The organism is Roseovarius sp. MBR-79, from assembly GCF_053628555.1.
Genome location: NZ_JBRJGP010000002.1, coordinates 109,509 through 220,655, shown reverse-complemented (window position 1 = coordinate 220,655; position 111,147 = coordinate 109,509). Strand labels below are relative to the sequence as shown.

Below are 111,147 nucleotides of genomic sequence, written 5' to 3'. Positions count from 1 at the left end.
ACGTCTATCCCAACAGCCGCAACATCATCCCCGAAAAAGTTGTTTTCACGGTCGATTTCCGCTCTCACGTGCTCGAGACGCTGGAGGCCATGGTGGAGGAACTCACCGAGACAGCACCGGGGCTCTGCGCCGATATCGGGGTGAAATTCACCTCGGAACTGGTGGGCTTTTTCGATCCACCCGCCTTCGATCCCGCGCTGGTGGATCGCGTGCGCCGCGCGGCCGAGCGTCTGGGGTATTCTCACACCGACCTGATTTCCGGTGCCGGGCACGACGCGTGCTGGATCAACAAGGTCTATCCCACCACAATGGTCATGTGCCCCTGCAAGGATGGTCTGAGCCACAACGAGGCCGAGGAGATCACCCCCCGCTGGGCCACGGCCGGGGCCGAGGTGCTGTTTCACGCCGTGGTCGAGACAGCGCAGATCGTGGCATAACGACCGCGGGCGCGCATCAGGAAGAGAAGGGCGATACGCGCCCGCAGGGAGATCGGCATGAGCATCATCATCAAGAACGGCACCATCGTCACCCATGATCGCAGCTACAAGGCCGATCTGCGGATCGAGGGGGGGCAGATCGCCGAGATCGGCGAGGGCCTGACTGGCGGCACCGAGCTTGACGCCACCGGCTGCTATGTCATGCCCGGCGGCATCGACCCGCACACGCATCTGGAAATGCCGTTCATGGGCACCTATTCCAGCGACGATTTCGACAGCGGCACGCGCGCCGCGCTGGCGGGCGGCACGACGATGGTGGTGGATTTCGCGCTGCCCTCGCCCGGTCAGGGGTTGCTGGATGCCCTTCAGATGTGGGACAACAAGTCCACCCGCGCGCATTGCGACTACAGCTTTCACATGGCGGTGACATGGTGGGGAGAGCAGGTCTTTGACGAGATGAAGACCGTGATCGAGACGCGCGGCATAACAACCTTCAAGCATTTCATGGCCTACAAGGGCGCGCTCATGGTCAATGATGACGAGCTTTACGCAAGCTTTCGTCGGTTGGCGGAGCTGGGCGGCATCGCCATGGTCCATGCCGAGAACGGCGATGTGGTGGCGGAGTTGTCGGCGCGGCTTCTGGCCGAGGGCAATACCGGACCCGAGGCCCATGCCTATTCGCGCCCGCCGCAGGTGGAAGGCGAGGCGGTCAATCGCGCCATCATGGTTGCGGACATGGCGGGCGTGCCGCTCTATGTCGTGCATGTCTCCTGCGAGGAGGCGCATGAGGCGATCCGGCGCGCGCGCCAGCAGGGCAAGCGGGTCTGGGGCGAGCCGCTCATCCAGCATCTGACGCTTGACGAGAGCGAATATTTTCACCCCGACTGGGACCATGCCGCGCGCCGCGTGATGTCGCCGCCCTTCCGCAACAAGGCGCATCAGTCCAGCCTCTGGGCCGGGTTGCAGGCGGGCTCGCTTTCGGTGGTGGCCACCGATCATTGCGCCTTCACCACCGCGCAGAAGCGCTTTGGCATAGGGGATTTCACCAGGATCCCCAACGGCACCGGCGGGCTCGAGGACCGGATGCCGATGCTCTGGACGCATGGGGTCGGGACCGGGCGGCTGACGCCCGAGGAATTTGTCGCCGTGACCTCGACCAATGTGGCCAAGATCCTCAACTGCTATCCGAAAAAGGGCGCGCTCATCCCCGGCGCGGATGCCGATATCGTGGTCTGGGATCCCGATCGGGAAAAGACCATCACCGCCGCCGCGCAGGTCTCTGCCATAGATTACAACGTCTTCGAAGGGCACAAGGTCAAGGGTCTGCCGCGCTATACGATCACACGCGGGCATGTGGCGGTGACCGAAGGCGCGATGCAGAGCCGCGAGGGACACGGGCAATTCGTTGCGCGCCGGGGCAACGGCACGGTGAACCGGGCGCTGTCGCAATGGAAGGACCTGACCGCGCCGCGCCCCGTGAAGCGCAGCGGCATTCCGGCGAGCGGGGTCTGAGCATGGGGGCTGCCACGGGGCAGGCGATGACGGGGCAGGGCGCGGCGCGCGATGCGGTCGCGGCCGTGATCGCGGCGCGCAATCTTGACCTGACCTTCGAGACCGGTGACGGTCCGGTGCATGCGCTCAAGGGCGTGAGCCTTGATATCCGCAAGGGCGATTTCGTGAGCTTCATCGGCCCCTCGGGCTGCGGCAAGACCACCTTTCTTCGGTGCATCGCGGGGCTGGAGCAGCCCACCGGCGGCAGTCTCAGCGTCAACGGCATGACGCCCGATGCGGCGCGGCGCGCGCGTGCCTACGGCTATGTCTTCCAGGCGGCGGGGCTCTATCCCTGGCGGAGCATCGGGCGCAATGTCTCCCTGCCGCTCGAGATCATGGGGTTTTCGCGCGCCGAGATCAAGGAGCGGGTGGCGCGCGTGCTGGCGCTCGTCGATCTGGCAGGGTTCGAGAAGAAATTCCCCTGGCAGCTTTCGGGTGGAATGCAGCAGCGCGCCTCGATCGCCCGCGCGCTGGCCTTCGATGCCGATATCCTTCTCATGGACGAACCCTTCGGCGCGCTTGACGAGATCGTGCGCGACCATCTCAACGAACAGCTCCTGCACCTCTGGGCGCGCACCGACAAGACCATCGGCTTTGTCACCCACTCCATCCCCGAGGCGGTCTATCTGTCCACCCGCATCGTCGTGATGTCGCCACGACCGGGGCGGATCACCGATGTGATCGACAGCCCCCTGCCGCGCGAGCGCCCGCTTGATATCCGCGACACGCCCGAATTCCTCGAGGTGGCGCACCGGGTGCGCGAGGGGCTGCGCGCGGGTCATGCCTATGAAACTTGACCCCGTCCCCGTCCCCGCAACGGCCCGACCGGGAGCGGGCGCCCGCCCCCTGCCGGAACCGTCCCGCGATTTGGGCAAGGGTGCGGCCCCCTTTTTCACCGTTCGCGGTCATCGGCTCTCCAGCCTGTACCGCGAGGGCATGAAACCACGAAATCCTTTCATCGTTCTTAAAATACTCAAAAATCCGCGCTCGCCCCGCGCGGGCGGATTTGAGTATTTCTGGAACAGTGAAGCCGGGGCGGGGCGGTCATGAGACGCACGGTCCTGCCTGTCCTCGCCGTGCTCGCCGCGCTCCTGGTGATCTGGTATGCCGGGGCGGTCTGGCTCAACGCGGCCTGGGCGCAGGACCGGGCGACGCGCGCCGGGGTGGAGCTGAGCCTTGTCGAGCTTGTCGCGGACACCTGGGCTCAGGACAAGCCCAAGCTGCCCGCGCCGCATCAGGTGGCGGTGGAGTTGTGGCAGACCACCGTCGAGCAGAAGATCACCTCGCGGCGCAGCCTCATCCATCATTCCTGGGTGACGCTCTCGGCCACGCTGCTGGGCTTCGGCCTCGGCACCGCCCTTGGCATCGCGCTGGCCGTGGGCATTGTCTACAACCGGGTGATGGACATGAGCGTGATGCCCTGGGTGATCGCGAGCCAGACCATTCCGATCCTTGCCATCGCGCCCATGATCATCGTGGTGCTGAATGCGGTGGGGATATCCGGGCTTTTGCCGAAGGCGATGATTTCGATGTATCTGTCGTTCTTTCCGGTCGTCGTCGGAATGGTCAAGGGATTGCGCAGCCCTGCCGTCATGCAGATCGACCAGATGATGACCTGGAATGCCAGCGCCGCGCAGATGTTCTGGAAACTGCGGCTGCCCTCGTCGATGCCCTATCTCTTCACCTCGATGAAGGTGGCGGTGGCGGCCTCGCTGGTGGGCGCGATCGTGGGCGAATTGCCGACCGGTGCCGTGGCGGGGCTGGGGGCGAGGCTTCTGGCGGGAAGCTATTACGGCCAGACCATCCAGATATGGAGCGCGCTTTTCATGGCGGCGGCGCTGGCGGCGGGGCTTGTGGCGCTCATCGGCGCGGTGCAGCGGGTGGTGCTGCGACGGATGGGGATGGCGTGATGGTGTGGGTCGCGGCGGGTTTCACGGCATGGGCCATCGGTTTCTGGATCAATGTGCGTCTGGCGCGTCTGCCGCCGGGCCGCGCGACCGGCCTCGCGGCCCCGGTGATCTTTGGGGTGACCCTGCTGGCGATCTGGGAATGTTTCGTGCGGGGCCTCGGCGTGCCCTCCGTGATCCTGCCGCCGCCCAGTGCCATCGCCGCGCGGTTTGCGGTCTCGACCCATATCCTGTGGGCGGATTTCGTGCAGACCGCGATCAAGGGGGCGCTCACGGGCTATGTTCTGGGCTGCGGTGCGGCGTTTCTCACGGCGCTGGCGGTGGACCGCTTCGACTTTCTGCGCCGCGGCCTTCTGCCGGTGGGCAATTTCGTGGCCGCGCTGCCGATCATCGGCATGGCGCCCATACTGGTCATGTGGTTCGGCTTCGACTGGCAGTCGAAGGCGGCGGTGGTGGTGATCATGGTGTTTTTTCCCATGCTCGTGAACACCGTTCAGGGGCTTCAGGCCAGCGACCGGATGCAGCGCGACCTGATGCACACCTATGCCGCGAGCGACTGGCAAACACTTGTCAAGCTGCGCCTTCCCGCTGCGATGCCCTTTGTCTTCAACGGGCTCAAGATCACCACCACGCTGGCGCTGATCGGGGCCATTGTTGCCGAATTCTTCGGCTCGCCGATCAAGGGCATGGGGTTTCGCATCTCGACAAGTGTCGGACAGCTTGCGCTCGATCTGGTCTGGGCCGAGATTGTTGTGGCGGCGATGGCCGGTTCGGCGTTCTATGGCGGGGTCGCCCTGCTGGAGCGGTCAGTGACCTTCTGGCACCCGTCGCAGCGCGGGCGTGCAAATTAATCAAGAAACGACACAACCAACAAGGAGAGGACGATCATGAAACCGATGGGAATGACACTGGGCGCGGCGGCACTTGGCCTTTGGGCCGGGATGGCGGCGGCGGCGGATCAGGTGGTGTTGCAGCTGAAATGGGTCACGCAGGCGCAATTCGCGGGCTATTACGTGGCGCTTGATCAGGGGTTCTACGAAGAGGAGGGGCTTGACGTGACCATCAAGCCCGGCGGCCCCGATATCGCGCCCACGCAGGTGATCGCGGGCGGCGGGGCGGATGTGACCGTCGAATGGATGCCCGCGGCGCTGGCGGCGCGTGAAAAGGGCCTGCCGCTCGTCAATATCGCGCAGCCGTTCAAGTCCTCGGGCATGATGCTCACCTGCCGCAAGGACAGCGGCGTTGCCACGACGGATGATTTCGTCGGGCGGACGCTCGGGGTCTGGTTCTTCGGCAACGAGTTTCCGTTCCTGAGCTGGATGAGCCAGCTTGGCCTCTCCACCGAGGGCGGCGCGGATGGCGTGACCGTGCTCAAGCAGGGCTTCAACGTCGATCCGTTGATCCAGAATCAGGCCGCCTGCATCTCGACCATGACCTATAACGAATACTGGCAGGTGATCGACGCGGGCTTTGCCCCCGAGGACCTCGTGGTGTTCAAATACGAGGATCAGGGTGTGGCCACGCTCGAGGACGGGCTTTACGTGCTGGAACAGAACCTGGCCGACCCGGCCTTTGCCGACCGGATGGTGCGGTTCGTGCGCGCCTCGATGAAAGGATGGAAATGGGCCGAGCAGAACCCCGATGCCGCCGCCGATATCGTGCTGGAGAATGACGCGACCGGCGCGCAGACCGAGGCGCATCAGCGGCGCATGATGAGCGAGGTGGCCAAGCTCACCTCGGGCAGCAACGGCGCGCTCGATCCGGCCGCTTATGAGCGCACGGTGCAATCGCTGCTGTCGGGCGGTTCCGATCCCGTGATCACGCGCGCACCCGAAGGGGCCTGGACCCATGCGATCACCGATCTTGCGCTGAACTGAGTCGCAGCCAATCGGTCGGGGCCCGGTGCGCGCCGGGCCCTGGTTTTGACCGGGACATCTTGAATGCTGTCGATTGCGCCTTACCCTATCTGGATAAGGAGATGCTCATGACCCGCCTTATCGCCCTCTGCCTTGCCCTGCTCATATCGATGCCCGCACAGGCCCTCGACTCGAGCGCGGGAAAGATCACGGTCACACGGATGGTGGCGGGGCTGAACGAGCCTTGGGCGCTCGGGTTCCTGCCCGCAGGCGGGCTGCTCATTACCGAGCGCGGCGGGCGGCTCCTGCATGTGGACGGCAGCCGGTCGCGCGCGGTGGCGGGCGTTCCCGAGGTGGCGGCGCGCGGGCAGGGGGGCCTGCTCGATGTGCTGGTGCCACGCGATTTCGCCGCGACGCGCGAGATTTTCCTGACCTTTTCGAAGCCGCAACCGGGCGGCGCGGGCACGGCGGTGGCGCGCGCGCGCCTGACGCAGGACGGGGCGAGGCTCGAGGATGTCCGGGTGATCTTCGAACTGGCCCCCGGTTCCTCGGGCGGGCGGCATTTCGGCTCGCGGATGGTCGAGGCAGGCGACGGCACGCTTTTTGTCACGATCGGCGATCGGGGCGACGGGCCCACGGCGCAGGACCTTTCCAACCAGAACGGCACGGTGATCCGGATTGCGCGGGACGGCTCCGTGCCTGCGGACAATCCTTTCGTGAACACGTCCGGCACCCGGCCTGAAATCTGGTCTTATGGCCATCGCAACCCGCAGGGGGCGGCGCTCGACCGGGAGGGGCGGCTCTGGGTGGTCGAACACGGCGCGCGCGGCGGCGACGAGGTCAACCATGTGACGCGCGGCGCGAATTACGGCTGGCCGGTGATCTCTTACGGGCGGCATTACTCCGGCGCGCGGATCGGCGAAGGCACGCGCAAGGACGGGATGGAGCAGCCCGCGCATTACTGGGATCCGTCCATCGCGCCCTCGGGGATGATCGTCTATTCCGGCGCGCTCTGGCCCGGGTGGCGGGGCGATGTCTTTGTGGGCTCGCTCAAGTTCGGCCTGATCTCGCGGCTGGAGGGATCGCCCCTGACCGAGGCCGAGCGGCTCAGGTCGCCCGAGACCGCGCGCGTGCGCGACATCCGCGAGGCCCCCGATGGCAGCATCTGGTTTCTGAGTGTGGGCCAAGGCGCGGCCTACCGCATCACGCCCGGCTGATCTTTCTTCTGGCCTGAAATATCCCGGGGGTGCGGGGGCTGGCCCCCGCTTTGCGCCGCTTTCAGACCGAGAGCCGCGCCCCGTGCGTGCCGCGCTCGCGGTAGGGTGTGGTCTGGTAATGCGCGCGGTAGCATTTGGAGAAATGCGACGGCGAGGCAAAGCCGCAGGCGAGCGCCACGTTGATCACCGTCATGTCGGTCTGCATCAGGAGGTTGCGCGCCTTTTGCAGGCGCAATTCCATATAATAGCGTTTCGGGCTGCGGTTGAGGTAGCGCCGGAAGAGGCGCTCAAGCTGGCGCGTGGACATGCCCACCTCCCGCGCGAGGGTCGAGGGGCTGATCGGCTCTTCGATATTGGCCTCCATGGCCTGGATGACCTGGCTCAGCTTGGGGTGGCGCACGCCGATGCGGGTGGGCACCGAAAGGCGCTGCGTGTCCTGATCGGTGCGGATCGAGGAATAGATCTGCTGGTCGGCCACCGCATTGGCGAGCTTTTCGCCATGCACATCGGCGATGAGGCTGAGCATCAGGTCGATGGAGGAGGTGCCGCCCGCCGTGCTCATGCGGTTGCCGTCGATGACGAAGACCGATTTGGTGAGGTTCACCTCGTCGAATTCCTCCAGAAAGGCATCGTGGTTTTCCCAGTGGATCGTGGCGCGCTTGCCATCGAGCAGACCCGCCTTGGCAAGCACGTAGGAGGCGGTGCAAAGCCCGCCGATGCGCAAGCCCCGGCGCGCCTCGCGCCGCAGCCAGTTGAGCATCCGCTTGTTTGCCGCGCGCTGCACCTCCATGCCGCCGCAGACCAGCACGATATCGTCGCGGTTCAACTCTTCGAGCGGGGCATCCACCGTAAAGCGGACCCCGGCCGAGGACACCACCTCGCCGTCGCTGTCGCCGGTCACCAGCCAGGTATAAAGCGTCTGCCCCGAGAGCCGGTTGGCGATGCGCAGGCATTCCACGGCGGCGGCGAAACTCAGCAGCGTGAACTGATCGAGCAGCACGAAAACAAAGCGTGTCGGTGCCTTGGGGGCGTCCACCTCTATGGTTTCTGTCTCGGGTATCATGGCCTCTTTCCCCGTCGCGGCGCGTGATACCTTGCCACTGTCACGAAACGGTTGCGATTCACAAGCGAAACCGGCGCATTCGTGTCGCATTTTGACCGGGGCGGGATATGGTCTATGCTGGCGCGGTCGGCTATAGGAGAGGCCCGACCGATAGACAAAGCGGAGACTGACGATGACGGAATGGCATAAAACCGGCTGGCGCGCGAAAGAGCGGGTTCAGATGCCGGATTATCCCGATGCGGGTGCGCTGGCCCGGGTCGAGGAGCGTTTGCGCCAGTATCCGCCGCTCGTCTTTGCAGGTGAGGCGCGCCGCCTCAAGCGCGCGCTCGGGGCCGCGTCGCGGGGCGAGGCGTTCCTGCTCCAGGGCGGCGATTGCGCCGAGGCGTTCGATCAGTTCAGCGCCGACGCGATCCGCGACACGTTCAAGGTCATGCTGCAAATGGCGATGGTGCTGACCTATGGTGCCAAGGTGCCGGTGGTGAAGGTGGGCCGCATGGCGGGGCAATTCGCCAAGCCGCGCTCGGCGCCCACCGAGGTGGTGGATGGCGTGGAACTGCCCAGCTACCGGGGCGACATCATCAACGAATTGCCCTTCACCCCTGAGGCGCGCATGCCCAACCCCGAAAAGATGTTGCAGGCCTATACGCAGGCGGCGGCGACGCTGAACCTGTTGCGCGCCTTCTCGACGGGGGGTTACGCGGATGTGCATCAGGTGCATCAATGGACCCTTGGCTTCACCGAGAGCGAGAAGGCCGCGAAATACCGCGAGATGGCCAACCATATCGCCGATGCGCTCGATTTCATGAAGGCGGCGGGTGTGGACAGCGACAGTGCGCACACGCTGCGCACGGTCGATTTCTACACCTCGCATGAGGGGCTTTTGCTGGAATACGAAGAGGCGCTGTGCCGCAACGATTCGACCTCCGGCAAATGGCTGGCGGGGTCGGGCCACATGCTCTGGATCGGCGACCGCACGCGTCAGCCGGACGGCGCCCATGTGGAATTCCTGCGCGGCGTGCTCAACCCCATCGGCCTCAAGTGCGGCCCGACCACGACCGCCGAGGATCTCAAGCGTCTTTTGGCCACGCTCAACCCCGAGAACGAGGCCGGGCGGCTCACGCTCATCGCGCGTTTCGGCGCGGGCAAGGTGGGCGAGCATCTGCCGCGCCTCATCCGCACCGTGCGCGAAGAGGGGGCAAAGGTGCTTTGGGTCTGTGATCCGATGCATGGCAACACGATCAAATCGGCCTCGGGCTACAAGACCCGGCCGTTTGATGCGGTGCTGCGCGAGGTGCAGGAGTTCTTTGCCATCCACCGCGCCGAGGGCACCATTCCCGGCGGCGTGCATTTCGAGATGACCGGGCAGGACGTGACCGAATGCACCGGCGGGATGCGCGCACTGTCGGACGAGAACCTTTCGGCGCGGTATCACACGGCGTGCGATCCGCGTCTCAACGCCTCGCAATCGCTCGAACTGGCCTTTCTGGTGGCCGAGGAACTCAAGGCGGTCCGCGCGGGCGCGCGTCAGGCCGAAGCGGGCTGAGCGCGGCCCCGTTGCCCGATCAGCGCGGCCATGTCGAGAAGCCGCGCCGAGAACCCCCATTCGTTGTCATACCAGCCAAACACCCTGAGCAGACCGCCAACCGAGACCGAGGTTTGCGGCCCGCTCAGGATCACGCTTTCGGGCCTCCCCCGCAGGTCCGACGAGACCAGCGGTGCCTCTGTCCAGCCAAGCCAGTGACGGTGCCCTGCCGCGTCGCGCAGCATGGCGTTCACGGCGGCCGCGCTGACCGTGTCGCGCGTCTGCACCGTCAGGTCGATGCACGAAACCGAGGCCACCGGCACGCGGATGGCGCGTGCCTCGATCCGACCCGCAAGCGCGGGCAGGACCAGCCCGGTAAGACGCTGCGCGCTCGTGGTCGTGGGCACCATGGACAGGGCGGCGGCACGGCTGCGCTCGGGCGCGCCCCGCGGCTTGTCCACCGTGGGCTGGCTGCCGGTATAGCAATGCACCGTGGTCATCTGGCCGCTGACGATGCCATAGGTTTCATCGAGCAACTTTGCCAGCGGTGCCAGCGCGTTGGTGGTGCAGGACGCGTTCGAGATGATCCGGTGATCGCCGAGCGCGTCCTCGTTCGCGCCCAGCACCACGGTGATATCGGCCTCCTCGGATGGTCCCGACACGAGCACCGCCGCCGCGCCTGCCGCCAGCCCGCGCTCGGCCACCGCCCGCGCGCCGGCCATGCCGGTGCATTCCAGCACCAGATCGACGCCCGCGAGGTCCAGCGTGCTGAGGTCGCGCGCGGCATGGAAGGGAATCTCGCGCCCGTCGAGCACCAGCGCGCCGGGCCGCGTCCCTACGGTGCCCGGCCAGGGGCCGAAAACGCTGTCGTAGTGAAAGAGATAGGCGCAGGTCTCCAGCGGCTCGATCTCGTTGATGCAAACCAGATCGAATTCGGGCCGGTCTTGCATGAGGATCCGCAGCACCGTGCGCCCGATGCGCCCGAAGCCGTTGATGGCGATGCGAATGGGCGGGGTGGTCATGGCGCGCGCCTCCGGGCAAGATCAAACGTGGCAAGGTCAACAAGCCTGACATTGTCGCAGCGCCTCCGGCTTGACCAGAGGTGAAACAAGATTTGATCAAATTCGGGCGCTCAGAACCTGTAACCAAAGCGGGCGATATCCTCGGCGGCCATGGCGGCAAGCGTTGCTGCGTCGCGGTCGGTATAATAGGCCCGGTAATCGCCCCGCGCCGAGGCGTTGAGGCGCGGCAGGTCGATCCTGAAGCCGAGATGCTCCCAGAGGGGGGCCGCATCCTCGGCAAACCGTTCCAGCCGTATATAGAGGCGGCATCGCTCCTCTCCGTCCGCCGTGGTCATGTAATGGCGCGCGGGCGTGGCGGCCCAGGCGGCGCGCGTCATGGGGTCGTCCAGAAAGGCCGCAAAATCGACCGAGCGCGCCAGCCGCACCGCCGGATGATCGAAGCGTTGTGCGCGCGCCCATGTGTAATAGCTCACCATCCGGTCCCAGGGGTTGCGCACGAGGGTGACGGTGAACATCCCCGCGATCTCCTGCGGGCTCACGATCCCGTCGATATCGGCCAGCGTCGCATGCTTCCAGAGCCGCCCGCACGCCTGCGCCCTGAGCGGAGCCAGCCGCCCTCGCCTGCGCCGCGCCTTGGGTGTATCGCCGATCAGGATATCGCCCGCCATGGCGCGCCCCTCCAGCGCCTGCGCCAGAGAGGTGCCCCCGGTCTTGGGGATATGAACAAAGATGTAACCGCGGTCGCGCGACAGGATCATGGCCGCAGTCTAGCGCCTTGCCACCGCCGCAAAAGCCCCCATATTGCGCGCGTCGGACACGGGGGACCAAGGGATGACCGGATATCTCAAGACGGCTGTTCTCATGGCGGCGATGACCGCGCTTTTCCTCGGGATCGGCGCGCTTCTGGGCGGCGCGGGCGGCGCGATGATCGCCTTTGTCGTCGCGCTGGCGATGAATGCCTTTACGTGGTGGAAATCGGACACGCTGGTGCTCCGGATGCACAATGCCCGCCCCGCCGATGGCCCCGAGGGGGCGGCGCTCAGCCGGATGGTGCATGAGATGGCCGATGCCGCCGGGATGCCGCGCCCGGCGATCTATATCCTCGAGGGTGACCAGCCCAATGCCTTTGCCACCGGGCGCAACCCCGCCAATGCCGCCGTTGCCGCCACCACGGGCCTTTTGCGCAGCCTCAGCCGCGAGGAAATCGCCGCCGTCATGGCGCATGAGCTCGCGCATATCCGCAACCACGATACCACGATCATGACGATTACCGCGACATTTGCGGGCGCGATTTCGATGCTGGCGAATTTCGCCATGTTCTTCGGGCGCGGGCGCAACGGCATGGGCCTGATCGGCACGCTGGCGCTGATGATCCTCGCCCCCATGGCCGCGGCCCTTGTGCAGATGGCGATCAGCCGAAGCCGCGAATACGAGGCCGACCGTGTCGGGGCCGAGATCTGCGGCAACCCGCTGTGGCTGGCCTCGGCCTTGCAGAAAATCTCGGGGCTTGCCGCGCGCATCGACAATGACGCCGCCGAGCGCAACCCGGCGACGGCGCATATGTTCATCGTCAACCCGCTTCATGCCCATGCCCATGACCGCCTGTTTTCCACCCATCCCAACCCGGAAAACCGTATCCGCGCCCTGCGCGAGATGGCCGGGCAGGGGGCGCGGCGCGGTCCCTGGGCCTGAGCGCCGCACCTCCCCGCCTTGACAGTCCGCGCGGCCCGCGCCATCAGGGGCCAAAGCAACCCGCAACCGGGCGTTTCGTAGGCGCCAGACCGACGAGGAGACGGACCATGTCCCAGATTTCCCTGACATTTCCCGATGGATCAGAGCGCGCCTACCCGGCGGGCACCACCCCCGCCGAGGTGGCCGAAAGCATCGCGCCCTCGCTCGCCAAGCGGGCGATTTCCGCCCATGTCGGCGGCGCGCATTGGGATCTGCAATGGCCGATCACAAGCGACGCCGAAATCAGCATCAACACGATGAAGGACGAGGCACCTGCGCTCGAACTCATCCGGCATGATCTGGCGCATATCATGGCCCGCGCGGTGCAGGAGATCTGGCCCGATGTGAAGGTGACCATCGGCCCGGTGATCCAGAACGGCTGGTATTACGATTTCGACCGGGCCGAGCCGTTCACGCCCGAAGATCTTGGCCGCATCGAGGCGAAGATGCGCGAGATCATCAACGCGCGTGACCCGGTGCGCACCGAGGTCTGGGACCGCCCCCGCGCCATCGCCCATTACGAGGGGACGAATGAACCCTACAAGGTCGAGCTGATCGAGGCCATTCCGGGCGACGAGCCGCTGCGCATGTATTGGCACGGGGGTTGGCAGGATCTCTGCCGCGGCCCGCATCTGCAAAACACGGGCCAAGTGCCCGCCGACGCCTTCAAGCTGATGAGCGTGGCGGGGGCCTATTGGCGCGGGGATTCGTCGCGCCAGATGTTGCAACGCATCTACGGTGTCGCCTTCCAGAGCCGCGACAAGCTCAAGGAATATCTCAATTTCCTTGAGGAGGCCGAGCGCCGCGACCATCGCCGCCTTGGCCGCGAGATGGACCTGTTCCACATGCAGGAAGAGGCCCCCGGCCAGGTCTTCTGGCACCCCAATGGCTGGACCATCTACACCACGCTTCAGGATTACATGCGCCGCCAGCAGGCGCGCGGCGGCTATGTCGAGGTGAACACGCCGCAGGTGGTCGACCGCAAGCTGTGGGAGGCCTCGGGCCACTGGGAAAAATACCAGGACAACATGTTCATCGTCGAGGTGGACGAGGAGCACGCCCGGGAAAAGGCCGTGAACGCACTCAAGCCCATGAACTGCCCTTGCCATGTGCAGATTTTCAATCAGGGGTTGAAGAGCTACCGCGACCTGCCCTTGCGCATGGCCGAATTCGGGGCCTGCAACCGCTATGAGCCCTCGGGCGCGCTGCATGGCATCATGCGGGTGCGCGGTTTCGTGCAGGATGACGCGCATATCTTCTGCACCGAGGATCAGATCGAGGCCGAGACCGCGCGCTTCATCGCGTTCCTCTCGAACATCTACCGCGATCTTGGCTTCCCCGAATTCGAAGTGCTGTTTTCCACCCGCCCCGACGTGCGCGCGGGTAGTGACGAGGTCTGGGACCGGGCCGAGGCGGCGCTTTTGTCGGCCACCCGTGCTGCGGGCATCGAGCCGAAGGTGAACCCCGGCGAGGGGGCGTTTTACGGCCCCAAGCTCGAATTCACCCTGACCGACGCCATCGGGCGCAAATGGCAATGCGGCACGCATCAGGTGGATTTCGTCCTGCCCGAGCGGCTGGATGCCACCTATATCGGGCAGGACGGCGCGAAACATCGCCCCGTGATGCTGCACCGCGCCTGTCTGGGGTCTTTCGAGCGCTTCATCGGGATTTTGATCGAGGAACATGCCGGGCGGCTGCCCTTCTGGCTCAGCCCCCGTCAGGTGGTGGTGGCCTCCATCGTGTCGGATGCGGACGGCTATGTGCGCGAGGTGGTGGAGATGTTGCGCGCGCGCGGTATCCGTGCCGAGGCCGATCTGCGGAATGAGAAAATCAATTACAAGGTGCGCGAACACTCGGTCGCCAAGGTGCCGGTGATCCTTGCCTGCGGGCTGCGCGAGGTCGAGGAGCGCAGCGTGTCCCTGCGCCGTCTGGGCGTCAAGGAGACGCGCAGCGCCACGCTTGACGCGGTCGCGGCAGAGCTTGCCCGAGAGGCGACACCGCCCGATATGGCGTGACGGTTTGACGGTGCGTCCGGTCCGGGCAGGGCGCATCGGGCCGGTGGGTGACAGGGCAGCATCCGCCTTGGGTGCGACAATATTCTTTGATCTGCATCAAATTCGCGCATTGCCGCTCTGCCGCTGACCTTTTAGAACCGGAAGCATCACGCGGGTGTGAGACTCAGCTTTTCTCGCCCGTCGTCAACACCAGCAGGAGGCATCCAATGGCAGACGCAGCCATTCACGGCCACGAACACGAAGATCAGCGCGGGTTCTTCACCCGGTGGTTCATGTCCACGAACCACAAGGATATCGGCATCCTCTACCTGATCGTCTCGGCGTTCGTCGGTCTCATCTCGGTCATGTTCACCGTTTACATGCGGATGGAACTTATGGAACCGGGCGTGCAATACATGTGCATGGAAGGCGCGCGCTTCATTGCCTCCGATGTCGCCGACTGCACCCCCAACGGGCATCTGTGGAACGTCATGATCACCTATCATGGCGTGCTGATGATGTTCTTCGTGGTGATTCCCGCGCTCTTCGGGGGTTTCGGCAACTATTTCATGCCGCTCCAGATCGGGGCGCCCGACATGGCGTTCCCGCGTATGAACAACCTCAGCTTCTGGCTGTTTGTCGCGGGCACCTCGCTTGGCGTCGCTTCGCTTCTGGCACCGGGCGGCAACGGTCAGCTTGGCTCGGGCGTGGGCTGGGTGCTTTATCCGCCGCTCTCGACCAGTGAGAGCGGGATGTCGATGGATCTGGCGATCTTCGCCGTCCACGTCTCGGGGGCCTCCTCGATCCTTGGCGCGATCAACATGATCACCACCTTCCTGAACATGCGCGCGCCGGGCATGACGCTCTTCAAGGTGCCGCTCTTTGCCTGGTCGATCTTCGTCACTGCCTGGCTCATCCTGCTGGCGCTGCCGGTTCTGGCGGGTGCCATCACCATGCTTCTGACGGACCGCAATTTCGGGACCACCTTCTTTGATCCGGCGGGCGGCGGTGATCCGATCCTCTATCAGCACATCCTGTGGTTCTTCGGCCACCCGGAGGTGTATATCATCATCCTGCCCGGTTTCGGCATCATCAGCCACGTGATCGCCACCTTCTCGCGCAAGCCGGTCTTCGGTTATCTGCCGATGGTCTGGGCGATGATCGCCATCGGGTTCCTGGGCTTCATCGTCTGGGCGCACCACATGTATACGGTCGGCATGAGCCTCAGCCAGCAGAGCTATTTCATGCTGGCCACAATGGTCATCGCGGTTCCGACGGGTGTGAAGGTGTTCAGCTGGATCGCGACCATGTGGGGCGGCTCGATCGAGTTCCGCACGCCGATGCTCTGGGCCTTCGGCTTCCTCTTCCTCTTCACCGTGGGTGGCGTCACCGGCATCGTGCTGAGCCAGGCCGCCGTGGACCGCGCCTATCACGACACCTACTATGTCGTGGCGCATTTCCACTACGTGATGAGCCTTGGGGCCGTGTTCGCCATCTTCGCGGGGATCTATTTCTACTTCCCCAAGATGACCGGGCGCATGATCCCGGAATGGGCAGGCAAGCTGCATTTCTGGGCGATGTTCATCGGGGCGAACCTGACCTTCTTCCCGCAGCACTTCTTGGGTCGTCAGGGCATGCCGCGCCGCTATATCGACTACCCCGAGGCGTTTGCGGTCTGGAACTGGTGGTCGTCGGTGGGCGCGTTCATTTCCTTCGCCAGCTTCGTGTTCTTCTTCGGGTTGGTGATCCACACGCTGCTTCGCGGCGCACGCGAGACGCGGCCAAACCCGTGGAACGAATATGCCGACACGCTGGAGTGGACGCTGCCCTCGCCGCCGCCGGAGCACACGTTCGAGACGCTCCCCAAGCGCGAAGACTGGGACAAGCAGCACGCGCACTGAGCCACGGCTGAGCATGACCACCAAAGGCCCCGGCAACAGCCGGGGCCTTTTGCGTCACTCCATGCGCAATATCCCGGCAAAGCGCCCCTGTGCGACGCTGCGGATCACCCCGGCAATGCGCGCGATCAGCGCGCCATGGGCCGAGCGCCGTCGCCATGCAAGCCCCACAGAGCGCGTGAGCCGGTCATCCCGAAAGGTCAGGAGTGCGACATCGCCGGTCTCGGGGCGCACCTCGGACAAGGCGTAGAGCGCGGGCAGAAAGCTTGCGCCCATGCCGAGCGCCGTCATCTGCCGCAGCGCATCAAGGCTCGTGCCCTCGTAATCCTGCCGCAGCCGCGCACCCACGTCCTCGCAGAGCGCCGCGATCTGGCTGTGCAGCAGATAGCCCGGCGGCAAGGCAAGAATATCAAGGCCGGCAAGATCACCATCGGCCACGGTGCCGCGCCCTGCCAGCGGATGATCCTGCGCCACGGCCAGCTTGAGCGGCTCGCGGAACAGCCGCGTCACCATGAGATCGCCCGAGCGCACCGGCAGTTGCGCCAATACCAGATCGTGTTTTCCCTCAAGCAACTCCTCCTGCAAGACCAGCGGTGCTGCGTCGCGGATCAAGAGCTTCACCCCCGGATGGTCGCGCCGCAACGGCCCCACCACATGCGGCAGGAAATAGGGCCCGAGCGTGGGGCTGGCGCCAAGCCGGATGGTGCCGGTCTCGCCCTCCCGGCTTGCCCGGGCCAGTGCCGCCAGCGCCTCGGTCTCGTCGAGCACGCGGCGCGCCTGCGCCAGCACCTCGCGCCCCGCCGGTGTCAGGATCGCGCCGCGCGCCCCCCGCTCCACCAGCGCCAGCCCGAGCGCCCCCTCCAGCCGCAGGATCTGCTGGCTGAGCGAGGGCTGGCTGACACCGACACGCTCGGCCGCCTTGCGGTAATGGCCGGTCTCGGTCAGCGCGAGAAAATAGCGCAACTGCCGCAGGGTGATGTCATCGCTCATGTCGCGCCTCCATTGTTTGATAGGATATGACGATCAAGTATTATCATTCAATTGTATTTTCCTCGCTCTGTCAGACCTTATCTCGGTGGCACAACAGAGGTTCACCACCACAGACGGGAGACGAGAATGATAACCCACAGAAAGATTTCCCCCCGCTCGCTTCTGGCGCGCATGGCCACGTTGCGCCGTCGCCACCGCGATGTGGATGCCCGCATCCTCGCCGAGGAAAAGCGCCCGATGCCCGACATGGCCCGGCTCAAGCGGCTCAAGCAGGAAAAGCTCGGGCTGAAAGACGCCATCGCGGTGACCCGAACCATCCTTGGTCGGATCGCCCCCGATACGGCCCGCGCGGGTTGATGCGCGCCGCCACCACTCATGGAAAGGCAAGGTCAATGCCGTTTTTCTACGTCGCGCTGATGTCCACACGATTTTTCCAAAGCGCCCGTCTCGAAGAATTGCGAGACGCCCTGACCGAGACGGCGGAGCGGTCCGCCAGAGGCCAACCGCCGCTCGACAAGGGATAAACCGGCGCTCGTTCCGGGCCTGTCGCCAATCGGGGAGAGCGACAGGCCCGGCCCCGACCCCAAATCTGCCCGCGCTCGCGCAACTTGCCCCCTCGGTCCTGCCGGGGGGGCCTTGTTGCTGCCGCTCGCCCCGCCTCATGCGTCGCTTTCCCGGTTTCCCGCGCCCCGTGCCCCGTGTTACCCAAGGCGGGCAACGCATCAGGACCGCCGCGATGAGCCATGAAATCCGCCTTGCCTTCGAGCACCCCGCCGCCCGCGCCCGCGCCACCGAGCCGGACGGCCCGCTTGACCGCATTTCCGTGCGCGATCACGTGGTCGAGGTCGAGATCGGTGCCTTTCAGGCCGAGCGCGGCACCACACAGCGGGTCTCGTTCAACATCGTGGTCGAGGTGCGCCCGCCCGACGCCCCGCTCTCGGATGATGTGGACCGCATCCTGTCCTATGACCGGGTGACCGAGGCGATTGCCCTGGCGCTTGCCGAGGAACGACTCAACCTGCTCGAGACGCTGGCCGAACGCATCGCCGCGCGTATCCTGAGCGAACCGCAGGCGATGCGCTGTTTCGTGCGCATCGAGAAGCTGGATCGCGGCCCCGGCGCGCTCGGGGTCGAGATCGTGCGCTCTGTCGCGGATCTGGCGACCCGCGCCACGCCCCTGCCGGACACCACGCCCCATCCGCATGTCGTCTACCTCACCAATGCCGCCATCGCCTCGCCCAATCTCGGGCGCTGGCTCGATCAGCTTCAGGCGCGCGCCGAGCCGGTGATCCTGTGCGTGGGTCATCCCGATGCGCCCGCCCCCCGCACGGGCCACCGCATGACACAGCGCCGCGTCGATCTGCTGGCGCTTGAACAGAACGCCTGGGTTCTGGCCGGGCGCGATGACCGCTGCGTGGTGGTCGCCACCCGGACCGAGCTTGACTGGGCCATGAAACACGGCCAGATCAGCGTCTGGGCACCCTCCAAGATCGTGCTCGACGCGGTGGATGGCCCCAGAAACGGCCCCGGGCATCCGGTCGATCTCGCCGCGTGGTTCGCGGGCCATATCGAGGCGTCGGACCTGCTCCTGATCGGCGCGCCGCCGCCCTCCGCCAGCGCCGTGCCGGTGATCCTTCAGGATATCGCGCGGTCTGGTCTCTGATGGGCTATTACCGCCCCCTGCCGCAAACCGGCCCCGCCCGCCCCGAGGGTGCCTTGTCGCTCGCGGGCGGCTGGTGCTGGTTCGATACGGTCGAGGTGCTTGCGCGCGACGCCGCTCCGCGCCTCATGCCCGCGCGCGACCTCCCCGAGGCGGTGCGGACCCGCCTCATCACGCCGCGTGCGCCCCTGGCCTCGCTCGAGATGACCGCGCCGCAGATCATGGGCATCCTCAACGTGACCCCGGACAGCTTTTCCGATGGCGGCCGGCATTTCGATCCCGCGCAGGCGCTGAGCCATGCCCGCGCCATGGCCGCAAGCGGCGCGGCCATTCTCGACGTGGGCGGCGAATCCACCCGACCGGGTGCCGCGCCGGTGCCGCTCGACGATGAAATCGCCCGCACCGCCCCGGTGATCGAAGCCATCCGCGCCGAGATCGGCCTGCCCATCTCGATCGACACCCGCAAGACAGCGGTCGCGCGTGCGGCAGTGCGGGCAGGGGCCAACATGGTCAACGATGTGGCGGGCTTTACCTTCGATCCCGCGCTCGCGCCGTTCGCCGCGCTGCACGCGCTGCCGGTCTGCGTCATGCACGCCCAGGGCACGCCCGAGACGATGCAGCAGGACCCGCGCTATGACGACGTGGTGCTTGACGTCTACGATTGGCTTGAAGCCCGTGTCGAGGCGCTGATCGCGCTTGGCATTCCACGCGCGCGCATCGCCGTCGATCCCGGCATCGGCTTTGGCAAGACGCGCGGCCACAATCTGCGGCTTTTGCAAAACCTGTCGCTCTTTCACGGTCTGGGGTGCCCCGTCCTTCTGGGGGCGTCGCGCAAGCGGTTCATCGGCGATGTGACCGGAACGCCCGTCGCCGCCGACCGCGTTCCCGGCTCGCTTGCCGTTGCGGTGCTGGCCATCGGGCAGGGGGTGCAGATCCTGCGGGTGCATGACGTGGCCGAGACCCGCGCCGCGCGCGACATGTGGCAAGCGGTGACATGCGCCCCGCAGGCTTGAGTTGTTTTGCAAACACTGTGTTGCCGATTTGGAAATTGACAGGGGCCGCGCATCGCTTACCATCGCGGCGGATTAACCGTAGTTGAGGGGGTTTCATGCGTCCGTTTTCCGCGAAGATCATGACCGCGCTGGCGCTTGCCTGTCTGGCAGCACCCGCGCTTGCGCAGGGGCCGCGCGTCTATGCCTATGACAGCAAGGCGAATTTCTGCCCTGCCGGGCTTCAACCGGTGAGCATCAACGGCACCATCTGCTGCGGCGTGCCCAATCAGGCGCAAAGCTATCAGGAGGCCATGCGCCACCCGGTGAGCACGCGCATTCACCATGTGGCCCGCAGCGCGCGCCCGCGTTACGACGATTGCCCGCCGGGGTCGAAGGGCTGCAACTGAGCGCGCGGGGCCGCTCTCAGAGCAGTCGCAGGTCCGAGGCCATCTGCCGCCCGTCGCGGCCGTCGCGAAGCTCGAACCCGACTTTCTGATTGTCGGCAAGGCCGGTGAGCCCCGACCGCTCCACCGCCGAGATATGCACGAACACGTCCTTGCCGCCGTCATCGGGGGCGATAAATCCGTAGCCCTTTGTGGTATTGAACCATTTCACGGTGCCTGTCGGCATGCCGCTCTCCTTCGTCTGCGCGTCCCCGGAAGTATGCCGGGCCATATGCGCCAGGTCGCAGGCGCATGGCCCGATGATTGCACCGCCATTGTAAAAATCAAGCGAAACCCCGTGACGGGCCGGGCGCGGCGCGCTAAGAGGGGGGCCGGATACGAGGGCTTGCGATGATCCTTTATGGACTTAAAACCTGCGATACCTGCCGCAAGGCATTGAAATCCCTTGGAGATGCTGAATTTCGCGATGTCCGCGCCGATGGGCTGCCCGAAAATGTCGCACGCGCCGCGCATGATCGGTTCGGGGCCGCGCTGGTGAACCGGCAATCGACGTCATGGCGCGGTCTCAGCGAGGCGGAGCGGGCGGGCGATCCGCTGGCGCTCATCGCCGCGCATCCCGCGCTGATGAAGCGCCCCTTGATCGAGGCGGGGGGGCGGCTCTATCTCGGCTGGGGCAAGGATGTTCAGGACGCCCTTTTGGGAGACGGATAGGCGATGCGCAGCGCGGCGATGGTTCTGGGGGTGATCGGTGGCTGTCTTGCGGTGCTCGTGGGCTTCTTCAGCTACGGCTATACCGAGGTGGTGGGCCGCTATGGCGAGGTTGAGGGGCTGCTTCATCAGGTGCGTGACCCCGCGCTCATCCGCACGGCAAGCTTCATGGCCCCTTTGCTTGCGATTGCGGGCGGGGCCATGGCCCGGATGCGCGCGCTCTGGGGCGGCGTGTTGCTGCTCGTGTCGGCGGGGCTGATGTATGTCGCGTTCGGCTTTGGCGTCTTTACCATGTTTCCCATCGGCATGACGGGACTGGCCGGGGTGCTGGCGCTGGCCGCGGGCAAACCGGATGAGCCGAAGGCGCATTTCTGAAAAGGCGGGCCGGGCCGGTGACCGGGTGATGGCCCGCCCGACCTTGTCAAGTCGGGCCGGGCGGTCTGTGCGCTTTTGCCAGGGCGTCGGGCGTCTTTAACCCTCCATCGCCTCCAACTCGTCGATCATGCCTTCGATCATCGATAGCCCCTTGTCCCAGAAAGCCGGGTCGCTGGCGTCAAGGCCGAAGGGGGCGAGCAATTCCTTGTGGTGCTTGGAGCCGCCTGCGCGCAGCATGTCGAAATATTTCTCCTCGAAGCCCTCGGGCGCGGCCTCGTAGGCCGCATAAAGCGCGTTCACGAGGCCATCGCCGAAGGCATAGGCGTAGACGTAGAAGGGCGAATGGACGAAATGCGGGATATAGGCCCAGAAGGTCTCATACCCGTCCATGAAGTCGAACGCCTCGCCCAGGCTCTCGGCCTGCACCGACATCCAGAGCGCATTGATGTCCTCGGGCGTGAGTTCCCCCTCGCGGCGCGCGGCATGCAGCTTGCACTCGAAATCGTAAAAGGCGATCTGGCGCACGACCGTGTTGATCATGTCCTCGACCTTGCCCGCCAGGAGCACCTTGCGCTCGGCTTCGGTCTTCGCCCCTGCGAGCAGACGGCGAAAGGTCAGCATCTCGCCAAAGACACTTGCCGTTTCGGCCAGGGTCAGCGGGGTGGAGGCCAGAAGCTCGCCCTGCGGGGCCGCCAGCCGCTGATGCACGCCGTGGCCCAGCTCATGCGCCAGCGTCATCACGTCGCGCGGCTTGCCCAGATAGTTGAGCATCACATAAGGGTGCGCATCGGTCACGGTGGGATGGGCAAAGGCCCCCGGCGCCTTGCCCGGCTTCACGCCCGCGTCGATCCAGCCTTTCTCGAAGAACGGCGCGGCGAGATCGGCCATTTCGGGGGCGAAACCGGCATAGGCGGCCATCACCGTCTCGCGCGCCTCCTCCCAGCCGATGAGGCGGGTTTCCTCCATCGGCAGCGGCGCATTGCGGTCCCAGACCTGCATCCGCTCAAGGCCCAGCCATTTGCGCTTGAGCTCGTAATAGCGGTGCGAGAGGCGCGGATAGGCGGCCACGACCGCGCCCCGCAGCGCCTCGACCACCTCCGGCTCGACATCGTTCGACAGGTGTCGCCCGGTCTGTGCGGTCGGCATCTTGCGCCAGCGGTCGAGCACCTCCTTTTCCTTGGCCTGCGTGTTGTGGATACGGGCGAAGGTGCGGATATTCTCGCCGAATACACGCGCGAGTTCGCGCGCGGCCGCCTCGCGTTTGCTGCGGTCATGGTCGGTCAGCAGGTTGAGCGTGCCCTCGATGGTCAGATCCTCGCCATCGACGCTGAACGAAAGCCCCGCGATGGTCTCATCGAAAAGCCGCTCCCACGCGTCGCCGACAACGCCCAGATCGTGCAGGAACTTTTCCAGCTCATCCGAGAGCTGATGCGGCTTCATCGCCCGGATACGGCGCAGCGCGGGAGCATAGCGCGCGAGATCGGCGTTCGCGGCATACATCGCGTCAAGCGCCGCCGCGTCCAGCCGGTTCAGTTCCAGCGAGAAGAACACCAGCGGCGTGGTGTAAGTCGTCACCTTCTCCTGACAATCCGAAAGGAACTTGGCCCGCGCGCCATCGGTCGTCTGCTGGTAATAGCGCAGCCCCGCATAGGACATGATCCGCCCTGCCACCCGGCTGATCGCCTCGTCGCGGTGCAGGCAGTCAAGCAATCCGGCGGCGTCGAGATCCGCCAGCTTGCCCTCGTAATCACTGGCGAAATCCGCGCAGGCACCGCGCAGCCAGTCCAGATCGCGCGCCAGTTCAGGCGCGTCGGGGCTCTGGTAGAGGTCGCTCAGGTCCCATTCCGGCAGACGGCCCAGATCCTTGCCTCCCGAGGCGGTATTGGCGTCAAAGACGGGTTTCACGGTCATGTCACGCTCCTTGTCAGTGCTTTGCCGCAGAGGTAGCGCGCGGGCGGGCGGATGTATATGCGCCGGGGTCGAGAGGCATGAAAAAATCTGCCCGAACGCGGCGAATCCCTTTAACATCCTGTGCAAAAGGGAGGATTGGATCATGTCTGACATTCTGAAGAACCCGGTTGCGGTCGGGGTTGGCGGTGGCGTCGTGGGGCTTTTGCTCGGATCGCTTCTGTCGCTCTCGGCGATCGACAGCAAGGTGCGCACCGGCGTGGAGCGCGCCATGGGACCGGTGACCGAGGCGGCGCAGGGGGACAAGGACGTGCTCGCCGGTCTGTCGGACCGTCTCGCGGCGCTGGAGACGGCGGTGACGGGCACCGCCGGGGACGCGGTTGCCGTGACCGAAGAGGCCATGGCGGCCTTTGGCGCGCGTCTCGGTGCGCTTGAAGGCCGGATCGAGGGGGTGGCCGCCGATCTTGGCGCGCGCATTTCCGAGACCGCCTCGGAGCAGGTGGCGGCGCTGCGTGGCGCGCTTGACGCGCGGCCCGCGCCGGAACCTGCCCCCGCGCCGGAGGTTGCGGCGGCCCCGTCGCACGCCGCGAACATCGAAGGGCTGAGCGACGCCGGCGCGGCGCGCGGCGTGGGGCAAACCTTTGTGCTTGCGGGCGGCGCGGTGCGGGCCTTCGTGCAGCGGCTCGACGCCGGGGCGGGCGCGGCGCGGCTCTCGGTCAATGGCGCGACCTCGGATCTTTCGGTGGGCGAAACGTTGGTGGTCAGTCACGCGGGCGGGGCCTGCCGCCTCGGGCTTGCGGGCGTCGGGGCGGACGGCGTGCGGCTTGTCTCGGATTGCGACAACGCGGGCGGGGGCGATGCGCTCGGCACGGCCTATTCTCCCGGCGAGATGGCCATTCTGGGCGACGGGCTGTTGCGGGTCTTCGTTTCGGGCGCGATCGGCGACCGGGCGCGGCTGGCGATCAACGGGCTTGAGACCGAGCTTGTCGGCGTCGGCGAGAGGCGGAGCGTCACGATCGTCGGGCGCGGCTGTTCGCTGAGCGTGACCGGGATTCGCGGCACATCCGTGCTGCTCGACGGGGGCTGCTCCTAACCGAAAAGCGCCAGCATCGCGCGCAGGTCGGCAAGGGTATCGGCTTCGGTCGGCGGCTTGTCCCGACGCCAGCGCGCGATGCGCGGAAAGCGCAGCGCCACGCCGGATTTGTGTCGCGGGCTGGCCTGTATGCCCTCGAAGGCGATTTCGAACACCTGTTCGGGGCGCACCTGCCGCACCGGGCCGAAACGGTCCAGCGTATTCTTGCGCACCCATGCGGTAATCTGGCGAAACTCGGCATCGGTCAGACCGGAATAGGCCTTGGTGAAGGGCAAGAGCGTGTCGCCGTCCCGGACCGCGAAGGTGAAATCGGTATAGAGATTGGCGCGCCGCCCGTGGCCCGCCTGCGCATAGATCATCACCGCGTCGATGGTCAGCGGATCGAGTTTCCATTTCCACCAGTCACCTCTTTTGCGGCCCGCGTGATAGGGGCCGCTGCGCCGCTTGAGCATCAGCCCCTCGGCGCGGTGGGTGCGGGCGGTGGCGCGGATGGCAACCAGATCGGTCCATGAGGTGTAGGGGATCGTCGGCGAGGGGCGCAGGGGGGCTTCGGGCGGCAGGGCGCGCACGAGGGTTTCCAGCCGTGCGCGGCGCTCGGCAAGAGGCAGGGCGCGCAGGTCGCGGCCATCCTGTTCCAAGAGGTCATAGGCCATCAGGATCACAGGGGCCTCGGTCAGCAGTTTCTTCGGCACGGTCTTGCGGGTGATCCGCTTTTGAAGCGCGGCAAAGGGCAGGGGGGCGGTGCCGTCATGCGCCAGCACCTCGCCGTCGATCACGGTGCCGTCGGGCAAGAGCCTGCGCAAATCGGCCAGTTCGGGGAAGCGGTCGGTCATCAACTCTTCGCCGCGCGACCAGATAAAGACCTGCCCGCCCCGCGCGATCACCTGTCCGCGAATGCCGTCCCATTTCCATTCCGCCAGCCAGTCATCCGGCGGCCCAAGGCTCTCGGGCGCTTCCTCCAGCCCGTAGGCAAGGCAGAAGGGATAGGGGCGCGACAGGCTGTCGCCGGGGTCATGGCTCTCGATCAGATCGGCCCATGTGGTGCTGTCGGGTGACCAGTCGCCCATCAGCCGATGCGCCAGTTCCGCCGGGTCGCGCCCGGTGGCCTGCGCCAGCGCGCGCGTCATCAGCCCGGCGCTGACGCCGACGCGGAACCCGCCGGTGATGAGCTTGTTGAAGACCAGACGTTCCAGCGGCTCTAGCCCCTCCCAGGCCGCCAGCACCTGCGCCTTGCGGGTGCTGTCATCGGCGTCTTTCAGGGCGCGCAGGTGGTCGATCCATGCGCCAAGGCTCGCGTCATGGGAGGTCGAGGGCGGCGGCAGGACAAGGGCGATGGTCTCGGCCAGATCGCCCACCACCGCATAGCTGTCCTCGAAGAGCCACAGCGGGATGCCCGCGCGTTCGGCGGCCCATTCGCGCAGGCGCGTCGTGGTGATGGCGCGTTTCGGGCGGCGGCCGGAGAAAAGCGCGATGGCCCAGAGGCGGTCAGGGTCGGGGGCGGTGCGGTAATACCCGGCCAGCGCCGCGAGTTTGGTCGTGGTGCGCGTGGTCTGGTCGAGCGTGGCGAAGAGTGCGGCGAACGCCTTCATGCCTCCTCCTCCAGCGTCTCGCCGGTGAATTCGGTGCGCAGCACGCGCGCGTCATACCCCTGATCGGAGAGCCAGCGGGCGAAGACCTCCGTATAGCCGTGGGTGACATGGATGGTCTCTGCCCCGGTTTCGGCAATGGCGCGGTTGAGACCCGCCCAGTCGGCGTGGTCGGAGAGGACAAACCCACGGTCGGCGGCGCGCCTGCGGCGCACGCCCCGCAGCCGCATCCAGCCGCTTGCCAGCGCGGTGGAGGCGGGACGGAAGCGCCGCGCCCACGGCCCCGCCAGCGCGCCCGGCGGGGCCAGAACCAGCGCGCCCTGCCAAGCGCGCAGGTCAGTCTCGGGGGTGACATGGCGGGTCTCGGGCAGGGCGAAGCCCTGTGCGCGCAGCACCGCGTTGGTGGCCTCGATGGCCCCATGCGTCAGGATCGGCGCGATGCTCGGGTCAAGCATCGCAAGCACCCGCTGCGCCTTGCCAAGCGCATAGGCGCCAAGCAGCGAAAACCGCCCCTCGGCGGCGTTGGCAGCCCACCATGCGTTGATGTCGCGCGCCACCCCGGCGGGGTCCGGCCAGTCGAAGACCGGCAGGCCGAAGGTGCATTCGGTCACGAACTGATGACAGCGCACTGGCTCGAACGGGGTCGAGAGCGGATCATGCTCCAGTTTGTAATCGCCCGACACGACCCAGACCTCGCCCGCCACCTCGACCCGGATCTGCGCCGATCCGGGGACATGGCCTGCGGGGTGGAACGAGACGCGCGCCGCGCCGATCCGGCGCATCTCGCCATAGCGGATCGTATCCAGCGTGAGTGCGCCAAGCCGGTGGCGCATCACGGGCGCGGCAATATCGGTGGCAAGATAGGCGCCATGCCCGCCGCGTGCATGATCGGCATGGCCATGGGTAATGAGCGCCCGCGCGACCGGGCGCCAGGGGTCGATGTGAAAATCGCCGGCCGGGCAATAAAGGCCGTTCGGAGTGAGCGTCAGGACCATGTTACAATCCTAGCGCGGCGCGCAGGCGGGGCCAGCCCTTGCGCCGGGGCGCGGGCGGGATATGGTGCGCAGGTAACGCAAGACGGAGGGACAGGCGATGCGGTTTGCACGATATGGTGCGCGGGGAGAGGAGCGGCCCGCGGTGCTCGACGGCGCGGGGCGGCTCAGGGATCTGTCGGGCGTGGTGCCCGATCTGGCGGGCGCGGTGCTGGGCAACCTGCCGCGCGTCGATCCCGAGACGCTGCCGCTGGTCGAGGGCGCGCCGCGCCTCGGCGTCCCGGTGGCGGGCGTGGGCAAGCTTGTCGGTATCGGCCTCAACTACAGTGATCACGCCGCCGAACTCGGGGCCGAGCCGCCGACGGAACCGGTGGTCTTTCTCAAGGCGATCACGGCGCTCAATGGTCCGAACGATCCGGTGATCCTGCCGCGCGGCGCGCAGAAGGGCGACTGGGAGGTAGAGCTTGGCATCGTCATCGGCACCCGCGCCACATACGTGACCGAGGCCGAGGCGATGGCCCATGTGGCGGGGTTCACCATCTTCAACGATGTCTCCGAGCGCGCGCTGCAACTCGAAGGTTCGGGGCAATGGACCAAGGGCAAGAGCGCGGACACGTTCGCGCCGGTCGGGCCATGGCTTGTCACGCCCGACGAGGTGGACACGCAGGCGCTCGAGCTTGTGACCGAGGTGAACGGCGCGGCCATGCAGACCGGCAACACGTCGCGCATGATCTTCGGCGTGGCCGAGATCGTCGCCTATCTCAGCACCCTGATGACGCTCGAGCCGGGCGATATCATCGCCACGGGCACGCCACCGGGGGTGGGCATGGGGCACAAGCCGCCGCGCTTCCTCAAAGACGGCGACGAGATGGTGTTGCGCATCACCGGGCTGGGCGAGCAACATGTGAGGGTGCAGGCAGGAGGCTGAGGCGGTCCGGAGCGCGCGGGCCCTCTCAGGACACCGCGCGCGCCGGTGCCATGCCCGCGCTGTCGTAGAAGTCACAGATCAGCCCGAAGAGCCGCGCCCGCATCGCGGGCGTGTCCATCAGCGTCTCGTGCCGTCCGCCGGGGACAATCTCGAACCGGACGCCGGGCCAATGGGCCATGCGGTCATGGATGCGGCGCGGATCGACGATCTCCTCGTCGCTGCCCAGAAGCGTGAGACAGGGCAGGGCGGGCGAGGGGCGGCGGGCAAGCGCGCGCATCTCCATCAGCGCCTCGTGCAGCCAGCGCAGGCTCGGGCCGCCGATGCCAAGCTCGGGATGCGCCTCGAGCTGGCGGGCCATGTAGCCCCACATCTCGCGGTCATTGGTCAGCTTGTTGGTTTCGAACGGCTCCGACAGGACGTAATGCTCTGCCCCGGTGCTGGGCGCGTAGACATGATCGAGGCAAAGCCGCCGCGCGCCCCACCCAAGCGACCAGGCGAAGGGGCGCAGCGCCGCACCCATCTGGATGCCCCACATCGGCCCGGAAAAGACGACGCTTTTGACGTCAAGCCCCGCCATGACCGCGCGCAGACCGATACAGCCGCCCATGGAATGCGCCAGCAGATGCCAGGGGCGCGGCAGATCGAGCGCCTGCGCCGCCGCGATCATCGCGGCCACGTCCTGCTGATAGTCGATGAAGTGATGGACATGACCGGCCATGGTGTCGCCGGTCAGCCGGTCGGCCAGTCCCTGCCCGCGCCAGTCCACCGCCAGCGTGGCATAGCCGTGCGCGGCAAAGTCCCGCGCCGCGCGGCCGTATTTCTCGACATATTCGGTGCGCCCCGGAAAGAGCAGCACCGTGCCCTTCGTGGCTGCCCGGTGCCAGAGACCCACGCGAATGCGCGGCCCGTCCACCGTGCGCAGCCAGAAGGCGGCCCCGTCACCGGGACCGTCCGCCACCTCGGAGAAAAGCGGCGCAGCCTCCATCAGGCGAGGACGCTGCCAAGCTTCATCGCCATGCCCATGTCGCCATCGACAGAGAGGCGCCCCGACATGAACGCCGCCGTCGGGTCGAGATCGCCCGAGAGAATCGCCTGGAACGTCTCGGTATCGGCCGAAAGGGTCACGTCGGTCTCATCGTCGGCGGCGCGCGCGCCGGAGGCGTCGAGCACGATGCCGCCCTCGCCCTCGATCACGAATTTCGCGGAGCCGTCAAAACCTTCGTCACCCATCTTTTCGTTGAGCGCCTTCACGGCGGCTGCAATCACGTCGCTCATTTCTGTGTCCTTTCACGTTTGCGATGACGGGGCTTTGCATCCCGCCAATCCGCGCTACACTAGGCACGTTATGGGAGACGTCATGAAACATCTCAACCGTATCGTCGCGGCAGGTCTGGCGGTAGTCATGTTTTCCCTACCTCTCGGGGCGCAGGAAAACCGGCTTGACGACCTCTTCGCGCAGCTTTCCGGGGCAGACCCGGCCGAGGCGCGGCGCGTTGCCGCGGAGATCGAGCTTGAACTGTCGCGCTCGGGCTCTCCGGCGATGGACCTTCTGTTGCGCCGTGGCGAGGACGCGATCGAGGCGGGCGATCTGGCCATGGCGGTCGAACATCTGAGCGCCGCCATAGATCACGCGCCGGATTTCGCCGAAGCCTGGCACCTGCGCTCCATCGCCTTTTACCGGCAGGAGCGGTATGGGCTGGCGCTTCATGACATCGAGCGGGTACTGGCACTTGAGCCGCGCCATTTCAACGCGATCTACGGGCTGGGCGTGATCCTCGACAAGATGGACCGTCCCGAATTGGCGCATGATGCCCTGATGCGCGCCCAAGCTATACATCCTCACCACGAAGAGATAGGCACGACCCTGGAACGCGTGTCGCGCAAGCTGGGTGGCGCGACGCTCTGAGCGGGCGCACAAGGCCCGGACGCACAGGCAAGAGGAACGGGGCGGATGTCCGAGCAGTCGAGAATCCTCGCGGTTCTGGGCCCGACCAATACCGGCAAGACCCATTACGCCATCGAGCGGATGCTGGGCTACCGCACCGGGATCATCGGGCTGCCGCTGCGCCTGCTGGCGCGCGAGGTCTATGACAAGATCGTGGCCGCGCGCGGCCCATCGGTGGTGGCGCTTGTCACCGGCGAGGAACGCATTGTTCCGCCGCGCGCGCAATACTGGGTCTGCACCGTCGAGGCGATGCCGGAGGGGATGGGCACGGATTTCGTCGCCATCGACGAGATCCAGCTTTGCGCGGACCCCGAGCGCGGCCATGTCTTCACCGACCGCCTGCTTCGGATGCGCGGGACACGCGAGACGCAGTTTCTGGGCAGCCATACGATGCGGCCCACCATTGCCGCGCTGGTGCCGGGGGTGGAGTTTCTGGGCCGCGAACGCATGTCGCAACTCAGCTATACCGGCCCGCGCAAGATTTCGCGCATGCCCGCGCGCAGCGCCATCGTCGGCTTTTCGGTGGAGAACGTCTATGCCATCGCCGAGTTGATCCGGCGGCAAAAGGGCGGGGCGGCGGTGGTGATGGGCGCGCTCAGCCCGCGCACGCGCAACGCGCAGGTGGCGCTTTATCAGAATGGCGATGTGGATTACCTGGTGGCGACGGACGCCATCGGCATGGGCCTCAACCTCGATATCGATCATGTGGCGTTCTCGTCGCTGACCAAGTTCGACGGGACGCGGATGCGCCCGCTTTTCCCGCATGAGCTGGGCCAGATCGCGGGCCGTGCGGGGCGGGGCATGCGCGACGGCACCTTCGGCGTGACCGGCGAGGCCCCCGATCTGGAGCCGGACCTCGCGCAGGCGATCACCGACCACCGCTTTGCCCCGGTGCGCAAGCTGGAATGGCGCAACGCGCGGCTTGCCTTCGGCTCTGCACAGGCGCTCATCGCGTCGCTGGAAGCGCGGCCCGAACATGAATTGCTTGTGCGTGCCCGCGAAGCGGACGATCTGGCCGCGCTCAAGACGCTCGCAGATGTGCCGGATGTGCGCGCGCGCGCCATGGGTGCCCCTGCCGTGCGCTTGCTGTGGGATGTCTGCCGCATTCCCGATTTTCGCGGCATCAGCGCCGCCGAGCACGCCAGCCTTCTGGAGCGCATCTTTTGCGACCTGCACGAGCTTGGCCGCGTGCCCGATGACTGGCTGGGCCAGCAGATCCACCGCATCGACCGCGTGGATGGCGATATCGACACGCTGTCGAAACGTCTCGCGCATATCCGCACCTGGACCTATGTCGCACAGCGCAAGGGATGGGTGGATGACGAAACCCATTGGCGAGAGGCGACGCGCGCTGTAGAAGACCGCCTGTCGGACGCGCTGCATGGGGCGCTGACCCAGAGATTTGTGGACCGGCGCACATCCGTGCTGATGCGCCGGCTCAAGCAGAAGGAGGCCATGGTGGCCGAAGTGAACGATCAGGGCGCGGTCAGCGTCGAAGGCGAATTCGTGGGCCGTCTCGAAGGGTTCCGCTTTATCCGTGACAAGGCCGCCGCCGGTCAGGAGGCGCGCACGCTGGAGCAGGCCAGCCTTGCCGCGCTCGCCCCGCATTTCCATCTCAAGGCGGATCGCTTCTACAACGCGCCCGATACCGAGATCGACTTTACCGAGCAGGGCGGCCTCCTGTGGGGCAAGGACGCGGTGGGCAAGCTGGTGGCCGGGGCGGACCCGATGAAGCCGCTGGCCACGGCCTTCGTGGATGACGAGGCCGGGCCGGATATCGCCGCCAAGGTGCAGCGCCGCCTGCAACATTTCATCGACCGCAAGGTGACGACGCTGTTCGAGCCGCTGACCGCGATCAGCCGCGACGAGACGCTGAGCGGCATGGCGCGCGGCTTCGGCTTTCGCCTTGTCGAGGCGATGGGGGTGATCCCGCGCGGCGACGTGGCAGAGGAGGTCAAGGCGCTCGATCAGGAGGCGCGCGGCGCGTTGCGCAAGCATGGCGTGCGCTTCGGGCAGTTCACCGTTTTTCTGCCGCTTCTGCTCAAGCCCGCGCCGACGCGGCTGCGGCTGGTGCTGTGGTCGCTCAGCACCGGGCTGGACGAGTTCCCCGAGGCCCCGCCGCCGGGCCTGGTGACCGTGCCCGCTCAGACGGGCGCGCCGCGGGGCTACTTCACCATGGCGGGTTATCGCGCGGCGGGCGAGCGGGCGATTCGCATCGACATGCTGGAGCGGCTGGCCGACATGCTGCGCAGCGCCGATACACGCGCCGGTTTCGAGGCGACGCCGGACATGCTCTCGATCACCGGCATGACGCTGGAACAGTTTGCCGGATTGATGCAGGGGCTGGGCTACCGCGCCGAGAAGGCCGAGCGTGAGAAGGTCAAGCCGGTGGATCAGGCCATGGCCGAGGCCCCCGCCGATGCCGCAACCGAGGCGGAGCCCGCGCCCGAGACCGTCGAGCAAGCGGCCGAGGCCATTCCCGACGCGGGCGTATCGCCGCTGGCGGAAGAACCGAACCCCGAGGCCGAAATTGCCGCAGAGATCAGCGAAGCCCCCGAGGCCGACCTGACACCCGGCGAGACACCCGAGGTAGCCGCGCCCGAAATCGAGGTGTTCTATACCTTCACATGGGCCCCGCGCAGCCGCCGCCCCGAGCGCCCCGCACAGGCTGAGGGCCATAACCGTGGCGAACGCGCCAAACCGGGCAAGAAGTCCGGCGGCGACCGGCCAAGGGGCGGCAAACCCGGCAAAGGCAAGCCGCGTGAGGACCGCGAGGACCGCGCCAAGAGCTTCTCGGCACGTCCCGAGAAAAAGGACCGCATCGACCCCGACAATCCCTTTGCCGCGGCGCTGATGGGACTCAGGACCAAGGGATAGGCGCGCCGCGCCCGCGTTCTTTACGGCGCGATGAACGTGACCCCGTCCATGGCGGCGATGGTCTCCATATCGGCGTCGTAGAGCGCGCTGAGGCGATCGACGAGCGCGGCATCCCAGCCGGGCACGTCAAGCTCTTCCTCGATGGCCGCCTCGTCCGCGAACTTGTCGAGAAACGCCGCCACCACGCGGCGTTTCTGCTCCTCGGTCAGGCCCGGACGGCTTGCGACATAGTCGTGAAAGCGTTTGAGCCCCGGTGCCGACATGATCTCGGGCAGCAGCGCGAATTCACCGGCAAGCGGCGTCTCGGGGTCCACCCCGGCCATCTTGCGCAACACCTCGCCCCAGATCATCGGCGTGTCTTCATTGCACCAGACCGTCAGCGCCATGTCGGGAAAGGCCGCGCGCAGCCGCGCGACCGTTTCGGACCAGCGCAGGGTCATCGGGTCGTCACCGCGCAGAAGGTCGGCCACGGTGGCGAACGGGGTATCCGGCAGCAGCGCGGGCAGAAAGGTCGCCGGGTTGCGCAGCGCCAGAAACAGCTCGATCCCGTCGCCCGCGAACATCTGCCGCAACTGCGCAAGCCGCATCTCGGCGGCGGCATAGAACCGCCCGCTGCCCACGGTCATCTTGGGCGTGCCGAAAAACCCGTGATTGGACAGCACAAGCCGCGCCGTCGCCTCATCGGCCCCGGTCACGCCGAGCACCGAGGCGCGCGCGTCCTCAGGAAGAACATTGGCTTGCGCGGTCTGGAACAATTCCCGAATCGGGCGGCGATAGCTCTCGGGAAGGGGCACGAGCGTGCCGCGCGCGCGCAGCGCCTCGAAATTGTCGCGCAGACAGGTGACGAGCCTGTCCTCATCGGTCATGTGCGCCCCGGCGTGAATGACGACCTGCATACCTCTGATGTGCCTCTTTCGGGTGATTTTGCGCCACTATAAGCCGTTTTCGGCCAAGGAAAACCGCAATCGGCGGGCGCGGCCCGCTTGCCCGCGCCCGCGAATGGCTTTAATCAGCGCGTTATCGACGTGCCGCGTTAGCTCAGCTGGTAGAGCAGCGCTCTTGTAAAGCGAAGGTCGGGGGTTCGATCCCCTCACGCGGCACCACGATCTGACGGGAAATCGCGGACAGTCCGGCGGATGACGCCTTTCCCCCGCTCCGCTCCGGCGCTAACGTCCGGCCCGACAGGCGGAGAGACGCGATGACCGAAATCATTCTGGTGCGGCACGGGCAGGCCAATAGCCACGCCACCGACGAGGCGGGCTATGACCGTCTATCGGCGCTGGGGGTGCAGCAGGCCGAATGGCTGGGGGCGCATCTGCGCGCCACCAATCCGCATTTCGATCACGTCGTCACCGGCACGCTCAACCGCCAGAGAGGCACCGCAGAGGCCATGGGCTATGCAGGGTCCGAGAGCGATGCGCGGCTTGACGAGTTGAGCTATTTCGCGCTGGCACAGGCCGTAGAGGCGCAGCACGGCATTCCCGCGCCTGTCGACGCCACCGAGTTCGCCCGCTACCTGCCGCAGGTCATCACCCATTGGGCCGAGGGCGGGCTGAGCGGCCTGCCCGAGACATTCGACACCTTCACCGCGCGGGTCGCGTCGATCATCGACGATCTGAACGGGGCCGGGGGCCGGGTTCTGGTGGTGACATCGGGCGGCGTCATCGGCATGGTGATGCGACACGCGCTGCATCTGGGAATTCCGGGACTGTCGAAGGTCATGCTTCAGGTGATGAACAGTTCGCTTCACCGGGTGCATCATGTGCACGAGATGCTGATGGTCGGCGCGTTCAACACCACGCCGCATCTCGATACGCCCGACCGCGCCCATGCACGCACATTCATCTGAGAAGGGGACAGGGATGAAACTCTATTACGCAAAAGGCACCATCGCCGTGGCCGTGGCCGTCACGCTGCACGAGGCGGGGCTGGCGTTCGAGCCGGTGCGTCTCGATTTCAGGGCGGGCGAGCAGACGCGCCCCGACTATCACGCCATCAACCCCAAGGGTCGGGTGCCCGCGCTGGTGACAGGGCACGGCATCCTGACCGAGACGGGGGCGATCCTCGATTACATCGCCGATCTCGCGCCGCTGGCGGGCCTGCGGCCCGAAGACCCGTATGAGGCCGCGACCATGCGCGCGGCGATGTATTACCTCGCCTCCACCATGCATGTGAACCACGCGCATCGCGCGCGCGGGCAACGATGGGCGAGCGAGGAAAGCTCGATTGCCGACATGAAGGCCAAGGCGGTGCAGACAATGACCGACAGCGCGAGTTTCGTCGAAACCCACATGCTGCGCGGGACTTATGTTCTGGGCGAGGCGTTTTCGCTTGCCGACCCCTATCTTTGGGTGGCCACCGGCTGGCTGGAGGGCGACGGGGTGGATCTTGCGCCCTTCCCGAAAATCCACGCCTTCCGCGCGGCGATGGCGGCGCGCACCTCTGTCGCGCGGGTTCTGGCCGACGGCATGATCTGAGGGGGCCGCATGACACATCTGTGGGTGCGCGCCGAGCAGCGCGCGAACGAGGAACGGGTGGGTCTCACACCCGAGGGCGCGGCAGCGCTGATCAGGCGGGGCTTTGCCGTGACCGTGGAGGAGAGCAGGGCGCGCGCCATTGCGATCGACGGCTACCGCGCGGCGGGTTGCGACATCGTGCCCGAAGGTGCCTGGCCCGAGGCACCGCGTGACGCGATCATCTTCGGGCTGAAGGAATTGCCCGAGGACGGCACGCCCCTGCCGCATCGCCACATCATGTTCGGCCATGCCTTCAAGGGGCAACATTCGGGCCGTCGCCTGCTGGAGCGGTTCCGCGCGGGCGGCGGGGCGCTTTACGATCTGGAATATCTGGTGGACGAGACGGGCCGCCGCGTCGCGGCCTTCGGCTATTGGGCGGGCTATGCCGGGGCGGCGGTGTCGCTGATGGCATGGGCGGCTCAAGCCGGGGGCGGGATCTGTCCGGCGGTGGCCACCTTCACCGGGCGCGAGGCCTTGCTCGCCGATCTGGCGGCACGTCTCGCACCTCTCGACCGCCGCCCCTCGGCGCTGGTCATCGGTGCGCTTGGCCGGGTTGGCACCGGGGCAAGCGATCTTTGCGCGGCGATGGGGCTCAGCGTGACCAAATGGGACATGGCCGAGACCGCCCATGGCGGGCCGTTCCCCGAAATTCTCGATCATGACATCTTCATCAACTGCATCCTCGCGCGTCCCGGCGCGCCGGTCTTTGTGCCGAAATCCGCGCTGACCGCGCCCCGGCGGCTGTCGGTGATCGGTGATGTGGCCTGCGATCCCGACAGCGATTACAACCCGGTGCCGGTCTATGACCGCGCCACCACATGGGCCGCGCCGGTGGTGCGGGTGCAGGATGCGCCGCCGCTCGACGTGATGGCGATCGACAACCTGCCGTCGCTCTTGCCGCGCGAATCCTCGGAGGATTTCGCCGCGCAATTGCTGCCGCATCTTCTGACACTAGACGCGCTGGATCAGGGCGTGTGGGGCCGTGCGCGCGCCACATTCGATACTCACGCAAAGGAGGTCTGAACCATGACAATCCATTGGTGCGGCACCGGCCTTTCGGCCATCCCCGGCCTGCGGCGGCTGATCGCGGCGGGGCATCCCGTTGCGGTCTGGAACCGCTCGGTGGACAAGGCGCGCGCGGCGGTGGGGGACCTGACCGGCGATATCCGCGGCTTTGACATGGAGGCGCTCGGCACGGCGCTGGCCCCCGGCGATGTGGTGGTCTCGATGCTGCCGGGCGACTGGCATGTGCCGCTGGCCACGCTCTGCCTTGAGCGGGGCGCGCATTTCGTGTCGTCCTCCTATATCTCGCCGGAGATGCGCGCGCTTGACGGGGCGGCGCGCGACAAGGGGCTGTGTCTTGTCAACGAGATCGGCCTTGATCCCGGCATTGATCATCTGATGGCGCATCATCTGGTGGCCGATTACCGCGCCTCGGGCGCGTATGACGCGGGCAACGATCTGTCCTTCCTGTCCTATTGCGGCGGCGTGCCGAAACACCCCAACCCCTTCCGCTACAAGTTCAGCTGGTCGCCGCTGGGGGTGCTCAAGGCGCTGCACGCGCCCTCGCGCTCGATCCGCAATTTCTCGGAACTGACCGTGGCGCGGCCATGGGACGCGATCTCGCGCTATGATGCGCCGCTGCCCGCACCTGAGAGCTTCGAGGTCTATCCCAACCGCGATTCGCTGCCCTTCATCGCCGACTATCGCTTTGATCCTGATTGGAAGGTCCGCGATTTCGTGCGCGGCACGCTGCGGCTGAATGGCTGGGCACAGGCGTGGCGCGATGTCTTTGCAGAAATCGAGACGCTGGACGGCGCGGCGGGCGAGGCGCGGTTGCGGGAGATGTCCGAAGCCTTCTGGCAGGCGCATGCCTATGCCGAGGGCGAGCCGGATCGTGTCGTGCTCTGCGTGGACCTCAAGGCCGCGCGTGGCGGCAAGACCGTCTGGCACAAGACCTATGTGATGGACGCCTGGGGCGATGCGCGGGGCACGGCGATGGCGCGGCTCGTGTCGGTGCCGGTGTCGCTGGCGGTGGAGTCAGTGCTGGCGCGTGAAATTCCGGCGGGGGTGAGCGCCGCGCCGCATGACCCCAGGCTGGTCGCGCTCTACCTTGCGGAGGTGGACCAGCTGGCGCAGCATTTGCAGCTGGTCGATCACCTCTGAACCGCAAGGGAGCCATCATGACGACGCGCACCGGGCCGCGCAACCTGATCACCGATGTCGCCGGACTGCGCGTCGGGCAGGCCGGGAATCATGTGCTGCGCTCTGGCGCCACCGTGCTGGTGGGCGACGCGCCGTTCGTGGCGGGCGTGCATGTCATGGGCGGCGCGCCGGGCACGCGTGAGACCGATCTGCTGGCGCCTGACCGCGCGGTGCAGGCGGTGGATGCGCTGGTGCTCTCGGGCGGCTCGGCCTTCGGCCTCGATGCGGCCTCGGGCGTGGCGGATGGTTTGCGTGCCATGGGACGGGGCTTTGCCGTGGGGGAGGTGCGTGTGCCGATCGTGCCGGCCGCGATCCTGTTCGACCTGCTCAATGGCGGTGACAAGGGCTGGACCGAAAACCCCTACAAGGCGCTCGGGCGGGCGGCGCTGGCGGCGGCGGGCGAGATGTTCGAGATCGGCACGGCGGGGGCGGGGACGGGGGCCACGACGGCGACGCTCAAGGGCGGGATCGGCTCGGCCTCGGCCGTCCTGCCCTCTGGTGTCACGGTGGGCGCGCTGGTGGCGGTCAATGCGCTCGGCTCTGCCACGGTGGGTGAGGGGCCGCAGTTCTGGGCCGCGCCCTTCGAGATCGGGGGGGAATTCGGCGGACGCGGCGTGGCGCGTGTCTTTCCCGATCCGATGGCCGCGCCGACCAAGCTGTCGCTGCACGGGCATACCACCATCGGGATCGTGGCAACCGATGCCCGCCTCACGAAGGCGCAGTGCACGCGGCTGGCCGTGGCGGCGCATGACGGGCTGGCGCGCGCGCTGGTGCCGTCCCATACGCTGATGGATGGCGATGCGATCTTCGCCGCCGCGACCGGCGCGCGCGGCGCGCCGGACCTGGCCGAGGAGGTCGCACTCGGCCATGCGGCGGCCTGCGCCCTGGCGCGGGCGGTGGCGCGTGGGGTTTACGCGGCGCAACCGATGGCAGGCGATACGCTGCCCGCCTGGTCCGCGCGCTTCGGCTGATCCGGTCACAGCGCGGGGAGGCGCGGCGGCAGGCGCGCACCCGTGACGCAAAGCGCCTCTCGATAGGTGAGCACGGGGCGCGCCGCGTGGAAACGACCTGCGCAAGCGGGCAGATCCGCACCAAGGATGGCCTCGGCCACATCGCCGGGCAAGAGACTCTCGCAAGGGGCACCATCGGCGGCGTCAAGGATCTCGTGCCGCCCCATGAGCAGATGAACATAGGTGATCCGCGCGCAGGGCATGAGGCGGACGGCCTGCCCGTCGATCAGTGCCCTGGCCGGGACAAGCACCTCGGGCGCCGCGAACATCAGCTCGGCCATGGCCGAGCCGATCAGCACGCGATGCTGTTGCGACAGGCGCAGCGGTGCCCGGTTGCCGATGCTGCCGGGGGCAAACAGGACGGGCGCATTGGCCCCCAAACCCGTCCCCTCACGCCGCGCGACCCAGACCACCGGTTGCGGCCCGTGATCGCGCGTCATGACCATGTCACCGGGGCGCAGCACCTCGACAGGACGGGCACCGCGCGGCGTGGCGATCCGGGTTCCGGCAGCGAAACACACAACCTGATGGCTGTAGGCCGCGTTCTGGTCAACGGTGTGAAAACCGGGCGAGGCGCCCGCGCTGAAATTGTCCCAATACCAGCCTTCGAGATCGAAATCTGGGGTCCAGACGACATGGACAAGCTCACCCCTGTCGGTCACGCCCTCGAACACGATGATCCCGCCGTCCCCGCCGGGGGCGGCATCACTGCGGATGATCGTCGCATTCTGAATGGTGCCGCCGCCGCCATTGCCGGTCCAGCCGAGTGAATAGGTCTCGCCCGGTTCGAACAGGTTGGGGTTGGTGTCATCCGGGTGCGAGGTGACGACAAGGTTGAACGTGCCGTTCGGCGGATAGTCGAAGGTCGAGCGCCCGGGCCCGCTGTTGACATTGCGCCCGGTGGCAACCGCGAATTCGTTATCGACCGCCTCGAACATTTTGACCATGCCGCGCCGCTCCTCGCGGGCAGCTTGCTGCGTGACCTCTCAAGGAGCCGTTAAAACGGATCGCAAGACGGGCGGGAACTGCCGCGCATTTGAACGATTGAGGCCCCGCTCCCGACAGCAGAAAGCCCCGGTGTTTCCACCGGGGCCCACTGGCACGCGAAACCGTGAGCGATGGCGCGCCTGTGTTCGTTAACCGTGACACACTCGTGATACCGGACGTGATAGCCAAAGCGGCTCGCGCGGGTATGGGGAAAAAACCCGGCCCTGTCCCGTCAGGAAAACCTTACCTTCAGCCCATTGACCGGCATGACGTTACGTCACGAATGCGTTGGACGCGACCGGGCGGAGGGTTGACAGGAACGTCAAACACCGACAATGACCAGTCGCGTCAAGGAGGGCGTGCTCATGATCATGAGAGGTATTGATTATCTGGGCGAGCGCCTTTGGGGTCCTGACCGCTACCGGCGCAAATATTACAAGCTGGCCAAGTGGATCTCGGCGATCAAGGGCTTTGAGGTCTACAAACCCCAAATGATCTGGCTCCGCGACGCGGAGTTCGTCGCCGCCCGCGAGGAGGTTGAGCGGCGCGGCATCGAGGGTGTTCCGAACGACCGTTCCTACACCTTGCTTGCCTCGGCGCGCTCGGTGCGAGACATCCCCGGCGATTTCGCCGAATGCGGCGTGCGCTACGGCAAATCCTCGCGCTTTCTGCTGGGCGGGGCCGGGCCACAGAGCGCCAAGCGGTTGTTCATTTTCGATTCCTTCGAGGGCCTGTCCGATCCTGGCGCGGATGATACCAGGTCGGGCGGCGGCTCGGCCTGGGCAAAAGGCGATCTGGCCGTGGCCGAGGATATCGTGCGCCGCAACCTGTCGGATTTCGGCGACCGCGTCGTGCTCTACAAGGGCTGGATCCCTGATCGTTTCGGGGAGGTCGAGAACGAGCGTTTTTCGCTCGTTCATGTGGATGTGGACCTTTATGAGCCAACGATGGCGGCTATCGAGTTCTTCTATCCGCGCGTCAATTCCGGTGGCGTGATCCTGTGCGACGATTACGGCTCTGCCGATTGCCCCGGCGCAAAGAAGGCGATTGACGAGTTTTTCGCGGACAAGCCGGAGAACGTGATCGGTCTGACCAGCGGGCAGTCCATCGTCATCAAGCGCTGAGGCAAGCTCCGCGACCATACGGCCCAAGTAAGTGGCCCGGCTTGATTTCCCGTTTCGTTAACCAATAATTAATCGTTCGTTAACCCTCCGCCCGATAGCCTTTTCTCCAGGACAGCCAGGAGCGACGGGATGGGGATTTCCGAATTGCGGCAGGGCGGCGTGGCGGGTGATCGGGGCGCGGTCGACCGGCTCGGGCGCGATCTTGTCCAGCGCGGTGTGCTCAGCCGGGCCGATGCCGCGCGCGCGGCGCTGGTGAGACGGCAGTGCGACACCTCGCTTGACCGCGTCCTTCTGGCCGAAGGGCTGGCGCGGGAGGCGGACCTGTTGGCCGCCCATGCCCGCCACCTCAACAGCCGCAGGCTCGATGCCACGTCCCTGTCGCGCGCCGAGGTGGTCGAGACCGGGCTCGATCCGCGGATCCTGCTCAGGCACGGCACGCTGGTTCTGCGCGATGACACGGGCGCGCCGAGACTGGCCCATGACGGGGCCGAGAGCCTGCATCGGCTGCGCGGCATCCTGCCGGACGATCTGGCGCGCGCGCGGCCCATCATCGCCCCGCGCGCGGCGGTTCAGGACCGCCTGGCCGCGCTCTACCGGGACGAGTTGCGCGACATGGCCGCAGCCCGCACCCCCGAAGCGGAGAGCTGCCGCACCTGGCGGCCGCAGTCGCGCGCGCGCTTGTGGTGGATATGCGCGGCATTGGTGATGATCTGCGCGCTGTGCGTGGCATTTCCGATTGCGGTTTTCGGCGCGCTCGCGGTCTGGGCGGCGCTTACGCTCATGGTGACTGCGGGTCTCAAGGCCGCGGCTTTCGCGGCGGCCATGGCCACGCGCAACGCGCCATCGCCCACGCCCGTGGCCGGCCCCCTGCCGCGCGTCTCGATCCTCGTGCCTCTCTTCCGCGAGACGGACATCGCCCATGCCCTTGTCGCGCGCCTGTCGCGGTTGACCTATCCGAAATGCCTGCTCGACGTGATCCTCGTGCTGGAAGAGGAGGACCACCTGACCCGCGACACGCTGGCCGGCATCGATCTGCCGCCCTGGGTGCGCCCCGTGGTGGTGCCCGACGGGCAGCCCCGCACCAAGCCGCGCGCGATGAATTACGCGCTCGATTTCTGCCAGGGTGAGATCGTCGGCATCTTCGACGCCGAGGACGCGCCCGACCCCGATCAGATCACCCGCGTCGCGCGCCGGTTCCAGAGCGCACCGCGCGATCTGGTCTGCCTTCAGGGCGTGCTCGACTACTACAACCCGCGCCAGAACTGGCTCGCGCGGTGCTTTACCATCGAATACGTCACCTGGTTCCGCACACTCATGCCCGGCATGGAACAGCTTGGCCTTGCGCTGCCGCTTGGCGGCACGACGCTATATATCCGCCGCGACGTGCTCGAGGATCTGGGCGGTTGGGACGCGCATAACGTGACCGAGGATGCCGACCTTGGGTTCCGGCTTGCGCGGCACGGCTACCGGACCGGGATGATCGACACGGTAACCGAGGAAGAGGCCAATTGCCGCCCCTGGGCCTGGGTCAAGCAACGCTCGCGTTGGCTCAAGGGCTACATGATCACATGGCTGGTACACATGCGGGCACCCCGAAGGCTCCATGCGCAACTCGGGCCGCGCCGGTTCTGGGGGTTTCAGGCACATTTCGTCGCCGCCGTCTCACAGGTCCTGCTTGCGCCGGTGCTGTGGTCATTCTGGCTGGTGCTCCTCGGTCTGCCGCACCCGCTCGACCCGGTGATCCCGCGCGCGGCGCTCGCGCTCATCTGCGCGATGTTCCTGACCGCCGAGGTGCTCGGCATGTGCATTCATGCGGTCACGGTCTCGGGGCCGCGTCACCTTCACCTGTTGCCGTGGGTGCCGACGATGCATGCCTATGCGCCGCTTGCCGCCATAGCCGCCTACAAGGCGGTCTACGAGCTTGTTTTCAAGCCGTTCTTCTGGGACAAGACCGCGCATGGCCTGTCTGTGGCCGCGCGCGGGCGCCGCCGCTCAGATGGCGGATTTGACCTCACCGGAATCAAGCTTGAGCCGGGTCACGAAGGCCTTTGAGATATGGTCGCGCAGGGCCTTTGCCGCCGCCTCTCCGTCGCGCGCCTCGATGGCGCGGACAATGGCCGCGTGCTCGGCAAGCGCATCCTCGCCCCGCCCCTCCGCCGCCAGCGAGGTGGTCGCCAGAAGCGCCATGGAGCGATGCACAAGGTCAAGCTGCTGAACCAGGAACCGGTTGTGCGAGGCAAGGTGGATCTGCTTGTGAAAGCGCCGGTTGGCGCGCGACAGCTCCTGCGGGCGCCCCAGGAGCGCGCGGTCATCCTCCACCATGTCGCGCAGCACGCGCACCTCCTCGGCCGTGGCATGGCGCGCGGCAAGCTGGGCGGCCAGACCCTCCAGTTCGGCGCGCACGACGTAAAGCTCGGCCAGTTGGTTGTAGTCGAGCGAGGCCACGATCAGGCTGCGCCCGTCGCGCGTCAGCATGGATTGCGTCTCCAGCCGCTGAAGCGCCTCGCGGATCGGAGTGCGCGAGACACCGAACCGCTCGGCCAGATCGCTCTCGACAAGCCGGTCACCAGGCTTGAACATGCCCACGTCGATGGCTTCGAGGATCAGCGCATAGGCATCCGTTGTCGGGGTCTTCATCGGCAGGTCCGTCCGTAGTTGTCCGGTCAGGGACCTTACCCGCTTTGACAGGGGGTGCAAGGCTCCGGGTCGATGCGGCGCTTGCCAGCCTGCCCCATGCGCCCCATATCTCACGCATGTTCAAGGTCATGCCCATCCTTCTGGCACTGCTCTATGCGATTGCCATGTATCGCCTCTCGGTCTGGCGCACCACGCGCGAGCTTGACGCGCGCTCGACCGAACTGGCCGATCCCCGGCTCAAGGCCGTGTGCGACCGGCTGGCGCGGGCGCTCGATCTGCCGCGCGTGCGGGTGCATCTTTACGAGATAGACCCTGTGAACGGGCTTGCCGCGCCGGACGGGCGCATCTTCATCACCCGTGGCTTCTACCGGAAATTCCAGACCGGAGAGGTCAGCGCCGAGGAAATGGGTTCGGTCATCGCCCACGAGCTTGGCCATGTGGCGCTCGGGCATTCGCGGCGGCGGATGATCGACTTTTCCGGGCAGAACGCGCTGCGCACGGCGCTGGCCATGATGCTGTCGCGGTTTCTGCCAGGGGTGGGGGTGCTCATCGCCAACGGGTTGACGACGCTTCTGGCGGCGCGCCTGTCGCGCGGCGACGAATACGAGGCCGACGCCTATGCTGCGGCCCTTCTGACCAAGGCGGGGATCGGCACGGGGCCGCAAAAGTCGCTGTTCCAGAAGCTCGAGGCGCTGACCTCGGGGGCGGGCGGGGCCATGCCCGCCTGGCTGCTCAGCCACCCGAAGACCGCCGAGCGTATCGCCGCCATCGAAGCGCTCGAAACGCGCTGGCAGCAGAGCCTCAGTTGAGCCGCTTTCCCCGTCATCCTCGGGCTTGACCCGAGGACCTCCCGAGCAGAGGATCGTCCGATCAGGCCGGACGAAGGCGACGGGAAACAGCCCTGCACCGTCTTCGAAAACTTTTGATCAAATTATGCTTGGCAAATCCCCCCGCGCCGGGCTAGGCTCTGTGCATCCTCAATCAGGTGTTTTCCGATGGACCTCACACAGTTCCAGACCTTCCGCGTGGCCGCGTGCGATCTCAACGGTCGGATGCGCGGCAAGCGTCTGCCCGCCAGCTTTGCCGACAAACTCTCGGATGGCTCGGTGCGTATGCCGCTAAGCTCCTTGAACCTTGATGTTTTCGGGGCCGATATCGAAAATTCGCCGCTGGTTTTCGAAAGCGGCGACATTGACGGGCGGCTTTTTCCCACCGAACGTGGCGCGGTGCCCTTGCCCTGGCTCGAAGAGCCACAGGCCCTTGTGCCGATGGTCATGCACCACGAGGATGGCACGCCCTTCGCGGGTGATCCGCGCCACGCGCTGGCCAGCGTTCTTGCGCGCTTTGCCGCCCGGGGATGGGAGGTTTTCGCCGCCACCGAGCTTGAGTTCACGCTGGTCGATCCGTCCGGCAAGCTGTTGAAAACCGTGCGTGATCCGCGATCCGGGCGGCGCATGAAGGCCCCCGGCATCCTCAGTCTCGGGCAAATGGATGCGTTCGATGCGTTTCTCAGCGCGCTCTATTCCGCCGGGGCCGAGATGGAGATTCCGGTGGAATCGGCCATCTCGGAGGCGGGAATCGGGCAGTTCGAATTGACCCTGCGCCATCAATCGGCCCTGCGCGCCGCCGATGACACCTGGCTTTTCAAGAACCTTATCAAGGGCATGGCGCGGCGGCATGGGTTTGTCGCCAGTTTCATGGCCAAGCCGTTCCCGGATGACAGCGGCAACGGGATGCACATGCATTTCTCGGTGCTCGATACTGCGGGCCGCAACGTGTTTGACGACGGCACGGCGCGCGGCACCGATCTTCTGCTCTCTGCGGTGGCCGGATGCCTTGCGGCCATGCCGGCCTCGACACTCATTTTCGCACCGCATTCAAACAGTTACACGCGACTTGTGCCCGGTGCGCACGCCCCGACAGGGGCGGGCTGGGGTTATGAGAACCGCACCGCCGCCGTGCGCATCCCCGGCGGCCCCAATACCGCGCGGCGCATCGAGCATCGCGTCGCGGGGGGCGATATAAACCCCTACCTGACCTTCGCCGCCATTCTCGGCGCGGCGATCACCGGGATCGAGGATGGCATGACCCCGCCCGAACCGATCACCGGCAACGCCTATGAGGCAGACCTGCCGCAACTGGCCCCGGACTGGGCGACGGCGATCATCCGTTTCGATGAGAACCCCTTGATCCGGCGCATCTTTTCGCCCGATCTCATCGCCAATCTTGTGATGACCAAGCGGCAGGAGTTGCGGGACATGTCCGAGATCCCCGCACGCGACCACTGGAAGACCTATCTGGAAACGGTGTAGGCTGGCGCATCTGCCGCCCCAATAATTTGATCAAAAAGAGGCCCCATGAAAATCGGCATCCTCAAGACCGGCCACGCCCCGGATATCGTCCTGGGCGAGCTGGGCGATTATGACGCGATGTTCGCGCGCCTGCTCGACGGGCAGGGGTTCGAGTTCGCGCCCTTCAACGTGGTGGACGGAGAGTTTCCCGCAGGGCCGCACGCCGCCGATGGCTGGCTGATCACCGGCTCGAAACATGGGGCCTACGAGGATCACCCCTGGATCGCGCCGCTCGAGACGCTCATCCGCGAGATCCGCGATGCGGGAAGGCCGCTGGTGGGCGTCTGCTTTGGCCATCAGATCATCGCGCAGGCGCTTGGCGGCTCTGTGGTAAAACACGCGGGCGGCTGGCGCGTCGGGGCCACGGAGTATGAGATCGACGGCACGCCCCTCACCCTCAACGCCTGGCATCAGGATCAGGTCGTGACCGTGCCGCCCGGAGCCGAGGTGGTGGGCCGCGCCGAGGGTTGCGAGGTCGCCGCGCTGCGCTATGGCGACCGGATCTTTACGGTTCAGCCCCACCCGGAATTCGGCGCCACCATGATGGACCGATTGATCGAACATCGCGCCATCGGCGTGGTCCCCGATCCGTTGCGCGATCACGCGCGCGGCCTGCTCGACACCCCAACCGACAGCGCGGCCATGGCCGAAATCATCGCCGCCGTCCTGAAGAAAGACGCAAGCCATGGCTGATCTGAGCCAACTCACCGCCACCCTGCCGCGTGCCGCGCAGGCCTATCTGGAAAACCGCCGCCTCGACGAGGTGGAGTGCATCATCTCGGACCTGCCCGGCATCGCGCGCGGCAAGGCGGTGCCCGCGACCAAGTTCGCGCGCCAGCAGTATTTCCACCTGCCCGATTCGATCTTTTACCAGACCATCACCGGCGACTGGGGCGAGGCGGCGGGCGAGGAGGGGTTCATCGAGCGCGACATGATCCTGCGCCCCGACATGAGCACCGCCACCGCCGCGCCCTGGACCGCGGACTGGACGCTTCAGGTGATCCACGACGCCTTTGACCGAGAGGGCGCGCCGATCCCCTACAGCCCGCGCAACGTGCTGCGCCGGGTGGTCGAGCTGTATCATGCGCGCGGGATGAAGCCGGTTGTCGCCCCCGAAATGGAATTCTTCCTTGTCGCGCGCAACCTGGACCCGGCGCAAAGCATCAAGCCGATGATGGGCCGCTCGGGCCGCCCGGCGGCCGCGCGGCAGGCCTATTCGATGACGGCGGTCGATGAATTCGGTCCCGTCATTGACGATATCTACGATTTCGCCGAGGCGCAGGGTTTCGAGATCGACGGCATCACCCAGGAGGGCGGCGCGGGGCAACTCGAGATCAACCTTCGCCATGGCGACCCGATCAAGCTGGCCGACGAGGTGTTCTATTTCAAGCGGCTCATCCGCGAGGCGGCGCTGCGCCATGACTGTTTCGCCACCTTCATGGCCAAGCCGATCGCGGACGAGCCGGGCAGCGCCATGCATATCCATCACTCGATCCTCGACATCGAGACCGGGCGCAACCTTTTCGCCGGGCCGCAGGGCGGCGAGACGGATGCGTTTTTCCACTTCATCGGCGGCCTGCAAAAGCATCTGCCCTCGGCCATCGCGGTGCTGGCCCCTTATGTCAATTCCTACCGGCGCTACGTCAAGGATCACGCAGCCCCCATCAACCTGGCCTGGGGGCGCGACAACCGCACGACGGGCATTAGGGTGCCGCTTTCGGGGCCGGACTCGCGCCGGGTGGAAAACCGGATGGCGGGGATGGATTGCAACCCCTATCTGGGGATCGCGGCCAGCCTTGCCTGCGGCCTGCTCGGGATCATCAAGGAAGAATGGCCCGACAAGCAGTTCAAGGGTGACGCCTATTCCGGCGAGCCGGATATTCCCAACGTGATGGGAGATGCGCTTGACATGTTCGAGGAGGCGAAAGACCTCCACGACATCCTCGGACCCGAATTCGCCCGCGTCTACGCCATCGTGAAACGCACCGAATACGAGGAATTCCTGCAAGTCATCAGCCCGTGGGAGCGCGAGCATCTCCTGCTCAATGTCTGAGCCTGGCGGAAGGCGCTGAGTCTTGAGTATTTCCTGAACGGTGAAACGATGAACCTGCTCCATGCCAATGACCGGCGCGGGAAATATCCCGATAGCTGGTATGCGGCCACCGTCGCGCCGTTGCCGCGTTTCGCGCCGCTCAAGGGGGCTGTGCGGGCCGATGTCTGCGTGGTGGGGGGCGGTTATACCGGCCTTTCGGCGGCGCTGCATCTGGCCGAGGCGGGGTTTGACGTGGTCCTCCTCGAGGCGCAGCGCGTCGGGTTCGGTGCCTCGGGGCGCAATGGCGGGCAATTGGGCAGCGGGCAGCGCATGGAACAGACCGCGCTGGAGCGGCTGGTGGGCGCGGACGACGCCGCGCATCTGTGGCGCCTGGCCGAGGAGGCCAAGGACCTTGTGAAGTCGCTGGTCGCGCGCCACGGCATCGACTGTCACCTGAAACCGGGCGTGGCCCATGCCTGCTTCACGGCGCGCGAGGTGGCCGGGGAGCACGCCTATGCCGAGCATCTGTCCGCGCGCTATGGCTACGGGCAGATCGAGACGCTCGATGCCGAGGGTTTCGCCGCGCTCTGCCCGTCGCCCGCCTACAAGGGGGGCACGCTCGATATGGGGGCAGCACATCTGCACCCTTTGGCCTATGCGCTCGGTCTGGCGCGGGCGGCCGACGCGGCGGGGGTGCGGATTCATGAGGGCTCGGAGGTGCATGATATCCGGCGGGGGGCGCGGGTGCGCGTGGCCACCGATGCGGGCCATGTCGAGGCCGATCATCTGATCCTGGCCTGCAACGGCTATCTGGGCGGGCTTGATCGCCGGGTTGCCGCGCGGGTCATGCCGATCAACAATTTCATCGTGGCAACCGCCCCTCTGGGCGAAGACGCGCGGCGCGTGCTGACGCGCGATGTGGCCGTGGCGGATACGAAATTCGTGGTGAACTACTTTCGACTGAGCCATGACGGGCGGCTCCTGTTCGGCGGCGGCGAGAGCTATGGCTACCGGTTTCCGCGCGATATCCGGGCGACGGTGGCGAAGCCGATGCTGGAGATCTTTCCGCATCTGGCGGGCGTGCCGCTCGAATATGCCTGGGGCGGGACGCTCGCCATCACCCTGCGGCGGATGCCATGCCTGGCGCGGCTTGCGCCCAACATCCTGTCGGCCTCGGGGTATTCGGGGCACGGCGTGGGCACGGCGACATTGGCGGGGCGGCTCATGGCCAAGGCGGTGCAGGGACAGGCGGGCGGATTCGAGTGCATGGCGCGGGTGCCATGCCCGCCCTTTCCCGGTGGCGCAGCGCTGCGCAGCCCGCTTCTGGTGCTGGCGATGAGCTGGTTTGCGCTGCGCGACCGGCTGGGGTTCTGACAGGCTTTGACAAACCGTCATATTTTGGCCCTATATGTTTGGTAAATCCGAAGTCCAGTTTCAGGAAAGCCGAAAACATGACCCGAATGCCCAATGTTCACGCCGCTGATCCCATCCCCGAAACCGCCCGCGCCGAGATCGAGCGCCTTTTGTCGAGCGGCGATCTGTTCCGCTATACCGCGCCGCAAGATGCGCCGGTGACACTCCTGGAGCGCGAGTTCGCGCAGGCCATGGGAGTGCGCTATGCGCTGGCGGTCTCGTCGTGCTCGGCGGCGCTGTTCTTGTCGCTCAAGGCGCTTGGCCTGCCGCGCGGGGCAAAGGTTCTGATCCCCGGTTTCACCTTTGCCGCCGTGCCCTCTTCGGTCATCCATGCCGACTGTGTGCCGGTGCTGTGCGAGGTGGGAGAGAACTACCGGATCGATCTGGCGGATTTCGAGGCGCGGCTGGGGGGCGTCGATGCCGTTCTTGTGAGCCATATGCGCGGGCATACCTCGGACATGGATGCGATCATGTCCATGGCCGAGGCGCACGGTCTGCCGGTGATCGAGGATGCCGCGCATTCGCTGGGCACGCTCTGGCGCGGGCGGCGGATCGGCACGATCGGGCGCGTCGGCTGTTTCAGCTTCCAGTCCTACAAGCTGGTGAATGCGGGCGAGGGGGGTATCCTGATCACGGACGATGCCGATCTGGTGGCGCGGGCGGTGATCATGTCGGGGGCCTATGAGCACAACTGGGCCAAGCACATGGATGCGCCCGATGCCACGCTGGAAGGGGCGTTTGCCCGCTGGCAAAACCGGCTGCCGCTTTACAATCTGCGGCTCAACAATCTTTCGGCGGCGATCATCCGCGCGCAGATCCCCGAGATCGCGCACCGGGTGCGGGCGGGACGGGCCAATCACGATCACGTGGCGGCACGGCTTGACGCCTCTGCCTGGTTCTCGGTGCCGCGGGCGCTGGCAGGCGAGGAACGCGCGCCCGATTCGATCCAGTTCAACCTCGTCAGACTGGACGAGCGCGAGATCTCCGCTTTTGTCGAAGAGGCGGCCGCGCGTGGCATCAAGGTGCAGGTTTTCGGACAGAGCGCCGACAATGCGCGCGCATTCTGGAACTGGGGGTTTCTGCCCGGTGGGGTGCCGGACTTGCCGCGCACGCGGGCGATGCTGATGCGGGCCTGCGATGTGCGCTTGCCTGCGCGCCTGACCCGCGCCGAGTGCGACGTGATCGCCGACACGCTTCTGGTGGCGGCGGAGACGGTGACAGGCGCGCGGCGCGCCTATGGCACCTGACAAAAAAACGGGCCGTCCGCCAGATGCGGACGGCCCCGGCTTCGTGAGTGGAGCCTGGTGAAGCGGGTCCGCTTATTCGGGCTGGCCCGCTTCGATCGAGATACGCAATTCGACCTCGTCGCTGATGAACGGCACGGCCATATCGACCCCGAAATCGGAGCGCAGAAGCGTGGTGGTGGCGTCAAAGCCGATCCAGGGACGGTTGTTCATCGGGTGGGCATCGGCCTTCTTGTTCATCACCGTGTCGAGCACGACAGTCCGGGTGGTGTCCTTGATCGTCAGGTCCCCGGTGATGAGCGCGGTATTCTCGCCGGTCACTTCGATGGCCGTCGAGGTGAAGGTGACAAGATCGCCGTCTTGCGCGCCGAAGAGCTCGTCGGACATGAAATGCGCCTCGCGCTTTTCCCAGCCGGTCATCATGGACATGAGCGGCATGGAAACGGTGACCGAGGAATTGGCCGGCTCTGCCTCGTCGAACTCGATCGTGCCCTCGAAGCCCGAGAACATTCCCGTGGTGGTCGAGAAGCCGAGGTGGTCATAGGTGAAAACAACCTGACTGTGGCTCGGGTCAAGCTGGTAGGTTGCGGGCGCGGCGAGGGCAGGGGTGGTGCCAAGGGCAAGCGCGGCGGCGAGCAGGATACGGTTCATTCAGAAATCTCCAATGCAGGTCATGTCGAATTGACAGGATAAACATTGGGGCCGATCCGGGAAAGAACAATACAGCAGTTTCAAACAAACCTTGTGGATTGGCGAACATCCGCGCGGGCGCGCCGCGCCTCGACCGGATCAGGCGGCGAGCGAGAGTGCCTCGCGCAGATGACGCTCCATGCGGGCATCGCTCACCTCGAGCGACAGGATCAGGCGTCCGGCCCTGTCGCGCGCGCTGAGCATCCCGTCGCGCAGCGACAGTTCCGACAGCGCGTCGAACGGGTGCACGACACAGCGCGCCGGACGGCCGTCAAGGGCCGGATGCAGGATGCGGATCTGGTCATTCCGCCGGTCGATCTGGACAACCGGGCGCGCATCCGGGCGGCGCGCATTGTGCACTGCCAGCAATCCCGCCCAAAGCAGACACAGCGAAAACAGGAGCTTGATCAGCATCATCGCCGGGTCAGCCGCGACCGAGGGCAAGAGCCAGAGCCCGAGCGACGCCCCGATGAAGGCCCCGCCCAGAAGCCGCAAGAGCCCAGGCAGCAGCGCGCGCCCCGCATCGTCGGTCGCCGGTGCATCGGCGGTGTCGGAATATGGCGGGACGAGGAACTCTCGCTCGTAATCGGGAAGTGCGACCATGGGTATACTCCTTCAACTCTTGATCAACAGTCTGGCCCGGAAAAAAGCCGGGATTTGGGCACCGCCGTGGCCGTTCCGGGACGCGCCCGATCCGCCCTTGCAGGCAAGCGCGGGTCAAGCTATACGCCCCCAACCTTTCGCAATCGTTATGATCCGCGCAGACTCTCGTGGACGGGCCGCGAAAGGGCACCCGCCCGTCCTATGAAATGCGCCTTGACAGAAATGGAGACGACATGCCGCTTTATGAGCATGTGATGATTGCGCGTCAGGATCTTTCCAACGCGCAGGCCGAGGGCCTCATCGAACATTTTGGCACCGTCCTCGCCGATAACGGTGGCAAGGTCCTCGAATCCGAGTATTGGGGCGTCAAGACGATGGCCTACAAGATCAACAAGAACCGCAAGGGCCATTACGCCTTTCTCAGAACCGATGCCCCCTCTGCCGCCGTGCAGGAAATGGAGCGTCTGATGCGCCTGCATGACGATGTGATGCGCGTGCTGACCATCAAGGTTGACGCCCATGAAGAGGGCCCGTCGGCGCAGATGCAGAAGCGCGAGGAGCGTGGCGAGCGCGGAGACCGTGGTGACCGGGGCGACCGGAGTGACCGGGGCGACAGGGGCGACCGTCCCGAACGCCGCGAACGCCGCTGAACCATCGCGTGAGAAAAGGACGATAACTCATGGCTACCAAACCGTTTTTCCGCCGCCGCAAGGTTTGCCCCTTCTCGGGCGACAATGCCCCCGCGATCGACTACAAGGATACGCGCCTGCTGCAACGCTATATTTCCGAGCGTGGCAAGATCGTGCCGTCGCGCATCACCGCCGTTTCGGCCAAGAAACAGCGCGAACTGTCGCGGGCGATCAAACGCGCGCGCTTTCTTGCGCTGTTGCCTTACGCCGTGAAATAAGGAGTGACCCGATGCAAGTGATCCTTCTGGAACGCGTGGCCAAACTTGGCCAGATGGGCGACGTGGTCGATGTCAAACCCGGCTTTGCGCGCAATTACCTGTTGCGTCAGGGCAAGGCGCTGACCGCGTCCGAGCGCAACATCGCCGATTTCGAGGCGCGCAAGGCGCAGCTCGAAACGCAGAACCTCGAAACCCGCAAAGAGGCCGAGGCCATGGCCGAACGTCTCGGCGGGCAGCAGTTCATCGTGATTCGTCAGGCCTCTGACAGCGGTGCGCTTTACGGCTCGGTGAGCACGCGCGACGCCGCCGACGCGGCGACCGAAAACGGCTTTACCGTTGATCGCAAGCAGGTGGCGCTCACCCGCCCGATCAAGGAGCTTGGCCTGCACGATGTGACCGTGACGCTGCATCCCGAAGTCGTGGTGACGATCCATCTCAACGTCGCGCGCTCGCCCGAGGAAGCCGAGCTTCAGGCCACCGGCAAGTCCATCCAGGACGCTGCGGCCGAGGCCGAGGCCGCCGCCGATTTCGAGATTGCCGAACTCTTCGACGATCTCGGCGGGGCCGCGTCGGACGATGATTACGCGTCCGCCGAATCGGACGACGACAGAAACTGATCCCCGTGATCGACAATTGACCGCCCGCACCATGTGCGGGCGGTCAATGCATCTGATACCCGCCGGTGGCCGTTCATTCACAAGATTGTCACGCGGGTCAAATTTCAGTTATAGTGCGTCGGTCGCTCTATAATGAGGGCCATCTGCATGGACCTGATCGATCTCAGCACGATACCTGACGCGGATGACCGTTTTGTTCGCTTTCTCGACGATGTCTGTCAGTCGCTGGAATTCGATCATGCCTCCTATGCCACGTTCAATCCCATTTCCGGCGCGGTGCAGGGGTTTGCCAATTACCACCCCGATTGGGTGAACCATTACATGTCCCGTGGATTTCATCGGATTGACCCGACAATCCATGTCGGTCGCAAATCGATCGCGCCGGTGGACTGGACCAGGCTCGAGCGGACGGCCCATTTCCAGACGATCTTTGCCAATGCGCCGGATTTCGGCATGTCGGAGCGTGGGCTTACGGTTCCGGTTCGTGGTCCCTATGGCGATGTCGGCCTTTTCAGCGTCACCCGGAAGTGCCCGGAAGACCAGTGGCAGGCACTTCGCAAACATGTCATCGGCAATCTACAGATGGCTGCGGTTCACATGCATGACAATGTGATGAGTTCCAGCCTTTCGATGTCCGCTCTTCGTCTGCCGGCCCTTTCGCTGCGGGAGCGGGAGATCCTTCAATGGGTGGCCGAAGGCAAGTCGCAGCAGGATATCGGCGATATCCTGTCGATCTCGCATCGGACGGTCGAGGTTCACCTGCGCTCGGCGCGAAGCAAGCTGGGGGCGCTGACGACGCCTCAGGCCATTGGGCGCGCGGTCGGCTTTGGCATCGTGAAGCCGAGTTGAGCGAAAACCCGCCGCGGCGCGAACCTGTCCCGAAATCGTGATCAATATGCCTTCCAGATACGGGAAACCCCTAATGGAATAAATTCGCGCTTTGCGCGAACCTTGCCGGACAAGGCTAAAATGGGGATAGCACAATGATTATCGTTCTTGATGCTCTTAACAGGCATCGCTTTGGCGATGTTGAGAAAGAGATGTATCGCCTTCGGGCGCGTGTTTTTCACGACCGGTTGGGATGGGATGTGACCGTGCGCGACGGACTCGAGAAGGACGAGTTCGACGCGCTGGACCCGGCCCATGTGATCGCGCTTGATGATGACGGGAACGTCGTCGGCTGTATGCGCCTATTGCAGACCACAGGCCCGCACATGCTGGCGGATGTGTTCTCGGGACTGCTGGATGGAGAGCCACCACTCCGAAGCCCGCAGATCTGGGAGGCGACCCGCTTTTGTGTGGATACCGAACGGCTTAGCCGAGGTGGACGGGCGCGGAACTCGATTTCCTACGTGACCTCGGAGGTGATGGTCGGAGCGTTCGAATACGGGCGCAACGCCGGTGTTCTCGATGCTGTGGCAGTTATCGACCCGGTGATGAACCGGGTGATGATCCGCTCGGGCAACGCGCCGTACGATTATATCGGCAAGACGGTCGATATGGGTAAGGTTCATGCCCTTGCCGCGCTGCTTGACTGTTCCGAGGAGCGGATAGCGCGCATCCGCGCCCATGCCGGGATCGAGGGGGACGTTTTCCTGAGCGAAGAGCGCGCTCTTGCGCTGTTTGCCAAGACCAGGATGATTCGACCGGCAAAGACCGCTCTCGAAACCTATTGCGACGAGCAGGTTGCTGCCGCCACCACCAGTGAAAGGGTCGCTGCGCTGCGCCTCAAGGCCGCGCTCGCCGACAGGGTTCGTTCACACTCGGATATCAGCGCCTGATCCCCCAATCTCGCGCATCCCAACCGGGCCTTTCCCGAACCGGGTGTTGATACGAAAAGGGCCGCCCTCATTCTCCCCGGGGCGGCCCTTGCTTTGGTGCGGATATGAGCCTGTGGCTTACATCTCGTTCATGCTTTCGATGGCTTTTTCAAGCTCTTCGCGCGTGATTTCCTTGTCGTTCACCTCGGCAAGCTCGACCACGTAGTCGATGACCTTGTCCTCGAAGATCGGCGCGCGCAGTTGCTGGCGCATCTGCGGGTTCTTCTGCACGAATTCGAAGAATTCGCGCTCGTGGCCAGGGTATTGCCGCGCCTGGGTCATCACCGCCTGGGTCATCTCGGCATCGGTGACCTTCACTTCGGCCTTCTGGCCCAGATCGGCAAGCAACAGGCCAAGGCGCACGCGGCGTTCGGCAAGCTTCACCTGCTCCTCGGTCGGCTCGACCTCGTCGTGATCGTGGCCCTGCACGTCGGGATTGTCCTCGTGCCAGAGCTGGTGCGCGATCTGCTTGGCCTCGGTCTCGACCATGGTGGGGGGCAGATCGAAGCCGACCAGCGCGTCGAGCGCGTCCAGAACGTTGCGCTTGAGAATGGCGCGCGCGGCCCCGGCATATTCCTGCTCCAGCCGCTCGCGGATCTGCTCTTTCAGCGCATCGAGGCTCTCGGCCCCGTATTTCTGCGCCAACTCGTCGTTCACCTCGGCGGCGACGGGTTCCTTGACGGCCTTGACGGTGCAGTCGAACACCGCTTCCTTGCCCGCCAGATGCGGTGCCTGATAGTCGTCGGGGAAGTTGACCGTGACGGATTTTTGGTCACCCGCCTTCACGCCGACAAGCTGCTCCTCGAAGCCGGGGATAAAGCTGCCCGAGCCGAGGGTGAGCGGATAGTCTTCCGCCGCGCCGCCGTCGAACGGCTCGCCGTCGATCTTGCCGACAAAGTCGAATACGATCTGATCGCCGTCCTGTGCAGCGGCCCCGTCCTCGCGGTCGCGGAAATCCTGCGCGCTTGCGGCAAGGTTGCCAAGGGCCTCATCCACGGCGGCATCGTCGGCCTTGACGACCATGCGCTCCAGCTTGACGGCGGAAAGCTCGACGGTCGGGACCTCGGGCAGAGCCTCGTAGCTCAGCTCGATCTCGACATCGTCGCCCTCTTTCCATTCCTTGTTGGACATCTTCACATCGGGCTCGAACGCCGGACGCTCGCCCTTTTCCTCGAAATGGGCCTTCATGGCGTCATCGACGGTCTCTTGCATCGCCTCGCCAAGCATCCGCTGGCCGAACTGTTTCTTCAACAGCGGCAGCGGCACCTTGCCCTTGCGAAAGCCCTTCAGCTCGATATCCGGCTGGGCTTCTTTCAGCTTTTCGGTGACCTTGTCATCGAGGGCCTGCGCCGTCAGGATCATCCTGTAGCCGCGCTTGAGACCTTCGTTGAGGGTTTCGGTGACCTGCATGTTCGTCCTTCCATATGCATCGGGCCGCGGAGGCGTCCGCGGCGGTCAAGATCACGCGCCTTCTAGTGAGGGGCGCACTGCGCCGCAAGGGAAAACCGGCGGGACAGAGTGGGCTCAGGCCCCGCGCCAGATCCAGCCGCCACCCAGCACGCGGCTGCCGCCGGTCTCGTAGAAGACGCAGGCCTGTCCGGGCGAGACACCTTCCTCCGGGGTGAGCAAGTCCACCTCGGCCTCGGTCTCCGACAGGGGGCGCAGCACCGCCTCACGCGGCGGGCGGGTGGAGCGCACCTTGACCGACACGGGCCATTCGGGCCGCGAGGTGAGCGGTGCGACGCCCAGCCAGTTGATCTCGCGCAGGGGCACGGTGCGGGTCGACAGCAGCGCCTTGGGGCCGACGATCACGCGGCGGCCGTCCACGTCGAGGCGCACCACGTAGAGCGGCTCTTCCAGCCCGCCGATGCCAAGGCCCCGCCGCTGGCCGATGGTATAGTGAATCACCCCCTCATGCCGCCCGAGGATGCGCCCGTCGGCATGGACGATCTCGCCCGGATCGGCGGCGCCGGGGCGCAGTTTCTCGATCACGGCGGCATAATCGCCATTCGGCACGAAACAGATATCCTGGCTGTCGGGCTTGTCGGCCACGATCAGCCCGTATTTCGCCGCCAGCGCCCGCGTCTCTGCCTTGGAGGCGAGCCCCCCCAGCGGAAAGCGCAGAAAGGCCAGTTGTTCGGGCGTGGTGGAGAACAGGAAATAGGACTGGTCGCGCGCCGAATCAGCCGCCGCATGCAGTTCGGGGCCGTTCGCGCCCATCTCGCGCCGGATGTAATGCCCCGTGGCCATGCAATCGGCCTCAAGATCGCGGGCGGTTTCAAGCAGGTCCTTGAACTTCACGCGCTCGTTGCAGCGGATGCAGGGCACGGGCGTGGCCCCGGCGAGATAGCTGTCGGCAAACTCGTCGATCACGGCATTTTGAAAGATGTTCTCGTAATCCAGCACGTAATGCGGAAAACCCATTTCCTCGGCCACGCGGCGGGCGTCGTGAATGTCGATGCCCGCACAACACGCCCCCTTTTTCGCCAACGCCGCGCCGTGATCGTAAAGCTGGAGCGTGACGCCCACCACGTCATAGCCCTCTTGCGCCAGCTGCGCCGCCACCACGGACGAATCAACGCCGCCCGACATCGCCACAACCACCCGCGTCTCGGATGGCGGCTTGGCAAACCCTAGCGAATTCAGTGGCATGGTGGTGTCGAGGGACATGGAACGCTCCGGCAAGATCTGTCGAGATGTAGGAAAATCCTAAACATTTTCAAGGCTGTGCTTCATCCCCCGTTAAGCGCGTTTGCGCATTCTGAAGACCGCATCGGAAAAAGGGGTGAGAGTGATGTATCTGAAGAAAGTGGATGGGCCAAGGGCGGTCACGCTGCCGGATGGAACTGCGTTCAGCCGCGCCGATCTGCCACCACCCGAGACCACGCGTTGGGTCGCCTCGCGCAAGCTTTCGGTCGTGCACGGGATCGCCTATGGGTTGATTTCCCGCAGCGAAGCAATGCACATCTATGGGTTGAGCGACGAGGAATTGGACGGCTGGACGCGCGCGGCCAATAGGTTTGGAAAAAAGGGTTTGAAGGTCACCAAGGCAAGAGGAATTGACAACCCTTGAATGAGTTTCGAAAATGTTTCCCGGTGGTAACGCTAGATTAACCATTTCTGCTCAGTGTTGTGAACAAAGCGGCACCATTGAACGGAGACAGACCTATGCGTGTATTGCTCGTCGAGGATGACCCCACCACAACCAAGAGCATCGAGATGATGCTGACCCATGCCAATCTCAACGTCTACACGACCGATCTGGGCGAAGAGGGGATCGATCTGGCGAAGCTTTACGATTACGACCTCATTCTTCTCGATCTCGGCCTGCCGGACATGCACGGGCACGAAGTGTTGCGCCAATTGCGGCTGGCGCGGATTTCCACCCCGATCCTGATCCTGTCGGGCACGGACGACACCGAAAGCAAGCTCAAGGGGTTCGGTTTCGGCGCGGATGACTACCTTACCAAGCCGTTTCACCGCGACGAGCTTGTGGCGCGCATCCATGCCATCATCCGGCGCTCCAAGGGCCATTCGCAATCGGTGATCCGCACCGGCAAGATCAACGTCAATCTCGACGCCAAGACGGTCGATGTGGCGGGGCAGGCGGTGCATCTCACGGGCAAGGAATACCAGATGCTCGAGCTTCTGAGCCTGCGCAAGGGCACCACCTTGACCAAGGAAATGTTTCTCAACCATCTCTACGGCGGCATGGATGAGCCCGAACTCAAGATCATCGACGTGTTCATCTGCAAGCTGCGCAAGAAGCTGGTCGAGGCGACCGGCGGCGAGAACTACATCGAGACGGTCTGGGGGCGCGGCTATGTGCTACGCGATCCCGAACCTGCCGCGCGCTCCGGCGGCGCACCGCTCGCCATCGGTGCCTGAGCGCGTCTGGACCTCGCCCCGCCGCCGCCCTATCACTCGGTTGGGCGGATCACGGAGGGGCCGATGTCCGAAGAGATTTCTGTCGAGCGCCTGACCGGGGCGCAGGCAAGCGCGGAACTGGCACGGCTGGCCGCGTTGCTGGCGCGCGCCAATGCGGCCTATCACGCCGAGGACGCGCCGATCATGTCCGACGCGGCGTTCGACGCGCTCAAGGCGCGCAATGCCGCGATCGAGGCGCGCTTTCCCGCGCTCAGGCGCGCCGACAGCCCGTCCGGTCAGGTGGGCGCGGCCCCCGCGGAGGGGTTTGCCAAGACCCGCCATGCGGTGCGGATGCTCAGCCTTGCCAACGCCTTCGAGGCTGAAGAGATCACCGAATTCGATGCCCGCATCCGCCGTTATCTCGGCCTGGGCGACGACGCTCCGCTCACCTATACCTCCGAGCCCAAGATTGACGGGCTGAGCCTGAGCCTACGCTATGAGGCGGGCCGCCTCGTTCAGGCGGCCACGCGCGGCGATGGCGAGACCGGCGAGAACGTCACCGCCAATGCCCGCACCATCGCCGACATTCCCGAGGCGCTGGAAGGCGCGCCCGACCTCCTCGAGGTGCGCGGCGAGGTCTACATGAGTCACGACGATTTCGAGGCGCTCAATGCGCGGCAGGCCGAAAGGGCTGACAAGCCGTTCGCCAATCCGCGCAACGCTGCCGCCGGGTCGCTGCGCCAGCTCGACGCCACGATCACCGCCGCGCGCCCGTTGAAATTCTTCGCCTATGCCTGGGGCGAGACGTCCGCGCCGCTCGCCGAAACGCAGATGGGCGCGATCGAGCGGCTTGCCGCGCTCGGCTTCCAGACCAACCCGCTCACCGTGCTTTGCGACGGGCCCGAGGCGCTCATCGCCCATTACCGGCGCATCGAACAGGCCCGCGCCACGCTCGGCTATGATATCGACGGGGTGGTCTACAAGGTCAACGATCTGGCCTTGCAGGCGCGGCTCGGCTTTCGCTCGACCACTCCCCGCTGGGCGATTGCGCATAAATTCCCCGCTGAACTGGCCTGGACGCGGCTCGAGGCGATTGACATTCAGGTCGGCCGCACCGGCGCGCTCAGCCCCGTCGCCCGGCTCAGCCCGGTCACGGTGGGCGGTGTCGTGGTGCGCAACGCGACCCTGCATAACGAGGACTATATCGCCGGGCGCGACAACCGGGGCGGCCCGATCCGGGAGGGCAAGGACATCCGCGAGAGCGACTGGGTGCAGGTTTACCGCGCGGGCGATGTGATCCCCAAGATCGCCGACGTGGACCTTGCCAAACGTCCCGCCGGTGCCGCGCCTTACGTCTTTCCCACCACCTGCCCGGAATGCGGTTCGGACGCACGCCGCGAGCCGGGCGATTCGGTGCGCCGCTGCATGGGGGGGCTCATCTGCCCCGCGCAGGCGGTGGAGCGGCTCAAGCATTTCGTCTCCCGCGCCGCGTTTGACATCGAGGGGCTGGGCGCAAAACAGGTCGAGGCGTTCTATCGCGACGGCTGGATCACCGAGCCTGCAGAGATATTCACGCTGCGAGAGCGGTTCGGGCAGGGCCTTCAGCAATTGAAGAACCGCGAAGGTTGGGGCGAGAAGAGCGCCAGTAATCTCTTCGACGCGATTGACGAAAAGCGCACCATTCCCTTCGCGCGGCTTCTCTTCGCGCTTGGCATCCGCCATGTCGGCGAGCAGGCGAGCAGCCTTGTTGCGCGCCATTACGGCACATGGGCCGAGTTCACCGCCGCGATGGACGCGGCCCGTGATCTTCAGGGTCCCGACTGGGAGCGGCTTCTGGGCATCGACGGGGTGGGCGAGGCGATGGCGACAAGCCTTGCGCAGGCCATGACCGAGCCGCATGAACGTGCGAGCATCGAGCGTCTGACCCGCCACCTCACCATCGAGCCCGCCGCACGCCCCGATACGTCCGGCAGCCCCATCGCGGGCAAGACCCTTGTTTTCACCGGCAGTCTCGAAAAGATGACCCGCGCCGAGGCAAAGGCGCGCGCCGAAGCCATGGGTGCCAAGGTCGCGGGAAGCGTCAGCGCGCGCACCGATCTGCTGATTGCCGGACCGGGGGCGGGGTCCAAGGCCAGGAAGGCCGCGGAGATCGGCATCGAGGTGATCGACGAGGACGCCTGGCTTGCCCTCATCGGGGCCGCGTGAGCACCCGGCCCGCGATCCTTTTTCCGCTTTTCGCGGGGGTCGAGACGCTTGACGGCGTGGGGCCGAAGACCGCCAAGCATCTTGCCACGCTCGACATCACCCGCCCGCGCGATCTTCTTTTCACGCTGCCCTGGTCCGGGGTGGACCGCCGCCGCCGCGCCACCGTGCAGGGGGCCGAAATCCCCGGCGTGGTCACGGTCGAGGTGGTGGTGGGCCGACATGATGCGCCCGCGCGCCCCACGGGTCCCTACCGTGTGGTGGTCGAGGATGCCGCGACCAGCTTTCACCTGATCTTTTTCCGCGCGCGCGGCGACCATCTTCGCCGCCTTCTGCCCACGGGCGCGCGGCGCATTGTCTCGGGCAAGGTGGAGCTTTTCGACGGTATCGCGCAGATGGTGCATCCCGATCATGTCCTGCCCATCGAGGAGGCGGGCGAGATCCCCGATTTCGAGCCGGTCTATCCGCTGACCGCCGGCGTCACGCAGAGGGTGATGGCCAAGGCGGCGCAGGCGGCGCTTTTGCGCGCGCCTGACCTTGCCGAGTGGATCGACCCCGCGCAGAAGGCGCAGGCGGGCTGGCCCGACTGGAAGGAGGCACTGCGCGCGGCGCACGCCCCGTCCTCGCTGCGCGATCTGTCGCCTGCGCACCCCGCGCGCGAGCGGCTGGCCTATGACGAGATGATGGCGCATCAACTCACCCTTGCGCTTGCGCGCGCCAAGCTGCGCCGCGCCAAGGGGCGTGCGACCGTGGGAACCGGCGCGTTGCAGGCACGGGTCATCAAGGCGTTACCCTTCGCGCTGACCAACGCGCAGACCCGCGCGATTGCCGATATCGCCGCCGATATGGGCCAGCCCATGCGGATGAACCGCCTGCTTCAGGGCGATGTCGGCGCGGGCAAGACGCTGGTGGCGTTCAAGGCGCTCCTGATCGCGGTCGAGGCGGGCGGGCAGGGGGTGTTGATGGCCCCCACCGAGATCCTCGCGCGCCAGCATTTCCAGGGGCTTGCTCCGCTGGCCGAGGCGGCGGGCGTGCGGCTTGAGATCCTCACGGGGCGCGACAAGGGGGCCGCGCGCACGGCCAAACTCGGCGCGCTGGCGGCGGGCGGGATCGATATTCTCGTGGGCACCCATGCGGTCTTTCAGAAGGATGTGGAATTTGCCGACCTGCGCCTTGCCATCGTCGATGAGCAGCACCGTTTCGGTGTGCGCCAGCGGCTCGAGCTGGGCAAAAAGGGCGCGCAGGCCGATGTGCTGGTGATGACCGCGACGCCCATCCCGCGCAGCCTTGCGCTGGCGCAATATGGCGACATGGATGTGAGCGTGCTGGACGAGAAACCGCCCGGCCGGCTGCCGATCAAGACCGCGCTGGTCAACACGGGCCGGATGGACGAGGTCGTGGATCACCTGCGCCGCGCCATTGCCGAGGGGCGGCAGGCCTATTGGGTCTGCCCGCTGGTCGAGGAAAGCGAGGCGGTGGACCTCAGCAGCGCCGAAGAGCGGTATCGCCGCCTTCGCGCGGCGCTTGGCGAGGGGCGCGTGGGGCTGGTGCATGGCCAGATGCCGCCCGAGGAGAAAGACGCGGCCATGGCGCGCTTTCAGCGTGGCGAGACATCGGTGCTGGTGGCAACGACTGTGATCGAAGTGGGGGTGGATGTGCCCAATGCCTCGATCATGGTGATCGAGCGCGCCGAAAGCTTCGGTCTGGCGCAACTCCATCAGTTGCGCGGGCGGGTGGGGCGCGGCACGGCGGCCTCCACCTGCCTTCTGATGTATCAGGCACCCCTGTCCGAGGGCGGGCGGCGGCGGCTCGAGACGATGCGCGACACCGAGGACGGGTTTCGCATCGCGGAGGTCGATCTCGAGATGCGCGGCGCGGGCGATCTCATCGGCACGGCGCAGTCCGGGCTGCCGCAGTTTCGCGTGGCCGATCTCGAGGCGCAATCGGCGTTGATGGCGGTGGCACAGTCGGACGCGCGCACATTGCTGGCAGGTGACCCCGACCTTGCCTCGCCGCGCGGACAGGCGGCGCGGGTGCTCCTGTGGCTGATGGAGCGCGATCAGGCGATCCGGCTGATTTCCGTGGGATAGCGTTTTGTTCTCTTTTGTTCTCATAAAGTTCTTTACATTGGCCTGCCAATATGAGAACACTTGAGCAACATCACGGAGGAACACGCCATGTTGCACCAGATCAGGACAACCGCCGCCCGCGCCGGGGACACGCTCCTTGGCGATGCGATCGGGGCCGTTGCCCTTATGGTCACGCTTATTGGCGCGCTCTACCTGCCCGCGATGTTCTGACCGGTTTCTGCCTGCCGGTGCGCGGCTCTTGCCGGTCCCCCCTGTCCCAACACGGGGATCGTGCACTCTGCCTGTCCCAAGGGTTTCGGGTTTGCTTCATTCCGCCCGATTTATCCCCATGGGCCGCGTAACCGGCCACTGATCCGCCGCCGTTCCCCGGAACGTGCGGCGGTTTTTTTTCATCCGCCATCCTTCGGCGGATTGATCCGCTGCACCAGAACCGACCCGGTCTCGACGATCCCGCGCATCCGCTCTTCCAGCCGGATCATCTCCGACATGGCGCGTTTGAGCTTGTCGCTCTCGTCGCCCAACTCTCCCAGATCGGCAAAGACGCGTTCGGTCGTAGCGATCTGGGCCTCGGCATTGCTGACCACGGCGTGCAGATCCCCGACGAGACCTTCCAGTTCTCGCGCGCCGCTCTTTTCCTCGAGCGTGCGCACGGCACTGCGCGCCGCATCGAACCAGGCCTGCGAAAGGCGCGGTTCGGCCTTGGCGCTGAGCATGGCCGAGCGTTCAAGCCGCCGGATCCGGCTGGTGAGCCCGTCGATCCGGTCGCGTAACTCGCTCTGGATGCTGACGATATCGGCATTGACGGCAACGACGCGCGCGAGCACGGCGTCAAGCTCCTCCATCAGTTTGCAGACCCGGTCGAGAAACAGGTTCAAATCGCGCGCCAGCACGCCGAATTCGTCCGCCGTGCGAATCTCGGCCCGATGCGTCAGCCCGCCATAGGCGCGCGCGAGGTTGCTGACCACCGCGCGCAGGCCCAGAAGCGGCTCGAGCCGCGCGCGCAGGATAAGAAAGAGCAGCACCGAATGCAGCACGATCTTGCCCACCGACAGCGTCGCGGTGAGGCGCATGTCGCTCACCCATTCGGCGAAATCCGTGGCCAGATCGCGCCGCACCACCACCGAACCCAGAACATCGCCGACATCGGCCTCGGTATGGCAGGCAAGGCAGAAGGGTTCGGCCGTGATGGGCTGTTGGGCGATATTGTGCCGACGCGCAGGCCAATCGCCCTGGGGGATGCCCTCGGGGGTAAAGCCGAATCCCGCCTCGATGGAGGTGACGGTGACCGGTGAGGGGGTGATGGCGATGCGATAGCCCAGATCGCCCCAGTTGCGTTCGAGGATCGGATAGAGCGTGCGTGCCGCCACCGGCCCGCCCTCGTTGCGCATGATCGAGCGCACATCGTCGGCAATGGTGTCGGCGGCCTCTTGCACCACCTCGGGTCCCTGCACGCGAAAGCCGTAATAGACCATCCCCGCCTTGAGCGCGAATTCGAGCACCGTGACGAGCACCAGAAGCACGAAGAAATCGCGGATCATGTGGATGAGAAAGGACTGGTCGAACCGCCCGATCAGCGGGCTTTTCTCGTCGAGCGGGCCTTGGGCCATGTCAGATCCCTCGCTGTTACCAGAGCAACTAGGCACGAAAAGCGAAAGGGAAAGTGAAACGCCCCTCACCGCGCGACGCAAATGCGCGAGCGGTCTGACACAATCAGGCGCAGGAGGTCTGCGCCGCGATCTCCTCCATCGCCTCGGTGGCAGCCTCGAGCGTGAGGAGGATCGAGGCATGACGGTTCTTGTAGTCGCGCGCGGGGCGCAGCACCTCGAGCCCGTCAAAGGGCGCGGGTGGGGTGGGACCATCTGATTTCAGCATCTCGCGCAGCGCATCGCGCGCACCCCGCACCTGCGCCAGATCGCAGCCGGGGATATTGGCCCCCACCACGCTCGCCGCCGCCTGACCGAGCGCACAGGCGCGCACCTCGGCGGCATAGTCGCTGACGCGGCCCTCGGACATCGAGAGATCGACCGTCACGGTCGAGCCGCAGAGCGGCGCGCGGCGCTTGACGCTGGCCTGCGGCGCATCCAGCCGCCCGTGTCGCGGAATATCCGAGGCCAGTGCGAGGATGCGCGCGGAATAGAGCTTGATCAGGTCGGTTTCGCCGCTCATGGCTTTCCCTTTCGTCCGTTGCCCCATAAATAGACCCGACACGCCCCGATGCAAAAGGATTTCGCCATGGGATTCGACCCCGCGACACTAAAGTATGATGCGCAGGGCCTCATTCCGGCCATCGCACAGGAGGTGGAGACCGGCGAAGTGCTGATGATGGCCTGGATGAATGCCGAGGCCGTGGCACGAACGCTCGCGACGGGTCGCGTGACCTATTGGAGCCGCTCGCGCGCGGCGTTCTGGGTCAAGGGCGAAAGCTCGGGCCATGTGCAGGAGCTGGTGGAAATGCGCATCGACTGCGACCGCGATTGCCTTTTGCTCCAGGTGCGTCAGACCGGGCCTGCCTGTCACACCAACCGGCGGTCGTGTTTCTACCTCGCGGTGCGCGACGGCGCGGAAACGGAGATCATGGCGCCTGTGGCGGGCGCGTAATGAGTATTTTCAGAACGATGAAGGGCAAGGCATGGGCGCGCGACGGGGGCTTTTGATCATCCTTTCCTCGCCTTCGGGGGCGGGAAAATCGACGCTGTCGCAACGGTTGCGCGATTGGGACCCGAGCCTGCGGTTTTCGGTCTCGGCCACCACGCGCGCGCCGCGTCCGGGCGAGGTGGACGGGCAGGATTACCATTTCATGTCCGAGGACGCATTCAAGCGCGCGGTATCCGAGGGCGAGATGCTGGAGCACGCGCATGTCTTCGGCAATTTCTATGGCTCGCCCAAAGGCCCGGTGCAGGCGGCGATTGACGCGGGCCGCGACGTGCTCTTTGACATCGACTGGCAGGGCGCGCAGCAGATCCGCAACTCGGACCTCGGGCCGCATACGCTGTCGATCTTCCTCTTGCCGCCCTCGATCCGCGAATTGCATCGCCGCTTGCAGGCGCGCGGGCAGGATGCGCCCGAGGTGATCGCGCGGCGGATGCAGAAGAGCTGGGACGAGATCAGCCATTGGGACGGCTATGATTTCGTGCTGGTCAACGAAGACCTTGACGCCACCGAGGCAAAGCTGAGAACCATCATCGAGGCGACGCGCCTGCGCCGGTCGCAGCAGCCGTGGCTGACCGATCATGTGCGTGCGCTGCACGCCGAATTCGAGGGGATGCAATGACCATCTACGCCCTTGACGGCCATGCGCCGCAGTTAGATCCCGAGACCTGGGTCGCCCCTGATGCCAATATCATCGGCAAGGTGGTGCTGGAGGCCGGGGCCTCGGTCTGGTTCGGCTGCACCTTGCGCGGCGACAACGAGGTGATCCATGTGGGCGCGGGCACGAATGTGCAGGAACACACCGTGATGCATACGGATATGGGCTATCCGCTGGTGATCGGGGCGGGCTGCACCATCGGGCACAAGGTGATGCTGCATGGCTGCACGATCGGCGAGAACACCCTTGTCGGGATGGGGGCCACGGTGCTGAATGGCGCGCGGATCGGGCGGGATTGCCTGATCGGCGCAGGCGCGCTCGTGACCGAGGGCAAGGAGATCCCCGATGGCAGCCTTGTGATGGGGGCGCCGGGGCGCGTGGTGCGCGCGCTCGACGCGGCGGCGATTGCCGGTCTGCGGGCCGCCGCACAGCATTACCAGGACAACATGCGCCGGTTTCGCGCCGGGCTGCGGGCGGTCTGACGCGCGATGCAGGGATTTGGCTCGGTCCTTGCCGGTATGCCCTTCGCGGCGCTGCTCATCGGGCCGGACGAGCGCATCCATGCCGCCAATGCCGCGGCGCGCGAGATGCTGGGGCCGGGCATCGAGGGACGGCATTTCCTGACCGCGCTGCGGCAGCCCGACGTGCTTGACGCGATCGAGCAGACCGGGCGCGACGGGCAGGCGCGGCGCACCACCTATCAGACATCCGAGGGCGGGCGCGACAGCACCTTTCAGGTGCATGTGGCGCATGTGGATGCGGGGGCTTCGGCGCGCGGCGTGCTGGTTGCCTTCGAGGATCTGACCGAGCGCGAGCAGGCCGCGCAGATGCGCCGCGATTTCGTGGCCAACGTGAGCCATGAGTTGCGCACGCCGCTCACCGCGCTCATCGGGTTCATCGAGACGCTGCAAGGCCCCGCCCGCCACGATCAGGCCGCCATCGACCGGTTTCTGGCGATCATGGGCCGCGAGGCGGCTCGGATGGAGCGGCTGGTGCATGACCTGCTGTCGCTCAGCCGGGTCGAGGGCGAGGAGCGTATCCGCCCGCGCGAGCCGGTCGATCTCGCGGGGATCATCGGCACGGTGATGACGATGTTGCGCCCCCTCGCGCACGAAAGCGGCAGTGCCATGAAATTCTCGGGCGGGCAGGGGTTTGTCGTGCCCGGCAATGCCGATCAGTTGCAACAGGTCTTTACCAATCTGCTGGAGAACGCGATCAAATATGGCGGACAGGGCAACCAGGTGGAGATCACGCTGGAGCATCACGCCCGCGATGCCACCCTGCGGATGCCGGCCATCGTGGCGAGCGTGCGCGACCATGGTCCCGGCATCGACCCGCTGCACATCCCGCGCCTGACCGAGCGGTTTTACCGCGTCGATACGCATCGCTCGCGCGAGATGGGGGGGACCGGGCTTGGCCTTGCCATCGTCAAGCACATCGTCAACCGCCATCGCGGACGGCTTCGGATTGCGTCCGAGCCGGGGCAGGGCAGCACGTTTTCGGTGATCCTGCCGCGCTGGAACGGCTGAGATCGGGGATCAGCGCGGCAGGCCGTCTTCGTCCTCGGCCTGTCCGGCCAGCCAGTTGCGGAACGTCAGGAGCGCCGGATCGCGGGCATTCGCCTCGGGCCACACAAGGTAATACGCGCCGGTCATGAGCGTCTTGTCGCCCCAGGCCACGGCAAGGCGTTCCGTGGCAAGATCCTGTTCGGTCAGGTAATCCGGCAAGAGCGCCACGCCCAACCCATGCAGCGCGGCCTGCGTTATGGTTGAGAATTGATCATAGACCGTGCCGCCTGGCCGCGCCTCGGGCACGCCGTGCGCCGCAAACCATTCCGCCCAGGCATGGGGCCGGGTCTCGATATGCAGGAGCGGCAGGCGGAGCATGTCCGCCGCGTCGGCAATGGCACCGTATCGGGCAAGAAGATCGGGGGCCGCCACCGCAAGAACCGCCTCGCTCCTGAGGCGGAGCGCGGTCGTTCCCGGCCAATCCGCTTGTCCGAAATGTATCGCTGCATCAAAGCTTTGCGAGGCGAAGTTGAACGGGCGTAACCGCGTGGAAAGGTTGATCGTCACCTCCGGGTGACGCCGGGTGAAATCGGCGAGGCGCGGCACCAGCCAGCGCATCCCGAAGGTGGGCAGGATCGCAAGGCTGAGGCTGCCGCCGAGCGGATTGACCGTCAGCCGGACCGAGGCCTGGGCGATCTGCTGCAAGGCGGCCCGCACCTTTGCGGCGTAAGTGGCCGCTTCCGGTGTCAGACGGATATGCCGCCCCTGCCGCAGAAACAGGGATACGCCAAGTTGTTCCTCCAATGTTTTCAATTGCCTGCTGACCGCACTTTGTGTTTGCGCCAACTCCTCCGCCGCCGCTGTCGCGCTGCCGAGACGGTCGAGCGCCTCCAATGCGCGCAGCGCGGAAATCGAGGGGAGGAAACGACGGGGCAGAGTCATACTTGCGTAAATCTCATGATTTCATGTGAAAATATCGTTATTCCGGTCGGTTTTGCTAGTGTAGTCTGTTCGAAAGCCGTAACAATTTTCATAAGGAGGCTGCCATGAACGTGGAAGCACCGACCCTGCGCGCCAAGGATTCACCGGATCTACACTCTTTCGAGTGGAGCGATCCGTTCCGCCTTGCCGATCAACTCTCCGAAGAGGAGCGCATGATTGCCGAGAGCGCGCGCACATTCGCGCGGGAGGTCCTGCAACCGCGCGTCATCGACGCCTATCGTGAAGAACGGGTGGATCCGGACATCTTCCGTGAGATGGGGCAAATGGGCCTGCTCGGCACGACGATTCCCGAAGAATATGGCGGGCTTGGCAGCAATTACGTCAGTTACGGCCTGGTCGCGCGTGAGATCGAGCGCGTTGATTCGGGCTATCGCTCGATGATGAGCGTGCAAAGCTCGCTCGTGATGTATCCGATCTATGCCTATGGCTCGGAGGAGCAGCGGCGCAAGTACCTGCCGGGTCTGGCCAGTGGCGAGCTCATCGGCTGTTTCGGCCTGACCGAGCCGGATGCGGGCAGCGACCCTGCAGGCATGAAAACCCGTGCGGTGCGCATTGACGGTGGCTATCGTCTGACCGGATCGAAGATGTGGATTTCCAACAGCCCGATTGCCGATGTGTTCGTGGTCTGGGCCAAGTCCGAGGCACATGACGGCAAGATCCGGGGGTTTGTGCTGGAAAAGGGCATGAAGGGGCTGAGCGCGCCGAAAATCGGTGGCAAGCTGAGCTTGCGCGCCTCGGTCACGGGCGAGATCGTGATGGACGGTGTCGAGGTGCCGGACTCTGCACTTTTACCAAATGTTCAAGGGCTTAAAGGGCCTTTCGGATGTTTGAACCGGGCACGCTACGGCATCGCCTGGGGGGTGATGGGGGCCGCCGAATTCTGCTGGCACGCCGCGCGGCAATATGGCCTCGACCGCAAGCAGTTCAACCGCCCGCTGGCGCAGACGCAGCTTTTCCAGTTGAAACTCGCCAATATGCAGACCGAAATCGCGCTTGGGCTGCAAGCCTGCCTGCGCGTAGGACGCCTGATGGACGAGGCGAACGCCGCGCCCGAAATGATCAGCCTGATCAAGCGCAACAATTGCGGCAAGGCGCTGGAGATTGCCCGCCACGCCCGTGACATGCATGGCGGCAACGGAATTTCCGAGGAATTTCAGGTTATTCGCCATATGGTCAACCTTGAGACGGTCAACACCTACGAGGGCACGCATGATGTTCATGCGCTGATTCTCGGTCGGGCGCAGACCGGGCTTCAGGCATTTTTCTGATGCGCAGGCGGGGGGAGTTATCCTGAAAAAAACTCATGGGTCGGTCACGAGCAATCTATGGGGCAAGACGGCGGTAAGCGCCCCTGATGCGGCCAGCTTTCAAGGTGAGCGAAGCGTCGATCTGGCGATCATCGGCGGGGGATATACCGGGCTCTCTGCGGCGTTGGCGGCGGCGGAGCAGGGGGCCGAAGTCACGCTTCTGGAAGCCGAGACCGTGGGGCATGGCGGCTCTGGGCGCAATGTCGGGCTGGTCAATGCCGGGCTCTGGCTGCCGCCCGAGGCGGTGAACGCGCGGCTCGGGCCGGCGGCAGGCGAGCGGCTCAACGCGGCTCTCGCAGCCGCGCCTGATATGGTGTTCGATCTGATCGAGCGTCACGCAATGGCGTGCGAGCCGGTGCGCGCCGGGACCTTGCACCTTGCACATGCGCGCAACGGATTGAAAGATCTGGAAAACAGGGCGGCGCAACTTGCAGCGCGAGGGGCACCCGTGCGCCTTCTGGACGCCGCAGAGACGGCGCGGCGCACCGGGTCTGACCGCTTCCATGGCGCGCTTTATGATCCGCGCGCGGGGACGATTCAGCCGCTTGGTTACGCGCGCGGACTTGCCCGGGCGGCGCAGGACGCGGGCGCGCGGCTGCATGAGAAAAGCCCGGTCGTTGCGGTGCAGCAAGTGGGGGGGCAATGGATCCTGCGCACGAGCGGCGGCAAGCTGCGTGCGCGTTCCCTGATCGTCGCCACCAATGCCTATCATCAGCCGATCGACCAGACCCCGGTTCCGAAGGTGCCGATCGTCCAGTATTTCCAGATCGCCACAGAGCCGCTCGGGGATAATCTTGCCGGCGATATTCTCATGAATGGAGAGGGGTGTTGGGATACCGGACTGATCATGACCTCGCTGCGTCGTGATCGTGCCGGGCGGCTGATCCTCGGCGGCATGGGCGGAGGCGGGCGCATCCATGAGGATTGGGCGCGGCGCAAGCTGGCGCAACTCTATCCACGTTTGCGGGGTGCCGGGATCGAGCACACCTGGTCCGGGCGCATCGCGATGACCGGGGACCACCTTCCCAGAATTCGTAGGTTCGGCCCCAATGCCTTTGCAATATATGGATATTCCGGGAGAGGGATCGGGCCGGGAACGGTCTTTGGCCGCGCCGTGGCGCACGCGCTCATCGAGCAGAGCGAAACCGCCTTGCCGGTGCCCGTGATTGAGGGCCACCACGAACCTTTCGTGCGCCTCAAGACCCTGTTCTATGAGACAGGCGCGCGGCTGGCCCATTTCGCCGCCGCCCGCTCATGACATTTTCGCACAGGACCTGTGACCGGGTCCCGGCTTGGCGATGCGCGCGCGCGCGCCTATCTGCCTGCGAAACAAACCGGAGCGCCCCATGGCCCTGACCGATACCGACGCGCGCTTTACCCAAGGCAATCTTTTCCGGCATGTCACCGTCATGTCGGTCACGTCGAGCCTGGGCATTGCGGCGATTTTTGCCGTCGACCTGATTGATGTGCTCTTCATCTCGATGCTGGGCCAGGCCGAGCTTGCGGCGGCGGCGGGCTATGCCGGGGTGGTGATGTTCTTTGCCAGCGCGATGAATATCGGCCTGTCGATCGCGGCGGGCGCACTCGTGGCGCGGGGCCTGGGACAGGGCAACAAGCGTCTGGCCGCCGAACACGCGGCCAGCACGGCTGTGGTGGCGGTGGCGTTCGGTGCCCTGCTGCCGCTTCTGGCCTTGCCGAATATTCATGCCATTCTCGGGTTGCTCGGGGCCGAAGGAGAGGTGGCAGACCTTGCCGCGCGCTATCTCTGGATCATCCTGCCGACCACGGCACTCTCGGGATTGGCGATGGTGGCCGTGGCGGTGTTGCGCGCCCATGGCGACGCGCGGGACGCGATGACGCCATCGCTGCTTGGGGCTCTGGTCAACGGCGTGGCCGATCCGATCCTGATCTTCGCAGTCGGGCTTGGCCTGGACGGGGCGGCGATTGCGACGGTCCTGGCGCGTCTGGCCACGGCTACGATGGCCTTGTGGTTGGCGCAGAAGGGTCATCGGGGGTTCTGCTGGCCCGATCTGCCCTGTCTGCGGCGCGACCTGAAAGACGCGCTCGGCATCGCGCTGCCCGCGATGCTGGCCACGGTGGCGACACCCGTCGGCACGGCCATCGTCACGCGCGAGATGGCGCGCCACGGCTCGGACGCGGTGGCGGGCATGGCGGTGATCAACCGGCTGGTGCCGTTTGTTTCCGCGGTGATTCTGGCGCTGTCGGGTGCGCTCGGGCCGATCTTCGCGCAGAATTTCGGGGCAGGGCGGATGGACCGCGTTCTGGGCACATTCCGGGAGGGGCTGCGCTTTCTGACAGTTTACGTTCTGGGTGTCTCGGCACTTCTGTTCCTTGTGCGAGAGCCGGTCGCCGATCTGTTTGATGCGACCGGCAAGATGCGGGATTTGCTATATCTTTTCATGGGCCCGCTGGCGCTGGCGATGATCTTCAACGGGGTGATCTTCGTCTCCAATGCGGCCTTCAACAATCTCGGACATCCGGGATATTCGACCGTGGTCAACTGGGGGCGCAACACGCTTGGCACCTGGCCGTTTGCGGTTGGCTTCGGGATGATCTGGGGGGCCGAGGGGGTGCTTGTGGGGCAGGCTGTTGGCGGGGCCTTGTTCGCGGTGGTCGGTCTGTGGCTGGGGCTTCGGGTGATCGAGGCCCCGTGTCGCGACCCGCTTGGCGCGCATCATACATGCCCGGATCAGCGGATGCAGGTCGTCTCGCATCGCAGTTACCGGTGACAGGCAGCACACATGAATTGCGCATAATCAGTATTATGTAATATTAATGCCTGCCACGAAGACGCGTCCTGTTCGGAATATCGCGCCAAATCAGATAATTGAACGGTTGAGTTCAAAACGCGGCTTTGACGTGACTTTCCCGCCTCCGGCTCTCGACAGAAACCCGCCAAGAGGTTTATTCCCATGGGTAAAGGAGCGTTTCGCATGCCATCCATTCTGATTCTCAACGGCCCGAACCTCAACCTGCTCGGCACGCGTCAGCCAGAGGTCTATGGCCGCACGACACTGGCGGACATCGAGACCATGTGCCGTTCCCATGCAGAGATGCTGGGTATCGACCTCGACTTCGCGCAGAGCAACCATGAAGGCGCGCTGGTCGATGCCATTCAAGACGCGCGCGGGCGTCATGGCGGTCTCATCCTGAATGCCGGGGCCTATACCCACACCTCGATCGCGTTGATGGATGCGATCAGCTCGGCCGAGGTGCCGACGATCGAGCTGCACCTGTCCAATGTCCACGCGCGCGAGAGCTTTCGCCACATCTCTTATATATCCAAGGTTGCGCTTGGTGTGATCTGCGGCTTCGGCGCGCAGGGATATATCCTGGCCATCGACGCGATGCGCGGCCATCTGGAGCGGGCCGGATGATCGAGCCTGCGGCTGTTACCCGGCTGCTCGACGCCACGACCATGGAGGAGTTGTGGGACATCCACACCCGCACCATGGCCGATTACGGCTTTGACCGGCTGCTTTACGGCTGCACACAGTTCCGCACCTCGACCTCGCTCGGGAATCCGGATGATTTCATCGTCCTCACCAATCATGCGCCCGCCTATATCGAAGGTTTTGTGCATGGCGGGCTCTATTTCCACGCTCCGATGGTGCGCTGGTCGCTGGAGCATGACGGGGCGTGTTCCTGGTCGCTTCTGGCACCGCGCTTTGTCGCGAACGATTTCACCTGTGAAGAGCGTGCGGTGATTGATTTCAACCGCAAGCACGATGTCACGGCGGGCTATTCGATCAGCTTCAAATCGCTGCGCCCGCGCATGAAGGCGGCGATTGCGCTGACGGCGCGCGCGTGCATGACGCAGGCGGAGGTCGACGCGCTCTGGCAGGCGCATGGCGCGACGATCCTTGCGCTCAACAATATCGCGCATCGCTGCATCCTCTCCCTGCCCTACGATTCGCCCAAACGCCCGCTTACCGAGCGGCAGCGCGAGGTGCTGGGCTGGGTCGGCGATGGCAAAGCGGTGCAGGACATTGCGATTCTCATGGGGCTGACGCCTGCCACGGTGGAAAAGCATCTGCGCCTTGCCCGCCACGCGCTTTCGGTCGAAACCACGGCTCAGGCTGTTCTGAAAGCAGCATTTCAGAACCAGATTTTCGTCCTCGACCGGTAATTTTATTTCAAAATCAAATGAATCATCTGCGGTAAGGATTTCCTTACTTCCTTTACGCTAGGTAAAAGGGCACACTATCAATGTTCCGTGAGTGGTGGCTTTTAAGCTTGGGACATTGGGGAAAGGCTCATCTCTCTGGTTTTTCGAGGGGCCAATCCCCACCGGTTCTGCCGGATGCCGGCTGCATCTCTTTATAGTCAAGAGAGGCAGTCGGCGCTTCTGACCGTCGTTTCATCCCCATTTTGCGACCGGTTCAGGCGGTGCGCTCCTTCGGGAGCGCACCGCGCCTTTCCTGCTCCGAGCGTTCGCAAATAAAAAAGGCCCCCGAAACCGGGAGCCTTTCGCGCAAAGCGCCGTATCTGTCAGCCCTGGGCAACCTTGGCCACTTCGGCGGCGAAATCTTCCTGCTTCTTCTCGATGCCTTCGCCGACCTCGAGCCGCACAAAACCGCTGATCGCCGTGCCTGCCTCCTTGGCCGCCGCCTCGACCGTCAGATCGGGGTTCATGACGAAGGCCTGACCGAGCAGGGTCGAGTCGGCCATGAACTTCTTCATCCGGCCCACGATCATCTTTTCGATCACCGCGTCGGGCTTGCCCGATTCGCGCGCGATGTCGATCTGAACCTGACGCTCCTTCTCGACCAGCGCCGGATCAAGCGCCGCCTCGTCAAGGGCGGCAGGGTTCGAGGCGGCGATATGCATGGCGACCTGACGGGCAAATCCCTCGTCGCCATCAAAGGCCACAAGAACGCCGATCTTGCCCATGCCCTCGGCCGCGGCATTGTGGACATAGGACACGACGCCCGCGCCCTCGACCCGCGCCATGCGGCGCAACGACATGTTCTCGCCGATCTTGGCGATCTTGTCGGTGATCGTGTCGGCAACGGTCTTGCCGCCGATTTCGGCAGCATTCAGCGCCTCGAGATCGGAGACACCAAGGGCGACCCCGGCAACATCGGCGACCATCGTCTGGAATTCGGCGTTCTTGCCGACGAAATCGGTCTCGGAATTGATCTCGACCGCGACGCCGACGCCGCCATCGACGCGCACGGCGACAAGGCCCTCGGCGGCGGTGCGCCCGGATTTCTTGGCCGCCTTCGACAGGCCCTTGGTGCGCAGCCAGTCCACGGCCGCCTCCATGTCGCCGCCCGTTTCGGTCAGCGCCTTTTTCGCGTCCATCATGCCTGCGCCCGTGCTGTCGCGCAGTTCCTTCACCATTGCAGCAGTGATCGCCATCGGGGATCTCCTCAAAGTCTAGCGGGTCTCAGGGGGCGAGATAGCCCTGCCCCCATGACGGTTTCGTGACGGCTCAGCCCTCGGCCGGCTCGGTGATCTGTTCGGCCAGAACGTCCTCGACCGGGGCCTCCTCGAGCGCGCCCACATCCACACCGGCAGCGCCAAGCTGGGCGGACATGCCGTCAAGCGCGGCGCGGCTCACGAGATCGCAGTAAAGTGCTATGGCGCGGGCGGCGTCATCGTTGCCGGGGATGATGTAATCCACGCCCGAGGGCGAGCAGTTGGTATCGACCACGGCGACGACCGGGATACCCAGCTTGTTGGCCTCGGAAATCGCCAGCGCCTCTTTCTTGACGTCGATCACGAACAGAAGGTCCGGCACGCCACCCATCTCGCGGATGCCGCCAAGGCTGGCCTGAAGCTTGGCCTGGTCGCGCTCGATGCCAAGACGCTCTTTCTTGGTCAGGCCCTCGGCACCGGTTTCAAGCGCCTCGTCGATCTCACGCAGGCGCTGGATGGATTTCGAAACGGTCTGCCAGTTGGTCAGCGTGCCACCCAGCCAGCGGTGGTTCATGTAATATTGAGCGCATTTCTCGGCCGCCTCGGCAATCGGCTGCGCCGCCTGCCGCTTGGTGCCGACAAAGAGGATACGGCCGTTCTTGGCCACGGTCTCGCGGATGACGTTGAGCGCCGCGTCGAGCATCGGCACGGTCTGCGTCAGGTCAATGATGTGGATGCCGTTGCGCGCGCCGTAGATGAATTCGCCCATGCGGGGATTCCAGCGTTGCGTCTGGTGGCCGAAGTGAACGCCAGCTTCCAGAAGCTGACGCAGATTGAACTCGGGAAGAGCCATTTTCGTTTCCTTTTCCGGTTTGCGCCTTGGCACGGGATGAGAAGCGGATGCTTCAACCGGTGGACCGTTCGGGGATGTCTCCCCCGAGGGCCCGCCCATGCCTGCGGATTTACAATGCCGCGCGTATAGCGCCCTGCGCGGACGGGTGCAAGCGATATGCAGCCCGCGCGATTCGGTCATTGTGGCGTGGGTTTTTCGTGCCTAGATAGCGGCGTGGCCGCGCGATGGATTTGACATGAATACGCCTTTCGACGAATTGACCCCGGAGCCAAGGAAACCCAAGCGCCTGTCAGGACTACGCGCCAGCTTCCTCACGGGCATCGTGGTGATCGCGCCCGTGGGGCTCACGCTCTGGCTGATCTGGACGGTGGCGGGCTGGGTGGATGGCATGGTGCTGCCGCTCATCCCCGAGGGCTACAAGCCCGAGCAATATATCGGCATCAACCTGCGCGGGGTCGGTGTCATCATCTTCCTGATCTTCACGATTGTGGTGGGCTGGATCGCCAAGGGGCTGATCGGGCGCTCGCTGATCGTTTTCGCGGAATCGCTTGTCAACCGGATGCCGGTGGTCCGGTCGATCTATTCGGGCGTCAAGCAGATCGCCGAAACGGTGTTCGCGCAATCCGAGCGCAGCTTCGAGAAGGCCTGTCTGGTGCAGTATCCGCGCAAGGATATCTGGGCCATCGGCTTTATCTCGACCGAGGCGCGCGGTGAGATCAACGAGAAGGCGCAGACCGCCAGCGACCTGCTGAGTGTCTTCGTGCCGACCACGCCCAACCCGACCTCGGGCTTCTTGCTCTATTTCCCGCGCGAAGACGTGATCATGCTCGACATGAGCATCGAGGACGCGGCCAAGCTGGTGATTTCGGCGGGGCTCGTCTATCCGCCGGATCGCAAACCCGAGGATGACGCCACGCGTCGCCGCGCCTGATCCCCCTGCCCCCCCGTATCAGGCGAATTTCGCCTGACGCGCCGCGCGCAACCGCGCGAAATCCTCGCCCGCGTGATAGCTTGAGCGCGTGAGCGGCGTGGCCGAAACCATCAGGAACCCCTTGCCATAGGCCGCCTTTTCGTAGGCGGCGAATTCATCGGGATGCACGAAACGTGCCACCGCATGATGCTTGGGCGTGGGTTGCAGATATTGCCCGATGGTCAGAAAATCGACATCCGCCGCGCGCATGTCGTCCATCACCTGATGCACGCCCTGCCGCTCTTCTCCGAGGCCGACCATGATGCCCGACTTGGTGAACATTGTCGGATCAAGCTCCTTGACCCGCTGCAACAGGCGCAAACTGTGAAAATAGCGCGCGCCGGGGCGGACCGATGGATAAAGACCGGGCACGGTTTCGAGGTTGTGGTTGAACACATCCGGTCTGGCCGCAACCACGGTTTCAAGCACGCTGTCGGCGCAATGCAGGAAATCGGGGGTGAGAATCTCGATGGTTGTTCCCGGCGCGCGGTGGCGGATGGCGCGAATGGTCTGGGCGAAATGCTCTGCCCCGCCATCCTCCAGGTCGTCGCGGTCCACGCTGGTCACCACAACATGTTTGAGCCCCAGCTTCTGCACCGCGTCGGCCACGCGCCCCGGCTCGAACGCATCGAGCGTTTGCGGCTTGCCGGTGGCGACGTTGCAAAAGGTGCAGCCGCGCGTGCAGATCTCGCCCATGATCATCATGGTGGCGTGCCCCTGCCCCCAGCATTCGCCCGCATTGGGACAGCCTGCCTCCTCGCAGACCGTCACCAGCTTGTGCTCGCGCATGATCCGGCGCGTCTCGAAATAGCCCTTCGATGTCGGGGCCTTGACCCGGATCCAGTCGGGCTTTTTCGGTTGGGCATTGTCGGGGCGGTGCGCCTTTTCGGGGTGCCGGCCGCCGGGCAGTTTGAGATCGCGCACGATATTTTCCCCGCGAATGGATTGGTAACCTTTGCAAAGTATAAGCGACAGCGGTGGAGAGTGCCAGTGAGGCGTTGCCGCATCCCGGTATGCGCCTGTGTAAACGGTGCCACCGCTGTCACGAGTGTCCCGGTGTTCGGCGGCCCGCGGCGTCCACGTCGCGGGCCGTGCCCGTGGCGGCCAGACCGGCCGCGCGCAGGATCTCGGCCAGATCGTCGAACCATTGCGCGGGCTCCGCGCCCGCGCGGCGCACCAGCGCGATGCGGCGCGCGGGTTCGGGGGCCGCAAAGCGGCGCAGTTCCAGCCCCGGTGCCGCCCGCGCCTCGGTCTCCGCCGCCATTTCAGGAATGAGCGTGAGGCCGAACCCGGCGGCCACCAGCCGCGCCAGCGTGCCGAGCGACGAGGCCCCGGTGTCGATCTGCGCATGTCCCCTGCCCCGCCCGCAGACCTCGAGCGCCTGATCGGTCAGGCAATGCCCGTCCTCCAGCAGAAGAATCGGGCTTGACCCAAGGGCGCGCGGATCGAGCGCGTCCAGCGCGTCGCCAAGGGCTGCAAGCCGCGCCGCGCTGCCCGCCAGAAGGAACCGGTCCTCGAAGAGCGCCACCGCCTCCAGCCCCTCGCAGGGCAAGGGCAGCGCCATGAGCGCCGCGTCGATCCGTCCTGCGCGCAGATCGGCGGCCAGATCCTCGGTGCGCGCCTCGCGCACCCGCACGTCAAGCAGGATGTCGCGCGCGCGCAGCCGCGCCAGCGCGCCGGGCAGGATATAGGGCGCGATGGTCGGGATGATGCCAAGCGCAAGTTCGCCCGCCAGCCCGTCGCGCCAGCGCGCGGTCTCCTCCAGCGCCTGCATTTCCGCATGCACCCGCACGGCATGGGCCAGCACCCTTCGGCCAAAGGGCGTCAGCGCGATGTCACGGGCGCGTCGCTCCACCACCGGCGCGCCGAGCGTCGCCTCAAGCTCGCGGATCTGCACCGACAGGGCGGGCTGCGAGACATGCACCGCCTCCGCGGCCCGCCCGAAATTGCGGTGTTGGGCCAGAGCCCTGAAATAGCCAAGTTGCCGCAGCGTGATGTTCATCGCGCCATGATCGGGCGTGCGCTGTCTGCGTGCAAGGGCGATCAGCCGATCATGTCCGCCTGGGCGCCCAGCCTCTCGTAATGACGCTTGAGCCGGTGGAGCGCGATGCGCAGCACGATCTTGCCCGAGCGCGCGGACCAGCCCATCTTGCGCTCTGCCGTCTCCAGCCCCTGAAGATAACAGCAGCACCGCAGCACAACATCCCCCAGCCCCGGCCCCAGATCCCGCAGCGCGCCGATGAGCCGCGCGCGCGCCGCCTCGGCCCCGTAGCCGGACGCGACGGGCACGGTCCCGTCCTCATCCACATGGGTCAGGAAATGATCCCAGTTCTGCGCCATGCGCGGGGCCATCTGCGCCAGTTCGAAATCCTCGCGCAGCCGCTCGCCCGCGCGCACCAGATCGGCGCCGAGAAACGGTGTGCCGTCCTTGTCGCGCCGCCGTGCCAGCGCGGCAAGCGGCGTGTCGCTCGGGGCAAGGCTATGCGGGCGCGCCTCGGTCCCGTCCTCGGTCAGGATCACCGCCGGTTCCCGCAGACCGATGGCGACGTTTTCCTCCTCGGCCAGCAATTCGCCAAGGGCTGCGCGGCCTTTGGCGGTGATGTGATAGCGCGAGATGCGCCCCGGCGCGTCGCAGGCGATCCAGGCCTTGAGCGCCAGCGCCTCGGCCACATCGCGGTCCACCACGGCGGTGCGGGTGGTGCCGGTTTCGGTCTCGCGCACCACGACGGCCTTGTCCATCTCGGAGGCCACCGCCAGCAACGCGCCGCGCTCGCACAGCCGCCGCAGCACGCGCCGCGCCTCCTGCCGGAGCCGCGCCACGCTCAACGGGATTTCGGAATGGGTATCGGGTTGACGGGTCATGCAGCGTTCCTTGGCTGAAGAACCGGCCTGCCTTGCCGCGCCGCCCCCCTTCCCAAGCCGCCGCAGCGCCTCGTCCACAAGCAGATCATCCCTGCGTGTCTCGAAGGCGCGGATCTGGCGCAGGACGGTCGAGGCATGTTTCCCCGAGCGTCTGGCAAGATCGCGTATCGACGCGCCACTCTCGGTATGGGCGAGATAATGGCGCGCCGCTTCGGGCACCCAGGCGGGCACCTTCGGCTGGGTCGGTTTGGTGGTAAGCTGTTGTTGCATCACAATTCCCCAGAGTTCGGCCTGCGGCGGCTCAGACACGCCGCCCAGGTTATCCACAAGGTTATCCACATGGCGACTGCAACTTAAGCGGGCAATGATTACCGGTTCGTTAACTGTTTCCGTAAAATCAACCTTCGTTTACAAATCGTAAACAATTCACAGGACCGCCGTGCGCCGGTGCGCAGCGTGACGCAACACCGCACACACCCGTGCAAGGCTTCCCTCACATGATCCCTGTGGAGGCACGAGAATGCATGATATCCGCGCAAGACTTGTCCGGCTGCGCCGCCCGCCGCTCATGGTGCGCGCCGCGCGCATCGGGGCCGAGCACTATGACCGTGCCCGCGTTCTGCCGCATCTTCTCGGGGTGCAATCGCCGCCCGCACCGGCCCCGGCCTTGGAGCGGCTCATCGAGATCGAGGCAGCCGAGGAGCAGGACCGCAAGACGCGCGCCGCCCATTACAGCGCCGCGCGTCATGTCACGATATTGATTGCCCTGATGGCTGAGGCACGGAGCCTGGCCGACGCGCCCGCGCCTCAGCCAAAGGCGTCGCGCATCCCGGCCTTGCGCTGCGCCACATAGTCGGCCAGCGCCTCGCCGATGCCCGGGTCAAGCGCGGGCTGCTGGTAATCGGCCAGCAGTTTCTTGACCCGCGCATTGGCCAGCGCCATCGTGTCGCGCCCGCCCTCCTCGGACCATGTCTCATAGGGTTTGTAATCGAGCAGGTCCGAGCGCCAGAAGGCCGACTTGAAATTGGCCTGCGTATGCGCGCAGCCAAGGTAATGCCCGCCCGGCCCCACCTCGCGGATCGCGTCCATTGCCTGACCGTTCTCGTCCATGTGAACGCCAAGCGCCAGATGGTGCAGCGCGCCAAGCTGGTCGGCATCCATGACGAATTTCTCGAAGGACGACACCAGCCCCCCCTCCAGCCAGCCACAGGAATGCAGCATGAAATTGACCCCCGCGAGCAGCCCCATGTTGAGGCTGTTGGAGGTCTCGTAGGCCGCTTGCGCGTCGGGCAGCTTGGAGCCGGTGAACGCCCCCGCCGAGCGATAGGGCAGCCCCAGCCGGCGCACCAACTGCCCCGCGCCATAAGTGATGTGCGCGGCCTCGGGCGTCCCGAACGTGGGCGCGCCGCTGTTCATGTCGATCGAGGTGACGAACGCGCCCGCGATCACCGGCGCGCCGGGGCGCACAAGCTGGCTGTAGGCGATGCCCGCGAGCACCTCGGCCAGCACCTGCGTGAGCGTCCCCGCCACCGTGGTCGGTGCCATGGCACCGCCGACGATGAAGGGCGAGATGATGCTGGCCTGATTGTTGGCGGCGTAGACCTCCAATGACCCCATCATGACATCGTCAAAGGTCATCGGCGAGTTGACGTTGATGAGGCTGGTCATCACCGTGTTCTGTTGCACGAACGCCTCGCCAAAGAGGATCGAGGCCATGTCCACGCTGTCCTGCGCGCGGCTGGGTTCTGTCACCGATCCCATGAACGGCTTGTCCGACAGCGTCATATGCGCCAGCAGCATGTCGAGATGGCGCTTGTTCACCGGAATATCGGTGGGCTCGCAGACCGTGCCGCCGGAATGGTGCAGCCATTTGGACATGTAGCCAAGGCGCACGAAGTTGCGGAAATCCTCGATGGTGGCGTAGCGGCGGCCCTTCTCCATGTCATGCACGAAGGGCGGGCCGTAGACCGGGGCCAGAACGAGGTTGCGCCCGCCGATCTCGACATTGCGCGCGGGGTTGCGGGCGTGCTGGGTAAAGCTGGACGGGGCCGTGGCGCAAAGCTTTCGGGCCAGACCGCGCGGGATGCGCACGCGCTCGCCCTGCACATCGGCCCCCGCCTGCCGCCAGCGTTCGAGCGCGGCGGGGTTCTGCACGAAGTTGACGCCGATCTCTTCGAGCACGGTATCGGCGTTCCACTCGATGATCTCGAGCGCCTCTTGGGTCAGCACCTCGAAATTGGGGATATTGCGCTCGATATAGTGCGCGGTCTCGACGCTCACGGCGGTGCGCTCGGCCCGTCGCGCGGCCCCGCCGCCGCCCCGTGCCCGTCTGCCTTGCGTTGCTGCCTCTGCCATGAAAGCCCCCTTTGCTGAGCCGGACCCCGAGTCGAAGACGCCCGCGCACGGGCGGGCTTTGACGGGTTCTAACCCGCCTGACGAGCGTCTCAGTGGCCGATAGCGGCGCGTGCGACGTGAAAACGACATGTGACCGAAACACCATGACCGGAAGGTTTTTCTCCCCCGCAGTGGTAAAAGAGAATGGAGCGGCGCGCCTCCTTGTCCTAGATACGCACGGATATGAATGTGGTGCTGCAAAGACGGCGCCTGCGATCCGGGGACACTCCATGACATGTTTTTCCAAGACTCTGCGCATTGGCGCGGCCCTGGCACTCGGCGCGCTTGCCGGCCCCGCACTGGCCACCAATGGCTATTTCGCCAATGGCTATGGCGGTCAGTCCAAGGGCATGGCGGGTGTGGGCGTCGCCGTCCCGACCGGCGTTCTGGGCATGGCGCAAAACCCGGCCACCGGCGTCAAGGTCGGCAACAGCGCGGCGCTCTGCCTGACTTTTTTCGCACCGGACCGGGACGTGACCATCGCCCCCGGCGGGCCGCTCATACCGGGCAAGTTCAAGTCGCAGAACGATGTTTTCGTCATCCCCTGCGGCGGGGCCAATTTCGAGTTGGGGTCGCGTGCCACTCTTGGGCTTTTTGTCTTCGGCAATGGCGGCATGAATACCGAGTTCGACACGAATTTCTTTGCGGGCTTCGGCGCGGGGTCTGCGCCGCTTGGCGTCAATCTCGAGCAGGCATTCATCACGGCGAACCTCGCCTATCAGGTCACGGACCGGCTGAGTCTCGGCATCTCGCCCATTCTGGCCGTGCAGCGGTTCAAGGCCGAGGGGCTTGAGGCTTTCGACAATCCCGGGTTTTCGGCAGCCCCCGGTCAGGTGACGAATCGCGGCCATGACTGGTCTACCGGGGGCGGCGTCAATCTCGGGCTGCTTTACGAGGCAAGCGAGGCCTGGACCCTGGGCGCGGCCTATCGCAGCCGTATCCAGATGTCGCGCTTTGACAAATACAGCGGGCTATTTGCCGATGGCGGCGATTTTGACATTCCTGCCATGCTGACGCTTGGTGCGGCCTATACGCCCGCCGCCCTGCCGGACTGGACCTTTACAGGCGAGTATCAACGCATTTTCTATGGCGAGGTTGACAGCATCGCCAACCCGAGCGCGCCGCCGGGTGGCCCGCTTGGCGCGCCCGGTGGCCTTGGTTTCGGCTGGGAGGATGTCGATATCCTGAGGCTGGCCGCGATCTGGCGCAAATCCGACCGGCTCACGCTGCGCGGCGGCGTGAGCTATTCGACCGATTTCATCTCGAACGATGGCGAAGTGGTGATCAACACCATCGCCCCCGGCACGCCTCAATGGCACATCTCGGTCGGTGGCAGTTATGCGCTCAATGACCGCTGGGAGGCGACAGTCGCCTATACCCATGCCGTCTCCAACAGCTTCAGCGGGTCGAACCCGGCGCTGACCGGCGCGCCCCAGAACGTCAAGATCCGGATGCACCAGAACGAGGTCGTCACGGGCCTGAGCTATCGCTGGTAGGCCACACTTGCGCAGGCCCGTCCCGCACATTATTGGGCGGGACATGAGCCAGATCATTCATGACCGCCTTCTCATCATCGACTTCGGCAGCCAGGTGACGCAGCTGATTGCGCGTCGCCTGCGCGAGTTGAACGTCTATTGCGAAATCCATCCCTATCAGAAGGTGGATGAAGCGCTGTTGAAGAACATCGCCCCGCGCGCGGTGATCTTCTCGGGCGGACCTGACAGCGTGACGCGAGAGGGATCGCCCCGGCCGCCCCGCGCGGTCTATGATCTCGGTGTGCCGATCCTCGGGATCTGCTACGGCCAGCAGGTGATGATGCAGGACCTTGGCGGCAAGGTGGAGGCCGGAGAGCACGCCACCGCCGAATTCGGCCGCGCCTTCGTCACCCCCACCGGGGTGCAGAGCGATTTCACGGGCGGTTGGTTTGCCGACGGCGCGCGCGAGCAGGTCTGGATGAGCCATGGCGATCATGTCTCTGAAATCGCTCCGGGGTTCGAGGTTCTGGGCACCTCGCCCGGCGCCCCCTTCGCCATCACCGCCGACCGCGACCGCCGCTTTTACGCGGTGCAGTTTCACCCCGAGGTCCACCACACCCCGAACGGCGCGCGGCTTTACGAGAATTTCGTGCGTCTGGCCGGGTTCAAGGGCGACTGGACCATGGGTGCCTATCGCGAAGAGGCGATTGCGAAAATCCGTGCGCAAGTTGGCGACCGCCGCGTGATCTGCGGGCTGTCGGGGGGCGTTGATTCGTCGGTCGCCGCCGTGCTGATCCACGAGGCGATCGGCGATCAACTGACCTGTGTCTTCGTCGATCACGGTCTCTTGCGGCAGGGCGAGGCCGAAGAGGTCGTCGCCATGTTCCGCGACAACTACAACATTCCGCTGATCCATGCCGACGAGGCAGAGCTTTTTCTGGGTGAGCTTGACGGCGTAAGTGACCCGGAAACCAAGAGAAAAATTATCGGCCGTCTCTTCATCGACGTGTTCCAGAAATACGCCGGGCAGATCGACGGCGCGGAATTTCTGGCGCAGGGCACGCTTTATCCGGACGTGATCGAAAGCGTGTCGTTCTCGGGCGGCCCCTCGGTCACGATCAAATCGCACCACAATGTCGGCGGCCTGCCGGAAAAGATGGGCCTGAAACTCGTGGAGCCGCTGCGCGAACTCTTCAAGGACGAGGTGCGCGCCCTCGGCCGCGAATTGGGCCTGCCCGCCTCTTTCATCGGGCGTCACCCTTTCCCCGGCCCCGGCCTTGCCATCCGTTGCCCCGGCGAGATAACGCGCGAAAAGCTTGCGATCCTGCGCAAGGCCGATGCTGTGTTCATCGACCAGATTCGCAAGCATGGGCTTTACGACGAGATCTGGCAGGCCTTCGTCGCCATCCTGCCGGTGCGCACCGTGGGCGTGATGGGCGACGGGCGCACCTATGATTTCGCCTGCGCGCTGCGCGCGGTCACAAGCGTGGACGGGATGACCGCCGATTACTACCCATTCACGCATGAATTTCTGGGCGAAACCGCGACCCGCATCATCAACGAGGTCAAGGGCATCAACCGCGTGACCTATGACATCACCTCCAAACCGCCGGGGACGATCGAATGGGAGTGATCCGCCTGACCGGGCGGATGACCTGCGCACCCCATGAGATCGACATCGCCCGCGCTGCCCTGCCCGAACACATCCGTCTGAGCCGCGCCGAGGCCGGGTGCCTCTCGTTCGACGTGACCGAGACCGCGCCGGGCGCGTTCACCGTCAGCGAGAGCTTTGCCGACCGCGCCGCTTTCGACGCCCACCAGACACGCACCCGTGCCAGCGACTGGTGGCGCGCGACCGGCCATATGCAGCGCGAATTTACCGTGACCGAAGGATGACAGCCCCCCTGCCCGCGCCGCAGACGCTGCGCGCCGCGCTCTGGATGCTGGGGGCGGTGGCGTCTTTCTCGTCCATGGCGGTCGCGGGGCGCGCGGTCAGTCTCGATCACGACACGTTCGAGATCATGCTTTACCGCTCCATCGTGGGCTTTCTGATCGTGATGATCGTGGCGCGCGCGACCGGGCACCTGGGCGAGGTGCGCCGCGACCGTCTCGGCCTCCACGCGCTTCGAAATCTGAGCCATTTCACCGGTCAGAACCTGTGGTTTCTGGCGATCACGCTCATTCCGCTGGCGCAGGTCTTCGCGCTCGAATTCACCTCGCCGCTCTGGGTGCTGGTGCTGTCGCCCCTGGTGCTTGGCGAACGGATGACGCGCATCCGGGTGCTGGCGGCGACGCTCGGCTTTGTCGGCATCCTGATGGTCACACGGCCCAGCCCCGAGACGCTCGGCCTCGGACAATTGGCCGCCGCCTGTGCGGCCCTCGGCTTTGCCGGGTCGATCCTTGCCACGAAGCGCCTCACGCGTCACGAGAGCCTCACCTCGATCCTGTTCTGGATGACGCTCATGCAGATCGGGCTTGGCCTGCTTTGTGCGGGCTATGACGGCGACATCGCCCTGCCCTCGGCCACCGCCCTGCCCTGGCTTGTGCTCATTGGGGTGGCGGGGCTGGTGGCGCATCTGTGCCTGACCACGGCGTTGTCGCTGGCACCTGCCACGGTGGTGGTGCCGGTGGATTTCCTGCGCCTGCCGCTCATCGCGGTCATCGCGCTTTTCCTCTACGGCGAGACGGTCGAAATCTGGGTGATCCTGGGCGCTGTCGTGATCTTTGGCGCGAATTACCTCAACCTTTGGCACGAAACCCGCCATAAGTGATCACGAACCCGTGATCTCGCGTCAAAACTGTGTCGCCGGCGCAACCCCTTGAGGAGTGGGAATTTGTGACGCGGCGTCAAAGATTGACCGAAGGGGGTGTGACGGTAATGTGACCTCAAATCTTCTGGAGGAGAGGGACAAATGAAAACACAACTTCTGGCAGCCACCGCGCTTGCCATGACGGCATCCTTTGCCCATGCGGGCGGGATCGAACGGCGCGGCGATCCGTCGATGATCCTGTTCGAGAAAAGCAAGAACTACCTCGAATTCACGGCGGTGCATGTGGATCCTTCGGTATCCGGCTCGCCTCGGCCCGGTATCCCGACGGCAGCGCCCGGCAACATCCAGCAAAGCTATCGCTCCTTCGCCGGTGCCTACAAGCACGACCTGAACGATCGCGTCACGCTCGCCTTCGTCATGGACGAGCCGGTGGGGGCCGACGTGAACTATAACGGGCCATCCGCCTTCGCGGGCGGCGCATTCTTCGGCACCTCGAACGCCTCGGTCGAGTCGGTCGCCTTCAACGCGCTTGCGCGCTACAAGGCCACCGATCGTTTCAGCGTCTATGGCGGGCTGCGCTATGTCGGCCTTTCGGGCAGTCTCTTCGTTCTGTCGCCCGCGACCGGGGGCAACCCGCTTGCCGGACCGGGGCCCTATTCCCTGAGCGTCGACAAGGATTGGCAGGTCGGCTATCTGCTCGGCGCGGCATATGAAATCCCCGATATCGCCCTGCGCGTCGCGCTGACCTACGAGTCCAAGACCGAACACGATTTCAAGGACAACAACGGCGCAGCATTCCAGGTCGAGCTGCCGCAATCCGTCACGCTGCACGCGCAGACAGGAATTGCCGCCAACACGCTGCTCTTCGGCTCCGTCCGCTGGCGTGAGTGGACAAAATTCGCCGTTCAACCTCTGGACTTCTTCCAGTTCGTTCCGGGTGTGGGGGCGGTCAATGTTCCCATCGCAAGCGAGCCCGAGGATATCTGGACCTATGAGCTTGGCATCGGACGCAAGTTCTCGGACACATGGTCGGGTGCGTTCATTCTCGGGTATGAGAAGGATCAAGATGAACAAGTCGGCAACCTTTCGGGGAAAGACGGCTATTTCAGCTACGGGCTGGCCGCGACCTACGAAAATGAAAACATCAAGATCACAACCGGTATTCGCTATTTCGACATCGGCGATGCAAATTCCTCGGTGACGGCGTTTTCGGATAACGATGCCTGGGCCTTTGGCACAAGGGTTGGTTTCAAGTTCTGACGCCGCCCCTCGGACACAGACCAGCCCCGCCCCTCATCCGGGCGGGGTTTTTCTTTGGCCTCTTGCCAAATCCGGGCGAAACCAGCAGGTAAGGCGCGGTAAAAGGAGCCACCGATGATCTACCCAACCCCCCGGCATTGGCACGACGCCCCGCAAAAGCGGGTGCTTTTCTATGGCATGTCGGGGCTGGGCAAGACCCATGTCTCGCAGATGCTGCGCGATGCGGGGGGGTGGTTTCACTACTCGATAGATTACCGCATCGGCACCCGCTACATGGGCGAATTCATCACCGACAACGCCAAGGCGCACGCCATGCAGGTGCCCTTCCTGCGCGAGTTGCTCTTGACGGATTCGATTTACATCGGCTCCAACATCACGTTCCACAACCTTGCACCGGTCTCGACCTATCTCGGCAAACCGGGCGCGGGTGCCAAGGGCGGGATGCCGATCGCCGACTATCGCCGGAGGCAGGAACAGTTCCGGCAGGCCGAAATCAGCGCCCTGATGGACACCGGCTATTTCATCGAGCGCAGCCAGCGGCTCTATGGCTATCCGCATTTCGTCTGCGACACGGGCGGGTCGATCTGCGAATGGGCGGATGGTGACGATCCCGCCGATCCGATCCTGACGGAGCTTTCACGCCACTGCCTGCTGGTCTATATCGAGGGGTCCGAGGCGCATACCGCCGAGTTGATCCGCCGCTTTGACCGCGCCCCCAAGCCGATGGCCTATCAGCCCGAATTCCTGTCCCGTGTCTGGGAGGAATATCTATTCAAAAACAAAATCTCAGAGGCCGAAGTTGATCCGGATGCCTTCATCCGCTGGACCTATGCGCAGGCGCTCGCGCATCGCCAGCCGCGCTATGAGCGCATGGCGAAATGGGGCGTTCGGGTGAGCGCCGACGAGATCGCCGCCGCCTCTGACGCCGCCCGGTTCGAGGCGCTGATCGCCACCGCCATCGACCGCCGCACCGCCTGAAACCACCGAGAGACGCCCATGCCCATCAAGATCCCCGCCAACCTGCCCGCCTATGACGTGCTCAAGCGCGAAGGCGTGATGGTGATGGATCCCGACCACGCCGCGCGGCAGGACATCCGCCCGCTGCGCATCGGCCTCTTGAACCTCATGCCCAAGAAAATCCAGACCGAGAACCAGTTTGCGCGGCTGATCGGGGCCACCCCCTTGCAGATCGACTTCGATCTCATCCGCATGACCGAGCACCAGACCAAGAACACCGCCGCCGAGCATATGGAAAGCTTTTACCGCCCCTTCTCGGAGGTCGCGGAAGCGGGCGACAAGTATGATGGCCTCATCATCACCGGCGCGCCGATCGAGCATCTCGATTTCGACGCCGTGACCTATTGGGACGAGTTGGCCCGCGTGTTCGAGTGGACCCAGAGCCATGTCCACTCCACCTTTGGCGTCTGCTGGGGCGGCATGGCGATGATCAACCATTTCCACGGCGTGAAAAAGCACATGCTGCAAGCCAAGGCCTTTGGCTGTTTCCGGCACCGCAACCGCGCGCCCGCATCGCCCTATCTGCGAGGCTTTTCGGATGATTGCGTGATCCCCGTCAGTCGCTGGACCGAGATGAAGCGCGCCGAGATAGAGGCCGTGCCGGGGTTGACGATCCTGCTCGACAGCGACGAGGTCGGCCCCTGCCTGGTCGAGGATCAGGGCCGCCGCGCGCTCTATATCTTCAACCATTTCGAATATGACAGCGACACGCTGAAACAGGAATATGACCGCGATGTCGCGGCGGGAACGCCGATCAACGTGCCCTGCAACTACTATCCCGATGACGATCCCGCGCAGCCGCCGCTCAATCGCTGGCGCAGCCACGCACATCTTCTCTATGGCAACTGGATTTCCGAGATTTACGAGACAACCCCATATGACAGCACGAAAATCGGGGTGGAAACGACCGATCTGCGGATCTGAGCGGTGAAGCTGATCCTGTTCCTTGCCCTCCTTGCCGGTCTGGCCGTTTTCGTGTTGTGGAAGGCGCGCGCGCATGAGGGCCGCGCCGAGGCGGCCTTTCCCCCCGAGGGGCGCATCATCGAGGTGAACGGGCATCGCGTCCATGCCGTGATCATGGGGGACGGGCCGGACATCGTGCTGATCCACGGCGCCTCGGGCAATACGCGCGACCTGACCTTCGATCTCGCCCCGCGCCTTGCCGCGCGTTACCGGGTGATCGTGCTTGACCGGCCGGGCCTTGGCCATACCGACCGGATCGACGGGGATGGTGCGTCGATCACCGAACAGGCCGCGCTGCTTCAGGCCGCTGCCGCCGCCCTCGGGGCCGAGCGGCCCATCGTCCTGGGTCACAGCTATGGCGGCGCGGTAGCGCTTGCCTGGGCCGTGACCCGGCCCGAGCATGTCGCGGCGCTGGTCATCCTGGCCGGGGCCTCGCACCCGTGGCAGAGCGCGCTGCCGCTGGAATACCGCCTGCTCTCGCATCCTCTGGTCGGTCCCCTGCTTGCGCCGGTCCTCACGGCAGTCGTTCCCGATACCTATGTCGAGCGCGCGGTTGCGGGCATTTTCGCGCCGCAGGTGGTGCCCGAGGGCTATATCGCCCATGTCGGGGCCGCCCTCACCCTGCGCCGCGACACCCTGCGTGAAAACGCCCTGCAACGCGCCAACCTGCTGAGCGAAATCGAGGCCCTGCACCCGCTTTATGCGAAAATCACTGCGCCGACCGAGATCGTGCATGGCGACCGCGACACGACCGTGGGTCTTGCCATCCATGCCGAGAGACTGGCGGAGGACATCCCCGAGGCGCGGCTCACCGTTCTGCCGGGTGTCGGGCACATGCCGCATCACGCCGCCCCCGATCAGGTGACCGCCGCCATCGACCGCGCCGCCGCGCACGCCGGATTGCGCCCCGCCCCCTGAGCGGCCATAGTTGCCCGACAAAACGACCGGAGCCGCCCATGGACCTGCCCTTTGACGGCGCGATCAGCGCCTTTTACGAGACCGAAGCGCCCGGGGCGATCCGCAAGGCCATCGCGCGCGCCGACAAGGACGATATTCTCGACCCCGGCTTTCCCTATTCCGAACGGATGCAGCGCAAAGCCTATGAAAAAGCCTTTGACAAGCTCCAGATCGAGCTTGTGAAGCTTCAGCATTGGGTGAGGGAAAGCGGCGCGCGCGTGGCGCTGGTCTTCGAGGGACGCGATGCGGCGGGCAAGGGCGGCACGATCACGCGGCTCACGCAGAACCTCAACCCGCGCGGCGCACGTGTCGTGGCGCTCCCCAAGCCCTCGGATCAGGAGGCGACGCAATGGTATTTCCAGCGCTATATCGCCCATCTGCCCGCCGCGGGGCAAATCGTGCTCTTTGACCGAAGCTGGTATAATCGCGGCGTGGTGGAGCCGGTCTTCGGCTTCTGCACCGAGGCGCAGCGCGAGCACTTCTTCGCGCAGGTCCCCGATTTCGAGCGGATGCTGGTCGAGGAGGGAATCCACCTCGTCAAATTCTGGCTCAATGTGGGCCGCGCCGAGCAGTTGCGCCGCTTCATGGACCGCGAACGCGACCCGCTCAAGCAATGGAAACTGAGCTGGATCGACGTCGAGGGCCTCAAACGCTGGGACGCCTACAGCGCCGCCATCGCCGAGACCCTGACCCGGAGCCACACGGCGCACGCGCCCTGGAGCGTGGTGCGCTCGGACGACAAGCGGCGCGCGCATCTTTCGGTCATGCGGCACCTTCTGGCCGGGATCGACTATGCGCGCAAGGATGCCAAGGCCGTCGACGCCCCCGATCCGGCCATCACCGGCGGCCCCGAAATCTGGTGCCCCTGACGGTGCTTACGCGGCCTCGCAGATCAGCCGGTAGAGATGCCATGTCGCATGGCCCAGAAGCGGCAGCACGAGGAAGAGCCCGAGAAAGGCAGGCAGCAGCGCCACAAAGGTCAGCGCCGCGATCATCACCGCCCAGACCAGCATCGGCACCGGGTTTTCCGTCACCACGGAAAAGCTTGTCAGCATCGCGGTGACGAAATCCACCTCCCGATCCAGCAAAAGCGGCAGTGCGATCACCGTGATCGCATAGATCAGCAGCGCGAAACAGGCACCCACCCCCGTGCCCACCACCAACATGCTCAGCCCCTGCGATGTGAAATAAACGTCGAAGGACGAGGAGATGTTGGTCATCGTCGAGAGTCCCAGAAACAGCGCAAAGATCATGTGGGCCAGAAAGAACCAGAACAGGAACACCATGATGATGATCGCGCAGATGGAGGGCAGTTGCCGCCGCCTTTGATGCGCGATGACGCCGAGGATCTCCCCCATCACCAACGGCTCGCCCGCGCTCAGCCTGCGGCTCACCTCGTATAGGCCCACGGCGGCGAAGGGCCCGACCAGGGGAAATCCGACGGCGGCGAAAACCAGCCAATAGCTTTTGCCCGTCGCCCACGTGACGCCCGCAAGGAAAAGACCGACCGCCACATAGACCCCGGCAAAAAGCAGCGCGTAACCCGGCGCACGGGCCATGTCCGCCCATCCCCGGCGCAGCGCCTCGGCCAGCATGGCAAGGCTGACCTCGCCCATCTCCGGCACGCCCTGGGGCCGTGTCCTGTTCATGCCTCACCTCCCGGTTTTTCCGACACGTTAGCCAAGGTGCGGGCTCGCGCAAAGATAGAACTCGGATTCAGCTTATCCCGTCCCTTTCGGCGGGATCGAATAGGTCAGGTTTGCCCGCGCCACCGGCTCGACCGTGCCTTCCGAATGGATCAGCACATCGCCGATGGCCAGCACGCGCCCCACCTTCAACAAGCGACACTCGGCAATGAGATCAACCCCCGCCGCAGGCTTGCGCAAGAAATCCACGGACGCATTCGTCGTGACCGCCAGCGCCTCCGGGCCGATCATGGCAAGAAGCGCAAGATAGACCGCCACATCCGCCAGCGCAAAGATCGACGGCCCCGACACCGTGCCGCCGGGGCGCAAATGCCGCTCTCCGACGACAAGGCGCACCTTGATGCGCCGCGCGCCCACGTCCTCTATCGCGAAATCCGCCGCCACCTGCGGAAATTCCCGCGCCAGAAATTCGGTCAGCTCATCCGCCGTCATCTTCACGTCCATTCCTTTCCTCCGCCCTGTTGCGCGGTTAGAGTGGCCCCAACCACAGGAGGGAAACAAGATGTCAATTCTCGACCGCACCGATGAGGGGGCCATCGCGCGCCTTACGCTCAACTCGCCCGGCAATCTCAACGCACTTTCGGACGCCATGCTCGCCGCCCTCAGGGAGGAATTCGCGCGCTTGGCCGAGGACCCCACCATCCGCGTCGTCACGCTGCGCGGCACCGGCAAGGCGTTCTGCGCGGGCCACGACCTCAAGGAAATGCAGGCCGCACGCCAGTCAGAGGACAAGGGCCGTGCCTATTTCGCCGATCTCTTCGCGCGCTGCACGAGCGTCATGACGGCGATTCGCGACCTGCCGCAACCGGTCATCGCCGCGCCCCACGGCATCGCCACCGCTGCGGGCTGTCAGCTTGTGGCGTCCTGTGACATGGCGGTGGCGGCGCAGGGCACGCGCTTTGGCGTCAATGGCGTCAATATCGGCCTCTTCTGCTCCACGCCCATGGTGGCACTCTCGCGCAACGTGCCGCGCAAGCAGGCCTTCGAGATGCTGACCACCGGGGCCTTCATCGACACTGAGCGCGCGCAGGCGCTGGGCCTCATCAACCGCACCGTGCCCGAGGACCGGCTTGACGACGAGGTTATGGCACTGGCCGAAACCGTCGCTGCCAAGCTTGGCTCGGCGGTGCGGATCGGCAAGCGCGCCTTCTACGAACAGCTGGAGATGGGGCTCGATGACGCCTATGCCCATACCAGCGCGGTGATGGTCGAGAACATGCTCGAGCCGGACACCGATGAGGGAATCACCGCCTTTCTTGCCAAGCGCGCGCCCGAATGGAAGCAATGACGCCCCTTTCCAATCCCCGCCGGGTCCCCTAGATCGGGCGGCATGACACAGGTTCTCAATATCGTCGGTGGCGGCATGGCAGGCGCCGAGGCCGCTTGGCAGGCCGCCAATCTGGGGGTGGATGTGGTGATCCACGAAATGCGCCCCAAGGTGGCAACCTTCGCGCATCGCACCGGCGATCTGGCCGAGATGGTCTGCTCCAACTCGTTCCGCTCGGACGATGACGAACAGAACGCCGTGGGCCTTCTGCATTGGGAGATGCGCGCGGCGGGCGGGATCATCATGGCGATGGCTGACCGCCACCGCCTACCCGCAGGTGGCGCGCTTGCCGTGGACCGCGATGCCTTTTCCGGGGCGGTGACCGAGCGGCTGCGCGCGCATCCGAAGATCACCGTGCAAGGCTCTGAAATAACGTCACTTCCAGAAGATGGCCACTGGATTTTCGCAACCGGGCCGCTGACCTCGGACGCGCTCGGGGCCGCCATCGCGCGCGAGACCGGGCGCGAGGCGCTTGCCTTTTTCGACGCCATCGCCCCCATCGTGCATTTCGACAGCATCGACATGTCCAAGGCCTGGATGCAGTCGCGCTACGACAAGGGCGAGACCGAGGCAGAGCGCACCGCCTATATCAACTGCCCGATGGACCGCGCCCAATACGAGGCCTTCATCGACGCGCTTCTGGCAGCGGAAAAGACGGAATTTCACGAGGGCGAGACGGCGGGCTATTTCGACGGCTGCCTGCCCATCGAGGTCATGGCCGAACGCGGCCGCGAGACGCTGCGCCACGGCCCGATGAAGCCCGTGGGCCTCACCAACCCGCATCAGCCCGATATCAAGGCCCACGCTGTTGTTCAGTTGCGCCGCGACAATGCGCTCGGCACGCTCTACAATATCGTGGGGTTTCAAACCAAGATGAAGTATGGCGCTCAAACATCTGTTTTCAAAATGATTCCCGGACTGGAGAATGCCAGTTTCGCGCGACTTGGCGGGATCCACCGCAACACGTTTCTCAATTCCCCCACGCTTCTCGACCGGCAGATGCGCCTGCGCACGCGACCCCATATCCGCTTTGCCGGTCAGATCACCGGGGTCGAGGGGTATGTGGAATCCGCCGCCATGGGGCTTGTCGCGGGGCGGCTGGCCGCCGCCGAAATCCTCGGCCACTCCTTGCCCGAGGTGCCACAGGACAGCGCCATGGGTGCGCTCCTGCATCACATCACCGGCGGCGCGGAGGCCAAGACCTTTCAGCCGATGAACGTGAATTTCGGCCTCTTCCGACCCGTGGAGGGCCTCAAGGGCGGGCGGCGCGGTCGCGTGCATCGCTACAAGGCCTATACGGACCGCGCCAAGGCGGCCTGGACCGGCTGGCTGATGGATCAAGACATGAGCGTTGCCACGTAAACCCTTGTCATCATGTTCATAACACGGTTTGCCCCCTCGCCAACCGGCCTGCTGCATCTGGGCCACGCCTTCTCGGCGATGCTGGCACATGATATGGCCCGCGCGGCGGGCGGGCGGTTTCTTTTGCGGATCGACGACCTTGACCAATCGCGTTGCCGCGCCGAATGGGAGGCGCGGATCCTTGACGATCTGCACTGGCTCGGCCTCGGCTGGCCCGCGCCCGTGCTGCGCCAATCGGCCCGCCTGCCGCGCTACCGCGCCGCTTTGCAAGCGCTCTGGGATCGCGGCCTGCTCTACCCCTGCACCTGCACCCGCGCCGATATCCGCGCCGCAGCCTCCGCCCCCCAGGAGGGCGCGCCGATGCATGGCCCCGACGGGCTGGTCTATCCCGGCACCTGCCGCCCCACGCGGCCGCCAGCAGGGACGATGCCGACGGATCTGGCATTGCGGCTCGACATGGAACGCGCATCAAGATCGATCAACAAGCCTATGATATACAAAGATAACGACTGCAAGATTACAGTGCATGACCTGACCGGAAATGTCGGTGACGTGGTCCTCGCGCGCCGCGACATGGGCGCGTCCTACCACCTTGCGGTGGTGCTCGACGATGCCGACCAACACGTCACCCATGTGATCCGGGGCGAAGATCTCCGCGAGGCCACGCAAATTCACATCCTGCTTCAGCGTCTCCTCGGTCTGCCCACACCCGCCTATCACCATCACCGCCTGATCCGGGACGAGACCGGCAAGCGCCTTGCCAAGCGTGACGACGCCCGCGCCATCGCCACCTATCGCGCCGAAGGAGCCAGCCCGCGCGACATCCGCGCCATGCTGGGCCTGTAAGGCTTCATCGTTCCAGAAATACTCGAAATCCGACCGGGCCAGTCATTCCACGTTCTGAACCTGTTCGCGCATCTGGTCGATCACCGTCTTGAGATCAAGGCCAATGGCCGTAAGCCCCGCATTCTGCGCCTTCGAACAGAGCGTGTTGGCCTCGCGCATGAATTCCTGGCTGAGAAAATCGAGCTTGCGCCCCACGGGCGAGCCCTGCGCCAGCAACCCCCGCGCAGCACTCACATGGGCGCGCAACCGGTCCAGTTCCTCGGTCACGTCAAGCCGCACCGCCATCAGCGCCAGTTCCTGCGCAATCCGTTCCGGCGCGATCTCGGCGGGCTGCTCCATCACCCGGGCGAACGCCGCGCGATGGCTCTCGGCAATCGCCCCGGCACGGGAGACGAGCGCGCCGTCCGCAGCCTCGGTCAGCGCCCCGATCCGCGCGATCTGCCCGGTCAGGACCTGCGCCAGCGCGGCCCCTTCGGTTGCGCGCATGGCGTTGAAATCCAGAAGTAACAGCTCGAAATCGGCCAGCAGGACCTCGGCAAGGTCCTCCTCCTCGGCGACCATGGCACCCGGCTCCAATATGCCGCGCAGCGCCAGGACCTGGGCCGCCGTTGCAGGCGCCAGCGTCAGGCCGCGAAGATCGGCCCGCCGCTCGGTCTCGGCCAGCGCGGCCAGGGCCGCGTCCAGCGCCGCCTCGTTGAGCAACAGCCCCTCCGCCGCTGCCGTCTGAAACCGCAGGTTCACCGTCACGTTGCCGCGCACCAGATATTTGCCCGCCGCCGCGCGAATACCCGCCTCAAGCCCCGCGACCTCGGGCAGGCGCAACCGAAGATCGAGCCCCTTGCCATTGACGCCGCGCATCTCCCACACCCAGCAGGCGCTCCCGTGGGCACCCGACCGGGTGGCAAAGGCAGTCATCGAACGCAGCATGAGAGGCCCCTTTCAAAGGTTGCAACCGCCCCTTCCTACCCGGCGCGCGTCTCGCAGGCAACGCGGCAAGGGTTAACCAGATGCGGTGAATTTTAGATACATGCGCCATAAATTGTGCGAATCTCACCCCGTCGCCCGCCCCGGCAAGCGGGTTTTTACCGGACCCGCGCAGATATGGGCGCGGGCATCGGGTTTGCAGGAGGGTAGCCGCATGTGGGACGATCAGAGAGACACGAACGGTGCCGATGCGCCCGAGGCACCCTGCATGGAAACCCACCTGCGCGCCTTCCACGCGCATTGGGACGCCTGCCGCAATGGCCGCGACGTGCCCAGCCGCGTCGATATCGACCCGCGCCGGATCGAGCCGCTTCTTGCCAATGCCTTTATCGCGGAGCGCATCGCGCCGGGGGTGGTGCGGTTGCGCATTGCCGGGATGCATCTGAACGATCTCATGGGCATGGAGGTGCGCGGCATGCCGCTGTGCAGCTTCATCGCCCCCGCCGCGCGCGCGGCCTTCGCGCTCCATCTTGTCGATCTTTTCGACGGTCCGGCGCGTTTGCGCCTCCGGCTTCAGAGCGGTGCCGGGCCGGGATGCCCCGCGCTCTCGGGCACCATGATGCTCCTGCCGCTTCGCAGCGATCTCGGCGACGTCTCGCGCGCGCTCGGCTGCCTTGTGACCCATGGCGCGATCGGTCGCCCCGCGCGCCGCTTCACCATAGAGAGCGCGCAGGTCATGCCGCTCACGAAACCGGCGCAGCCGGTGCCATTCCCGCCGCCATTCTCAGTGATCGAGGGCAGGCAAGCTGCCTCGCGTCCGACGACCGCGCCGCGCGCGCATCTGCGTCTGGTGACCTGAGCCTGCGCCTCAACTGGTCTCGACGATCACAAGATCGCGTTCGGACGCGCCCCGCGCGTGATCGAGCGCCTGCTGATATTCCGGACTATTGTAACAGGCCTCTGCCGCCTCGAGAGAGGGAAACCGTGCCACCACGTTACGGGCCCGGTCGCGCCCCTCCAGCTGCACATAGCGCCCGCCGCGCGCGATGAACTCACCGCCATGTTTGGCAATCGCCGGTCCGGCAAGCGCGGCATACCGGCCATAGGCCTCGGCATCGGTGACGGTGACATGGGCAATCCAGAGGGCAGGCATGGGCAGGTCCTTTCGGGGATCAGACGCCGTCGACGATGACAAGGTCGCGACTGCTGGACGACAGTGCAAGGGGCAGGATGCGGCGATAGGCATCGGAATTGTAAAATGCGAGCGCGGCGTCGCGGTCGGGAAACGCGATGATCACATGACGGTCGGGACAATTGCCCTCGACAACCACCTGCGCGCCGCCCTTGACAAGGAAGCGCCCACCGAATTTCTCGGCAAGCGCAACGGTCTGTGCGGCATAGGCTTGGTAATCCTGCGCATCGTTGATCGTTATCCGGCCGATGATATACGCACTCATTCCCTCTCCTTTCAGGAGACGAGCACCGCCTCCGCCGCCTTGATCGCCGCTTCTGCGCCAGCGATATCGCTGCCGCCGCCCTGCGCCATGTCGGGTCGGCCGCCACCACCCTTGCCGCCGAGCGCGGGCACCGCCGCGCGCACCAGATCGACTGCCGAAATGCGGGCCACCAGATCGCCGGTCACGCCGGCCGCCACCGCTACCTTGCCGCCGGTATCGGCAATAAGCAAGATCGCAGCGCTGCCGAGCCGCGCTTTCATCTCGTCAATGAGCGGAGGAAGATCGCGCCCCTCCACGCCTGACAGCACCTGTGCGAGGAAGGTCACGCCGCCCACCTCGCGCGGCTCGGAGGCCGCCCGCTGCCCCGCGCCGCCCGCCACGGCCAGTTCGCGGCGCAGTTGCGCCACCTCATTGGCCAGCGCGCGACGCTCCTCCATCAGCATGCGCACACGCTCCGGCACATCCTCTGGGCGTGCCCGGAGATCGGCGGCCACGGTCCCGAGCCGTGCCGCCTGCCCGCTCAGATAGTCGACGGCCGCAGCCCCGGTCAGCGCCTCGATCCGCCGCACGCCGGCGCTCGACGCGCTTTCTCCGACGATGACGAATGTGCCGATCTCACCGGTCTGGCGCACATGCGTGCCCCCGCAGAGTTCGATCGAATAGGTCGCGCCATTGCCCCCCTTGCCCGAGCCGTCCAGCGTGCCCATGGACACGACCCGCACCTCGTCGCCATATTTTTCGCCAAAAAGGGCCTGCGCGCCGATGGCGCGGGCATCGTCCGGCGTCATGATCCGCGTGGTGACAGGGCTGTTCTGGCGGATGAACGCGTTCACCTCCGCCTCGACGCGGCTCCGTTCCGCATCGTCGAGCGCCTTGGCATGGCTGAAGTCAAAGCGCAGGCGGTCTGCCGCGTTGAGAGAGCCACGCTGCGCGACATGATCGCCAAGCGCCCGGCGCAGCGCCTCGTGCAGAAGATGCGTGGCCGAATGGTTGGCGCGGATGGCGCTGCGGCGGGCCGGGTCCACGGAAAGGCGCGCCGCCTGCCCGGCGGTGATCTCGCCCGCCTCGATCACCGCGAGATGCGCAGAAACGCCTGCGATCTTCTTCGTGTCCGTCACACGCGCGCGGCCCGTCGCGGTCTCGATCACGCCGGTATCGCCCACCTGCCCCCCGGCTTCGGCGTAAAACGGCGTCTGGTTGACCACAACCTGAACGACCCTGCCCTCGACCGCGCTCTGCGCCGTTGCTCCCTCCTGCACCAGCGCCAGGATCTGGGCCTCGGCGCTCTCGGTGTCATAGCCGAGGAATTCGGTCACCCCCTTCTCCTCGGCGATGTCGAACCAGACCGCTTGATCTGCGGTCTCTCCCGTGCCGACCCAGGCCGCACGGGCCTTGGCCTTTTGCGCGGACATGGCCTTGTCGAACCCGTCGATATCGACGCTTCGCCCCTTCTCGCGCAAGGCGTCCTGCGTCAGATCGAGCGGGAAGCCATAGGTATCGTAGAGCTTGAAGGCCGCGGCACCGGGTAATGCTGCCGTCTCGGGAAGGGTCGCCAATTCCTCGTCGAGGAGTTTCAAACCGCGCTCGAGGGTCTGGCGAAAACGCGTCTCCTCCAGCCGCAAAGTCTCTTCGATCAGGGCCTGTGCGCGGCCGAGTTCGGGGAAAGCCTGCCCCATCTTCGCGACAAGCGCGGGGACCAGCCGATGCATCACCGGATCCTTTGTCCCGAGCATATGCGCGTGACGCATGGCGCGGCGCATGATCCGGCGCAGCACATATCCGCGCCCCTCGTTCGAGGGCATGACCCCGTCGGCGATGAGAAAGGAGGTGGACCGAAGGTGATCGGCGATCACCCTGTGATGCACACGCCCCGGCCCGTCCGGGTCCTGGCTGGTGGCATGGGCGCTCGCCTCGATGAGGCTGCGCATGAGGTCGGTATCGTAATTGTCATGCTTGCCCTGCAAGAGCGCGCCGATCCGCTCCAGCCCCATGCCCGTATCGATCGACTGCATGTCGAGGGCGCGCATCGAGCCGTCCTCGAAGCGTTCGTTCTGCATGAACACAAGGTTCCAGATCTCGATGAACCGGTCACCGTCCTCATCGGCGCTGCCCGGGGGACCACCCCAGATATCGGGCCCGTGATCATAGAAAATCTCGGTGCAGGGGCCACAGGGGCCGGTCGGACCCATCGACCAGAAATTGTCATCCGTGGCGATGCGGATGATCCGCTCATCGGGCAGGCCCGCGTATTTCTTCCAGATCTCCGCCGCCTCCTCATCGGTGTGGTAGACGGTCACCAGAAGCTTCGACTTGTCGATCCCGAAATCGCGGGTCAGCAAATCCCAGGCAAAGGGGATCGCCTGCTCCTTGAAATAGTCACCAAAGCTGAAATTTCCAAGCATTTCAAAGAAGGTATGGTGCCGCGCGGTATAGCCCACATTGTCGAGATCGTTGTGCTTGCCGCCGGCACGCACGCATTTCTGGCTGGTGGTGGCGCGCACATAATCGCGATGCTCGACCCCGGTGAAGCAGTTCTTGAACTGCACCATCCCGGAGTTGGTGAACATCAGCGTCGGATCGTTATGCGGCACCAGAGTCGAGCTTTCGACCACGCGATGGTCCTGGCGCTCGAAGAAATTCAGAAAGGTGGAGCGGATTTCGTTCAGCGTTGGCATGAGCACGGGCTTCTTGCTGGAAATTGGACTGCGATTGACACGCTTTAGCCGCGCAAACGCCCCGTGTCCACCATCGAACCTGCGACCTCACCCCTCCATGACGTCGGTCGGGTCATCTGCGGACATGCTGAAGTCGAGCCCATGGGCAGCCCTGATCTTGTCCTCGATCTCGAGAGCGATTTGAGGATTGTCCTTGAGGTAAGTCTTGGCATTCTCTCGCCCCTGACCGACCCGTTGATCGCCATAGCTGAACCAGCTTCCGGATTTCTCGACCACGCCCGCCTTGACGCCCATGTCGATCAATTCCCCGGTCTTCGAAATGCCCTCGCCATACATGATGTCGAACTCCACCTGCTTGAAGGGCGGTGCCACCTTGTTCTTGACCACTTTCACGCGGGTGGCGTTGCCCACCACTTCGTCGCGATCCTTGATCGCGCCGATCCGGCGTATGTCAAGGCGCACCGAGCTGTAGAACTTGAGCGCATTGCCGCCCGTCGTCGTTTCCGGGCTTCCGAACATGACGCCGATCTTCATGCGGATCTGGTTGATGAAGATCACGGTGCACTTGGTGCGGCTGATGGATCCGGTCAGTTTTCGCATGGCTTGGCTCATGAGGCGCGCATGCACACCCACGCTCGAATCACCCATCTCGCCCTCAAGCTCCGACTTGGGGGTCAACGCGGCGACCGAGTCGACCACGATGAGACTGACCGCGCCGGATCGCACCAGAGTATCAACGATCTCGAGGGCCTGCTCGCCGGTATCAGGTTGCGAGATAAGCAATTCATCGAGATCCACCCCAAGCTTGCGCGCGTAGATCGGATCGAGGGCATGTTCGGCATCCACAAAGGCGCAAACCCCCCCTTTTTTCTGCTCCTCAGCCACGCAATGAAGTGTCAGCGTCGTCTTGCCCGAGCTTTCCGGCCCGTAAATCTCGACGACGCGCCCCTTGGGAATGCCGCCTATCCCGAGCGCGATGTCGAGACCGATGGACCCGGTCGATGTGGACTCAATATCGGCAATCGGATTGTCGCCGCCCATCCGCATGATCGAGCCCTTGCCGAATTGGCGCTCGATCTGCGCGAGAGCGCTGTCGAGGGCCTTCTGCTTGTCGGCGCTGCGTTTGTTGTCCATCGAGAGAAGATCCGCCATTGCCATGAATTCCATCCCTTATTTCACAGGCCACCCTTGGCGGCAATGCCGCGCAAGGTTCACTCTATGTTCCGCATCCAGTTATGAGCACAAAATGTGAACATTGCAACATGCAATCTCGTGGTGACACTCTGGACGCAATTGCTTAACACAAGGTTACCCTCCACCCGGTGCCGTGAAAGTTCCGTCATGCTGATCTTTGCCAGACAAAAACTCGTGTTTCTGTCGGTGCCCAAGACCGGCAGCACGGCATATGCGCGTGCCCTGGCCGAGCACGCAGCGCTTGTCGTCAGCGCGCCACCCGAACTCAAGCATGCGCCCGTGTTCCGCTACAACCGGTTTTTCCGGGAGATGGTGGAGCGCTTCGTGGGTTCTGATGTAACGATCGTCGCCGTCATGCGCGAACCTGCGGACTGGCTCGGAAGCTGGTATCGTTATCGCAGCCGCGAAGCGCTCCGCGGTCATCCGAACAGCACCTACGGCATGGACTTCGACGCCTTCGTCGAGGCCTATTGCGATCCCGAACCACCGGATTTTGCCCGGGTCGGCAGTCAGGCGAAATTTCTCGAACCACAACGGAACGGCACGCGGGTGACGCATCTCTTTCGATACGAGGACCAGCGCTCTTTGCAGGGGTTTCTCGCAGAGCGACTCGGGGTGGCCGTCGCACCCGAGCCAACCAATCGCTCGCCAGATCGCACCATTTGTCTCGCGCCCGGTACACGCGATCTTCTGCACAGGACATATGCCTCTGATTTTGCGCTTCACGCCAGCATCAAAGCGGATGGCACCTACGACCTGCCGAGACCTGCGCGGCGCAAAAGCCCATGATCACGGCACATCGTTTTCGCTCCCTGACGGAAGCTTTGCCGCCATTCGCTCGACGGTTGCGGCCAATTCGTCAAGGGAGAACGGTTTCGGCAGGAACACGGAGTGGGCAATGCGCGACCGGCTGTCTCCGACGGTCTCTTCGGCATAGCCCGAAATGAACACGACACGCACCTCAGGACGCCGCGCCAGCGCCTTTGTGACCCAGCTCGGACCATCCATTCCCGGCATGACAACATCCGTGACGAACACATCCACGTGGCAAGACTGATCCCGGAGCAGTTCGAGTGCCTCTTCGGCCGATCCTGCCTCGATCACGGTGAACCCCCGCAGCTGCAAGGCGCGACTGGCAAAGGCGCGCACGGGAACCTCATCCTCGACGAGCAGGACAACACCGCCGTTCGAGGGGCCGCGCACACGCGACTCGACGGGCGTGGTGGCAATCTCCACCGCGTGGTCATGCGCAGGGAAAAGAAGTTGGAACGTGGTGCCCTCATGCTCGACGCTGTCGACAAAGATGAATCCACCGGTCTGCTTGACGATCCCGTAGGCTGTGGAGAGGCCGAGGCCTGTTCCCTTGCCGACTTTCTTCGTGGTGAAGAACGGCTCGAAAACATGCTCCAACTTGTCTTTCGCGATTCCCTGCCCCGTATCGATGACCTCGACCGAAACGTAGTTTCCCGGAGCGATCTGGGCGCGATCACGATTGAGCGGAGTCTTGATGGTGCGATTGCGGGTCACGATCCTGATTTCACCCCCATCAGGCATGGCGTCCCGTGCATTGACAACGAGATTCATGACGACCTGTTCGAACTGGCGTTTATCGGCACGTATGGCGGACAATCCCGGGGCATGGTCGAGCGTCAGGGACACCTGTTCGCCCACGAGACGGTTGAGCAGGTGCGTCAGGTCGGAGAGCGTATCGCGCAGGTCCAGGATTTCGGGTCTGAGGGTCTGCTTGCGCGAGAAGGCCAGCAACTGGCCAACAAGCGACGCCGCCCGGTTGACGTTCTGGGTGATCTGCATGAGATCGGCATATTCCGGATCGCCGGGATCACGGTCGAGCAACAAGAGGTCGCAATGTCCGGAAATCGCTGTCAGAAGATTATTGAAATCATGCGCGATACCGCCGGCAAGTTGCCCGATGGCCTGCATTTTCTGGCTTTGAACGAATTGGGCCTGGAGTGACTTCAGCTCCGTGGCGTCGCTCAGAACGGCGATGAGAACAACCTCGGCACCATCGAGGGCGCGCCGAAGGGCGACCTGTACAAACGCTTCCCGGTCCGCGCGTCGCACCCTCAGAAACTCCGGCTTGACCGTGCCACGCCCGGCGGCGGCATCGGCGACCCAATCGGAGACAGGCCGACCGAGCCCCTCGAGCACCTCCGTCAGCCGGAAGGGATCGTCACTGCCTTGCCCGATCAGCGCGCGCGCGGGCGGATTGGCACGCAGAACCATGCCGTCGCCCCCGAGCTTCAGCAGGGGCACCGGCAGGACGTCAAATAGCGCCCAATCGTCGGGTGTGGCGAGCGGATCCTCGGCAATCGGCACAAGAAAGACCTCGCGCCGACCGGCCAGACCGGAGCGTTCCGCATAGATGCAGCGCAGCGGGCCACCCGGCGTCGGGATGTCGCAAGCGGTTCCGGGCTGCGGCGGCAGGGGGAAGATCGCGTCCAGTGACGTGATCCGCTCTCCGATCAGGTCGCGCGCGGCCGGGTTCATGAACAAGACGGTATTGTTACGGCCGAGGGTCAGCATCGGCAGCGGGTGGACATCGCTGCCGTGGGGGGGACGATCCGATGTCGGCTCGATCCGCCACACGAAGCGCCCGGTGCCCGCGCGGTGCGCGCTGATGCGCAAATGGCCGGCGCGCGTCACGATATCCTCCACCGCCGAGCCGGACGCAGTGGCGCGACTCTCGATCCGGAAGAGCAACGGGCCGGGATTGGCCAGATGATCGCGCAAGAGCGCGGCAAGACTGGTTTGCCCTTCGCCCGCGAACAGGTTCCGGGCGGCGCGCCCGATATGGATCACACGCCCCCCTGCCCCGGTCATCACGACGGGCGCGGGATCCTCTTCGATCACCCCGTAAGAGGGAACAGGCATCGGCGCATGATCTGCGGCCCTTTGATGCGATATCCGCAGCCAGAGCGCCGACAGAAACATAATCGAGGCTGCAAGTCCCAGCATCAGGCGCAGGTTCCTGTCACCGGTCAACAACGCGGCAAGCCCAAGGATCACTGCAGCGAGCACGATCACCGGCGCGCGAGCCCGCAGCGACGCGCCACCGAGTTTGCCATCCTCAGCGGGAAGACCGAACAACGCCACCCGACGCCCCTTTCATGCGAGACACTGTCGGCCTGATATTGTGAGCCAAGTTTTAAGAACGACTTAACGGCAGCCCGAAACTCACGTCAAGATTGATTGAAATACGAAACATCATGCAAAAGATGTGCCAGAAAAAACCCGTCGCCCAGCCCGGATATTGGCCAACGACGCATCTCACGGATCCCGAACGCCGCGTCACCGCTTGAAAATCGCTCGATAACATGTTCGTTTTCTTCCATAAAAACAGAGCATGTCGTGTAGATGAGCACGCCCGACGGGGCAAGCAAACTGGTCGCCTGTGCCAGGATGTCTGCCTGCAGGCCCACAAGCTCGTACAGTCGTTCTGGCGTGAGCGTCCATTTCGCCTCCGGGGCACGACGCCATGTGCCGGACCCCGAACACGGCACGTCGCAAAGAATCGCATCGAATGGACCGGCCGCCGCGAGGTCAGAGGTCTCGCACAGCTGGACGCTAATGCCGGCCCGCTCCGCGCGCGCGGGCAGGTCGGCCATCCGCTGCGGCGCGGCATCATGGGCAAACCACGTGGCGTCCAGCCGGGCGGCAAGCGCCAGCACCTTGCCGCCACCGCCCGCGCAATAATCGAGGACCCGCGCGCCCTGCGGCAGGCTGATCGCCTCCATCGCGGCCTGACTGCTTGCGTCCTGAAACTCGACCAGACCATCCCGGTAAAGCAGGGATTGAGATATTTTTCTAAATCCCTCAGTGACATGCAATCCAAAGTTGATATTGTCAACGGGACGCGTCACGACGCCGTCTCCGGCAAGCCCCGCCTGCGCCGCCGCGCGCGTGATCCGTCGCGCATTCACCCGGAGCGTGATGGGCGCACGATGACGCAGCGCCTCGGCGGCGGCGGTGGCGTCCGGCCCGAGCGCCCCCTCGAAATGCGGCCAGAGCCAGTCCGGCAAGTCGCGCGCTTCTGCCTCGGTGGGGGGGCGGCCACCCTGCCGCTCCTCCGCCGTGAGAGGCGCGGGCGCGTGACCGTCACCCGTAAAAAACATTTCCGGATCAATATTTTGCGCCCTGAAGCTGCCAAGCATGAGCGCGCGGCCATCCTTCCCGCCGCCAAGCGCCGCAAAGGAGCGCAGACATCGCAGCGCATCGAAGACGTGATCGCGCACCGCCGCCCGGTCGCCCGATCCGGCATAGCGCGCGGACCGGGCCCAATTGGTAAGCGCTCGCTCGGCCGGCGCGCCCGAAAGGATCGAGTCAAGCACCTCGATCGCTGCGGAGACGCGCGCGCCGGGGGTCATGCGACAACCTTGGAATCGTAAGACAAGCGATTGAGAAAGCTATCCAATCCTGTAATTCGGGCTCTCACGAGTGATCTGCACATCATGCACATGGCTTTCCTTCAGTCCCGCTCCGGTGATCCGCACAAAGCGGCAGTTGGTGCGCATTTCCTCGACCGTTGCGCAACCGGTATAGCCCATGGCGGCGCGCAGCCCGCCGACAAGCTGGTGCAACACGGTGCCCGCGCCGCCCTTGTAGGGCACTTGTCCCTCGATCCCCTCGGGCACAAGCTTGTCGCTGGCCGCGTCCTTCTGGAAATAGCGGTCCGCCGAGCCGCGCGCCATCGCCCCGAGCGAGCCCATGCCGCGATAGGCCTTGAAGGTGCGGCCCTGGTAGAGGATCACCTCGCCGGGGCTTTCATCCGTGCCCGCAAGCATGGAGCCGACCATCGCGCAGGAGGCCCCCGCCGCGATGGCCTTGGCGAAATCGCCCGAGAACTTGATGCCGCCATCGGCGATCACCGGCACATCGCCCGCCGCGCGCGCGCTGTCCATGATCGCGGTGAGTTGGGGCACGCCCACGCCCGCGACGATCCGCGTGGTGCAGATACTGCCCGGTCCGATCCCGACCTTGACCGCATCGGCCCCCGCGTCGATCAGCGCGCGCGTGGCCTCGGCGGTGGCCACATTGCCCGCCACGATCTGCACCTCGTTGGAGAGCGTCTTGGCCCGCTCGACGGCGCGTGCCACGCCTTCGGAATGGCCATGCGCCGTGTCGATCACCACCATGTCGACGCCCGCCTCAACAAGCGCCGCGGTGCGCTCGAACCCGGCATCGCCCACGGTCGAGGCCGCCGCCACCCGCAGCCGCCCGAGCCGGTCCTTGCAGGCGGTGGGGTTGAGCACGGCCTGTTCGGTATCGCGCAGCGTCAGAAGCCCGGTGAGCTTGCCCTGCCCGTCCGTCACCAGCAATTTCTCGATCCGGCGCGCCTTCATCAGCGATTTTGCCTCGTCGCGGTCGGCAGGTTCCTGAAGAATCGCGAGATTGTCCGAGGTCATCATGACGCGCACCGGTGTCCTGTCATCCTCGGCAAAACGCATGTCGCGGTTGGTCACGATGCCGACGACGCGGCCAGTCTCGTCCACCACCGGAAATCCGGTGACATTGTAGCGCTCCTGCAAGGCCTTGGCGTCGGCCAGCGTCTGATCGGGGCGCAAGGTGATCGGGTTGTAGACGATGCCGGATTCAAACCGCTTGACGCGGCGCACCGCGCGGGATTGTTCCTCGACCGAAAGATTGCGGTGGATCACCCCCATGCCGCCCGCTTGCGCCATGCAGATCGCCATGCGCGCCTCGGTCACGGTGTCCATGGCGGAACTCAGCAGCGGAATGTTCAGATGGATCGATTGCGTGACACGGGTGCGGGTATCCGCCGTCGCAGGCAGGACCGAGGATGCCGCAGGCACCAGCAGCACGTCATCAAAGGTGAGCGCCTCGCGAATCTCCATTCCGGTTCTCCATGGATGTCTCGTTTGGCGGGTCCCTATCGCACGGATCGGCAACAGGCGAAAGGGCGTTCTGGCCATCCTGCGACTGTGTGCCCGGCACCGGATCATAACCACAGCCGCCCAGGGGATTGCACCGCGCAATGCGTTTGAGCGCAAGCCAGCCACCGTGCCAGGCGCCATGCGTCTCAAGCGCATCGAGCGCATATTGGCTGCATGTCGGCTGATAGCGGCAATGCCAGCCTATCCAGGGGGACAGGATCAGACGATATGCCCTTACAGGTAAAGAGAAAATCCGCGCAAGCGGGGTCATGCTCCCGGCCCCAGACGGCGCAGGGCATAGCCGAGATCCCGGCGCAGGTCGTCGTAGGGGCGTATGGCGGTCGCGTCGGCGCGCCCGATAAGCACGTAATCCCATCCCGGCAGGCCGCCCGTGGGAAGCAGTTCACGCGCGATGGCGCGCAAGCGGCGCTTGGCGCGGTTGCGGGTGACGGCGTTGCCCACCTTCTTCGAGCAGGTAAACCCTACCCGGATCAAGGCGCTGTCGTCGCGCCGGTCGCGCGCCTGAACCATCATCGTGCCGGTGCCCTGACGACGCGCCCGCGCGCAGGCCAGAAAATCGGCACGCTTGCGCATCACATCGACTGACGGCAAATAAGATGACGCCACCGGAAGCGTTCTCCCTGCGTGACTGTCAGGGGCCTCCGGCGGCGTCGAAATCATCGGCAAAAGCTGGCGCTTACGCGCTCAGCACCTTGCGGCCACGAGCGCGGCGGGCATTGAGAACCTTGCGGCCCCCCTTGGTGGCCATGCGCGCGCGGAACCCGTGACGGTGCTTGCGCACAAGGTTCGAGGGTTGAAAGGTGCGTTTCATCGCTCCGTCTCCGGTCCTGGGCGGGCGGCGGCGTGGAATCGCGCCCTGCCCGAATTGATCTGAAGCCCGGTCTATAGAGAGGGCGCGCGGCCAAGTCAAACCCCCGCCAGGTGTTTTCACCGGATTTCTGCGGCGAATAGCCATGTTACAGGAAACGGCCCGCGCTTCACCCCGGATCACCCCCTCGTGAGGCCACTGGCAAGACCCCGCTGGACCGTGCATCTAGGGGATGCGATTGTCAGAACCGGGGATCCCATGGACCAAAGCTCGACACCCGCGCCCGCGCGGCGCAAGACCGGCCTCATGCGGCACCTGCCGCTGATGGCCATTCTCATCGTGGCGGTGATCGGCGCGGTCACGCTGCGCGACTACATCACCTTCGACACGCTGCGCGATAACCGCGAGGCGCTGATGGCGTTCCGCAATGACAATATAGTGCTGATGGCGCTGGCCTTCATCGCCACCTATTTCCTCATCGTTGCCTTCTCGCTGCCCGGCGCGGCGGTGGCCTCGGTCACGGGCGGATTCCTGTTCGGCCTGGCGCTTGGCACGATGCTCAACGTGACCGCGGCCTCGCTCGGGGCGATGGCGATCTTTCTGGCGGCCCGCTGGGGACTGGGGCGCAGCATGGCCGCCCGGATAGATGCCTCCGAGGGCACGCTCAAGCGTCTTAAATCCGGCCTGCACGACAATGAAATCAGTGTGCTTTTCCTGATGCGGCTGGTGCCGGCAGTGCCCTTCTTCGTGGCCAATATCCTGCCCGCGCTCGTCGGCGTGCGCTTTGTCAACTTCGCCATCACCACGGTTCTGGGGATCATCCCCGGCGCAATCGTCTTTACCTGGATCGGCGTGGGCCTCGGCGAGGTGTTCGACCGGGGCGAGAGCCCCGATCTTTCCCTCTTGTGGGAACCTCACATCATCGGCCCCATTCTCGGGCTGGCGGCGCTATCGGCGCTGCCGATGGTGATCAAGTATTTTCGCGGTAAAAGGGACATCTGAACATGCAGAAACTGAATGCGGACCTGCTGGTCATCGGGGCCGGCTCGGGCGGACTGTCCGTCGCGGCGGGCGCGGTGCAGATGGGGGCAAGCGTCATCCTGCTCGAAGGGCACAAGATGGGCGGCGATTGCCTCAATTTCGGTTGCGTCCCCTCCAAGGCGCTGATTGCCAGCGGCAAGGCGGCCCATGCGCAGGCCCATGCCGCACAATATGGCGTGGCCGATGTGGTGCCGCAGGTGGATTATGCCGCCGCCAAGGATCATGTCGCGGGCGTCATCGCGCAGATCGAACCGGTGGACAGCGTCGAGCGGTTCGAGGGCCTCGGCGTGCGGGTGATCCGCGACTATGGCGCTTTCCTCTCACCGACCGAGGTTCAGGCGGGCGATCATGTCATTACCGCGCGGCGCATCGTCATCGCCACCGGATCCTCGCCACTGGTGCCGCCGATTCCCGGCCTCGATTCGGTCCCCTATGAGACCAACGAGACGATATTCGAGCTGCGCGAGCGGCCCGACCACCTGCTCATCATCGGCGGCGGTCCCATCGGCATGGAGATGGCGCAGGCGCATCGGCGTCTGGGATGCGCTGTCACGGTGATCGAGGGGGCAAAGGTCCTCGGTCAGGACGACCCTGAAATGGCCCAGGTCGTCATCGACCAATTCAAGGCCGAGGGGATCGTCATCGAGGACGGGGCCATGGCCGCGGAAATTCGCGGCAAGGCCGGGGCGATCGAGGTCGAAGCCAAGGACGGGCGCGTCTTTCGCGGCACGCATCTGCTCATGGCCGTTGGGCGAAAGGCCAATACCGATCGCCTCAACCTCGAGGCCGCCGGGATCGAGACCACGAAACGCGGCATCAAGGTGGATGCGTCGATGCGCACCACCAATCGCCGCGTCTATGCCATCGGCGAT

General features: G+C 65.3%; 110 protein-coding genes, 1 tRNA gene and 1 pseudogene (2 of these 112 running past the window's edge). 73 read left to right on the top strand and 39 right to left on the bottom strand.

From position 1 onward, the window contains the following. The 7 genes from ACSSV8_RS02885 to ACSSV8_RS02855 all read left to right on the top strand — a co-directional run. Positions 1-437, top strand: partial view of a Zn-dependent hydrolase gene (locus tag ACSSV8_RS02885; protein ID WP_454281450.1) — the 3' portion only. Its footprint begins 814 nt before the window's first position; 437 of the gene's 1,251 nt are visible here — the last part of the coding sequence; its start codon lies off the left edge, out of view; the stop codon is at positions 435-437. A gap of 57 nt (positions 438-494) precedes the next feature. Continuing rightward, positions 495-1,949 (top strand): dihydropyrimidinase, encoded by a 1,455-nt coding sequence (hydA, locus tag ACSSV8_RS02880; protein ID WP_454281449.1) that lies wholly within the window; start codon positions 495-497, stop codon positions 1,947-1,949. A gap of 26 nt (positions 1,950-1,975) precedes the next feature. Beyond that, positions 1,976-2,785: an ABC transporter ATP-binding protein gene (locus tag ACSSV8_RS02875; RefSeq protein ID WP_454281512.1), complete on the top strand. Its 810-nt coding sequence runs from the start codon at positions 1,976-1,978 to the stop codon at positions 2,783-2,785. A gap of 249 nt (positions 2,786-3,034) precedes the next feature. Further along, positions 3,035-3,898, top strand: coding sequence for an ABC transporter permease (locus ACSSV8_RS02870; protein ID WP_454281448.1), 864 nt, complete (start codon positions 3,035-3,037; stop codon positions 3,896-3,898). Next, positions 3,898-4,746, top strand: coding sequence for an ABC transporter permease (locus ACSSV8_RS02865; protein ID WP_354537133.1), 849 nt, complete (start codon positions 3,898-3,900; stop codon positions 4,744-4,746). Before ACSSV8_RS02870 ends, ACSSV8_RS02865 begins: the two co-directional genes overlap by 1 nt. Before the next feature lie 45 nt (positions 4,747-4,791). Further along, a complete protein-coding gene (locus tag ACSSV8_RS02860) occupies positions 4,792-5,772 on the top strand; it encodes an ABC transporter substrate-binding protein (RefSeq protein WP_454281511.1) in 981 nt (326 codons plus the stop codon). A gap of 107 nt (positions 5,773-5,879) precedes the next feature. Beyond that, positions 5,880-6,968: a PQQ-dependent sugar dehydrogenase gene (locus ACSSV8_RS02855; RefSeq protein WP_354537131.1), complete on the top strand. Its 1,089-nt coding sequence runs from the start codon at positions 5,880-5,882 to the stop codon at positions 6,966-6,968. 61 nt (positions 6,969-7,029) lie between these two features. Here ACSSV8_RS02855 and ACSSV8_RS02850 read toward each other — a convergent pair whose 3' ends face one another. Then, positions 7,030-8,031 carry a GlxA family transcriptional regulator gene (locus ACSSV8_RS02850; RefSeq protein ID WP_454281447.1) on the bottom strand — a complete coding sequence of 334 codons (1,002 nt, stop codon included), beginning with the start codon at positions 8,029-8,031 and terminating at the stop codon, positions 7,030-7,032. Positions 8,032-8,203: 172 nt separating this feature from the next. On the opposite strand from ACSSV8_RS02850, the gene ACSSV8_RS02845 reads away from it, so the two are divergent. Beyond that, positions 8,204-9,574 carry a class II 3-deoxy-7-phosphoheptulonate synthase gene (locus tag ACSSV8_RS02845; protein WP_354537129.1) on the top strand — a complete coding sequence of 457 codons (1,371 nt, stop codon included), beginning with the start codon at positions 8,204-8,206 and terminating at the stop codon, positions 9,572-9,574. Here ACSSV8_RS02845 and ACSSV8_RS02840 read toward each other — a convergent pair. Then, a complete protein-coding gene (locus tag ACSSV8_RS02840; protein ID WP_454281446.1) occupies positions 9,556-10,575 on the bottom strand; it encodes a type I glyceraldehyde-3-phosphate dehydrogenase in 1,020 nt (339 codons plus the stop codon). The two genes, ACSSV8_RS02845 and ACSSV8_RS02840, sit on opposite strands and share 19 nt — an antisense overlap. Positions 10,576-10,685: 110 nt before the next feature. Continuing rightward, positions 10,686-11,333, bottom strand: a complete 648-nt coding sequence (locus ACSSV8_RS02835) for a sulfotransferase family 2 domain-containing protein (RefSeq protein ID WP_454281445.1) — start codon at positions 11,331-11,333, stop codon at positions 10,686-10,688. A 73-nt stretch (positions 11,334-11,406) separates the two neighbouring features. On the opposite strand from ACSSV8_RS02835, the gene htpX reads away from it, so the two are divergent. From htpX to ctaD, 3 genes are all read left to right on the top strand, one after another. Further along, positions 11,407-12,267, top strand: coding sequence for a zinc metalloprotease HtpX (gene htpX / locus ACSSV8_RS02830; protein ID WP_454281444.1), 861 nt, complete (start codon positions 11,407-11,409; stop codon positions 12,265-12,267). 107 nt (positions 12,268-12,374) lie between these two features. Beyond that, positions 12,375-14,321 carry a threonine--tRNA ligase gene (gene thrS / locus ACSSV8_RS02825; RefSeq protein WP_454281443.1) on the top strand — a complete coding sequence of 649 codons (1,947 nt, stop codon included), beginning with the start codon at positions 12,375-12,377 and terminating at the stop codon, positions 14,319-14,321. 206 nt (positions 14,322-14,527) lie between these two features. Beyond that, complete coding sequence (ctaD, locus tag ACSSV8_RS02820; protein ID WP_354537124.1) at positions 14,528-16,201, top strand: cytochrome c oxidase subunit I; 1,674 nt, start codon at positions 14,528-14,530, stop codon at positions 16,199-16,201. Positions 16,202-16,255: 54 nt separating this feature from the next. Here the strand turns inward: ctaD and ACSSV8_RS02815 are convergent, their stop codons facing one another. Further along, on the bottom strand, positions 16,256-17,188 hold the full coding sequence (locus ACSSV8_RS02815) for a hydrogen peroxide-inducible genes activator (RefSeq protein WP_354537123.1): 933 nt from the start codon (positions 17,186-17,188) through the stop codon (positions 16,256-16,258). A gap of 126 nt (positions 17,189-17,314) precedes the next feature. Between ACSSV8_RS02815 and ACSSV8_RS02810 the strand changes: the two genes are divergently transcribed. From ACSSV8_RS02810 to ACSSV8_RS02795, 4 genes are all read left to right on the top strand, one after another. Then, positions 17,315-17,545: a YdcH family protein gene (locus ACSSV8_RS02810; protein WP_354537122.1), complete on the top strand. Its 231-nt coding sequence runs from the start codon at positions 17,315-17,317 to the stop codon at positions 17,543-17,545. Positions 17,546-17,924: 379 nt separating this feature from the next. After that, on the top strand, positions 17,925-18,851 hold the full coding sequence (locus ACSSV8_RS02805) for a dihydroneopterin aldolase (RefSeq protein WP_354537121.1): 927 nt from the start codon (positions 17,925-17,927) through the stop codon (positions 18,849-18,851). Next, the gene (gene folP, locus ACSSV8_RS02800; RefSeq protein WP_454281442.1) at positions 18,851-19,861 is read left to right on the top strand and encodes a dihydropteroate synthase; all 1,011 of its coding nucleotides are present in this window, start codon (positions 18,851-18,853) and stop codon (positions 19,859-19,861) included. Before ACSSV8_RS02805 ends, folP begins: the two co-directional genes overlap by 1 nt. Positions 19,862-19,956: 95 nt before the next feature. Continuing rightward, positions 19,957-20,247, top strand: coding sequence for a hypothetical protein (locus ACSSV8_RS02795; RefSeq protein ID WP_354537119.1), 291 nt, complete (start codon positions 19,957-19,959; stop codon positions 20,245-20,247). 16 nt (positions 20,248-20,263) lie between these two features. Here ACSSV8_RS02795 and ACSSV8_RS02790 read toward each other — a convergent pair whose 3' ends face one another. Beyond that, positions 20,264-20,470, bottom strand: a complete 207-nt coding sequence (locus tag ACSSV8_RS02790; protein ID WP_354537118.1) for a cold-shock protein — start codon at positions 20,468-20,470, stop codon at positions 20,264-20,266. Between the two features lie 164 nt (positions 20,471-20,634). Between ACSSV8_RS02790 and ACSSV8_RS02785 the strand changes: the two genes are divergently transcribed. Together ACSSV8_RS02785 and ACSSV8_RS02780 are read left to right on the top strand one after the other, a co-directional pair. Next, positions 20,635-20,955, top strand: a complete 321-nt coding sequence (locus tag ACSSV8_RS02785; protein ID WP_454281441.1) for an arsenate reductase family protein — start codon at positions 20,635-20,637, stop codon at positions 20,953-20,955. 3 nt (positions 20,956-20,958) lie between these two features. Then, positions 20,959-21,327: a hypothetical protein gene (locus tag ACSSV8_RS02780; RefSeq protein ID WP_454281440.1), complete on the top strand. Its 369-nt coding sequence runs from the start codon at positions 20,959-20,961 to the stop codon at positions 21,325-21,327. A gap of 96 nt (positions 21,328-21,423) precedes the next feature. Here ACSSV8_RS02780 and ACSSV8_RS02775 read toward each other — a convergent pair whose 3' ends face one another. Next, positions 21,424-23,238, bottom strand: coding sequence for a M3 family oligoendopeptidase (locus ACSSV8_RS02775; protein WP_454281439.1), 1,815 nt, complete (start codon positions 23,236-23,238; stop codon positions 21,424-21,426). A gap of 142 nt (positions 23,239-23,380) precedes the next feature. Here ACSSV8_RS02775 and ACSSV8_RS02770 point away from each other — a divergent pair, with 142 nt between their 5' ends. After that, complete coding sequence (locus ACSSV8_RS02770; protein WP_454281438.1) at positions 23,381-24,328, top strand: hypothetical protein; 948 nt, start codon at positions 23,381-23,383, stop codon at positions 24,326-24,328. On the opposite strand, the gene ACSSV8_RS02765 is transcribed toward ACSSV8_RS02770, so the two are convergent. Together ACSSV8_RS02765 and ACSSV8_RS02760 are read right to left on the bottom strand one after the other, a co-directional pair. After that, positions 24,325-25,917 (bottom strand): ATP-dependent DNA ligase, encoded by a 1,593-nt coding sequence (locus tag ACSSV8_RS02765; RefSeq protein ID WP_454281437.1) that lies wholly within the window; start codon positions 25,915-25,917, stop codon positions 24,325-24,327. The two genes, ACSSV8_RS02770 and ACSSV8_RS02765, sit on opposite strands and share 4 nt — an antisense overlap. Beyond that, complete coding sequence (locus ACSSV8_RS02760; protein ID WP_454281436.1) at positions 25,914-26,909, bottom strand: ligase-associated DNA damage response exonuclease; 996 nt, start codon at positions 26,907-26,909, stop codon at positions 25,914-25,916. The genes ACSSV8_RS02765 and ACSSV8_RS02760 overlap by 4 nt, the downstream gene beginning before the upstream one ends. Before the next feature lie 97 nt (positions 26,910-27,006). On the opposite strand from ACSSV8_RS02760, the gene ACSSV8_RS02755 reads away from it, so the two are divergent. Further along, on the top strand, positions 27,007-27,834 hold the full coding sequence (locus ACSSV8_RS02755; RefSeq protein ID WP_454281435.1) for a fumarylacetoacetate hydrolase family protein: 828 nt from the start codon (positions 27,007-27,009) through the stop codon (positions 27,832-27,834). A gap of 25 nt (positions 27,835-27,859) precedes the next feature. On the opposite strand, the gene ACSSV8_RS02750 is transcribed toward ACSSV8_RS02755, so the two are convergent. Together ACSSV8_RS02750 and ACSSV8_RS02745 are read right to left on the bottom strand one after the other, a co-directional pair. Further along, the gene (locus ACSSV8_RS02750; protein ID WP_354537110.1) at positions 27,860-28,819 is read right to left on the bottom strand and encodes an alpha/beta hydrolase; all 960 of its coding nucleotides are present in this window, start codon (positions 28,817-28,819) and stop codon (positions 27,860-27,862) included. After that, the gene (locus ACSSV8_RS02745) at positions 28,819-29,109 is read right to left on the bottom strand and encodes an SCP2 sterol-binding domain-containing protein (RefSeq protein ID WP_354537109.1); all 291 of its coding nucleotides are present in this window, start codon (positions 29,107-29,109) and stop codon (positions 28,819-28,821) included. Before ACSSV8_RS02745 ends, ACSSV8_RS02750 begins: the two co-directional genes overlap by 1 nt. Positions 29,110-29,191: 82 nt before the next feature. On the opposite strand from ACSSV8_RS02745, the gene ACSSV8_RS02740 reads away from it, so the two are divergent. Next, on the top strand, positions 29,192-29,740 hold the full coding sequence (locus ACSSV8_RS02740) for a tetratricopeptide repeat protein (RefSeq protein ID WP_454281434.1): 549 nt from the start codon (positions 29,192-29,194) through the stop codon (positions 29,738-29,740). 45 nt (positions 29,741-29,785) lie between these two features. Then, positions 29,786-32,656, top strand: coding sequence for a helicase-related protein (locus ACSSV8_RS02735; RefSeq protein ID WP_454281433.1), 2,871 nt, complete (start codon positions 29,786-29,788; stop codon positions 32,654-32,656). 20 nt (positions 32,657-32,676) lie between these two features. Here ACSSV8_RS02735 and ACSSV8_RS02730 read toward each other — a convergent pair whose 3' ends face one another. After that, entirely contained in the window at positions 32,677-33,552 is an 876-nt protein-coding gene (locus tag ACSSV8_RS02730; protein ID WP_454281432.1) for a hypothetical protein, read from the bottom strand. Positions 33,553-33,683: 131 nt separating this feature from the next. Between ACSSV8_RS02730 and ACSSV8_RS02725 the strand changes: the two genes are divergently transcribed. The 6 genes from ACSSV8_RS02725 (at position 33,684) to ACSSV8_RS02700 (ending at position 38,348) form a co-directional block, all read left to right on the top strand. After that, a tRNA-Thr gene (locus ACSSV8_RS02725) sits at positions 33,684-33,759 on the top strand. A 95-nt stretch (positions 33,760-33,854) separates the two neighbouring features. Continuing rightward, positions 33,855-34,505 carry a histidine phosphatase family protein gene (locus tag ACSSV8_RS02720; RefSeq protein ID WP_354537105.1) on the top strand — a complete coding sequence of 217 codons (651 nt, stop codon included), beginning with the start codon at positions 33,855-33,857 and terminating at the stop codon, positions 34,503-34,505. A gap of 13 nt (positions 34,506-34,518) precedes the next feature. Then, a complete protein-coding gene (locus ACSSV8_RS02715; protein WP_454281431.1) occupies positions 34,519-35,133 on the top strand; it encodes a glutathione S-transferase family protein in 615 nt (204 codons plus the stop codon). 9 nt (positions 35,134-35,142) lie between these two features. After that, the gene (locus ACSSV8_RS02710; RefSeq protein ID WP_454281430.1) at positions 35,143-36,195 is read left to right on the top strand and encodes a saccharopine dehydrogenase; all 1,053 of its coding nucleotides are present in this window, start codon (positions 35,143-35,145) and stop codon (positions 36,193-36,195) included. 3 nt (positions 36,196-36,198) lie between these two features. After that, positions 36,199-37,338 carry a saccharopine dehydrogenase family protein gene (locus tag ACSSV8_RS02705; RefSeq protein WP_454281429.1) on the top strand — a complete coding sequence of 380 codons (1,140 nt, stop codon included), beginning with the start codon at positions 36,199-36,201 and terminating at the stop codon, positions 37,336-37,338. Positions 37,339-37,355: 17 nt separating this feature from the next. Then, positions 37,356-38,348: a P1 family peptidase gene (locus ACSSV8_RS02700; protein WP_454281428.1), complete on the top strand. Its 993-nt coding sequence runs from the start codon at positions 37,356-37,358 to the stop codon at positions 38,346-38,348. A 5-nt stretch (positions 38,349-38,353) separates the two neighbouring features. On the opposite strand, the gene ACSSV8_RS02695 is transcribed toward ACSSV8_RS02700, so the two are convergent. Then, positions 38,354-39,334, bottom strand: coding sequence for a Hint domain-containing protein (locus ACSSV8_RS02695; RefSeq protein ID WP_454281427.1), 981 nt, complete (start codon positions 39,332-39,334; stop codon positions 38,354-38,356). A gap of 405 nt (positions 39,335-39,739) precedes the next feature. Between ACSSV8_RS02695 and ACSSV8_RS02690 the strand changes: the two genes are divergently transcribed. Both ACSSV8_RS02690 and ACSSV8_RS02685 read left to right on the top strand, forming a co-directional pair. After that, the gene (locus ACSSV8_RS02690) at positions 39,740-40,498 is read left to right on the top strand and encodes a TylF/MycF/NovP-related O-methyltransferase (RefSeq protein WP_454281426.1); all 759 of its coding nucleotides are present in this window, start codon (positions 39,740-39,742) and stop codon (positions 40,496-40,498) included. Positions 40,499-40,627: 129 nt separating this feature from the next. Next, the gene (locus ACSSV8_RS02685) at positions 40,628-42,550 is read left to right on the top strand and encodes a glycosyltransferase (RefSeq protein WP_454281425.1); all 1,923 of its coding nucleotides are present in this window, start codon (positions 40,628-40,630) and stop codon (positions 42,548-42,550) included. Here ACSSV8_RS02685 and ACSSV8_RS02680 read toward each other — a convergent pair. Beyond that, positions 42,491-43,135 carry a GntR family transcriptional regulator gene (locus tag ACSSV8_RS02680; RefSeq protein ID WP_354537097.1) on the bottom strand — a complete coding sequence of 215 codons (645 nt, stop codon included), beginning with the start codon at positions 43,133-43,135 and terminating at the stop codon, positions 42,491-42,493. The two genes, ACSSV8_RS02685 and ACSSV8_RS02680, sit on opposite strands and share 60 nt — an antisense overlap. Before the next feature lie 116 nt (positions 43,136-43,251). Between ACSSV8_RS02680 and ACSSV8_RS02675 the strand changes: the two genes are divergently transcribed. From ACSSV8_RS02675 to ACSSV8_RS02650, 6 genes are all read left to right on the top strand, one after another. Continuing rightward, the gene (locus ACSSV8_RS02675) at positions 43,252-43,944 is read left to right on the top strand and encodes a M48 family metalloprotease (RefSeq protein ID WP_354537096.1); all 693 of its coding nucleotides are present in this window, start codon (positions 43,252-43,254) and stop codon (positions 43,942-43,944) included. Positions 43,945-44,130: 186 nt separating this feature from the next. After that, positions 44,131-45,447: a glutamine synthetase family protein gene (locus ACSSV8_RS02670; RefSeq protein WP_454281424.1), complete on the top strand. Its 1,317-nt coding sequence runs from the start codon at positions 44,131-44,133 to the stop codon at positions 45,445-45,447. Between the two features lie 45 nt (positions 45,448-45,492). Then, positions 45,493-46,179, top strand: coding sequence for a type 1 glutamine amidotransferase (locus tag ACSSV8_RS02665; RefSeq protein WP_454281423.1), 687 nt, complete (start codon positions 45,493-45,495; stop codon positions 46,177-46,179). Then, positions 46,172-47,539, top strand: a complete 1,368-nt coding sequence (locus ACSSV8_RS02660; protein ID WP_454281422.1) for a glutamine synthetase family protein — start codon at positions 46,172-46,174, stop codon at positions 47,537-47,539. The genes ACSSV8_RS02665 and ACSSV8_RS02660 overlap by 8 nt, the downstream gene beginning before the upstream one ends. Positions 47,540-47,587: 48 nt before the next feature. Next, positions 47,588-48,892, top strand: coding sequence for an NAD(P)/FAD-dependent oxidoreductase (locus ACSSV8_RS02655; RefSeq protein ID WP_454281421.1), 1,305 nt, complete (start codon positions 47,588-47,590; stop codon positions 48,890-48,892). Between the two features lie 77 nt (positions 48,893-48,969). Then, on the top strand, positions 48,970-50,178 hold the full coding sequence (locus ACSSV8_RS02650; RefSeq protein WP_454281420.1) for a DegT/DnrJ/EryC1/StrS family aminotransferase: 1,209 nt from the start codon (positions 48,970-48,972) through the stop codon (positions 50,176-50,178). Positions 50,179-50,250: 72 nt separating this feature from the next. On the opposite strand, the gene ACSSV8_RS02645 is transcribed toward ACSSV8_RS02650, so the two are convergent. Both ACSSV8_RS02645 and ACSSV8_RS02640 read right to left on the bottom strand, forming a co-directional pair. Next, positions 50,251-50,826: a YceI family protein gene (locus ACSSV8_RS02645; protein ID WP_354537090.1), complete on the bottom strand. Its 576-nt coding sequence runs from the start codon at positions 50,824-50,826 to the stop codon at positions 50,251-50,253. A 138-nt stretch (positions 50,827-50,964) separates the two neighbouring features. Continuing rightward, a complete protein-coding gene (locus tag ACSSV8_RS02640) occupies positions 50,965-51,468 on the bottom strand; it encodes a hypothetical protein (RefSeq protein ID WP_454281419.1) in 504 nt (167 codons plus the stop codon). Between the two features lie 233 nt (positions 51,469-51,701). Here ACSSV8_RS02640 and rpsF point away from each other — a divergent pair, with 233 nt between their 5' ends. The 5 genes from rpsF to ACSSV8_RS02615 all read left to right on the top strand — a co-directional run bounded on the left by rpsF (position 51,702) and on the right by ACSSV8_RS02615 (position 54,773). After that, entirely contained in the window at positions 51,702-52,118 is a 417-nt protein-coding gene (gene rpsF, locus ACSSV8_RS02635; RefSeq protein ID WP_454281418.1) for a 30S ribosomal protein S6, read from the top strand. A gap of 29 nt (positions 52,119-52,147) precedes the next feature. Continuing rightward, on the top strand, positions 52,148-52,375 hold the full coding sequence (rpsR, locus tag ACSSV8_RS02630; protein WP_068292848.1) for a 30S ribosomal protein S18: 228 nt from the start codon (positions 52,148-52,150) through the stop codon (positions 52,373-52,375). An 11-nt stretch (positions 52,376-52,386) separates the two neighbouring features. Continuing rightward, entirely contained in the window at positions 52,387-52,992 is a 606-nt protein-coding gene (gene rplI, locus ACSSV8_RS02625) for a 50S ribosomal protein L9 (RefSeq protein ID WP_454281417.1), read from the top strand. 147 nt (positions 52,993-53,139) lie between these two features. Next, positions 53,140-53,841 carry an autoinducer binding domain-containing protein gene (locus ACSSV8_RS02620; protein ID WP_354537086.1) on the top strand — a complete coding sequence of 234 codons (702 nt, stop codon included), beginning with the start codon at positions 53,140-53,142 and terminating at the stop codon, positions 53,839-53,841. 134 nt (positions 53,842-53,975) lie between these two features. Further along, entirely contained in the window at positions 53,976-54,773 is a 798-nt protein-coding gene (locus ACSSV8_RS02615; protein WP_454281416.1) for an acyl-homoserine-lactone synthase, read from the top strand. 117 nt (positions 54,774-54,890) lie between these two features. Here ACSSV8_RS02615 and tig read toward each other — a convergent pair whose 3' ends face one another. Further along, complete coding sequence (tig, locus tag ACSSV8_RS02610; RefSeq protein ID WP_354537084.1) at positions 54,891-56,222, bottom strand: trigger factor; 1,332 nt, start codon at positions 56,220-56,222, stop codon at positions 54,891-54,893. Positions 56,223-56,336: 114 nt separating this feature from the next. Next, positions 56,337-57,482, bottom strand: a complete 1,146-nt coding sequence (gene mnmA, locus ACSSV8_RS02605) for a tRNA 2-thiouridine(34) synthase MnmA (RefSeq protein WP_454281415.1) — start codon at positions 57,480-57,482, stop codon at positions 56,337-56,339. A 124-nt stretch (positions 57,483-57,606) separates the two neighbouring features. On the opposite strand from mnmA, the gene sciP reads away from it, so the two are divergent. The 5 genes from sciP to ACSSV8_RS02580 all read left to right on the top strand — a co-directional run bounded on the left by sciP (position 57,607) and on the right by ACSSV8_RS02580 (position 63,181). After that, positions 57,607-57,885: a CtrA inhibitor SciP gene (sciP, locus tag ACSSV8_RS02600; protein WP_454281414.1), complete on the top strand. Its 279-nt coding sequence runs from the start codon at positions 57,607-57,609 to the stop codon at positions 57,883-57,885. Positions 57,886-57,980: 95 nt separating this feature from the next. Next, entirely contained in the window at positions 57,981-58,700 is a 720-nt protein-coding gene (ctrA, locus tag ACSSV8_RS02595; RefSeq protein WP_354537082.1) for a response regulator transcription factor CtrA, read from the top strand. A 63-nt stretch (positions 58,701-58,763) separates the two neighbouring features. Next, on the top strand, positions 58,764-60,884 hold the full coding sequence (gene ligA, locus ACSSV8_RS02590; RefSeq protein WP_454281413.1) for an NAD-dependent DNA ligase LigA: 2,121 nt from the start codon (positions 58,764-58,766) through the stop codon (positions 60,882-60,884). After that, positions 60,881-62,971 carry an ATP-dependent DNA helicase RecG gene (gene recG / locus ACSSV8_RS02585; RefSeq protein ID WP_454281412.1) on the top strand — a complete coding sequence of 697 codons (2,091 nt, stop codon included), beginning with the start codon at positions 60,881-60,883 and terminating at the stop codon, positions 62,969-62,971. Before ligA ends, recG begins: the two co-directional genes overlap by 4 nt. Before the next feature lie 60 nt (positions 62,972-63,031). Further along, entirely contained in the window at positions 63,032-63,181 is a 150-nt protein-coding gene (locus ACSSV8_RS02580) for a hypothetical protein (RefSeq protein ID WP_354537079.1), read from the top strand. Positions 63,182-63,360: 179 nt separating this feature from the next. On the opposite strand, the gene ACSSV8_RS02575 is transcribed toward ACSSV8_RS02580, so the two are convergent. Together ACSSV8_RS02575 and ACSSV8_RS02570 are read right to left on the bottom strand one after the other, a co-directional pair. Further along, the gene (locus ACSSV8_RS02575; RefSeq protein WP_454281411.1) at positions 63,361-64,578 is read right to left on the bottom strand and encodes a HAMP domain-containing protein; all 1,218 of its coding nucleotides are present in this window, start codon (positions 64,576-64,578) and stop codon (positions 63,361-63,363) included. A 103-nt stretch (positions 64,579-64,681) separates the two neighbouring features. Then, a complete protein-coding gene (locus ACSSV8_RS02570) occupies positions 64,682-65,137 on the bottom strand; it encodes an iron-sulfur cluster assembly scaffold protein (protein WP_354537077.1) in 456 nt (151 codons plus the stop codon). Between the two features lie 66 nt (positions 65,138-65,203). Here ACSSV8_RS02570 and hisI point away from each other — a divergent pair, with 66 nt between their 5' ends. The 4 genes from hisI to ACSSV8_RS02550 are packed head-to-tail and all read left to right on the top strand — an operon-like array spanning position 65,204 to position 67,807. Beyond that, positions 65,204-65,569, top strand: coding sequence for a phosphoribosyl-AMP cyclohydrolase (gene hisI / locus ACSSV8_RS02565; protein WP_454281410.1), 366 nt, complete (start codon positions 65,204-65,206; stop codon positions 65,567-65,569). 31 nt (positions 65,570-65,600) lie between these two features. Continuing rightward, complete coding sequence (gmk, locus tag ACSSV8_RS02560; protein WP_454281409.1) at positions 65,601-66,242, top strand: guanylate kinase; 642 nt, start codon at positions 65,601-65,603, stop codon at positions 66,240-66,242. Beyond that, the gene (locus ACSSV8_RS02555; RefSeq protein ID WP_354537074.1) at positions 66,239-66,760 is read left to right on the top strand and encodes a gamma carbonic anhydrase family protein; all 522 of its coding nucleotides are present in this window, start codon (positions 66,239-66,241) and stop codon (positions 66,758-66,760) included. The genes gmk and ACSSV8_RS02555 overlap by 4 nt, the downstream gene beginning before the upstream one ends. Before the next feature lie 6 nt (positions 66,761-66,766). After that, complete coding sequence (locus ACSSV8_RS02550; RefSeq protein ID WP_454281408.1) at positions 66,767-67,807, top strand: ATP-binding protein; 1,041 nt, start codon at positions 66,767-66,769, stop codon at positions 67,805-67,807. Between the two features lie 9 nt (positions 67,808-67,816). Here the strand turns inward: ACSSV8_RS02550 and ACSSV8_RS02545 are convergent, their stop codons facing one another. Next, positions 67,817-68,728, bottom strand: a complete 912-nt coding sequence (locus tag ACSSV8_RS02545) for a LysR family transcriptional regulator (RefSeq protein WP_454281407.1) — start codon at positions 68,726-68,728, stop codon at positions 67,817-67,819. Between the two features lie 104 nt (positions 68,729-68,832). Here ACSSV8_RS02545 and ACSSV8_RS02540 point away from each other — a divergent pair, with 104 nt between their 5' ends. From ACSSV8_RS02540 to ACSSV8_RS02520, 5 genes are all read left to right on the top strand, one after another. After that, positions 68,833-70,056: an acyl-CoA dehydrogenase gene (locus ACSSV8_RS02540; protein ID WP_354537071.1), complete on the top strand. Its 1,224-nt coding sequence runs from the start codon at positions 68,833-68,835 to the stop codon at positions 70,054-70,056. A gap of 22 nt (positions 70,057-70,078) precedes the next feature. After that, positions 70,079-71,353, top strand: a complete 1,275-nt coding sequence (locus ACSSV8_RS02535; protein WP_454281510.1) for an NAD(P)/FAD-dependent oxidoreductase — start codon at positions 70,079-70,081, stop codon at positions 71,351-71,353. Positions 71,354-71,441: 88 nt separating this feature from the next. After that, positions 71,442-72,845: an MATE family efflux transporter gene (locus ACSSV8_RS02530; RefSeq protein ID WP_454281406.1), complete on the top strand. Its 1,404-nt coding sequence runs from the start codon at positions 71,442-71,444 to the stop codon at positions 72,843-72,845. A gap of 204 nt (positions 72,846-73,049) precedes the next feature. Continuing rightward, positions 73,050-73,493, top strand: a complete 444-nt coding sequence (gene aroQ, locus ACSSV8_RS02525) for a type II 3-dehydroquinate dehydratase (RefSeq protein ID WP_454281405.1) — start codon at positions 73,050-73,052, stop codon at positions 73,491-73,493. Then, entirely contained in the window at positions 73,490-74,245 is a 756-nt protein-coding gene (locus tag ACSSV8_RS02520; protein ID WP_354537068.1) for a LuxR family transcriptional regulator, read from the top strand. The genes aroQ and ACSSV8_RS02520 overlap by 4 nt, the downstream gene beginning before the upstream one ends. 362 nt (positions 74,246-74,607) lie before the next feature. On the opposite strand, the gene tsf is transcribed toward ACSSV8_RS02520, so the two are convergent. Both tsf and rpsB read right to left on the bottom strand, forming a co-directional pair. Further along, a complete protein-coding gene (tsf, locus tag ACSSV8_RS02515; protein ID WP_454281404.1) occupies positions 74,608-75,480 on the bottom strand; it encodes a translation elongation factor Ts in 873 nt (290 codons plus the stop codon). A gap of 73 nt (positions 75,481-75,553) precedes the next feature. After that, a complete protein-coding gene (gene rpsB, locus ACSSV8_RS02510) occupies positions 75,554-76,333 on the bottom strand; it encodes a 30S ribosomal protein S2 (RefSeq protein WP_354537066.1) in 780 nt (259 codons plus the stop codon). A 235-nt stretch (positions 76,334-76,568) separates the two neighbouring features. Here rpsB and ACSSV8_RS02505 point away from each other — a divergent pair, with 235 nt between their 5' ends. Then, a complete protein-coding gene (locus tag ACSSV8_RS02505) occupies positions 76,569-77,264 on the top strand; it encodes a DUF502 domain-containing protein (RefSeq protein ID WP_354537065.1) in 696 nt (231 codons plus the stop codon). An 18-nt stretch (positions 77,265-77,282) separates the two neighbouring features. On the opposite strand, the gene lipA is transcribed toward ACSSV8_RS02505, so the two are convergent. From lipA to ACSSV8_RS02490, 3 genes are all read right to left on the bottom strand, one after another. Further along, positions 77,283-78,227, bottom strand: a complete 945-nt coding sequence (lipA, locus tag ACSSV8_RS02500) for a lipoyl synthase (RefSeq protein WP_454281403.1) — start codon at positions 78,225-78,227, stop codon at positions 77,283-77,285. Positions 78,228-78,345: 118 nt separating this feature from the next. Continuing rightward, on the bottom strand, positions 78,346-79,305 hold the full coding sequence (locus ACSSV8_RS02495) for a LysR substrate-binding domain-containing protein (protein ID WP_454281402.1): 960 nt from the start codon (positions 79,303-79,305) through the stop codon (positions 78,346-78,348). A gap of 41 nt (positions 79,306-79,346) precedes the next feature. Continuing rightward, complete coding sequence (locus tag ACSSV8_RS02490; RefSeq protein ID WP_454281401.1) at positions 79,347-80,435, bottom strand: DUF6456 domain-containing protein; 1,089 nt, start codon at positions 80,433-80,435, stop codon at positions 79,347-79,349. 250 nt (positions 80,436-80,685) lie between these two features. On the opposite strand from ACSSV8_RS02490, the gene ACSSV8_RS02485 reads away from it, so the two are divergent. Further along, complete coding sequence (locus tag ACSSV8_RS02485; RefSeq protein ID WP_454281400.1) at positions 80,686-81,018, top strand: DUF6477 family protein; 333 nt, start codon at positions 80,686-80,688, stop codon at positions 81,016-81,018. On the opposite strand, the gene ACSSV8_RS02480 is transcribed toward ACSSV8_RS02485, so the two are convergent. Next, complete coding sequence (locus ACSSV8_RS02480; RefSeq protein ID WP_354537061.1) at positions 80,973-82,520, bottom strand: trimethylamine methyltransferase family protein; 1,548 nt, start codon at positions 82,518-82,520, stop codon at positions 80,973-80,975. The genes ACSSV8_RS02485 and ACSSV8_RS02480 overlap by 46 nt on opposite strands. A gap of 269 nt (positions 82,521-82,789) precedes the next feature. On the opposite strand from ACSSV8_RS02480, the gene ACSSV8_RS02475 reads away from it, so the two are divergent. The 9 genes from ACSSV8_RS02475 (at position 82,790) to ppk2 (ending at position 91,871) form a co-directional block, all read left to right on the top strand. Further along, a complete protein-coding gene (locus ACSSV8_RS02475) occupies positions 82,790-84,055 on the top strand; it encodes an OmpP1/FadL family transporter (protein WP_354537060.1) in 1,266 nt (421 codons plus the stop codon). Between the two features lie 43 nt (positions 84,056-84,098). After that, positions 84,099-85,667, top strand: coding sequence for a glutamine-hydrolyzing GMP synthase (guaA, locus tag ACSSV8_RS02470; protein ID WP_454281399.1), 1,569 nt, complete (start codon positions 84,099-84,101; stop codon positions 85,665-85,667). After that, on the top strand, positions 85,658-85,930 hold the full coding sequence (locus ACSSV8_RS02465) for a putative quinol monooxygenase (RefSeq protein WP_454281398.1): 273 nt from the start codon (positions 85,658-85,660) through the stop codon (positions 85,928-85,930). Before guaA ends, ACSSV8_RS02465 begins: the two co-directional genes overlap by 10 nt. After that, complete coding sequence (locus ACSSV8_RS02460; protein WP_454281397.1) at positions 85,927-86,805, top strand: DMT family transporter; 879 nt, start codon at positions 85,927-85,929, stop codon at positions 86,803-86,805. The genes ACSSV8_RS02465 and ACSSV8_RS02460 overlap by 4 nt, the downstream gene beginning before the upstream one ends. Positions 86,806-86,946: 141 nt before the next feature. After that, positions 86,947-88,065 (top strand): OmpP1/FadL family transporter, encoded by a 1,119-nt coding sequence (locus ACSSV8_RS02455; protein WP_454281396.1) that lies wholly within the window; start codon positions 86,947-86,949, stop codon positions 88,063-88,065. Positions 88,066-88,179: 114 nt separating this feature from the next. Then, positions 88,180-89,043, top strand: a complete 864-nt coding sequence (locus tag ACSSV8_RS02450; RefSeq protein ID WP_454281395.1) for an ATPase — start codon at positions 88,180-88,182, stop codon at positions 89,041-89,043. An 18-nt stretch (positions 89,044-89,061) separates the two neighbouring features. Then, positions 89,062-90,006, top strand: a complete 945-nt coding sequence (metA, locus tag ACSSV8_RS02445) for a homoserine O-acetyltransferase MetA (RefSeq protein WP_454281394.1) — start codon at positions 89,062-89,064, stop codon at positions 90,004-90,006. Between the two features lie 3 nt (positions 90,007-90,009). Then, positions 90,010-90,963: an alpha/beta fold hydrolase gene (locus ACSSV8_RS02440; RefSeq protein ID WP_454281393.1), complete on the top strand. Its 954-nt coding sequence runs from the start codon at positions 90,010-90,012 to the stop codon at positions 90,961-90,963. A gap of 38 nt (positions 90,964-91,001) precedes the next feature. Continuing rightward, positions 91,002-91,871: a polyphosphate kinase 2 gene (gene ppk2 / locus ACSSV8_RS02435; RefSeq protein WP_454281392.1), complete on the top strand. Its 870-nt coding sequence runs from the start codon at positions 91,002-91,004 to the stop codon at positions 91,869-91,871. Between the two features lie 6 nt (positions 91,872-91,877). On the opposite strand, the gene ACSSV8_RS02430 is transcribed toward ppk2, so the two are convergent. Both ACSSV8_RS02430 and ACSSV8_RS02425 read right to left on the bottom strand, forming a co-directional pair. Next, positions 91,878-92,651 carry a DUF2189 domain-containing protein gene (locus ACSSV8_RS02430; RefSeq protein ID WP_454281391.1) on the bottom strand — a complete coding sequence of 258 codons (774 nt, stop codon included), beginning with the start codon at positions 92,649-92,651 and terminating at the stop codon, positions 91,878-91,880. A 72-nt stretch (positions 92,652-92,723) separates the two neighbouring features. Further along, positions 92,724-93,152, bottom strand: a complete 429-nt coding sequence (locus tag ACSSV8_RS02425; RefSeq protein WP_354537051.1) for a PaaI family thioesterase — start codon at positions 93,150-93,152, stop codon at positions 92,724-92,726. Positions 93,153-93,210: 58 nt separating this feature from the next. Between ACSSV8_RS02425 and ACSSV8_RS02420 the strand changes: the two genes are divergently transcribed. From ACSSV8_RS02420 to gluQRS, 3 genes are read left to right on the top strand one after another with little or no spacing between them, the layout of a single operon-like run. Further along, the gene (locus tag ACSSV8_RS02420; protein ID WP_454281390.1) at positions 93,211-93,996 is read left to right on the top strand and encodes an enoyl-CoA hydratase; all 786 of its coding nucleotides are present in this window, start codon (positions 93,211-93,213) and stop codon (positions 93,994-93,996) included. 42 nt (positions 93,997-94,038) lie between these two features. Beyond that, entirely contained in the window at positions 94,039-95,397 is a 1,359-nt protein-coding gene (gene trmFO, locus ACSSV8_RS02415; protein WP_454281389.1) for a methylenetetrahydrofolate--tRNA-(uracil(54)-C(5))-methyltransferase (FADH(2)-oxidizing) TrmFO, read from the top strand. Between the two features lie 12 nt (positions 95,398-95,409). Beyond that, complete coding sequence (gene gluQRS / locus ACSSV8_RS02410; protein WP_454281388.1) at positions 95,410-96,243, top strand: tRNA glutamyl-Q(34) synthetase GluQRS; 834 nt, start codon at positions 95,410-95,412, stop codon at positions 96,241-96,243. A 42-nt stretch (positions 96,244-96,285) separates the two neighbouring features. Here gluQRS and ACSSV8_RS02405 read toward each other — a convergent pair whose 3' ends face one another. Continuing rightward, positions 96,286-97,170, bottom strand: coding sequence for a YicC/YloC family endoribonuclease (locus ACSSV8_RS02405; protein WP_454281387.1), 885 nt, complete (start codon positions 97,168-97,170; stop codon positions 96,286-96,288). Positions 97,171-97,381: 211 nt separating this feature from the next. On the opposite strand from ACSSV8_RS02405, the gene ACSSV8_RS02400 reads away from it, so the two are divergent. Then, complete coding sequence (locus ACSSV8_RS02400; protein ID WP_454281386.1) at positions 97,382-98,026, top strand: PAS domain-containing protein; 645 nt, start codon at positions 97,382-97,384, stop codon at positions 98,024-98,026. Between the two features lie 9 nt (positions 98,027-98,035). Here the strand turns inward: ACSSV8_RS02400 and ACSSV8_RS02395 are convergent, their stop codons facing one another. The 4 genes from ACSSV8_RS02395 to recA all read right to left on the bottom strand — a co-directional run bounded on the left by ACSSV8_RS02395 (position 98,036) and on the right by recA (position 102,457). Further along, complete coding sequence (locus tag ACSSV8_RS02395; protein WP_354537045.1) at positions 98,036-98,320, bottom strand: DUF1330 domain-containing protein; 285 nt, start codon at positions 98,318-98,320, stop codon at positions 98,036-98,038. Positions 98,321-98,339: 19 nt separating this feature from the next. Next, complete coding sequence (locus ACSSV8_RS02390) at positions 98,340-98,624, bottom strand: DUF1330 domain-containing protein (protein ID WP_354537044.1); 285 nt, start codon at positions 98,622-98,624, stop codon at positions 98,340-98,342. 11 nt (positions 98,625-98,635) lie between these two features. After that, positions 98,636-101,299 (bottom strand): alanine--tRNA ligase, encoded by a 2,664-nt coding sequence (gene alaS / locus ACSSV8_RS02385; protein ID WP_454281385.1) that lies wholly within the window; start codon positions 101,297-101,299, stop codon positions 98,636-98,638. An 87-nt stretch (positions 101,300-101,386) separates the two neighbouring features. Next, the gene (gene recA / locus ACSSV8_RS02380) at positions 101,387-102,457 is read right to left on the bottom strand and encodes a recombinase RecA (RefSeq protein WP_354537042.1); all 1,071 of its coding nucleotides are present in this window, start codon (positions 102,455-102,457) and stop codon (positions 101,387-101,389) included. A gap of 183 nt (positions 102,458-102,640) precedes the next feature. On the opposite strand from recA, the gene ACSSV8_RS02375 reads away from it, so the two are divergent. Beyond that, positions 102,641-103,282 (top strand): gamma-glutamyl kinase, encoded by a 642-nt coding sequence (locus tag ACSSV8_RS02375; RefSeq protein WP_354537041.1) that lies wholly within the window; start codon positions 102,641-102,643, stop codon positions 103,280-103,282. Here ACSSV8_RS02375 and ACSSV8_RS02370 read toward each other — a convergent pair whose 3' ends face one another. Further along, on the bottom strand, positions 103,283-105,157 hold the full coding sequence (locus ACSSV8_RS02370) for an ATP-binding protein (RefSeq protein ID WP_454281384.1): 1,875 nt from the start codon (positions 105,155-105,157) through the stop codon (positions 103,283-103,285). It abuts the gene before it with no gap. On the opposite strand from ACSSV8_RS02370, the gene ACSSV8_RS02365 reads away from it, so the two are divergent. Next, positions 105,140-105,643 (top strand): hypothetical protein, encoded by a 504-nt coding sequence (locus tag ACSSV8_RS02365; protein WP_454281383.1) that lies wholly within the window; start codon positions 105,140-105,142, stop codon positions 105,641-105,643. The genes ACSSV8_RS02370 and ACSSV8_RS02365 overlap by 18 nt on opposite strands. A 50-nt stretch (positions 105,644-105,693) precedes the next feature. On the opposite strand, the gene ACSSV8_RS02360 is transcribed toward ACSSV8_RS02365, so the two are convergent. The 5 genes and pseudogenes from ACSSV8_RS02360 to rpmH all read right to left on the bottom strand — a co-directional run bounded on the left by ACSSV8_RS02360 (position 105,694) and on the right by rpmH (position 109,237). Beyond that, positions 105,694-106,878 (bottom strand): RsmB/NOP family class I SAM-dependent RNA methyltransferase, encoded by a 1,185-nt coding sequence (locus ACSSV8_RS02360; RefSeq protein WP_354537038.1) that lies wholly within the window; start codon positions 106,876-106,878, stop codon positions 105,694-105,696. Positions 106,879-106,917: 39 nt separating this feature from the next. Further along, positions 106,918-108,366, bottom strand: coding sequence for an IMP dehydrogenase (gene guaB / locus ACSSV8_RS02355; RefSeq protein WP_354537037.1), 1,449 nt, complete (start codon positions 108,364-108,366; stop codon positions 106,918-106,920). Positions 108,367-108,445: 79 nt separating this feature from the next. Further along, positions 108,446-108,676: pseudogene (yidD, locus tag ACSSV8_RS02350) on the bottom strand (membrane protein insertion efficiency factor YidD); the annotation flags it as partial. Beyond that, complete coding sequence (gene rnpA / locus ACSSV8_RS02345; RefSeq protein WP_454281382.1) at positions 108,673-109,086, bottom strand: ribonuclease P protein component; 414 nt, start codon at positions 109,084-109,086, stop codon at positions 108,673-108,675. The gene rnpA and the pseudogene yidD, both read right to left, overlap by 4 nt. Positions 109,087-109,102: 16 nt before the next feature. Beyond that, entirely contained in the window at positions 109,103-109,237 is a 135-nt protein-coding gene (gene rpmH / locus ACSSV8_RS02340; protein WP_354537036.1) for a 50S ribosomal protein L34, read from the bottom strand. A 255-nt stretch (positions 109,238-109,492) separates the two neighbouring features. Here rpmH and ACSSV8_RS02335 point away from each other — a divergent pair, with 255 nt between their 5' ends. Both ACSSV8_RS02335 and ACSSV8_RS02330 read left to right on the top strand, forming a co-directional pair. Continuing rightward, positions 109,493-110,236 carry a TVP38/TMEM64 family protein gene (locus ACSSV8_RS02335; RefSeq protein WP_354537035.1) on the top strand — a complete coding sequence of 248 codons (744 nt, stop codon included), beginning with the start codon at positions 109,493-109,495 and terminating at the stop codon, positions 110,234-110,236. A 2-nt stretch (positions 110,237-110,238) separates the two neighbouring features. Next, positions 110,239-111,147: the 5' portion of a dihydrolipoyl dehydrogenase family protein gene (locus ACSSV8_RS02330; RefSeq protein ID WP_454281381.1), read on the top strand. The gene runs 510 nt beyond the window's last position; only the first 909 of its 1,419 coding nucleotides appear in the window; it begins with the start codon at positions 110,239-110,241; the stop codon falls past the right edge of the window.

Bases quoted from the DNA above. Each gene is read 5' to 3' on its own strand.
- hydA (WP_454281449.1), top strand. From the start codon at position 495: ATGAGCATCATCATCAAGAACGGCACCATCGTCACCCATGATCGCAGC.
- ACSSV8_RS02875 (WP_454281512.1), top strand. From the start codon at position 1,976: ATGACGGGGCAGGGCGCGGCGCGCGATGCGGTCGCGGCCGTGATCGCG.
- ACSSV8_RS02870 (WP_454281448.1), top strand. From the start codon at position 3,035: ATGAGACGCACGGTCCTGCCTGTCCTCGCCGTGCTCGCCGCGCTCCTG.
- ACSSV8_RS02865 (WP_354537133.1), top strand. From the start codon at position 3,898: ATGGTGTGGGTCGCGGCGGGTTTCACGGCATGGGCCATCGGTTTCTGG.
- ACSSV8_RS02860 (WP_454281511.1), top strand. From the start codon at position 4,792: ATGGGAATGACACTGGGCGCGGCGGCACTTGGCCTTTGGGCCGGGATG.
- ACSSV8_RS02855 (WP_354537131.1), top strand. From the start codon at position 5,880: ATGACCCGCCTTATCGCCCTCTGCCTTGCCCTGCTCATATCGATGCCC.
- ACSSV8_RS02850 (WP_454281447.1), bottom strand. From the start codon at position 8,031: ATGATACCCGAGACAGAAACCATAGAGGTGGACGCCCCCAAGGCACCG.
- ACSSV8_RS02845 (WP_354537129.1), top strand. From the start codon at position 8,204: ATGACGGAATGGCATAAAACCGGCTGGCGCGCGAAAGAGCGGGTTCAG.
- ACSSV8_RS02840 (WP_454281446.1), bottom strand. From the start codon at position 10,575: ATGACCACCCCGCCCATTCGCATCGCCATCAACGGCTTCGGGCGCATC.
- ACSSV8_RS02835 (WP_454281445.1), bottom strand. From the start codon at position 11,333: ATGATCCTGTCGCGCGACCGCGGTTACATCTTTGTTCATATCCCCAAG.
- htpX (WP_454281444.1), top strand. From the start codon at position 11,407: ATGACCGGATATCTCAAGACGGCTGTTCTCATGGCGGCGATGACCGCG.
- thrS (WP_454281443.1), top strand. From the start codon at position 12,375: ATGTCCCAGATTTCCCTGACATTTCCCGATGGATCAGAGCGCGCCTAC.
- ctaD (WP_354537124.1), top strand. From the start codon at position 14,528: ATGGCAGACGCAGCCATTCACGGCCACGAACACGAAGATCAGCGCGGG.
- ACSSV8_RS02815 (WP_354537123.1), bottom strand. From the start codon at position 17,188: ATGAGCGATGACATCACCCTGCGGCAGTTGCGCTATTTTCTCGCGCTG.
- ACSSV8_RS02810 (WP_354537122.1), top strand. From the start codon at position 17,315: ATGATAACCCACAGAAAGATTTCCCCCCGCTCGCTTCTGGCGCGCATG.
- ACSSV8_RS02805 (WP_354537121.1), top strand. From the start codon at position 17,925: ATGAGCCATGAAATCCGCCTTGCCTTCGAGCACCCCGCCGCCCGCGCC.
- folP (WP_454281442.1), top strand. From the start codon at position 18,851: ATGGGCTATTACCGCCCCCTGCCGCAAACCGGCCCCGCCCGCCCCGAG.
- ACSSV8_RS02795 (WP_354537119.1), top strand. From the start codon at position 19,957: ATGCGTCCGTTTTCCGCGAAGATCATGACCGCGCTGGCGCTTGCCTGT.
- ACSSV8_RS02790 (WP_354537118.1), bottom strand. From the start codon at position 20,470: ATGCCGACAGGCACCGTGAAATGGTTCAATACCACAAAGGGCTACGGA.
- ACSSV8_RS02785 (WP_454281441.1), top strand. From the start codon at position 20,635: ATGATCCTTTATGGACTTAAAACCTGCGATACCTGCCGCAAGGCATTG.
- ACSSV8_RS02780 (WP_454281440.1), top strand. From the start codon at position 20,959: ATGCGCAGCGCGGCGATGGTTCTGGGGGTGATCGGTGGCTGTCTTGCG.
- ACSSV8_RS02775 (WP_454281439.1), bottom strand. From the start codon at position 23,238: ATGACCGTGAAACCCGTCTTTGACGCCAATACCGCCTCGGGAGGCAAG.
- ACSSV8_RS02770 (WP_454281438.1), top strand. From the start codon at position 23,381: ATGTCTGACATTCTGAAGAACCCGGTTGCGGTCGGGGTTGGCGGTGGC.
- ACSSV8_RS02765 (WP_454281437.1), bottom strand. From the start codon at position 25,917: ATGAAGGCGTTCGCCGCACTCTTCGCCACGCTCGACCAGACCACGCGC.
- ACSSV8_RS02760 (WP_454281436.1), bottom strand. From the start codon at position 26,909: ATGGTCCTGACGCTCACTCCGAACGGCCTTTATTGCCCGGCCGGCGAT.
- ACSSV8_RS02755 (WP_454281435.1), top strand. From the start codon at position 27,007: ATGCGGTTTGCACGATATGGTGCGCGGGGAGAGGAGCGGCCCGCGGTG.
- ACSSV8_RS02750 (WP_354537110.1), bottom strand. From the start codon at position 28,819: ATGGAGGCTGCGCCGCTTTTCTCCGAGGTGGCGGACGGTCCCGGTGAC.
- ACSSV8_RS02745 (WP_354537109.1), bottom strand. From the start codon at position 29,109: ATGAGCGACGTGATTGCAGCCGCCGTGAAGGCGCTCAACGAAAAGATG.
- ACSSV8_RS02740 (WP_454281434.1), top strand. From the start codon at position 29,192: ATGAAACATCTCAACCGTATCGTCGCGGCAGGTCTGGCGGTAGTCATG.
- ACSSV8_RS02735 (WP_454281433.1), top strand. From the start codon at position 29,786: ATGTCCGAGCAGTCGAGAATCCTCGCGGTTCTGGGCCCGACCAATACC.
- ACSSV8_RS02730 (WP_454281432.1), bottom strand. From the start codon at position 33,552: ATGCAGGTCGTCATTCACGCCGGGGCGCACATGACCGATGAGGACAGG.
- ACSSV8_RS02720 (WP_354537105.1), top strand. From the start codon at position 33,855: ATGACCGAAATCATTCTGGTGCGGCACGGGCAGGCCAATAGCCACGCC.
- ACSSV8_RS02715 (WP_454281431.1), top strand. From the start codon at position 34,519: ATGAAACTCTATTACGCAAAAGGCACCATCGCCGTGGCCGTGGCCGTC.
- ACSSV8_RS02710 (WP_454281430.1), top strand. From the start codon at position 35,143: ATGACACATCTGTGGGTGCGCGCCGAGCAGCGCGCGAACGAGGAACGG.
- ACSSV8_RS02705 (WP_454281429.1), top strand. From the start codon at position 36,199: ATGACAATCCATTGGTGCGGCACCGGCCTTTCGGCCATCCCCGGCCTG.
- ACSSV8_RS02700 (WP_454281428.1), top strand. From the start codon at position 37,356: ATGACGACGCGCACCGGGCCGCGCAACCTGATCACCGATGTCGCCGGA.
- ACSSV8_RS02695 (WP_454281427.1), bottom strand. From the start codon at position 39,334: ATGGTCAAAATGTTCGAGGCGGTCGATAACGAATTCGCGGTTGCCACC.
- ACSSV8_RS02690 (WP_454281426.1), top strand. From the start codon at position 39,740: ATGATCATGAGAGGTATTGATTATCTGGGCGAGCGCCTTTGGGGTCCT.
- ACSSV8_RS02685 (WP_454281425.1), top strand. From the start codon at position 40,628: ATGGGGATTTCCGAATTGCGGCAGGGCGGCGTGGCGGGTGATCGGGGC.
- ACSSV8_RS02680 (WP_354537097.1), bottom strand. From the start codon at position 43,135: ATGAAGACCCCGACAACGGATGCCTATGCGCTGATCCTCGAAGCCATC.
- ACSSV8_RS02675 (WP_354537096.1), top strand. From the start codon at position 43,252: ATGTTCAAGGTCATGCCCATCCTTCTGGCACTGCTCTATGCGATTGCC.
- ACSSV8_RS02670 (WP_454281424.1), top strand. From the start codon at position 44,131: ATGGACCTCACACAGTTCCAGACCTTCCGCGTGGCCGCGTGCGATCTC.
- ACSSV8_RS02665 (WP_454281423.1), top strand. From the start codon at position 45,493: ATGAAAATCGGCATCCTCAAGACCGGCCACGCCCCGGATATCGTCCTG.
- ACSSV8_RS02660 (WP_454281422.1), top strand. From the start codon at position 46,172: ATGGCTGATCTGAGCCAACTCACCGCCACCCTGCCGCGTGCCGCGCAG.
- ACSSV8_RS02655 (WP_454281421.1), top strand. From the start codon at position 47,588: ATGAACCTGCTCCATGCCAATGACCGGCGCGGGAAATATCCCGATAGC.
- ACSSV8_RS02650 (WP_454281420.1), top strand. From the start codon at position 48,970: ATGACCCGAATGCCCAATGTTCACGCCGCTGATCCCATCCCCGAAACC.
- ACSSV8_RS02645 (WP_354537090.1), bottom strand. From the start codon at position 50,826: ATGAACCGTATCCTGCTCGCCGCCGCGCTTGCCCTTGGCACCACCCCT.
- ACSSV8_RS02640 (WP_454281419.1), bottom strand. From the start codon at position 51,468: ATGGTCGCACTTCCCGATTACGAGCGAGAGTTCCTCGTCCCGCCATAT.
- rpsF (WP_454281418.1), top strand. From the start codon at position 51,702: ATGCCGCTTTATGAGCATGTGATGATTGCGCGTCAGGATCTTTCCAAC.
- rpsR (WP_068292848.1), top strand. From the start codon at position 52,148: ATGGCTACCAAACCGTTTTTCCGCCGCCGCAAGGTTTGCCCCTTCTCG.
- rplI (WP_454281417.1), top strand. From the start codon at position 52,387: ATGCAAGTGATCCTTCTGGAACGCGTGGCCAAACTTGGCCAGATGGGC.
- ACSSV8_RS02620 (WP_354537086.1), top strand. From the start codon at position 53,140: ATGGACCTGATCGATCTCAGCACGATACCTGACGCGGATGACCGTTTT.
- ACSSV8_RS02615 (WP_454281416.1), top strand. From the start codon at position 53,976: ATGATTATCGTTCTTGATGCTCTTAACAGGCATCGCTTTGGCGATGTT.
- tig (WP_354537084.1), bottom strand. From the start codon at position 56,222: ATGCAGGTCACCGAAACCCTCAACGAAGGTCTCAAGCGCGGCTACAGG.
- mnmA (WP_454281415.1), bottom strand. From the start codon at position 57,482: ATGTCCCTCGACACCACCATGCCACTGAATTCGCTAGGGTTTGCCAAG.
- sciP (WP_454281414.1), top strand. From the start codon at position 57,607: ATGTATCTGAAGAAAGTGGATGGGCCAAGGGCGGTCACGCTGCCGGAT.
- ctrA (WP_354537082.1), top strand. From the start codon at position 57,981: ATGCGTGTATTGCTCGTCGAGGATGACCCCACCACAACCAAGAGCATC.
- ligA (WP_454281413.1), top strand. From the start codon at position 58,764: ATGTCCGAAGAGATTTCTGTCGAGCGCCTGACCGGGGCGCAGGCAAGC.
- ACSSV8_RS02575 (WP_454281411.1), bottom strand. From the start codon at position 64,578: ATGGCCCAAGGCCCGCTCGACGAGAAAAGCCCGCTGATCGGGCGGTTC.
- ACSSV8_RS02570 (WP_354537077.1), bottom strand. From the start codon at position 65,137: ATGAGCGGCGAAACCGACCTGATCAAGCTCTATTCCGCGCGCATCCTC.
- hisI (WP_454281410.1), top strand. From the start codon at position 65,204: ATGGGATTCGACCCCGCGACACTAAAGTATGATGCGCAGGGCCTCATT.
- gmk (WP_454281409.1), top strand. From the start codon at position 65,601: ATGGGCGCGCGACGGGGGCTTTTGATCATCCTTTCCTCGCCTTCGGGG.
- ACSSV8_RS02555 (WP_354537074.1), top strand. From the start codon at position 66,239: ATGACCATCTACGCCCTTGACGGCCATGCGCCGCAGTTAGATCCCGAG.
- ACSSV8_RS02550 (WP_454281408.1), top strand. From the start codon at position 66,767: ATGCAGGGATTTGGCTCGGTCCTTGCCGGTATGCCCTTCGCGGCGCTG.
- ACSSV8_RS02545 (WP_454281407.1), bottom strand. From the start codon at position 68,728: ATGACTCTGCCCCGTCGTTTCCTCCCCTCGATTTCCGCGCTGCGCGCA.
- ACSSV8_RS02540 (WP_354537071.1), top strand. From the start codon at position 68,833: ATGAACGTGGAAGCACCGACCCTGCGCGCCAAGGATTCACCGGATCTA.
- ACSSV8_RS02530 (WP_454281406.1), top strand. From the start codon at position 71,442: ATGGCCCTGACCGATACCGACGCGCGCTTTACCCAAGGCAATCTTTTC.
- aroQ (WP_454281405.1), top strand. From the start codon at position 73,050: ATGCCATCCATTCTGATTCTCAACGGCCCGAACCTCAACCTGCTCGGC.
- ACSSV8_RS02520 (WP_354537068.1), top strand. From the start codon at position 73,490: ATGATCGAGCCTGCGGCTGTTACCCGGCTGCTCGACGCCACGACCATG.
- tsf (WP_454281404.1), bottom strand. From the start codon at position 75,480: ATGGCGATCACTGCTGCAATGGTGAAGGAACTGCGCGACAGCACGGGC.
- rpsB (WP_354537066.1), bottom strand. From the start codon at position 76,333: ATGGCTCTTCCCGAGTTCAATCTGCGTCAGCTTCTGGAAGCTGGCGTT.
- ACSSV8_RS02505 (WP_354537065.1), top strand. From the start codon at position 76,569: ATGAATACGCCTTTCGACGAATTGACCCCGGAGCCAAGGAAACCCAAG.
- ACSSV8_RS02495 (WP_454281402.1), bottom strand. From the start codon at position 79,305: ATGAACATCACGCTGCGGCAACTTGGCTATTTCAGGGCTCTGGCCCAA.
- ACSSV8_RS02490 (WP_454281401.1), bottom strand. From the start codon at position 80,435: ATGCAACAACAGCTTACCACCAAACCGACCCAGCCGAAGGTGCCCGCC.
- ACSSV8_RS02485 (WP_454281400.1), top strand. From the start codon at position 80,686: ATGCATGATATCCGCGCAAGACTTGTCCGGCTGCGCCGCCCGCCGCTC.
- ACSSV8_RS02480 (WP_354537061.1), bottom strand. From the start codon at position 82,520: ATGGCAGAGGCAGCAACGCAAGGCAGACGGGCACGGGGCGGCGGCGGG.
- ACSSV8_RS02475 (WP_354537060.1), top strand. From the start codon at position 82,790: ATGACATGTTTTTCCAAGACTCTGCGCATTGGCGCGGCCCTGGCACTC.
- guaA (WP_454281399.1), top strand. From the start codon at position 84,099: ATGAGCCAGATCATTCATGACCGCCTTCTCATCATCGACTTCGGCAGC.
- ACSSV8_RS02465 (WP_454281398.1), top strand. From the start codon at position 85,658: ATGGGAGTGATCCGCCTGACCGGGCGGATGACCTGCGCACCCCATGAG.
- ACSSV8_RS02460 (WP_454281397.1), top strand. From the start codon at position 85,927: ATGACAGCCCCCCTGCCCGCGCCGCAGACGCTGCGCGCCGCGCTCTGG.
- ACSSV8_RS02455 (WP_454281396.1), top strand. From the start codon at position 86,947: ATGAAAACACAACTTCTGGCAGCCACCGCGCTTGCCATGACGGCATCC.
- ACSSV8_RS02450 (WP_454281395.1), top strand. From the start codon at position 88,180: ATGATCTACCCAACCCCCCGGCATTGGCACGACGCCCCGCAAAAGCGG.
- metA (WP_454281394.1), top strand. From the start codon at position 89,062: ATGCCCATCAAGATCCCCGCCAACCTGCCCGCCTATGACGTGCTCAAG.
- ppk2 (WP_454281392.1), top strand. From the start codon at position 91,002: ATGGACCTGCCCTTTGACGGCGCGATCAGCGCCTTTTACGAGACCGAA.
- ACSSV8_RS02430 (WP_454281391.1), bottom strand. From the start codon at position 92,651: ATGAACAGGACACGGCCCCAGGGCGTGCCGGAGATGGGCGAGGTCAGC.
- ACSSV8_RS02425 (WP_354537051.1), bottom strand. From the start codon at position 93,152: ATGGACGTGAAGATGACGGCGGATGAGCTGACCGAATTTCTGGCGCGG.
- ACSSV8_RS02420 (WP_454281390.1), top strand. From the start codon at position 93,211: ATGTCAATTCTCGACCGCACCGATGAGGGGGCCATCGCGCGCCTTACG.
- trmFO (WP_454281389.1), top strand. From the start codon at position 94,039: ATGACACAGGTTCTCAATATCGTCGGTGGCGGCATGGCAGGCGCCGAG.
- gluQRS (WP_454281388.1), top strand. From the start codon at position 95,410: ATGTTCATAACACGGTTTGCCCCCTCGCCAACCGGCCTGCTGCATCTG.
- ACSSV8_RS02405 (WP_454281387.1), bottom strand. From the start codon at position 97,170: ATGCTGCGTTCGATGACTGCCTTTGCCACCCGGTCGGGTGCCCACGGG.
- ACSSV8_RS02400 (WP_454281386.1), top strand. From the start codon at position 97,382: ATGTGGGACGATCAGAGAGACACGAACGGTGCCGATGCGCCCGAGGCA.
- ACSSV8_RS02395 (WP_354537045.1), bottom strand. From the start codon at position 98,320: ATGCCTGCCCTCTGGATTGCCCATGTCACCGTCACCGATGCCGAGGCC.
- ACSSV8_RS02390 (WP_354537044.1), bottom strand. From the start codon at position 98,624: ATGAGTGCGTATATCATCGGCCGGATAACGATCAACGATGCGCAGGAT.
- alaS (WP_454281385.1), bottom strand. From the start codon at position 101,299: ATGCCAACGCTGAACGAAATCCGCTCCACCTTTCTGAATTTCTTCGAG.
- recA (WP_354537042.1), bottom strand. From the start codon at position 102,457: ATGGCAATGGCGGATCTTCTCTCGATGGACAACAAACGCAGCGCCGAC.
- ACSSV8_RS02375 (WP_354537041.1), top strand. From the start codon at position 102,641: ATGCTGATCTTTGCCAGACAAAAACTCGTGTTTCTGTCGGTGCCCAAG.
- ACSSV8_RS02365 (WP_454281383.1), top strand. From the start codon at position 105,140: ATGGCCGGCGCGCGTCACGATATCCTCCACCGCCGAGCCGGACGCAGT.
- ACSSV8_RS02360 (WP_354537038.1), bottom strand. From the start codon at position 106,878: ATGACCCCCGGCGCGCGCGTCTCCGCAGCGATCGAGGTGCTTGACTCG.
- guaB (WP_354537037.1), bottom strand. From the start codon at position 108,366: ATGGAGATTCGCGAGGCGCTCACCTTTGATGACGTGCTGCTGGTGCCT.
- rnpA (WP_454281382.1), bottom strand. From the start codon at position 109,086: ATGATTTCGACGCCGCCGGAGGCCCCTGACAGTCACGCAGGGAGAACG.
- rpmH (WP_354537036.1), bottom strand. From the start codon at position 109,237: ATGAAACGCACCTTTCAACCCTCGAACCTTGTGCGCAAGCACCGTCAC.
- ACSSV8_RS02335 (WP_354537035.1), top strand. From the start codon at position 109,493: ATGGACCAAAGCTCGACACCCGCGCCCGCGCGGCGCAAGACCGGCCTC.